Genomic DNA, 115,343 nt, shown 5'->3' with positions numbered 1-115,343 from the left:
AGTATCCGCCAGAACTAATGATTTAAATAATATTATGGTACATAAAACGATTAAGATCCTGTTATTGTATTTAGTTTGCTTCACTAATATATCTCTTGCACAGGATAAGTTTCCTGATGGAAGTATTATTCCTGATTGGTTTAGGCAAACTGCAGAAACCGATATAACCAAGTTGGGGAAAATATATAAGATTACCGATCATGGTGTTATTAACGATAGCAATATTTGCCAGACGAAAAGTATACAAGCTGTTATTGATAAAGCATATAATGCTGGCGGCGGTGTAATTGTTGTTCCAAAAGGTATTTATTTAAGTGGCTCTCTTTTTTTAAACCCGGCACTCATTTATATTTAGAAGAAGGCTCTGTGCTAAAAGGCAGCGACGATATTAGCAATTTTGAGATCGTAATGACGCGCATGGAAGGGCAGACTTTGAAGTATTTTGCTGCTTTAGTAAATGCTGATAAAGTAGACGGCTTCACTATTTCAGGTAAGGGCACATTAAACGGTAATGGCTTGCGTTATTGGAAATCGTTTTGGTTACGTCGACAGTTTAATCCCAGATGTACCAACATGGATGAGATGCGTCCGCGTGTCCTGTATGTTTCAAACAGTAAAAATGTACAAGTGTCAGGTATCCGGTTGATCAATTCTCCTTTCTGGACCTCCCATTATTACAAATGTGAAAATCTAAAGTTGTTAAACCTTTATATCTATGCTCCTTTTGCACCCGTAAAAGCGCCCAGCTCCGATGCTGTTGATCTTGATGCCTGCAAAAATGTGCTTATCAAAAATTGCTACATGTCTGTAAACGATGATGCAGTAGCGCTTAAAGGTGGTAAAGGGCCAAATGCTGATAAGGACAGCGTCAATGGTGGAAACTACAATATTATTATTGAAGATAATACCTACGGTTTTTGTCATAGTGCACTCACCTGTGGTAGTGAATCTATTCACAATAGAAATATTATTTTTCGGAGATCGAAAGTAGAAGATGCCAAACGATTGCTGCATTTAAAAATGCGCCCGGATACACCGCAACTGTATGAATATATTTTAATAGAAGACATTACAGGTTATGCAACTAACATGCTCGACATTAATCCCTGGACACAGTTTTTCGATTTGAAAGGAGAATCAGGAATAAAGATGTCTTATGCAAGTAATATTACCATGAGAAACCTGACGCTCAATTGTGATATCGTATTTAATGTTAAGAAATCCGATCAGTATAAGCTTTCTGCATTTACATTTGATAACTTGATAATAAAAGCGATAAAAGATTCTACAGTTCATAAAGACTATATTGAAAACTTTGTTCTAAACAATGTAGTTATAAACGATAAAAAACTGTAACATCAAATAGCGTTAGCCATGTATAGGAAACTCCTGAACTTAGCATTGTTCACTTTTATAAGTATATCTTCTTTTGCACAAGCAGATCCACCTGATAGTAATTTTCATCTTTATCTCTTAATAGGGCAATCTAATATGGCGGGCCGTGGCCCATTAGACGAGCTTGGTGCCACTAGTAATTCAAAAATAGTAATGCTGGATTCTTTAAATCAATGGGTAATTGCCAAAGATCCGGTACACTTTGATAAACCTAAGGTTGTAGGGGTTGGGCCGGGATTAAGTTTTGCTAACGCAATGTTAGAAAAGAATTCAAGGATTAAAATTGGTTTGGTTCCATGTGCCTGGGGCGGGTCTCCTATAAAAGTATGGCAGCCCGGCGAGTCTTACCTTTCTGCGCATCCTTATGATGATGCTATACGAAGAACTAAAATTGCGATGCAGAAAGGTGTGTTAAAAGGAATACTTTGGCACCAGGGGGAATCGGATAATAATCCTGATAAAGCGACTAAATATTTACCTCAATTAGTGGCTTTAGTAAAGCGCCTCCGTAGCGATCTGGATCAGCCTGAATTGCCGTTTATTGCTGGTGAAATTGGTTACTTCAGCAGGAAGAATCATATCAATGCTTTTATTGATCAGTTACCAGATGTTATACCCCATACAATGGTTGTTTCTGCAAAAGGCCTGCAACATAAGGGTGACAGCACGCATTTTGATTCACCATCAGCCAGAACCTTAGGAGTACGTTATGCGAAAGCGATGAAGCAATTACAATCAGGTGCTGTTATTTCTCAATAAAGCATGAAAAATATACTTCAAACGTTTTCGTTTTGCAAGTTTGAATTAATTGTATATTTTCAATTGTCCCAAAAACAATTAAAAAAGCAATTGCCATAGAATAAGCTATATATCTCGTTCTTCGATAATGACAGGTTACTATCGCATCAAGCCAAAATAAAAATATACTGATGAAGAAAGCATTTTTATTACTTATTTACGTTGTCTTTTTTCAGGCATCTATGCGCAGACACCTGTCACGGCAACGCTTAATACAGATGATGCCGACGCGGTAATCAGTAAACATATTTATGGTCATTTTGCTGAACATTTGGGACGTTGTATTTATGACGGTTTTTGGGTAGATGAGAAACTGGATGTAAAAAACAAGGACGTATAAGGCTTGATGTTGTAGAAGCATTAAGAAAAATCAACATTCCTAATCTGCGTTGGCCGGGCGGTTGCTTTGCTGATGAGTACCATTGGAGAGACGGAATAGGCAAACCTTCAGAGCGCCCTAAAATGGTGAATACTAATTGGGGCGGTGTTTCAGAAGATAACAGTTTTGGAACCCATGAGTTCCTGGAACTTTGTACGTTGTTGAATACAGAGCCATATGTGGCGGGCAATGTAGGTAGCGGAACCGTTGAAGAAATGGCAAAGTGGGTAGAATATCTTAACTCACCAGCACAAAGTACAATGACTGAATTAAGAAAGCAAAATGGACGCACTGAACCCTGGAAAGTTACTTATTGGGGTGTTGGAAATGAAAGCTGGGGTTGTGGTGGAAATATGACTCCTGAATATTACTCCGACTTATATAAAAGATACGCAACATACGCAAGAAATTATCCCGGTGCGCCATTGAAGAAAATTGCCAGTGGCGCTAATGCGGGCGATTACAGGTGGACGGAAGTATTGATGAAAAATATTCCGCGCCATCAAATGTGGGGTGTTACACTGCATTATTATACTTTACCAACTGGTGATTGGGGAAAGAAAGGCTCTGCAACTGAGTTTAATGAAACTCAGTATTTCAATACTATGAAAAATTGCCTGCACATGGAAGAACTTGTGCAGAAGCATTCGGCAATCATGGATAAGTATGATAAGGAAAAGCGTGTGGCGTTGGTGGTGGACGAATGGGGCATTTGGACTGATGTAGAACCGGGTACGAATCCGGGATTTTTATATCAACAGAATAGTTTGAGAGATGCGTTGATAGCAGGTACTACTTTAAACATCTTTAATAACCATGCTGATCGCGTTAAAATGGCTAACCTGGCACAGACAGTGAATGTGCTTCAGTCTATAGTACTTACAAAAGGGAAGGAAATGCTATTAACACCTACTTATTATGTGTTCGACCTGTACACAAAACATATGGATGCTAAATTGGTACCATTCAGTTTTACAGCACCAGATTATGTAAATGGTGAAAATAAAATTCCTGCAGTCAATGCGTCTGCATCGCTTGACTCTACAGGCAAAATTCACATTACGCTTGTAAATATTGATGCCAATAAGGATATTATGATCAAAGCTGCTTTAAAGGGAAAATCTTATAAATCTGTAGATGGTCGCATATTAACTTCCGAAAAATTTAATGATATCAATACTTTCGAAAACAAAAATAAAGTGGTGCCGGTTCCTTTTAAAGGTGCTTCAATAGAGAAGGGAGAGCTGGTTGTTAAGCTTCCTAAGCTAAGCGTTATAAGTCTTACATTAAACTAATAGCTTTTAGGTCTGTCGAATATGTTATATGATAATTTCTTAACAAACAAATCTGTGAAAGATTAATTATCGCTATTATTATTGCAACCATTTTGACTCTTAACCTCTAAATCATTTTTTATGAACCGAAAGATTTTCTTGCTGTTTTTTATTGTTAGCATTTTTAGCTGTAAGTCAACTTCGCTGCTTACTGAGTATGGAATTGAAAAAGGAGATGAGTATAGCTCTATCGCAGTTTTACCTGATACACAATATTACACTGCGCTGCGACACGGCGGATCCATGCAGATGTTTCAAAATCAAATTGACTGGATTCTCAAAAATTATAAAAAAGAAAAAATTGCTTACATTATTCATTTAGGAGATATCACCGATCATAACGCACCTTCTGAATGGGAACGCGCCAAAAGCACGATGTACAGGCTCGATGCAACAGGTGTGCCTTATGGCCTGGCTGTTGGCAATCACGATCAATCGCCAAATGGTACACCATCTTTGGGGAGTGATACTACACAATACACAAAACATTTTGGCAAAACTCATTTTGGAAACAGGCCATGGTATGGCGGCGCCTTAGAAATAACAATAATACCGAAACACACTTTGATGTTTTTTCAGCCAATGGCGAAAAATTTTTGGTGATGTATTTCCCTTTCAATCAATCGGGAAGTAAAGGATATAGCGCCGATTATGAAAAACGAATGCTAAACTGGGCCGACAGTGTATTAGCAGCTAACTCAGATAGAAAAGCTATCCTTGTGGCACACAGCACGCTGAGCCGACCAAAGGTTACAACAAGCGGTGATAAACCTGGTGACGGAGATAACAGCCAGCAAAGTAATTTCACTAAACAAGGAAAAGGAATTTATGAAATGGCTAAGAATCATCCTAACGTGTTTTTAATGTTAGGCGGCCATATAGCGGGTGAAGGTTTTCGGAAAGACACGCATAACGGAAATGTAATAAAAACTTATTTGTCCGATTATCAATCGAGGCAAAGCCCTCCATACAGTGGTGCAAAAGATAGAAACGGCGGAAGCGGTACTATGCGCCTGATGAGATTAAATAAAACAAAACAAAAAATAAGTATTCTTACTTTTACGCCCCAGCCAAATGGCACTGTTATAAAAGAGGAGGACGGAGACAGTAAGTTTACTGATGCATTATACAATTAAAAAAAAGATTATTAAATTATGAGCAACACAAAATTTTCTCTCGCAGGTAAGGTAATTATCGTTACAGGTGCAACCGGCGTATTGGGTCATTCTTTTGTTAAAGATTTAGCGGCACAAGGCGCAACTGTAGGGGTTTTGGGGCGCAATGAAAAAGTGGCAGAGGAAAGAGTTGCAGAAATTGAAAGCGCCGGTGGTAAGGCCATCGCACTAATTGCAGATGTAAGTAACCAGCAGCAATTGGAAGCAGCGCTTAAGAAAGTGCTCGATAAGTACGGAAAGGTTGATGGTCTTGTAAATGCTGCAGGCGGTAATCAGCCAGGCGCTGTAGTACAGCCGGATGACAAGGTTTTTGAACTTAATATAGATGCCTTAAAACAAGTGATGGACTTGAACTTATTTGGTACTTTATTACCTACTCAGGTGTTTGGAAAAGCAATGGCCGAAACTTCTGAGCGCGGTAGCATTGTTAATATATCTTCTGTGGCCGCACATGGAGCAGTAACAAGGGTTTTGGGTTATAGTCTTGCAAAGACAGCAATTGAAGCTTATACAAAATGGTTTGCTGTTGAAATGGCCAATCGTTATGGAGACAAATTAAGAATGAATGCTTTGGTTCCTGGCTTTTTCCTTGCAGAACAAAACAGAAGATTACTAACCAATGAAGACGGATCTTACACTGATAGAGGTGATAAAGTAATTCGCAGCACACCTTATAAAAGATTTGGTAACCCCAATGAACTTACAGGCGCGTTAATATGGTTACTTAGCGATGAGTCAACATTTGTCAACGGCACTTCGATAAAAGTTGATGGCGGCTTTACTATTTTTAGCGGTGTGTAATAGCTGCTGATTTTTTATTGTGATACCAACTGCAGTGCAAATGGCATCTTTGTTGCGTCGCACTCTTCATCGTTCGGATTATAACTCATCGAGCTAACGACGCGACCGTTGAGACCTTCGAGGTTTTCAAAACCTCGAAGGTTTATAAAATAAACTATGATTTATACCATTCAAAATAACAATCTACTAATCTCAGTCGCCTCAAAAGGTGCAGAACTACAGCGTATTGAAGACGTAGAAACAGGGCAACAATATATGTGGAATGCCGGTCCGGAGTGGCCTAAATATTCCCCTGTTCTTTTTCCCATTGTCGGCGCGTTAAAAAACGATACATATTTGTATAATGGCCAGCAATATAATTTGCCTCGCCATGGTTTTGCCCGTGATATGGAATTTGAATTATTTCAGCAAACGGATGACACTTTATTGTTTTTGCTGAAAAGCGACGCAAACACTCTTGATAAGTATCCTTTTCATTTTGAATTGTATGTTGAATACGCTTTGATTGAAAAGAGTTTGAAAGTGACCTACAAAGTGCATAACATAAACAAACAAGTCATGTACTTTTCCGTAGGCGGCCATCCGGCTTTTAAAGCACCTATTTTCGAAGGCGATCAATACGAAGATTATGTTTTGGAGTTTGATCAAAACGAAAATGCAGGTAGATGGCTATTGGATGGAGGACTGTTAAAAACCGGCACCGAACCCTTGTTGAACCACACCAATAAACTACCGTTACAGAAAGAATTGTTTTATACAGATGCTATTGTTTTAAAACATCTTAATAGTAATAAGGTTAGTCTGTTGTCGGTCAAAACCGGAAAGGGATTAGAATTTGATTTTACAGGTTTTCCTTATCTGGGTATTTGGGCAGCCAAAAATGCTGACTTTGTTTGCATAGAACCCTGGTGCGGTATTGCTGATAGTGTAGAAAGTAACCAACAGCTTGTTGATAAGGAAGGTATTAACGACCTGAAAGCTGGTGAGTATTTTGAAAGAAGCTGGCGTTTTTCGGTAATATCTTAGTTGATACCCAAAAACATGACTGGGTTCGTCGTTCTGACCGAGCGGCTGAAAGCAGGGGTGGAGAAATTGTTGAACTCTTGACATGTGCTTTCGCTATAAGATTAGATTGTTCGGCTTCGCTTCGCTCATAATGACGCTTAGGTGAGTTATAATCGGGACGATAAAACGAGCGTGGCAATATCGATGCCATATGCACTGTAGCTGGGTACAAAAAAATAACAAAACAACAGTAACGCTTCTCACGTTTATCAATTATCTTTCGGCCTGTTAAACAATGAAGCAGGTCGTTTTTTTATTTCTTCTGGTCCTATGGAATGCTGTTGGTTACGGCCAACAGAAATTTACACTTAGTGGAACTGTTCGCTCACAGCGAACCGGCGAAACTGTTATCAATGCAAGTATAAGAAATGTGAGGGGGGGCGAAGGTGCGAGTAGTAACGAATATGGCTTTTATTCTATCACATTGCCAGCAGGAGATTACGAAATTGAATATTCTGCAATTGGTTTCTCCACTTTTGTTGATACCATCAAACTAGATCAGGATATTTCAAAAAATATTTTATTACCCGACGAGGTTAAAGATCTGGAAAATGTTACCGTATCTGCTTCAGGAAAAGGAAGGACAATCACCGGAACGCAGATGGGCGTTGAGCGCCTGACGATGACAGAAGTTAAAAGCATTCCAATGTTACTGGGCGAAAGGGATATTTTAAAAGCTATTCAGTTGTTGCCAGGGATAAAGCAGGCGGGTGATGGAAACAGCGGGTTTTATGTAAGAGGTGGTAGCGCTGATCAGAATCTTATTCTTTTGGATGAAGCGCAGGTTTACAATGCTTCACATCTGTTGGGCTTCTTTTCTACCTTTAATTCTGATGCTGTTAAAGATATTACCGTTTACAAAGGTGGTATGCCGGCGCAATACGGCGGCAGATTATCTTCTGTGTTGGATGTGAAAATGAATGAGGGCAATAATCAGAACTATGAACTGAGCGGCGGCATAGGCATTATTTCTGCTAAATTAAATTTAGAAGGGCCGATACAAAAAAACAGATCTTCATTTTTGCTTTCGGGTAGAAGAACCTATGCAGATGTTTTTGTTCCGTTGGCAAAGGATAGTGCGATCCGGAACAACAAACTTTACTTTTACGATTACAATGCTAAGTTCAATTATAAAATTGGAGAAAGGGATAACATTTATGTATCGGGATATTTTGGCCGGGATTATTTAAAGTTCGATCAGCAGTTTGGCATTAACTGGGGTAATATAACCGGTACGGTAAGATGGAACCACATATTTAATAACCGCTTATTTTCGAATACATCTTTTATTTATAGCGATTTTGATTATAACATAAATATTAACAATCCCAATAACGATCTTGATATTTATTCGAAGATCAGGGACCTTAACCTGAAACAGGAATTTCAGTGGTATGCAGGTAGCCGGCATTCGCTTCGCTTTGGTTTCAATTCTACCTACCACAAAATAAAACCAGGTGATGTTACTTCTTCAGGAACAGCAAGCTTCAATAATTTTTATTTGCAGGACAGGTTTTCGTGGGAGAATGCTTTGTATGCAACGGATACATGGAAAGCGGCTCCCTGGCTTAATGTAACATATGGTGCAAGAGTATCGTCTTTTGCTATTTTAGGCGAAGGCGATTTTTATGAAATTGATGACAACGGAAACGTAACCGATACGCTTCATTATAGCAAAGGGGAGTTGGTAAAGAACTATATCAATATAGAACCTCGCTTAGCTGCAAGTTTTATTATTAATCAAACCACATCAGTTAAGGCTTCTTATGTAAGAAATGTACAGAATCTTCATTTGATGTCTAATTCTACTACCGGTGCTCCAACCGATAAATGGCTGGCCAGTACCAATATTATAAAGCCGGAAATTGCCGATCTGGTTTCTGTGGGATGGTATAAAAATTTTTCTGGAAACAGATATGAGTTTTCTACGGAAGCTTATTATAAAAAAATGCAAAACCAGATAGATTACAGGACTGGCGCTGATGTTTTTACAAACGATGCTATTGAATCGCAAATATTGTTTGGCATTGGGCGTGCTTATGGTTGGGAAGTTTTTCTTAAAAAGAAAGCAGGTAAAGCAACGGGTTGGATAAGTTATACTTTGTCAAAAACAGAAAGAAAGATCGATGGCATAAATGACGGAGCATGGTATAATGCAAGACAGGATCGCACACATGACTTTGCTATCGTATTTAATTATCAACTCAACAGAAAATGGAATCTTGCTGCCAACTGGATTTATTATACCGGTGATGCTGTTACATTTCCTAGTGGAAAGTATATTATAGATAACCAGGTGGTATTTTATTATACAAAAAGAAATGCCGATCGGATGCCTGCATATCACCGGCTTGACTTAGGTGCCACATGGCTGTTAAAGGATAAAAAGAAATTCAGGTCTGAGCTGGCATTTAGTATATTCAATGCTTATGGAAGAGAAAATCCTTATATAATTAGTTTCAGGCAAGCTGAAAACGATCAAAGCAAAACAGAGGCTGTTCAAACATCTCTTTTTAGGTTTGTACCATCCATATCATATAATTTTAAGTTTAAATAATTTGCAGTCTTTTTTTAAATATATCCTTATTATCACCATCTTTTTTGCAGGTAGTTGTGAAAAAGTGATAACGGTAGATATTGAAGATGTGGCTCCCCGGTATGTGATACAGGGTGAGATAACCGACGATAGCACTTGTCGGGTAAGGGTGTCGCAAACTAGCAATTTTAATGATACAATCAATCTAACAGGCATCAGCGGTGCCCGGGTAACTATTTCTGACGAAGGTCGCTCAGCTGTATTATTAAGTGAAACCTCCACACGTGGTATTTACAGGGCACCGTTTTCGGGAAAGCCAGGCCACACCTATAACCTCAGAGTTGAATATCCAGGTACTGGCGGAGACGAACGAAAAGTTTTTACAGCTACATCAACTATGCCGCAAAGGGTAACGTTAGATAGTCTATTTGTAACCGAGCGGGTTTTTTAGGGCAAACTCGTATGATAGCCACTATTCGATTTAAGGATCCACCAGCTTTTGGAAATGCTTATCGCTTTATACAATACGTAGATGGAGATCCGGAAACCACGATATTTGTAGCAAAGGATGATTTGATTAATGGGCGAACTGTAGTAGACGAGCTTTTAATATTCAACGATGAATACACTTTAAAACCTTGCGATCAGTTGCGGGTAGAATTGCAATGTATAGATATGCCGAATTATTTATTCTGGTATAGTTTAAACCAGGGCTCGTTGGGGTCTTCGCAATCTGCTTCTCCGGGAAACCCTGCCTCGAATATAATAGGAGGCGCGCTTGGATATTTTAGTGCTCATACTGTATCTGGTTTGAATATCGCTGTGTTTCCAGATTCGACATGTAGTTATCCGGCTGATTAAATTATGAACGTCCAGGATTTTTGAATCTTAGTTTTGAAGAAAAATAGTATTTTCATTGCCATAAACAAAAACGATTTTCCTAAGTGATGTTTTATCAACATTGTTCTACTTTAAAGTCCCATTGAACTGGGTGGATATGTTGATAAGGTTTTCACATTAAAAGAGTTATTGTGATTTCACCCTCTGGTCAGGATGCCAATATTTTGATTGAACCAAAGATTTATACTACTTGACATATGAAGCAGCTTTCTATTAAGGACATTGCACAAATCGCAGGCGTAGTACCCTCTACAGTTTCTTTTGTAATTAACGGTAAAGAAAAGGAAATGCGCATTAGCGAGGAGATGGCAAAAAAATTCGGAAGATCATTAAGGAAACCGGCTATGTTCCTAATAAATCTGCCGCTAGCCTTCGTACTGGTAAAACGCATGTTATTGGTTTGATAGTGGAAGATATATCCAACAGATTTTTTTCTATGCTTGCCAAAGCCATAGAAGATATTGCACACGGTGTAGGTTATCGGCTCGTTTACTGCAGTACAGAAAATGACGATAAGAAGGGATCTGAACTTATTAGAATGCTACATAAACAGGTGGATGGGTTTATTATAACGCCTTCTAAGGGAATGAAAGAAGAAGTATTGAAACTAAAAAATGCGAAGAAGCCAGTAGTGCTTTTAGATAGATATTTTGCTGACGTTGACATCCCTTATGTATTAGTTGATAATAAGCGCAGCGTAAAGTCGGGTGTACAGTTGCTGGTTGAACAGGGCTATCAAAAAATAGCTTTTATTATTACAGCACTCGATCAAACGCAAATGCAGGATCGACTTGCGGCCTTCAAATCAACAGCAAAAAAATATGATCTTTTTATCCCGAATTGATATTAGAGTTGCCATTTTCGATACAAGAAAATGCTTATGAAAATGACATTAAAGTTTTCCTAAAGAGTAATAGTGATATAGACGCTATTTTTTTGCGACCAACTATCTTGCTATACAAGGATTAAAAGTATTGCAGGAGCTGAAATGGAAAATTCCTTCGCGTGTAGGTGTCTTGTCTTTTGATGACCACGAAATATTTAAACTTTACTCACCAGCCATAACCTCTATAAATCAGCCCATAAACGAAATAGCTAAGGAAGGTGTCGAAATCCTCTGCCTGCAAATGAATGGGCATGGCGAGCCAGCAAAGCAGGGAACATTACTAAAAGCAGAAGTGATTCTTAGAAAATCTTTGTAAAAATAATTTTTGTAGTTAACAAAACTTTGTTACTTTAGTATTGCAAAAACGATTTTTCTTTAACGATTCGATAACAAAATTGCAGGAGCCATATGATTATTCTGCGTAGCATATTGTTGTTATTCTGTGTTGGTGTGGCAGTATTATATCCGTGCACAAACCTTTTCTCTCAGTCTGGCGATGTTGATTTCCTGTCTGAGTTGAACCGAATGAAGGATGTGTCCCGTATGCCGGAATATTTTGAAGGAAGCGAGGTTAAACAAGTTTCCTCCTACGACCGCACGGGCGGTAATGACGACGGTTTCAGTGGGAAATATTCCTTCTTGAGAAAGGATGAAAAAGGAAACCTTGTAATATTCGAGGAGAAAAACAGCGGAGTTATTGAAAGAATATGGACGCCAACACCAACAGATGATACATTGGAGTTTTATTTCGACGGTGCTTCGATACCCACTTTTTCAATTCGTTTTCGAGATCTGTTTACCGGTAATATTGCTCCCTTCATTTCACCATTGGCTGGAGCAAAAGTTGGCGGCTTTTATAGTTATATTCCTATTCCTTATAATAAAGGGTGTAAAATAGTACTGCGTGGTGATAAACTGATGTTCCTGCAAATTCAGTTTAGGCAGTTAAATACAAACTATCACGTTAAGTCATTTAGTAATAAAATATCTGCCAACGAAAAATCGATGCTAAAAAGTATTGCATCATTATGGCAAAGAGATGAACAATCGGTTTCCACAATTTTCTCTGATAAGACAAACTGTATTAAAAAAGAACTGACATTAAATCCAGGCGATATATTGCCATTTGCTTCCCTGACAGATGGTGGACGGGTTCTGGGTATAGAAATAATGCCATCTAAATTTTTTGAAGGCATACATAAGCAGATTGATATCAGAATTACATGGGACGCGGAAAAGAATGCAGCCATTAATATTCCTGTTGCTGATTTTTTTGGCTATGCTTTTGGTGAGCGTTCCATGAACAGTATGTTATTGGGCTCAACCCCATCAAAACTGTTTTGTTATTTACCGATGCCTTTTGACAGATCGGCCACATTAGAGCTGGTATACAGGAAAAATGAAACGATAAAAAATCAGCCGACTATTTCTTTGGAGACATCTGTTTATCATACTGATGAAAAAAGAGATCCGAAGAAAGAAGGAAAGTTATATTCTTTTTGGAATAGCAGTCCGCCTGCATTGGGTAAGCCACATATTTTTTGAAAGGATCTGGAAAGGGACATTATGTTGGCACATTACTTCAAAGCCAGGCTACAGAGTTTACAAATTTTACAGAATTTTTTGAAGGTGATGATTCTACCGTGATAGACGGGAATAACAGTATTCACGGCACAGGAAGTGAAGATTATTTTAATGGCGGATGGTATGCACAACCAGGAGGCTGGGTTGAGAAATTAGGCGGACCCTTACATGGCTGTCTTGATTATTCTTTACCATTCAGCAGAACCGGAGGATACAGGTTTTATATTACTGATAAACTCCCTTTTTCAAAAAACATATTTCATAGCATTGAACACGGCCCGGAAAAAAATAACCGAAAAGTATGGTACACCTCCGTTGCATTTTATTATGCTAACCAACCAGTAAGTATAAATGCAGCCCCCGATAATGAAGCTACTATTGTGTTTCAGCCAGATACCATTACGTTTTATACCCGCTTAATGCAACATCTTACTTACAATGGTAATATTGTTTTAAAAGATGGCAACGCCGTGTTGACCGGGAATGAAAATGCTGCAATGAATATTAATGTGAATGAATTAAAGACGGGGAAATATAAAATATATCTGCATCAAGAGAACATTAATAGCAACCAGATCAGTGTTAATATAGCTGCAGGCCGCGAAGCCAGCGGATGGAAAGCGATTTCTTTAAACAGGAATGATGTTTATGTGGGTGATGTAGAAATTTATGATCAGGGTATACCTGTGAGTATATTATTTAAAAAAGAAAACGAAGAGAGCCGTTTGATATTCAATCGGGTAATGCTTGTTCCCATAAAATAAAAACCAATTTTTAATTTTTAAAGTATCATTTATGAGAAGTCCAGTTTGGCTATCTAACAAGGGCCTACATGTACTGTTGCTACTGATTTTTTTTAGTACAACATACGTCTACAGTCAAAACGAAACACAAAATATTTCGGGCCTGGTAAGAGATAGGGCAGGAATATTTATTGCCAATGTATCAGTTCAGGTGCAGGGCTCAGAGAGGGGCACAATTACAGATGCACGAGGCGAGTTTAACATTCAGGCATCAAAATTTGACAGCCTTGTGTTTTCTGCAGTAGGTTATATATCTACGGCAGTAATAATAGGCGATAACAGGGTTTTAAATATTGTTTTGGAAGCAGAACAAAACTCGATGAATGAAGTAGTAGTAGTAGGCTTTGGAAGACAAAGAAAAATAAGTGTTGTTGGGGCACAGTCTACGGTAAATCCCGAAGAATTAGATATGCCGGTGTCCAATATTAATACCCTCCTTGCGGGCCGATTGTCGGGCGTTATTGGGGTGCAACGCGGCGGCCAGCCTGGCCGTAGTGGCGCTGATATATGGATTCGTGGGATATCAACTTTTGGCGGCGGTTCATCCGCTCCCTTGATTTTAGTGGATGGAGTACAGCGTAGTATAAACAATATAGACCCACAGGACATTGCATCCTTTACTGTTTTAAAGGATGCCGCTGGTACGGCTGTATATGGTGTGCGCGGTGCCAATGGCGTTATTTTGATTACGACTAAAACAGGAAAAGTTGGTAAACCTCAGGTGAGCTTGGATTTTAGTCAGGGTATCTCCACGTTTACCCAAGTACCTAAAATGGCTAATGCTTCGCAATACCTGGAAGCTGCCAATGAGTCGTTTACCACACGCGGCCAGGTGGCCAAATATTCCCAGGAATACATCGATAATACATTAAATGGCGCAGACTCTGAATTGTATCCGAACGTTGACTGGTTTGACGCTTTGTTTAAGCCCACCGGAAGTATAAGAACAGCTAATGTAAACGTTAACGGAGGAACCGACTTTTTAAAGTACTATGGATCTGTATCTTATTATGACGAAACTGGATTAATGAACACAGATAAGTTACAAGATTATAATGCGGATTTGAAGTTTAGGCGGTTTAATGTTACTACCAATGTCAACATGAATATTACCCGTACAACAAAATTAGATATAGGCATCAGAGGTTTCTTCAGCAATATCAACCAGCCCTATATTGGTGTTACTGATATATTTGGATCTGCTATGTCTACACCTCCTACAGAATATCCATTGGAATACACCGGTGGCTTTGTTCCAGGAAAAAACCCCAATGGTGGCTTCAGAAATCCTTGGGCTGATCTTACTAGGAGAGGTTATAACACGGAATTTACTAACGAGTTATTTTCAAATCTTAGACTAACACAGGATTTCGGCTTCCTTGTCAAAGGCCTTAGCGCTACATCAATGTTTGCATTTGATGCATCAAATAGACGTGTTTTAGGCAGAGGTAAGAGAGAAGATACCTTTTTCCCAGATCCTGAAAAGCCTAGAAATGATGACGGTTCTTTAAATCTTACAAGAACGTTTGTAGGGTCAGGTAATTACCTTTCCTATGAGCGGAGTAATTTTGGCGAAAGAAAATTTTATTGGGAATCTTCTTTGAACTATGATAATACTTTTGGCAAAAGCCGGGTAGGTGGTCTAGCGTTATTTTATACTCAAGACATGTCTGAAGAGTTTGCAGGTGATTTTGCTAGCGCGATCCCTCAAAGATCAGTAGGATTTGCGGGAAGATTAACATATTCTTACGATGACCGCTATTTTATCGAAGGTAATATTGGATACAATGGTTCAGAAACTTTTGCGCCGGAAAATCGCTTCGGTACATTTCCTGCATTCGGTGTAGGTTGGGTTCCATCAAACGAGAAGTTTTTCCAACCGGTTAAAAATGTGATTACCTACCTGAAATTCAGGTACTCTGATGGTTTAACAGGTATCGGTGACATTGTAGGCAGACGATTTGGTTATTTGACTATTGTTGCAGATAATGTGCAAGGATATCGGTTTGCCAAAGACTATGGATATACGTCGGGTATTAATGTTACAGAGTTTGGTTATGATGTGCGCTGGGCTGAAGCAAGAAAACAAGATTTAGGCGTTGAGATAAAAACATTAAATGACAGGCTTTCTTTAATTGTGGATTTTTTCAAAGAAAGAAGAGAAGGTATTTTCTTAAGAAGGGGTCTTTGCCCTTATTCATGGGGCTTAGTAGCCAACTCGTTTGGTAATTTAGGGATTACTACTAATAAGGGTATAGATGGGAGCATTGAGTATAACGGTAATATCGGTCAGTTCACTTTTAATCTGCGCGGCAACTTTACCTATAATAAAGATGAAATGGTTGAAAACGATCAGCCAATACCTAAATACCCATGGATGGACAGACGCGGCGATAACATTCTTGCTCGTTTTGGATATGTTGCAGAAGGGCTATTTAGAGATCAGGCGGAAATTGATGCCAGCGCTGTTCCTGGAGATAAATCATTAATCCTTCCGGGCGATATTAAATACAAAGATTTGAACGGGGATGGATTGATTAATAGCTATGATCAAACCAAAATAGGGTTTGGTGATGTACCGTCAATGGTATATGGTTTTGGTTTTGGATTGGGCTACAAGGCATTTAAATTAAATGTCCTTTTTACAGGCCAGAATGGTGCCGATGTGTTTTTAGCCGGAGACGCTATCCAGCCTTTCGCAAACGGAGCTGGTATTTCAAATGTTTTTTCGAATATAGAAGATCGTTGGACAGAGGCTAATCCCAGGCAGGATGTATTTTATCCAAGGCTGGCAAACGGCGAAGATAGAAATAGAAATAATACCCAAACCAGTACTTGGTGGCTACGTGATGCTGATTTTATCAGGCTGAAAACTGCAGAATTGGATTACATTGTTCCACAGCATTTGATAAAAGGCGTATTTAAAAAGGCGATCGTTTACATCCAGGCATTCAATCCACTTACATTTAGCCAGTTCAAATTTTGGGATTTAGAAAGTACCGTAAATGTCGGGAATGGAACAAGGTATCCAAATATTAAATCTTATTCTTTAGGTGTTAACCTCAATTTCTAAAACTACATTAATTATTTTATCATGAAATACATAATTATATTACTCATTTTAACTGTAAGTTTTACAGGTTGCAAGAGGTATTTGGATCAAATACCGAATGACCGGCTTACGCTTGAAGAAACCTTTAGGAACAGGTCAACAGCTGAAAGGTTCCTGGCCAGCGTTTATTCGTTTGTGCCAAGAGAGCATAGTCAACGCTTTGTTGGTAATTTTAACTCTGGTGCATGGACGGGAGGTTCTGATGAAGCAGAATATTTATGGGGATTTGTAGAATCTAACCAGATTAATATTGGAAGTTGGGACGTAAATAGTGGGTTTACAAAAAATTTTTGGCGTGATTACTATAAAGGAATTAGAAACGCAACGTTTTTTATAGCTAACATTGACAATGTTACTGTAGACATTACTGATGTACAAAAAAGACAATATAAAGCTGAAGCCAGAGCATTACGAGCCATTTACTATTTTTATTTATTTCGTATTTATGGACCGGTGGTATTGCTGGGTAACGATGTGATTGAAGTAGATGCTCCCTTTCAACAATTACAATTACCAAGAAATACTGTAGATGAATGTATAGACTATATTACATCGGAGCTCGATGCGGCAGCTGTAGATTTACCTGTAAGACCTTTGAATGAAGCAAATATTGCACGCATTACGAAACCGATTGCTTTAGGTATAAAAGCTACGGCGCTATTATACGCCGCAAGCCCTTTGTTTAATGGAAACACGGATTTTGCAAGTTTAAAAAATAATGACGGCAAACAATTAATACCTCAATCTAATGATGCTTCCAAATGGGGTAAAGCAGCGGCAGCATATAAAGATTTCATTACTCAGTTTGTGCCAACTGTTTTTGATCTTTACAGAACTAATAATTCAGAGGGAGATTTTGACCCCTTCCTGTCTTGTCGAGATGCAATATTGGTAGACTGGAATAAAGAAACAATTTTTGGCAGGCCTGACGATGATAATGCACGTAATTATGAGGTTACACCATATCACAATGGCTTTGCTTCTGAGGTAAGGGGTAGCGGCGGACTTAGTGCTACACAGAGGCAGGTAGATGCGTTTTTTATGAGTAACGGAAGACCAATTACTGACCCCGCTTCAGGATATTCAACTACAGGCACATCTAATTTTAGAGCTCCGGATGATAATACGGATAGACAGACTTTTAATCAATGGGTAAACAGAGAACCTCGTTTTTATGTAAATATTACTTACGATAACAGGCGTTGGCTAAATACAAATTCCGGCGATTTTGTGACCCGTTTATATTTTCAGGGAAATTCTGGTAAAGGTACCAGTAATGATTATTCTCCTACAGGCTACATTGTGAGAAAAGGCGCGACTACTAAAAATTGGAATCAGGGAAACAGCGTGATCATTCTTTTGCGCCTTGCAAACATTTATCTCGATTATGTGGAAGCATTGAATGAAGCCAGTCCAGGAGACGCGGATATTTTAAAATATTTGAATTTGATTAGGGAGAGAGCTGGCGTTCCACAATATGGCTCTGCTGATCTCCCAGCACCATCGGGACAAGCAGCTATGCGGCAAGCTATCAGGCAGGAAAAACAAATAGAACTATGTTTTGAAAATGTACGCTACTTTGATACCAGACGTTGGAAAATAGCTCCGCAAACAGATAATGGCCCGGCTATGGGGCTTGATATTGATTCCCCGATTCCCGGTTTTTATAACAAAAAACCTTTTGAGACAAGAGTGTTTGCAACAAGGCATTATTTCTTCCCGATTCCTATAGAAGATGTTAATAATGATTTTGAACTTATACAAAATCCAGGATGGTAATTATAAAGAGATATATCTTAATAGGCAGTTTAATAATATCAGGTGGTGTTAATGGTCAAACCATTAACACACCTGATCATAAAAATGAAAAAACAGCTTTTCAAATAGCTGCACCCTGGAATGAAGCTTACGATGTCAGGTCGGATGTTGCAATTGTATATGGAGTTAATGACGCAGGTGGCAAATTTGAAGAACGGGTAAAAGGATGGAGAGACAAAGGTTATAAAGTTCACTTTATGACCGGCATTGCCTGGGGGCAATATCAGGATTACTTTTTAGGGGAGTATGATGGCAAAACCCATTTAGATGAAGGGCAGGTAGAACGAGACGGTGATACAATCTGGCATGGTAAAAATGTACCGTATACTGTACCGTCAGATAATTTCCTCAAATACCTAAAAACGCATCTAAAGCGTGCTATTGACGCAGGCGTTTCTGCAATACATTTGGAGGAACCAGAGTTTTGGGCCCGCGCCGGATATAGCGGAGCTTTTAAAAAAGAGTGGAAGAGATATTATGGGTTCGATTGGAAGCCGCAACATGAATCACCGGAAGCAACTTATCAATCATCTAAGCTTAAATATGATCTTTATTATAATGCATTGAAAGAATGTTTTGCTTACGTCAAATCTTATAGCAAAAGTGTAGGGAAGGATGTGAAATGTTATGTGCCAACACATTCTCTGATCAATTATTCTTCCTGGCGTATTGTAAGCCCTGAAGCCAGTCTGGCGTCTATTAAAGATGTGGATGGTTACATCGCGCAGGTTTGGACAGGAACTTCAAGAGAGCCGGTTTACTTTAATGGCGTAGAAAAAGAAAGAGTTTTTGAAAATGCTTTTCTCGAATACGGTTCCATGATTTCAATGATACAACCTACCGGCAAAAAAATATTCTTACTTACAGATCCGATTGAAGACTGGCCGCGTACCTGGGATGATTATAAAAAGAATTACCAGGCTACATTTACCGCCAAGCTTTTATATCCCACTGTTGCGGATTATGAAGTGATGCCTTGGCCCAATCGAATTTATCTGGGTAAATTCAAAATGGAAGGTAGTGATGAAAAACAGCCCATCGCACCAGCGTATGCTATGCAGATGCAGGTTATGGTAAACTCGCTAAACGAAATTCCTGTATCGAATAATAAATTGAATGGAAGCCACGGAATGGGTGTGTTAGTGTCTAATTCTATGATGTTTCAGCGCTTCCCTACCCATGAAGGTTATGAAGATCCTCAATTATCAAACTTTTATGGAATGGCCATGCCGCTATTAAAGAGAGGTGTACCTATTGAAACTGTTCACATGGAGAATCTCTTACATGAAAATGCTTTAAAAAATATTAAAGTATTAATAATGAGCTACTCTAACATGAAGCCACTCAATGAAGCATATCATACTGAATTAGCAGATTGGGTAAAGAAAGGTGGCGTGCTGATTTATTACGGAAGAGATAATGACCCGTTTCAAGAAGTTAATGAATGGTGGAATACAAAAGGTAAGAATTATAAAGCTCCATCGGAAGATTTATTTGAGAAATTAAATATTGCGGATACATCAGAGTTTATAAAAAGCGGAAAGGGATGGGTATCTATTAACAGGCATGATCCCAAGGAGTTGGTATTAACAAAAAACGCTGATAACGTATTAATAAATAAAGTAAAGGAAGCTTATGAAGTAAAAGCAAATGCAACCAAGCTGGCATTTAAAAACAATTTTTTGTTACACCGTGGTCCATATATCATAGCTGCCGTGTTGAATGAAAATGATGATCAAACCCCGTTAGTGATCAAAGGCCCTGTCGTTGATTTGTTTGATCCAGAACTTCCTGTCCTTAGGGAAAAGACAGTTAAACCTGGAGAGCAAGCATACTTATACAATATAAATGCTGCTACCGGTGTTGCTCCAAAAGTGTTAGCCACAGCCGCACGGGTGTATAATGAAGAAGTAAAAAATCAGATATATACATTCACTGTTAAAAGCCCCGCTAATACTGTAAATGTCATGCGTATTAAGTTACCTCAAAAGCCTATAGAGATCAGCATGAGGAATGGTGACAATGAAATACCTATTGACAGTAATAAGTGGGATGCGGAATCGAAGACAGTATTGTTGAAATTTAAAAACTTAAGTAAAGGGATAGACGTGAAAATAAGATGGTAATGATTTTATCTGATGATAAAAAAAGCAACTAAATACATCATGTTTAAAATTAAATACACGGGAATGATTAAGGCCGCTTCATGTTTAACGTTAGGTGCGTTATTAATGAGCCATATTAACGAGCAGCATGGAGCGTTCAGGTTAACAGAAGATGTTATATTGGAGAATGTAATCACAGTAGCGAGAGTGACCGGAGCAAGCCTTGAGGGCGAGCAATGGGTGAATCCTAATAAAACACATTCAATGTTCGACGTATGTGGTACTGATTTAGGAATTATATGGGATATGGGCGATGGCCATTACGGAATGTTTTTTGGGGATACAAACGGTGAAGGATTTCAGGCAGGAAAGGGCGGAGGAAATGGTACCAACTGGCGGTCTAATGTTTTAGCATTTTCAAACGATACAGTTTTAAGCGATGGTATTAAGATAACCGGGATGGCATTGGATGATAGTGGAAGAGCGAGAGAGATTTGCGCTGGAGCCAGTGCTAATCCTAAAGTTTATCAGACTTCTATTCCAACTGCCGCTATTCATGCCGGTAAAAATGACTACGTACATTATATGAATATTTATGAGTGGAGCGCTCCCAAAGGCAGATGGCTCACTAATTTTTCATCTCTTTATGGTTCGTCTGACAGGGGCAAAACCTGGAAACGTGTAAAAGAAGTTACGTTTAAACCTGATAGCAAATTCTCTCAGGTATGTTATGCCAAAAAGGATGGTTGGGTTTATATGATTGGTACTTTATCTGGTCGTGGAAGTGCTGCCTACTTATGTCGTTTTAAGGAAGAAAATATTACTGATTTAAAATTGTACGAGTATTGGAATAGCAGCAGTAATAAGTGGGTTACAGGTGTTGAGGATGAGGCAACTCCTATTATAGAAGCTCCGGTTGGAGAAGCTTCCATCATTTTCAACGAAACAGTTAAAAGATGGATTATAATGTATAGTTACGATCCTAATTTAGACCCCACAAAGGCATTCAAAAATTCGGGTTTAGTATATCGCGATTCAAAGTCCCTACACGGAAATTGGAGTTCGCCGAAAATGGTTATGGGTAAAGACTCTTTACAAGGGTATGCTCCTTTTATACATCCCCTTAGTAAAAAAGGTAAGTATCTGTACTTTACCAAATCGCTATGGAAACCTTACAACGTATTCCTTGCCAGGGCGGATATTAAAGTATCTGACGCTGATTAATTACTATCACACCATTTAACTGAAAGTGACTTAACAAAAACTAAAATTATCAACTAAAAACTTTAAAATGAGAATCTATTTAAAAATTATTGCGGCCTGTATCAGCATTTCAGCTCTTATGACAGCTTGTGATAAAAAGGATGAAATCACAAGTGAAGAAGGAGTTATTTATATGACGCAAGCTATTGATGCACGGAGCAGCATTGATTTATTGATTGCTGATACAGCACAATCTTTTACATTTGGGGGTGCTTATGGGGGACAACTGTATCCTCAGCAGGATATTCAGCTTAGCTTTAAATTAGACACAGGATTAATAGCTGCGTATAATGCAAGTCACTCAACGTCTTATGAAAAACTTCCTGTAGATAAATACACAATATCGAATTTGGAAACAATAATAAGATCTGGGAGGACTACATCTGATGGTATTAAAGTGTCAGTCGACACAAAAACATTACCAAAAGATGCAGAATATTTGATGCCTATAACTTTGCAAACTGCTTCTACAGGTAAAATTAATGAAGAACTAAAAACTGCTTATTTTAAAATAAAAATCAGCCGAAAAGAAACAGACCTCACATCGATGGCAACTTTGACTGTTTCTAAAGATAATAACGATGGCCCTAATGGAGGAGAAGGGTCTGCTAAATTGGTTGATAACAATCTTACAACTAAATTTCTTACGGGCGGTTTCCCGATTGTTTTATGGATGCAATTGAAATTCCCTGAAGCAGTTTCTATTCAGTCGTACAAACTTACTTCTGGCAATGATGCTCCCGAGCGCGATCCTAAAGACTGGAAATTTTTTGGATCAAATGATGGAAACACATGGGTAGAGTTAGATAGCAAAACGAATCAATCTTTTAGTGGTCGTACCCAAACTGTTCAGTATGAATTTGAGAATGATACACCTTACTCTTACTATCGTTGGCAGGTTGAAAAAAATAATGGATCTGATGCCTTTCAGATTACAGAGTGGCGGGTAATAACTTTTAAATAGAATATAATAAATGAGGCTTAAACTTTTTGTGATTAGTGTGGTATGTGGAATGACTAATATTTCACATGCCCAAGATTTAGTTCACTATGTAAATACTTTGCAGGGTACTAATTCCAGTTTTGAACTTACAAGAGGCAACACATATCCAACAACAGCGTTACCTTTTGCAATGAACACCTGGACGCCGCAGACCGGTAAGAATGGCGATGGATGGAAATATCAATACAGCAAAAAGACGATCCGGGGTTTTCAGCAAGCGCATCAGTGCAGCTCCTGGTCTAACGATTATGCAGTATTTTCATTAATGCCGGTAATTGATAATTTAAAGGTAAACGAGAATGAAAGGGCAACCGAGTTCAGGCACGAAAATGAAATAGGTAAACCTCATTATTATAAAGTCACTTTCGAAAACAAAATTACCACAGAAATGTCGCCATCAGAAAGAGGTGTGCATATCAGGTTTAGCTTCCCAAAAGAACATAAGGCTTATCTTGTTTTAGATGGATACACCAGGCTAAGTGGAGTAGAAATTTTTCCTGAAAGTAGGATGATTACTGGCTTTGTAAACAACGGGCATGGCATGCAACGCGGCTGGAAAAATCATTTTGTATTGATCTTTGATAAACCTTTTAAGGCCCATGGTACCTGGGAAAATGAAAAAATACCATTCAACCAGGACAACAAAAAGCTGAAGGAAAAGGCAAAGGAGCTTATCTCGAATTTGAGAAAGGTTCTGTTGTTCAGGTGAAAATAGCATCATCGTATATTAGTTTAGAGCAGGCGAAATTGAATCTGGAAAGAGAGTTAGGCGGTGATAAAAGCTTAGAAATAACAAAGGCCAAAGCTTATGAAGTTTGGAATAAACATTTAAAAAGAATTTTGGTAGAAGGTGATTCAGAAGAAGATAAAGCCACTTTCTATTCCTGCTTTTTCAGGGCCAGCCTTTTTTCCAGAGCTTTTTTTGAGTATGATGAAAATGGAAATCCTCATTATTTCAGCCCTTATGATGGTACCGTTCATAAAGGATATATGTATACCGATACCGGTTTTTGGGATACTTTCCGCGCACAGTTTCCATTGAATATTCTGCTTCATCCTACTATGCATGGCCGATATGTGAATGCTTTACTTGATGCGCAGGAACAATGTGGATGGCTGCCTTCCTGGTCATTTCCAAATGAACAAGGAAGTATGATCGGTAATCATGCCATATCATTATTGAGCGATGCCTGGGCAAAAGGTTTGCGGACTTTTGATCCACAACGCGCATTAGAAGCTTATTATCATGAAGCCAATAACAAAGGACCGTGGGGCCCAGCCAATGGCAGGGATGGTTTTAAAGAATACAATGAATTAGGTTATGTTCCTTATCCGGAAGTGAGAGAAGCAACAGCTAAAACATTGGAATATGCTTATGATGATTTTTGTGGTTATACTTTAGCGAAAGCAGTTAATAATAAAAAGTATATAGATGCGTTTTCTGAAAAAATGTATAACTATAAAAATGTTTTTGATCCGGCTACCAATTTTATGCGCGCAAAAAATAAAAAGGGAGAATGGTCAAACAACTTTGATCCAACGGAATGGGGCGGGCCGTTTACAGAAGGCAATGCATGGCATTGGGTATGGTCGGTTTTTCATGATATAAATGGCCTCATCAAATTAACCGGTGGTGAAAAAGAATTCTGTTCAAAGCTCGATTCGGTGTTTACCGTTCCTAATACTGTTAACGTAGGCACGTATGGTTTTATGATCCACGAAATGACGGAAATGGTGATGGCGAATATGGGACAATATGCACACGGAAATCAACCTATTCAACACATGCCTTATTTGTATAATTATGCGAGGCAGCCGTGGAAATCACAGCAACGCACCAGGGAAGTGATGAGCAAATTATATAATGCAACAGAAAATGGTTATCCTGGAGATGAAGACCAGGGCCAAACCTCATCCTGGTATGTGTTGAGCGCTTTGGGCTTTTATAGCGTATGTCCGGGAACAGATCAATATGTGCTTGGTAGCCCGATGTTTAAAAAAATAACACTCACTTTGGAGGATGGGAAAAAGTTTGTTATCAATGCAAATGGCAATAACAAGCGAAATGTCTACATTCGCTCTGCCCGGTTAAACAATAAAGATTATAGTAAAAACTACATAACTTATTCGGATATAACAAAAGGAGGAATCTTGAATTTGCAAATGGATACGGCGCCGAATTTTAAAAGGGGCATTAAAGATGCTGATCTTCCTTTTTCTGTTTCTAAAAATTAATAGAATACATTAATATGAACCGTAAAACATTCATACAAAACACTGGACTGCTAGGCGCAGGCCTTGCTGTTGGTAAATTTTCCTTTGCACAAAGCTCTGGTAACTTCCCAACAGTACGCGTACCGGCTTCGCAACGGAATTTTAAAAGTGCTGCCATTGAAAACGCTATTAAAACATTTCAGGCGAAAGTAAAAAACAAAGAACTAAGCTGGTTGTTTGAAAATTGTTTTCCAAACACATTGGATACAACAGTTTTTTATACTGAACAAAACGGTAAGCCAGATACTTATGTAATTACCGGCGATATAGATGCCATGTGGTTACGAGATAGTTCGGCTCAGGTATTTCCATATTTGCAATTTAGTAAAGATGATGAAGCGCTTCATAAATTAATCATTGGCGTTATCAATAAGCAGGTTCATTTTATTTTAAAAGATCCCTATGCTAACGCTTTCTATAACGACGATGCTAAAGTGAGCAAATGGAAAGAATCAGACAAGACCGATATGAAGCCCGGTATTCACGAACGTAAATGGGAAATTGATTCACTTTGTTACCCTATTCGCCTTGCCTGGCATTTCTGGAAAAACACCGGAGATATAACACCGTTTGATGCAACCTGGAAAGAGTCGGTAGCTTTAACATTGAAAACATTTAAAGAACAGCAACGCAAGGAAAATCAAGGACCGTATAGCTTTCAACGTAAAACGGAGTATGCAACAGACGGTATACCGATGAACGGTTATGGCTATCCTGTAAAACCGAATGGTCTTATTTGTTCTATGTTCAGGCCAAGCGATGATGCTACTATTTTTGCCTATTTAATACCTTCTAATCTTTTTGCAGTAGTGAGTTTAAAGCAGGCCGCGGAAATGGTTTCAAAAATTTCTAAAGATGCCAAACTCGCAGCAGAGCTTACAGCACTGGCCACAGAAGTTGAAGCGGCCCTGGAAAAAAATGCTACAGTTATCCATCCTCAATTTGGTAAACTATACGCGTATGAAATAAATGGCTATGGAAGTTCGGTATTGATGGATGATGCAAATGTGCCAAGTCTTTTAGGTTTGCCTTACTTAGGCGCTGTAGCTAAAGGCGATGCGATATACACCAACACAAGAAATTTTGTATGGTCTAAAGAAAATCCGTTTTTCTTTAAAGGCACAGCCGCAGAAGGTATTGGCGGGCCACATGTTGGATTAGATATGATATGGCCAATGAGTTTGATTATGCGTGCACTTACTTCAGGCAATGATAATGAAATAAAGCAATGTATTACTACACTTCAAAAAACACATGGCGATACAGGTTTCATGCATGAGTCATTTCATAAAGATGACCCTAAAAATTTTACAAGGCCATGGTTTGCCTGGGCCAATACATTATATGGCGAATTGCTTTGGAAGACGTATAACGAAAAGCCGCATTTGTTAGCTTAGCATTTGGTATGACCGGAAACTGAAGGAGGTTATTTATTAGACCTTCGAGGTTTTTAAAACCTCGAAGGTCTAATAAAGCGAAGAATATGTAGGATGAGTTATAATCGGAACGATGATGTGAGTGACACAACATCGATGATATTTGTTTATAGCTTGCTTAATAAGAATAATTTAAAAAATATAGGAATGAGTTTTTGCAAAAGATTTTCTGTTTTCTGTTTACTACTAATTGGGTTAACTGTAACGGCGCAGGAGCCGGTCGATTATGTAAATCCATTGATGGGTACCTTATCCAAATTTGAGCTTTCCAATGGAAACACGTATCCGGCAATTGGTATGCCCTGGGGTATGAACTTGTGGACGCCGCAAACCGGCAGAATGGGCGATGGCTGGGCGTATAAATACAGCGATGATAAAATTGTTGGGTTTAAACAAACGCACCAACCTTCGCCTTGGATGAACGATTACGGATATTTTGCCATCATGCCCATTACTGGCAAAATGCGTTTTAAAGAACAGGACCGCTCCAGTTGGTTTTCTCATAAAACAGAAGTTGCACAGCCGCATTATTATAAAGTTTATTTAGCTGACGCTGATGTTACGACCGAGATTACGCCTACTGAAAGAGCGGCTTGCTTTCGATTTACTTTTCCAAAAACAGACAGCGCCTATATTATTGTAGACGCTATTGATAAGGGTTCTTATGTAAAGATCATACCTTCAGAAAATAAAATAATCGGATACAGCACGCGTAACAGCGGTAGCGTACCCGAAAATTTTAAAAGCTATTTTGTGATTCAGTTTGATAAAGCATTTGATTATAAAGCCACCTGGGATGAGGATAAATTTTCGGACAAAGATGAAATGAAAAGCAAGCATGCCGGCGCTGTTATTGGTTTTAAAGGATTGAAAAGAGGTGATGTGGTGAATGCAAAAGTAGTGTCTTCGTTTATCAGTTTTGATCAGGCCGAATTGAACTTGAAATCAGAAATTGGTAGCAAAGATTTTAATGCCATCAAAGCACAAGGGAAAAATGAGTGGGCTAAAGTATTAGGGCGTGTAAAAGTTTCGGGCGGAACAGATGAGCAGTTGCGTACTTTTTATTCTTGCTTGTATCGCATGGTATTCTTCCCGTTAAGAATGTATGAAAAAGATGCTTCCGGAAAGATTGTTCATTATAGTCCTTACACAGGCAAAACGGAGCCAGGGTATAAGTTTGCCGGAACGGGTTTCTGGGATACTTTCAGAGCTTTATATCCATTCTTGCATTTTGTTTATCCTTCCATTGCTAAAGAGATGCAGCAAGGTTTGATCAGCGATTTTAAAGAAGGCGGTTGGTTGCCCGAATGGTCTTCTCCCGGTTATCGTGGTATTATGGTTGGAAATAATTCGGCATCTGTTGTCTCTGAAGCTTATTTAAAAGGATTGCGTGGATACGACGTAGAAACCTTGTGGCAGGCACTTGTACATGGCGCCAATAATGAAGGTCCTGATGCAACGGGGCGCAGAGGTGTTGAATATTACAATAAGTTAGGCTATGTACCCAACAATGTAAAGATCAGTGAAAACGTTGCACGTTCTTTAGAATATGCTTATGATGATTACGCTATTTATGCGCTGGGCAAGGCTTTGGGCAAACCTTCGGTTGAAACCGACGTGTATAAGAAGCGTGCTATGAACTATAAAAAACTATTCGATCCTGAACATAAACTAATGCGCCCAAAAAATGAAGACGGAAGTTTTTATTCACCTTACAACCCTTATTCATGGGGTGGTGCTTTTACCGAAGGCAACAGCTGGCATTATTCATGGAGCGTTTTTCAGGATATTGAAGGCCTGAAGCAATTGATGGGTGGTAATAACGGTTTTGTTGATATGTTAGATTCCGTTTTTGTAATGCCGCCAGATTTTGGTGATTATTCCTATTACGGATCTGTTATCCATGAAATGCGCGAAATGCAGATTACTAATATGGGACAGTATGCGCATGGCAACCAACCCATTCAGCACATGACCTATTTATACAACTATGCCGGCCAGCCGTGGAAGTCGCAGTATTGGGTGCGGGAAGTAATGGATCGCTTATACAATTCATCTCCGGATGGATATTGTGGAGATGAAGATAACGGTCAAACCTCAGCCTGGTATGTGTTTTCAGCTTTGGGCTTTTATCCGGTAACTCCGGCAAGCACGCAATATGTTGTAGGTGTACCACTATTTAAAAAAGCGGAAATCAATTTTGAAAATGGAAAAAAATTAGTGATTAATGCTCCACAAAATAGTTCAGTAAATAAATATGTGAAGTCGCTTACCATAAATGGAAAAGCAAGTAGCAAAAATTATCTGGATCATTTTGAATTACTGAAAGGAGGTGTTCTGGATTTTACATTGAGTGCGCAACCCAATAAATCCAGAGGTACAACAAGCGCTGATTATCCTTTTTCAATGAGTACAGAAAAATAGTGTTTGAAGTATACCACGAATGCACGAATATATTTGCGAACAAATGAATCTGGAAGAAAGTCCGAAGGACTTTAACACGAATAGCCGCCAATCTAATTGGCGGAAACGAATGCATGAATATATTTGCAAACAAATGAATTAGGAAGAAAGTCCGAAGGACTTTAACACGAATAGCCGCCAATCTAATTGGCGGAAACGAATGCACGAATATATTTGCGAACAAATATTCGTGCATTCGTGGCATTAATCATTTGCAATTATTTAAATTCGTTGATCTACGATAGCTATTCTAAACTAAAAAGCCTGGTATGAAAAAATATGGAATCTTATTGATTGCACTTCTCGGATCTCTTTTTGTAAACGCACAATCTGGGAAGTTCAATGGACTTGACATGAATCTTGGAAATTTATCGAGATTGTCAGATGCCAAAACCCGATCCATTAGTCCTGAAAATTTTACGGGTGAAAAAGGCAAAGGCGCCATGGCTGATCCGGTAAAAGATAAAGGAAAAAGAAATATAGCTAATGCTGCTAATGAAGCGCGAGACTTAGGAAAAGGGTGGAAGGTGAATCCGTTTATTATAATTGAACCTGGTGAGACCTTTACCATGGCTGATATTGCTGGCCCCGGTGCGATACAACATATCTGGATGACGCCTACAGGGAATTTTAATTTCACCATTTTTCGAGTGTATTATGATGACGAAGAAGCACCATCTGTAGAAACTCCAGTAGGTCCGTTTTTTGCAACTGGATGGACACAGGTTTCCTGGCTCAATTCATTGGCGATGACTGTGAATCCTGGAAGTGCTTTTAATAGTTATTGGAAAATGCCTTTCCGAAAAAAATGTAAGCTTACTATGCAAAATTTGGATTCAGAGCCCATGCGTTTATATTATCAGGTCGATTACACACTTACAGATATTGGAGCTGACGAGGCTTACTTTCATGCACAATACCGTCGCAGCGCACGCGATCCCAAATCATCGCTTCACACCATTGTGGATAATATAAAAGGTAAAGGCCATTATGTGGGAACGTACATGGGCGTTGGGGTAAGTAACAATGGCTGGTGGGGTGAAGGCGAGATCAAATTCTTCATGGACGGTGACAAAGAAAATGCCACAATTGTTGGAACAGGCACTGAAGATTATTTCTGCGGCTCGTACAATTTTGAAAACAAGCGAACCAAACAATACGAAGAATATTCAACGGCTTATGCCGGGCTTCATCAGGTGTTACGGCCCGATGGCGTGTATGGATCTCAACAAAGATTTGGTATGTACCGCTGGCATATTATGGATCCAATTAGATTTGAAGACGATTTGAAAGTCACTATTCAGGATCTGGGTTGGCGCAGCGGCGGCCGTTATTTACCGCAGCATTCCGACATAATTACCGTAGCATACTGGTACCAAACCGAGCCTCACGCACGTTTTCCCAAATTACCTTCAAAAGATGAATTAGAAGTTAATTAATGATATCATCGTCTGTGCTACTATTAGCGAAATTGCGTCGCACACTTGTACAGAGAAATTCTATTCAGCTAATAAAGAAATTATTTTATGCGAAATACTGTTCTGATTGTCGTTTCGTTTTTTATTTTTAGCGGAGCTATATTATCCTGCAATAGTTCGGAAAATAAACAAACAAAATACAAAAAGACAATGCAAGATTTTGAGAAAGGCAGCTTTGGTTACGATCTTATGTTTCTGCGTGATAAGGATAGCACTCTGGTCGTATTGCAAAGTGATGACTCTGCATCGAGAGTTATCGTGTCTCCAAAATACCAGGCGAAAGTTTTTACTTCAACTTCGGGGGTAATGCCGGTAAGAGCTTTGGCTGGGTTAACTATAAAGCTTTTGATGGGCCAGCCGATGCGCACATGAATGCTTATGGTGGTGAAGACAGATTGTGGCTGGGCCCGGAAGGGGGCAAGTATTCCTTGTTTTTTAAACCGGGGGTAAACATGGTGTTTGACGAATGGCATACGCCGCCAGCTATTGATACAGAAGCGTGGACAAAGGAAACGCAGACAGATCAAAGTGTAAGCATGAGCAAAAAAGCGTCTTTATTAAATTATACTGGCGCCACACTGGAAATGCGATTGGAACGTCTTATTGAAATTTTACCAAAAGTAAATGTTGAAGAAGCCTTAGGAATAACAATTAAGAATGGCATTAACCAGGTTGGCTTTAAAACTGTCAATACTATTGTAAATATTGGTAAGGACGAATGGAATGAAAAAACAGGCATGCCATGTTTGTGGAGCTTGGATATGTTCAACCCATCAGAACAATGCATCATTGTTATTCCGTATGAAGAAAACGCATCAGGTAAAATTGCTACAACTGATTATTTTGGAGAAATAGCCAAAGACCGTATAAAAATGAAGGATGGCATTCTATATTTTAAGGCAGATGGAAAAAGCCGTGGCAAACTGGGCTTGCCCCTGGCCGGGCTAAAAATGTAGCTGGTAGTTATGATGCCGCGGCAAATGTGCTTACCATTATTAAATATGATGTTACACCAACGGGAAAATACTTAAACCAGGAATGGAATACAGAGAAGCTGGTTTTTAGTGGCGATGCTATGAACGCATACAACGACGGTCCTTTAGAAGATGGCAAGCAAATGGGCCCGTTTTATGAATTGGAAAGTGTTTCTCCTGCTGCTGCTTTAGAGCCCGGACAAAAACTAACTCACAATCATAGCGTCTTTCATTTTGAGGGAGACAAAACCTCACTTAACGAAATTTCGGTAAAAGTGCTGGGCGTTTCTTTACAGGAAATTGAGAACAGTTTGAAATTATAAAAAAAATTGTTGCCGCATGTGCCATAGTTTTTGATTTGGGTAGCTTTTATTTTTTATCTTTCCCGAATTAATTAAAATCTAACGGTTAAGGCATTCAATGGAAAATCAATCATTCGCCAAAGGAAATCTGAGCTCAGCAACTCAGAAATATGGCTTTGCTTTTATATTAGTTACCTCTCTTTTCTTTTTTTGGGGATTTGTACATAATCTTGATCCAATCCTTATTCCACATTTACGCCGTGGGTTCAGACTAAACAATTTTGAAGCGTTATTAGTGGACTCGGCTGTATTTGTAGCATATTTTGTAATGGCTATACCTGCCGGTATACTGATGAAAAAGTACGGCTACAAGACAGGAATCATTCTTGGATTAATACTGTTTGGTATTGGCTGTTTTCTTTTTGTGCCAGCAGCTAATACTATGCAGTATTCCTTTTTTTGGGCGCATTGTTTATTGTAGCTTGTGGCCTTGCAATTTTAGAAACAGCCGCAAATCCGTATGCAACAGTTTTGGGTTCGCCCGAAACGGCTACTCAGCGCTTAAATTTTGCTCAGTCTTTTAACGGACTAGCCGCCTCATTGGCACCGCTTATAGGCGGACATTTTATTTTGTCTAAAGAACCTTTATCTGACGAAAAAGTAGATGCCATGACTGAATCGGCCAGAAACGCTTATTTGTTGGCAGAAACAGCTACCGTTAAAATGCCCTATCTTATTTTGGGCATTGTAATATTAATAGTGGCTGTTATTTTCGTTTTTACAAAACTTCCAGATATTAAAGATGATCAGGAGTCGGCGCACCGTGGATTTTTTCATGCGCTAAAACATAAGCACTTAGTTTGGGCAACTGCTGCGCAGTTTTTTATGTAGGCGCTCAGGTTTGTATACTGAGCTCTATTGTCTTGTTTGCTATAGATGTTGTTACTATAGCCGAAAGCGATGCTAAATGGTATTCATTCATTGCAGGCCTTGCTTTTATGGCAGGCAGATTTGTGGGAACGTTTTTTATGAGGTTTGTAAAACCCCGGATTTTACTGGGACTTTATGCAATTATTTGTGTTGGGCTTTGTGCTGTGTCAATATTAGCATCTGGTATTATAACTTTATATGCGATGATTGGAATAGCCTTTTTTATGTCGATCATGTTTCCGACTATATTCGCTTTAGGTATTGCCGGTATCGGGCCAGACACTAAGTCCGGTTCAAGTCTTATTGTAATGTCGATTGTAGGAGGAGCAATACTACCGCCTATATTGGGTTGGATTGGAGACGCTACGCATAATTTACAATACGGCTATATTGTTCCATTAATTTGTTTTGTGTTTATTGCGTGGTATGCGAAAGTGGGTGTTAAGGCAGATATAAAAGATGACGAATTGCAGCTTGGTGGTGGACATTAAGATTTCCGGTTGCTGGTTTCAAGTTACTAGTTCCAGGGTTTAAATCAGGATTCAGATAGTGGCGAAGAATATATAGGATGCCATATATTCTACAGTACAAGGGAGTGACACAAGGAAGTTGCCATTTATTTACTGCTTGTTCTATAATAAGTTATTAAGAAAACAGTGATTGCTGCAGCAGATAAGTTGCAATACCAGCGGCAAAGCCAACCAAAGCGATCCAGGATATGTTCTTTAAATACCAGCCAAACCTGATATGCTCGATTCCCATAACAGCGACACCCGCAGCAGAGCCGATAATGATGGCGCTGCCACCCGTACCTGTAGTTAAAGCGAGGAACTTCCAGAACGAATGATCCGTTGGATATACAGACATGTCGTACATGCCCTGTGATGCAGCCACTAAAGGCACATTGTCGACAATTGCGGACAGTACGCCGAGGGCTGAACCAATAAGATAATCATTCTGAAATGTGTTAGTTAGAAAAGTTGCTAACGAACCCAATAAACCAAAGCTTTGCAGTGCAGAAACAGCTAATAAAATACCAAGGAAAAACAATATGCTTGGGCTGTCTATTTTTTCAAGAGCCTTGGCGAGATCGTAGTCGTCTTTTTTCTTTTATGAATTAATGTGGTTACGATCCACATAAAACCAACCATCATCATCATACCCATAAACGGGGGCAAATGTGTTACGGTTTTAAAGATCGGTACAAATATTAAACTACCAATTCCCGAGGCTAATACAATCTTTCCATGCCTTCTTTCTCTTTCAGTGGTGGTGGATACAAGGGGCTTTGCTGTTTGTTCCTTTTTAAAGCGGTAACCTATTATTAAAGTAGGTAAAAGACATACTGCAACACTTGGAATAATAAGCGTTTTCATAATGTTAAGCGCAGTTATTTGCCCGCCGATCCACAACATCGTTGTAGTTACATCACCAAGCGGAGACCAGGCACCGCCTGCATTGGCTGCAATAATAATCATGCTGGCAAACCAAAGCCGGTCTTCTTTTTGTTGTAAAAGTTTTGCGCATAAAGATACCATTACGATAGACGTAGTAAGGTTGTCTAATAACGCAGAAAGAAAAAATGATAGAAAGCTTATAATATAAAGCAGCTTTTTCTTACTTCTGGTTGTAATTCTTTCAGTAATTATGTCAAATCCATCATGCGCGTCGATCAGTTCCACAATTGTCATAGCACCTAATAAAAAGAAGAGAATAGATGATATGTCTCCCAGGTGATGCAACAGGCTCTCTACAGCGGCTTCATTGTCGCCGCTTTGATAAAGATAGATGGTCCAGCAAAGAACACCGGTAATCAATGCAGGAGCTGCTTTGTTAACTTTGGTCACGTGCTCCATCGCAATAGCCAAATAGCCAAGAACAAAAATTATAATAATTGCAGCTGTTATCATAAGTGAATTTTCGGTGAGTTGTACATCGGCTCTTTCTTGTTTTTCTATAAGCCTGCTTTGGAAAAAACTGATACTGAAAGAATGCTTATTGCATCCTACTTAACACAATTGTTGGTGCGTTTAATTTTTTTGAAGCCAGCTAAGAAGCTTATCTTTTTCTTCAGAAGATATGTCTTCTTCAGACATATATAATGCGACGGGGATGATTTGTGTTGTGGAATCATTTACCGCGAAATCATGATTACCTATTGATAGGTTGGATATTGTGGGAAAGAGAATTTCAGCTTCTCCCATAATACTTTTATTGTCATAGGTACTTAGGTCAAGTTTTTTCTGAAGTTGAGCCAACAATATATTTTTTTCATTTAATTCCTGATCAGATTTTGAAATAACATTATTGCCTTGTTCGTACATTTTCGCAAAGCCAATGGTGTCCTGCTTTATCAATAGCCTGGTACTCTGCAATCCATAATTGGGAAGTTTATTATTTAACGAATCGAGTTCCTGTTTTTTTAACTGCCTGGTTAAAAAAGCTACTTCTATTTTTTTAGGAGAGGAGCGATAATCATTTCTATTATAAATAATAACATCTCCCTTGTTTTCAAATTCGGAGCGTAAAAAGTTTTTTACATTTTGTGAAAATTTTTGTTCCTGATATAGGTCGTAAGCAAAGTAGGCACTGGGTGCCATAACCGTAATAATGATAGCTGTAATAATATATTTAACCTGTACTTCATGCTTTTTGTCTACCTGTTTGGCCAACGGATATTTTAAGTATTTTACAACGATATAAGTAGCAATACAGATAAAAACGCAGTTAATAGTATATAAAAAGATAGCTCCGGCAAAGTAAGCGTAATTGCCCGTGCCAAGTCCATAACCAGCTGTACAAAGCGGCGGCATTAATGCAGTAGCAATGGCAACACCAGCAAGCGGAAGGCCTTTCTCAACTCTTGTCATTGCAATTACGCCAGCCAAACCTCCAAAAAACGCGATCATCACATCGAATATATTTGGGGCAGTTCTTGCCAACAATTCAGATTGGGCTTCCTTAAACGGGCTTAAATAGAAATAGATGGAAGACACAATAAGACTGACAATAGTTGCTATAGCCAGGTTTTTGATTGATCTTTTGAAAAGTATAAAATCAAAAATGCCCAGGCCAAAGCCGGCACCAATGATAGGACCCATAAGTGGCGATATAAGCATAGCTCCAATAATTACTGCTGTTGAGTTTACATTAAGACCCACGCTGGCAACAAAAATGGCACAAGCCAATATCCAAAGTGTAGCGCCTCTAAAATAGACATTACTTCTAACGTTCTTTAAAACCTTGAGTTTGTCATCTTCTCCGCTATGCAGATTAAAAAGTCTTCCTAAAGTACTCATTTTTCAAATGATTAAGCAATTAATAGAGGTTGATAAATAAAGATAGCACTTGTGTAATATAAAAAAAACAGCCGACATAAAGACGGCTGTTTTAGATTTTTTTATTTATCAGTATTAAACTTTATACATTCTGTTAGCGGAGTTAATATATTCTAATGGATCAAATGTTTTATCGAACGATTCCTGAAGTTCTTTCATTTTTATTTCAAGGTCTTTAATACGCGCACCCAATTGTGGGTCAGCCTTATATTTCTCAAATAGTTCTTTATATTTTAAAAGATTTTGGCTGATGCGAAAAGTTACTTGTCCAAAACGTTGCTTCAACGATTGCACATCATTCATTTGGATATATGCTTTTTGACGCCAGTCTTTAGGATTTTTTTCTCTTTCTTCTCCAACAAATTTTGCCGCTTCGTCTCTTAATTTGGTAAGATATTGATAGCGTTTTTCTGCATCATTTTCTTTAGAAAAATTACTTTCGAAACTGGCGGGAGAGGTTTTTATGATGCCTAGATTTTCTTTAAGGGACTTATCATATTTTTTTGAAGGTCCTGTAGTTCTGTTGTAATAGATTCCCATTCGTCTTCTATCCTGTCATTGTCATAGTTAAACTGGCTTATCTTCATAGTCAGCGTAAGCATTTGCTCGCTTTGTTCTTTTAATGCTTTTTCTTTTTCCCAATATTATCAATATAGGTTGTCATGCTGGAAAAAAGTGCAGAGGTAATGGGACCTGTCACAGGTGCGCCTTTGCTAAAATTTCCAGCAAAGCTTAAAAGATTACTTGTTACGCTCAATACAGGGCTTTCTGTTTTTTTATCTTTTACATAAGCCGCGTATTGGTTATACCATTTTGTGTACCCATCATAATTCATCGGGTTGCCGGTTTCACTAAGGGCATTAAAAAAGATTTCGTTGAGTTAAAAAGCAGAAGTGGTTTTATTTCCCTATCCATCGAAACAAGGTTTACCATAGCCGATTGGTAATTCGCCTGAAAAAGATTCAATTCATTTTGTTCAATGGCTTTTTGCTTCGCTTCCACCGCCTGAACTCGCTGTTGCAATTTATCGGCCTTATCATTAGCATCTTTCGATTGCGCAATAGATTTATCCAGGCTTGACAATCTTTGGTCAAGTTTGGTTACAGTAGAGTCAATCGATTGCGTTCTGTTATTAAACGTGTTTTGAATATCATTCAAAACCTTGTCTCGCAAGGTTATTTCGCGTTTAATACTATCGAATTGTGCAAAACAGGCAATATTCAACAAGCAAAAAAGTGACAAAAACAAATACTTCATGGTAATAATTTTTTACGATACGCAATTATATGCAAATAATTCGCCAATCTTTAATTACTTCGAAAATAAAGATATTTTTTCTATATGTATCTTCATTGCTAAGCAATGAATTAAGATCGTAATTTAGGGCTATTCGTAGTGTATAACTTTCCAGAATATTGTTTAACCAGGAATGGCTTATCTTCCCCAGGTAACTTTTAGGTTCTTAATTTTGGATCATTCAGCTGTTGGTGTTTCCATTAACTTTGCCGGGTTATTTCACTGTTCTTTTAATCCTTTATCTGCTGCCATGGCCTTACATAAAGACATGTTTGAAAGTCCTGATTATTACAACCTTGATGAATTGCTTTCGGAAGAGCAACTAATGATTCGCGAGGCTGTACGGACTTATGTGAAAAAGAAATTACTCCTATTATTGAAGACTATTCGCAACGTGCTGCTTTTCCGGAACAAATTGTAAAGCAGTTAGGTGATTTGGGTTGTTTTGGGCCAACAATTCCTAATAATTATGGTGGTGGGGGCTTAGATTATATCAGTTATGGGTTGATGATGCAGGAGTTGGAACGGGGAGATAGTGGAGTAAGGTCGACTGCTTCGGTACAAGGCTCGCTGGTGATGTATCCCATTTATGCTTATGGCAGCGAAGAGCAAAAGCAAAAATATTTACCCAAACTGGCAAGCGGCGAATGGTTAGGTTGTTTTGGATTGACTGAGCCTGATCACGGCAGCGATCCTGCTGGCATGCTAACTAATTTTAAAGCTGATGGTGATGATGTTATTTTGAACGGCTCTAAAATGTGGATCAGCAATGCACCTTTTGCACAGATAGCTGTAGTTTGGGCTAAAGATGAAAGCGGCGAAGTGTATGGATTGATTGTGGAGCGAGGTATGGAAGGTTTTTCAACACCTCTTACACACAACAAATGGAGTTTGCGTGCATCTGCAACAGGCGAATTGGTTTTTGACAATGTAAGAATACCTAAAGAAAATATATTGCCTGGTGTGAAAGGTTTAAAAGGCCCGCTTGGTTGCTTAAGCAAAGCCCGTTATGGCATTGCGTGGGGCGTTATTGGTGCAGCGATGGATTGTTACAACACAGCACTTCGATATGCCAAAGAAAGGATACAGTTTGGCAAGCCTATCGCTTCGTTTCAGTTGCAACAAAAAAACTTGCAGAAATGATTACTGAAATAACTAAAGCGCAATTGCTTAATTGGCGCCTTGGCGTTTTAATGAACGAGGGAAAGGCCACACCTCAACAGGTGAGTATGGCGAAAAGAAATAGCTGCGAAATTGCAACGAATATTTGCCGTGACGCGAGGCAGGTATTGGGCGGTATGGGTATAACAGGTGAGTTTTCAGTAATGCGACATATGATGAATTTAGAAAGCGTAATTACGTATGAAGGTACACATGACATACATTTGCTGATTACAGGGATGGACATTACTGGTATTAATGCGTTTAAATAAAGCCCTCCCAACCCTCCCGAAGGGAGGGCTTTTGGTTAATCACAGTATTTTTAAATTTAAAATTCCCCTTTGGGGATTAAGGGGCTGATAATGCGAATTTATTTGATAGGATTTATGGGCGTTGGTAAAACGCATTGGGGCAAACAGCTTGGTAAAAAGTTGGGTGTTCCCTTTTTTGACCTGGATGAATTGATTGAAAATGATGAAGGCCGATCGGTCAATGATATTTTTGAACAGGAAGGGGAAGAACATTTTAGAATGAGAGAACGCGAAATATTGCACCTGGTAAGTGAAAGCCATGAATCGATGGTGCTTTCATGCGGCGGCGGAGCCCCATGTTTTTTTAATAATATTGATTATATGAATGAAAAAGGTGTGTCTGTTTGGATTGATACACCATTTGAAATTTTGCTGGGCCGGCTGCGGCAGCATAAAGATAAAAGACCTTTACTCAAAAGCCTCGACGACGAACAACTGAAAGCCTACATTATTAAGAAAAGCAGCGACAGGCGCATTTTTTATGAACGGGCGAAAGTTCGTGTGGATGATCAGAAAGTAAAGCTGGACGAATTTGTAAAATTGATCTTTAATGGCATGCCCGATGATGGCAATAATGCTTAAGCAAAAACTCGAAATATTTTAAATACATGCATAAATTATATTTGACGATTGGCAGCGCCCTGGCGGGTATTGGGGTTATTTTAGGAGCGTTTGGAGCACATAAGCTAAAAGAGATTGCGCCGGATTCAGTACCTACCTTTCAAACTGGTGTGCAATACCAAATGTACCACGCATTAGCTTTAATACTGGTTGGTATTTTGTTCGAAAAATTTCCGGTAAAATCTATGAACTGGGCGGGTATTTGCTTTTTTGTAGGTGTACTTTTATTTTCAGGTTCCCTATATGTATTGTCGGCTCTAAAAGCAACAGGTAAAGTTGGTTTAGGTGGAATTGGTATTATTACACCAATTGGCGGTCTCTTCTTTATTGTGGGATGGGGGCTTTTGTAGTGGCGCTTTTGAAGAAATAGTTTAGTTGTCAATAGTCAAATACTTTTTCCAGGTTTAAAACAAAACCCGGCAACACCGGGGTTATAATTTCATCGCCAATGGTTTTTAAAGCAGAAGGAATATATTTTCCGGCGGCGTTAAGCGTATAAGCCAGGAAAGTTTTTTCCTCGGGATGAATGATCCAGTATTCCTGTATTCCGTTTTCTTCATACACGTCATACTTGTTTTTAAGTTCTTTAGTATTGTTGCCGGGCGAAAGAATTTCAACAACAATATCGGGTGCGCCAACGCAACCCAGCTCGTCCAGTTTATCGGGATCACAAATTACACAAATATCGGGCTGAACAACAGTTTTAACCAATTCGTTTTTTACATTTTTCTTTGTAAGGCGCACGTCGAAAGGAGCGGTAAATACTTTACAGTCTTTGCCCGAAAGAAAATTGTACAACTGGTTGCCAACGTACATAGAAATAGCCTGATGCCTGACCCTGGGTGCCGGACTCATTTTAAATATCTTACCTTTTATAAGCTCTAACCGCTCCTGAAATCTCCAGGTTAAATAATCAGCATACGAGTAGCTTTTATTTAAATCTAACTTCGAAATATTATTCATAGTATAACTTTAGCCACACAAATTTACATAAAATTGTAACTGAAAGTGGCCCGACATTCTTGAGCGCATGACGCTGGTTTCAGATGCAAATCGTATTATCTTTGCCCGTATGACGAATAAGAGTAAATCGAAGAACAAAAAACCAATAGCTAAGGCAAAAGATTCGACCGTTCCATTCAAAGCTGAAAAGCAAGAGAAAATTCAGTTGAAACAGTTGGCAAAAGATGAACGTACCTGGAAGATACTGGGCCTTTCTTTTCTGCTTATTTCCATATTTTTAATAATCGCATTCGTATCTTATTTCTTTACCTGGCGGCAGGATTTTGTACAAGCATCAAGAGGATCTGAGATTTTAACGGATTTTGATACTACAGCCGAAAATCTTTTAGGAAAAACGGGCGCGCTGGTTTCTCATCTTTTTATATATAAATTATTTGGAATAGCTTCTCTGTTGATCTGCACTTTCTTTTTTGTGGTTGGAGTAAACTTAATGTGGAGAAGACGTGTATTTTCAATATGGCGCAATTTGAAATATGTTACGCTAGGCATGCTTGCCGTGTCTACTATTCTGGCTTTTGCTTTAAGGCAGAGTGAATTTAGCTGGGGTGGCGGCGTGGGTAAAGTTATAAGTGACTGGCTGACGGCTTCACTCGGTTTTATTGGTACCTCCGCAATACTACTTCTTATTGTAGTGGCCTATCTTGTATGGCAATTTAATCCTGCATTTAGTTTCCCGAAAAAATTATCAAAATCAACTTCACCGGTTAGGGAAGATCAAAATGAAGAAAAGGCTGATCTGCCATTGCCACAGCATGACTTCGTAAAAGAAGAGGAGCCTGCTGATAAAAAAATGGCCCCTTTAGACGCTGCGAAGTTAATTATAGATGAGGAGGTGGAGAAACCCAAGCATAAACTTGGGATCATTGAGAAGGAAACAGGTATTCATTCGAAAGAAGAGGAAAAGGGATTTGATCGTATTACAGTTTTAAAACCTGAAGCAAGAATAGATTTTGAAGATCCGGCTCCAAAAACATCAGCTAAAGCAATAAACAAATCCGCCTCAGAAGATGTGTTAAAGCTGGAAATAAATGATGTACCACTTCCCAAAACTGAAGAAGAAGAAAAAGTATCTGCACCTGCTGAAAAAACCAAAGCGTATGAACCGACTTTGGATTTGAGAGATTATCAATACCCAACATTGGATCTGCTGGCCTCTTATGGATCGGAAAAAGTAGAACATGACCAGAATGAATTAGAGAACAACAAGAATCAGATTATTACAACGCTGCGCAATTACGATATTGAAATCCAGCGCATCAGCGCCACTATCGGCCCAACAGTTACTTTGTACGAAATCGTACCGGCTGCAGGTGTTCGTATTTCAAAAATAAAAAACCTGGAAGATGATATTGCCTTAAGTCTTTCGGCATTAGGTATACGTATCATTGCGCCAATACCGGGCCGTGGTACAATTGGTATTGAAGTGCCGAATGCAAAGAAGAGTATTGTGAGTATGAAAACGCTGTTATCGTCAGATAAATATCAAAATAGTACGCATTCGTTGCCTATTGCTCTTGGTAAAAAGATCGATAATGAACTATTTATCGTTGATCTGGCAACTATGCCGCATTTATTGATGGCAGGTGCTACAGGTCAGGGAAAATCAGTTGGTATTAATGCCATTCTTGTTTCATTGTTATACAAAAAACATCCGTCTCAATTGAAATTCGTTTTGATTGATCCAAAGAAAGTGGAGCTGAGCATTTACAGCCTTATTGAAAGCCATTTTTTGGCAAAATTGCCCAACGAGGAAGAAGCAATTATTACCGACACAAAAAAGGTGATCAACACGCTCAATGCACTTTGCATAGAAATGGATAACCGTTACGATTTGTTAAAAGAAGCAGGTTCAAGAAACATTAAAGAATACAATGCTAAGTTCACATCAAGGAAACTTAATCCTGAAAAAGGGCACCAGTTCTTGCCTTTCATTGTATTGGTAGTGGATGAGTTTGCTGATTTGATCATGACTGCGGGCAAAGAGGTAGAAATGCCTATTGCAAGGCTTGCGCAGTTAGCGCGGGCTGTGGGTATACATCTTATTATTGCAACGCAAAGGCCATCAGTTAACATTATTACAGGAACTATTAAGGCTAACTTCCCCGCGCGGGTTGCTTTTAAAGTAAGTAGTAAAATTGATAGCCGTACCATTTTAGATGCGGGCGGTGCAGAACAATTGATTGGTAAAGGCGATATGTTGATCAGTCTTAACGGCGAAATTGCACGCTTGCAATGTGCTTTTGTTGATACGCCTGAAGTAGATAAAGTGGTGGAGTTTATCGGTTATCAGGATGGCTATCCGCAACCTTTTCTGTTGCCTGAATATGTGGATGAAAAAGAGTTAGAAAGCGGAGATTTCGATTTGGGTGACAGAGATTCTTTATTTGAAGATGCAGCTAAACTTATTGTGGCTAACCAAATAGGCTCTACTTCTCTTTTACAACGACGCATGAAATTGGGTTATAACCGTGCCGGACGCTTAATGGATCAACTAGAAAGCGCTGGGATTGTAGGCCCTAATCAGGGCAGTAAAGCGCGCGAGGTACTCATTAAAACAGACGCCGATTTACAGCAGCATTTGGAAATGTTGGGGTAGCGGAAAGATGATAGATGCCAGATGTTAGGATTTAGATATTAGAATTAAGTATTCGGGTGATATTTGTACATACAGTCAACTAACAACTGTCAACTTATTTTCCCAGCTATACCACCACGGCACGAAAATTGGCGTCTATCTAAAAATATTTCTAAAAAAGACTAAATTAAATTGAATATGAAGAAGTTGTATGTTACCGGGGCTATATTGCTAATGTCCGTTATTTCGTTTGCACAACAAAAAGATCCAAAAGCGAAAGCTATACTCGATCAGGTAAGTGCTAAGTTTAAAACTTACAAAACGGTTAGTGCCAATTTTGCTTATCAAATAGCTAATTCTGCAGGCAAGGCATTGTCATCAAAAAGCGGCACAGTACAAATGAAGGGTAATAAATATGCTATCAATTTGGGAAGCAATAAAATTATAAGTGATGGTGTTACTATTTGGAATTATGATCCAGCTTCTAAAGAAGTAACAGTTAGTAGCGCAAGCGCATCGGAAGGCACTATTACGCCTCAGAAATTATTTACGGATTTTTATAATAAGGATTTCATGTATGTAATGGATAAGGACGGCAAAGTAGGCGGTAAAGAAGTGAATAAAATTATTATGCAGCCCATTGATAAGAATAAACCTTTTGCCCGGGTGTATGTAGCGGTAGATAAGGCTACCAAGAACATTATCAGTACAACTGTGGTAGAAAAATCTGGTAACAGGTATGTATATAACGTTAGCAATTTTAAACCTAATGTTGCTATTTCTGACGCGAATTTTACTTTTGACAAGGCTAAATATCCCGGCGTTGAAGTAGTTGATTTAAGATAAGGTAAAATTTTATTTATAAATAAGATAATGCCCTATGCTGAAATAAGCATAGGGCATTCTTTATATAAGTTCTTGTAATTGCGATTTTGTATCGTTAGTTATAATGCATATAAAATATACTGATTATCTGATTTGCCCTCTCGCCACTCCCGCCGGGTAAGTTGTTGAGTGTGCGTTCACATACAGCGCATCAGTTTTTAATTTATTATACTGATCATCTGCTAATGTAATTGTTTTTGTTATACCAAAGTCTGTTTCAGTCGCTGCAAGGGCAATCAAAACCGCGCCATTTGCCCCTGAGGCGCCAGCATGAATGTGTGCCATACTCAACTTGTCAGTTGCTGCCAAGCCTGTAACGGAAACATTCGAATAAAGCATTTTATTACCAGTCATTCTTAAAATAGCAGTACCGCTGGCTGTAGGTACTATGGGTGTCGTGGGGTTAACTTCGTTTGTACTTGATAAAGGAACATCCATTGCAAATTCAACCGTTGTATTTAGCTGAGCTCTAACAATGCCAGCCGGTATCATTGTTGAATGTACATTGAAATAAATTTCATTCTCGTCAGATTTTAGGCTGTCAACTAAAGATTTTCGCAAGTTGGTAATTGTTCCTTTAGTGCCGCCCTCTGTAAAAGTCATTGTGATGGGTAAAACTACTGGCCCATTTGATCCTGCATTTCCAACATGAAGGTGAGAGTTGCTAAGCGCATCACCCGATGCAAGGCCTGTTACATTAAACTCGTATTTAAGGCTATTGTCACTTAATAAGCTCAACATTGCGGTTCCTGTTGCAGCATTAGATGCAGACGCCGGAATTTCATTTTTCCCACTTAAACTAAGATTCCATGTTTTTACGGTTGTGGTAGTTGAATAAAATTCGCTGTCGCCGCACGAGAAGAAAATCAAAAGAAGCCCAACAAAGGATAAGTTTTGTAAGTGTTTTTTCATTTTGGTTATTTTAAGTCGTTAGATGTACAAGTAGCATCTGAAGTTAATCATTTTTTGAATATAGAAGGCCGTTATTAATAAATTGGATATTTTACATCTCTTTAAATAAGTTCCAATCACTACTAATGATGAATAGTATGTTTTTAAAAAGTGCGATACAGCAGTTTAGAGATTACAAAGGTCTTGCCGATAAAACCTTTGCACAATTGGATGAGGCGGATTTTCACTATCGCCCAAATGAAGTAAGTAACAGCCTTGCCATCATTATAACGCACATGCATGGCAATATGCTTAGCCGCTGGACTAATTTTTTAACCGAAGACGGAGAAAAAGAATGGCGTAAAAGAGATAATGAATTCGAAGAACAACAGTTAACAAAGCAACAGCTATTAACACTTTGGGAGGAAGGATGGAACGTGCTTTTTGATGCATTACAGCAGTTAAAGGTTGAAGATCTTAACAGCACTATTCATATCAGAACGAAACCTCTTTCAGTAATTGATGGCATTCTCAGGCAACTTACACATCACGCATCGCATGTTGGGCAAATTATATTTGCTGGTAAAATTATTGCCGGAAATAATTGGCGATCTTTATCAATAGGGAAAAACGAATCTAAGTTATTTAACGAGCAGATGAAAAATAGCTAAATTAATTTGTAAATTATTTATTTATGGCAGAAGATTTGTCGGTATCGACAGGATCAAAAACGGAGCAATATGAAGCACTGCTTCCTCAAATAAAAGGTTTGCTCGAAGGTGAGGATGATATTGTTGCTAACCTGGCCAATGTTGGCGCTGCCCTGAAGGAGCAGTTTAATTGGTGGTGGGTTGGCTTCTACTTTGTAAAGGACACGCAATTGGTAGTAGGCCCATTTCAAGGCCCTGTTGCCTGTACCAGAATCAGTAAAGGAAGAGGTGTTTGTGGAACTGCCTGGCTGCAGGAAAAAACGCTGATCGTTCCGGATGTTGAAAAGTTCCCTGGCCATATTGCCTGCAGTAGCATTTCGAAATCAGAAATTGTAGTACCCATTATAAACAATGGTTCAGTAGTTGCTGTATTGGATGTAGACAGTGAGCACAACAATTTTTTTGACGAAATAGATCAGTTATATCTGAATAAAATTGTAGATCTAATTAAGTTTTAAAAACGATGATTACAAAAAAATAATTATCACAGGTAAGGTACAGGGCGTCTTGTTCAGGCAATCAGCTTTGCAGAAGGCAAATGAAACAGGCATTGTTGGTACTGTAAGAAATCTGGAAGACAATCATACAGTGGAGATCATCGCCACTGGAAATGATAATGAACTGGCTGCTTTTCTTAATTGGTGTAACGAAGGATCGCCTAAAGCAGACGTGACAGGAATGGAAATTGTGGAATTAGCTTTGCAGGAGTTTGAAAATTTCTCTATTTTGTAGCTTTAAATTTGAAATTGTCATATAATGAAGAAAATTTTTACATCCTCAATGCTCTTGTTAAGCATTGCTGCCTTTGCGCAAAATAAAGATCCTGAACTTACTGAAATCTGGCAGCCCGAACCAAGAGTGGTTAATCCTGGTAAAACCGCTGCCGATGCTCCTGAAGATGCGATCGTACTTTTTAATGGTAAAGATTTTTCAGAGTGGCAATCAGACGACGGGAAACCTGCAAAATGGAAGCAGGATGGAGACGCTATGACAGTTGTGAAAGGCGCAGGTGTTATCAAAACAAAAAGGAATTTGGCGATTGCCAATTGCATATTGAATGGCGCTCACCAGCTGAAGTAAAAGGAGACGGTCAGGGTAGGGGAAACAGCGGTATTTTTTTAATGGGTGCTTACGAACTGCAGGTGCTTGATAGTTATAAAAATCGCACATACAGCAATGGCCAGGCGGGAAGTATTTACAAACAGTTACCTCCGCTTGTCAACGCTTCACGTAAACCAGGCGAATGGCAGACCTATGATGTTATCTTTACGGCTCCTGTTTTTAACAAGGATAGCAGCCTGAAATCTCAGGCACGCATCACCGTAATACACAATGGCGTATTAGTACAGAATAACACAACTATTTGGGGCGCTACTCAGTATATAGGTATTGCCACTAACAAACAGCACAATGCTAAAGAGCCAATAGTTTTGCAGGATCATGGCAATCCTGTAAGTTTTAGAAATATCTGGATAAGAGAACTGTAATGTATTTCGAATGATCAATAAATGACAACATAAAGGCGTTGAGATTTTGAAATGGCAGTTCTGTTAGCGTCCGTCATTCTGAACGAAGTGAAACGAAGCCGAAGGAACTCCTTGTTATGGGGATTCCTTCAATCTTATTTGATAAAGTCCAAAAACAGATAGCCCTTAATATTTCAAAGTAGCGCTTTTCGGATACGAACAAGGTGGCTTAACAACTCTTCCAGTTTGCTAAGATGAAGCATATTAGCGCCATCACTTTTAGCTTTAGAAGGATCGGGGTGCGTTTCAATAAAAAGCCCATCCGCTCCGGATGCGATTGCCGCTTTGGCAATTGTGCCAATTAGTTGGGGGTTGCCTCCGGTTACACCACTACTTTGATTAGGTTGTTGCAGACTGTGTGTGCAGTCCATTACAACAGGTACATTATGCTCCTGCATCCAGGGAATGTTACGATAATCTACAACCAGATCAGTGTATCCGAAGCTATTGCCACGCTCCGTTAACAATACCTTTTCGTTACCGGCATTGTTTATTTTTTCAACAGCGAATTTCATTGATGGACCACTTAGGAATTGCCCTTTTTTACATTGATAATTTTACCCGTTTTAGCGGCTGCTTCCAATAAGTCTGTCTGGCGGCAAAGGAATGCTGGTATCTGTAATATATCAGCATATTTGGCAGCAACAGCCGCTTCTTCATGAGCATGTATATCTGTAACAGTTGGCACACCGTAAGCTTCACCCGTTTTTTTCAGAAGTTGTAAAGCGGTTTCGTCACCAATACCAGTAAAGGAATTGGCACTTGTTCTATTTGCTTTTCTGTAAGATGATTTGAAAACATAAGGTATGCCCAGGTTTTTACATATGGTTGCAACTTTGTCGGCAACTTCCATTACTATTTCTTCACTTTCAATAACGCAGGGCCCCGCAAGGAGGAAAAAATTATTGTTGTCGTAAGATTGATTTTCGAACAGTTTATTTAAAAATGCTTGCATGTGGCTAAGGTAAGTTGATATGTTGAAAAGTTGATAAGTTGAGAATGAGTGTTTTTGGTTGAAAACATGTTTTATATTTTATTGTCGTTTATATAGGATGCCCCATGTACAACAGTACAAGAGTGTGACGCAACGAAGACGCTATATGTTCGACGGTTGGGACAATAATAATTCTCAAATTTCAAACTTCAAATCGTTTTATCTTTGCAAAGTTACAAGCTGGGTTATCGCCCGCCGCGGCGGGAGGAAAGTCCGGACAGCATAGGGCAGCATACCGGTGAATAGCCGGGTTCGTCAAATGGCGAAATAGAAAGTGCCACAGAAAATAACTACCCCGCCATGCGGGAAAAGGTGAAAATGTGAGGTAAAAGCTCACGGAAATATTTAGTAATAAATATTTTGGGTAAACCTTGTGTGCTGAAATGCCATGTAAACCCCGATTTTTTGCCGGCCCGGCAAAATGCGTAAGCTATCGGGGAGGGTAGGCAGATTGACTCCAACAGTAATGTTGAGGGCAGATAAATGATGACCACTTTTTTAGGCTTTGCCTGATAAAGCACAGAATCCGGCTTACAGGCTTGTAACTTTTTTACTTTAATACATGATAGCAATATGAACCTGCGGAGTAGTTTGTATTTGATACATCTTGTTTTATTATTGGCTGGTTGTGCTACGGTTAAAAAAAGTGGCTCGAATGATGCGCAAGATTTGACGTTGTCGGCTCTTAAATTTTTGGATGAATATGAGATACCTTTTGACCTGCAATTCAAAAATACCTGGGTTGGCGGCTTGTCTGGCATCGATTATGACCCCGCGCAAAACCTGTATTTTATTATCAGTGATGAGTGACGCTCTCGGAAACGAGTGCTTCAAGATTTTATACAGCAGCAATAGATATTTCTAATAATAAAATTGATTCGGTACGATTTGTAGATGTAGCTACATTAAAAAATATTCAAAACGATACATTTACTGCGCTTAAGCTTTTGCCTGAACATGCTGCCGACCCGGAGTCGATCAGGTTCAATCGAAAAACCAAAATGCTTGTCTGGAGTAGTGAAGGCGACAAAGCATTGCGTAGTGGCCGGATGGTGTATCAAAATCCATGGATTTATGAAATGGATCTTCAGGGACATTTTAAAGATAGTTTTTTAATTCCCGCTAATCTTCTTATGTATAAAGGCGACAGTGGTGCGCGTGAGAATGATGCATTGGAAGGTATTAGCTATACACCAGATCATAAACATCTTTGGGCGAGTATGGAGGGCTCTACTTATGAAGATGGCCCCTTAGCGAGTGCAACCTACGCAAACGCACCCGTACGATTTACGAAGTTTGACAGTAAAGCAAAAACTGCAGTTGCCCAGTATGGTTATTTGCTTGATGCAATTGCTACAGCGCCTGTACCTGCTTCAGCCTTCAGTATTAATGGTGTTTCTGAAAACCTATATATAGGAAATAATAAATTTTTGGTTTTAGAACGTTCTTTTTCAACAGGTTTTCCGAGTTGCGTTATCAAGATATATCTTGCTGATTTTTCAAAAAGTACAGATGTAAGTAAGATTAAAAGTTTATATCAAAACAAACAATATATTCCTGCTACCAAAACACTATTATTTAATCTTACAACATTAGACAGGCACATTGATAATGTGGAAGGTATCACAATTGGGCCAATGTTACCAAATGGACGCCAATCCTTAGTTGTAATAGCGGATAATAATTTTAACAAGCTTGAAAAACAGCAGCTTTTTTTGTTTGAAATAATACCTTAAATTTTTCCTAAATTGAACAGCTTGTTCAGTTGCTTTTCACATTTTTTTGCATTGAAAATGTAATCCTTTTTGCCTTTTTTCGTCTTATATGTATGTAATATTAAAGATTACTTCAAAGCGAGGCAATTGTTTGGTTAATGGCGATTTAAAATATAGAATGATATCTAGATAATAAATATCTCGAAAGTAGTTTGGTTTGGTAGTTATAATGCAAATGCCCCCGGTTTTGGGGGCTTTGCTTATGTATTACTTTTCTTTGAGTGCTAAACCGTTAAAGGCTATACCCTGCCATCCATGTAATATAAACTGTCTTATGTTTTGATGATCATTGCCTGTTGGTGTTGACAACACAGCGTCATAATGTTCTGCAAAAAGTTTTAATGTTTCCTCTTTTGAAAGATCGTTCAGCTTGGCAAAGGTAAAAACCTTAGCGCTGCCCTGGTTTTCGTTTGTTCCATTTAACTGAGCTCCATTGGTAAAAGCTGTTGGTGTATGAACATAGTATGTTTCAATAAAACTTATGGTATCTAAAAACTGAGCTTCTTTTTTCTCTAATTTATTGATCAGCTTCTTAATCTTGTCTTGTGGAACAGCCATTGGTACGATTGCTTAAGTGATAAAAATAATTGTATTATGATCGGCAAGATAAATAAAATCAGTTTTTTGAAACACCTTTTCGAGCTTCTATTTCTTCCGTTGCTTTTCTAAGGTCATATCCTGCTGCTGCTAAAAAATTGTTAGCTCTGCCTCTGTATTTGATAAACCAATCAATCCTGTTTTTAGCAGTTTCTGCATTCATAGCATTTTCTCTTGCTTCTTTTAAATAAGCCAACACCTGCGATTTCTGAAGATCGGTAAGTTTTGGGAACATGTTGAGATAGTTGTTGTATTCACGCTGTAAGCCATGTTCTGTCATCAGGTCTTTTACTAACTCATTCTGTTCAGGGGTAAGTTCGACAGACAGTTTGCCAAGAAAAAAGCATGCAATTTGTTAAGCCTTCCATTGGCGGCATCCCACGCTGATCTGCTTCTCGCATCAATTAATTCTTTACCTTCATTCGAGTTCTCCGCAGCATCCATATCTCTTTTGCGATCACTAAATATCGCTTTTAAGCTGTCAAAATGCGGAACAAACAGAGCATCAAGTTTCGCTTTTTCTGTACATCCTTAATATCCAGTTTGTTGATAATGTTCAGTGCCCGTTCAGAGCTTGTGCTCTTGTCAGTCATTTCAGAATTTTGCTGACCACTTACATGCTGAGCCAGGCAAAGAGATACAATTAAAAGACAAGCGATCAATTTCATAATATATTTCTTTATTTTAATTGTCTAAAATACAAATAAAATAGTTCATTATTTAAAAAGACTTAATTAATAGCGCGAAGAACAAAAAAGCCAGCATTAAATGCTGGCTTCAAGATGATTTCTATTTAAAAATTATATTTTGGATATCAATAGTACCACACTAGTCCTCTGTGCATTAACTATTGGATTAAATCCTATACTCATTAAGAATTCACCAGAATAGGATTTGCTATTATCTATTGCAGATTTATTGCCCGGATATAGGCAAACTTCTTTAATAGTATATTTAGCATTTGCATCTAATCCCTTTAGTTTAATGGGATACGTGCTGCCTGCACCGTATCGATTATTAACAAGGTAATTGAACAAAACGCCGTTTGTTTTTTCTGTATTGATATATTGCATCGATGCAACATCGCTTTCGCGAGGGTTAGATAGTCTGTATTGATCGCCGTGCCAAACAATATCTTTAAATGAATCGTACTGTTTGATAGCTTCCTGGCAGTAAAGCAAATCTTTTTCATTCAGGTGTTTCACCACTATGTCGAAACCGAGTTTCCCCATCATGGCCACATCTGTTCGGAATTTTATTGGTTGTTTGCCCCAGTCTGTTACGTGATTGGAGCTGGTAATAGAAGGGTAGAAGTAAGAATATTCCCACTGCATAAATATGCGCTCCATTGGGTCGGTATTGTCGCTTGGCCAAAATTCTGTGAAGTATTCAAGTGCTGCGTAATCTACACGTCCTCCACCGCCAGAGCATAGCATCATCGGTACTGTTGGATATTTTTGGCGGATCTTTTTTAGCACATTGTAAAGTCCCCGCATATATTCGATGTAGAAATGATTTTGATTCTTTAAATAAGAAGAATGTGCGTTATAAATTACAGCATTGCAATCCCATTTAATATAAGCGAGGTTCGTATTTTTTGTAAACAGATCATCTACGACTTTAAATACAAAATCCTGAACATCCGGATTACTTAAATCTAATACTAACTGATTTCTAAAATAATGTTCGGAGCGTTGTGGTTGTTTGACCACCCAATCCGGATGCTTTTCATACAATTCACTTTTCGGATTCACCATTTCCGGTTCTATCCAAATACCAAATTTTACCTGATTGTTTTCGGCTTCTTTTACCAGTGTTGCAATACCATTTGGCAACTTCTTTTTATTGGGTTCCCAATCGCCCAATCCGGCAACATCCCCATTTCTAGGATATTTATTAGCGAACCATCCATCATCTAATAAGAATAAATCTACACCCAATTTTCGCGTGTCTTTTATTAATTCTTTGAGTTTGCCTTCATTAAAATCAAAATAAGTAGCTTCCCAGTTGTTGAGCAAGGTTAGCCTTGAGCCTTGTCCATCCAGTACTTTGTAGGTTCTTGCCCAGTCGTGCATTTTTCTGCTGGCGGTTCCTTTTCCGTTATGCGAAAGCAGATATAGAAAACCTGGCGTAACAAACTCTTCGTTTGGTTTTAATGAATAATCGGATGCATAATTATTGATTCCAGAAATGATGCGCAAATTGTTTTGATAATCCAATTCAAGATCTGTACGAAAATTTCCGCTGTATTCTAATGCACCATACAACACCGTTCCTTCATCTTCAGTAGCGAGTTTATCCATCGATACCATAAATACGGAAGGCTGAAATAAGTTGGCGCGCGTTCCTAATTTGCTGTCGAGTGTTTTTATACCATGTGTAATTTTAGATTCTTCGGGCTGCATTTCCTTGGCCCAGTCGCCATGATATTGTGTGAGCCAAAATCCTTTTGCTTTTAGATGAAGATTGGCCGATGCAAATTTATGAAGTGTAACATTAGATTTTTCTTTATGACTGATTACCGCCCATTGCTCGATCACATCCTGTTTAAAATAGGATTTATAAAATAATCTTACCTGAAAATCGTAAACAGGATCTTTTAATAATATAGAAAGTTGTGACACATTATTGCTAAGATCTTTTTGCTCATGACTTACATATCGAAGGGTGAGCGAATTATTACCATCCGCATGTGTAACAGTTATAGCGGGTTCTAAAAGATTTCTTGATCCAGATGGCGTATATGCGGCATCTGCAACCTGTGTATAATTATCCGCTTGCCTGTACATTTCAGTAACGGTACTGTACTCTTCTTTGTTAGCTAGTTTTTTACCATAATAGATTACCGATAAATTTTTGTCTTTATCTACTTTTAAAACCAATGCATTTTCATCAGTTGTAATTGGTATAATCTGCTGCGCTGTTGTTGGCTTAGAAAAGATGAGTGCGATCATCAACCATAAGCCATTCAAGATAAACCTCATGTCTTTTATAGATATATTATTTGTTTAACCACTTATTTAACTACAGTTACTTTGCTCAACATTTTACCATTCACTTTAACGTTGACGGTTTGCTGCTTTGGCGCGTATAATTTGTAACTAATTATTTTTCCATTCTTCCATTCCATATCTACTGTAATATTATTTCTAGCGTTTGCTCCTTTAAGCGATCCTTCTTTCATCCAGATTGTAGGTATGGCAGGCAATAGATCAATATAGCCATCGTGGCTTTGCAATAACATTTCTATAATTCCTGCAGCAGCGCCAAAGTTGCCATCTATCTGAAAGGGCGGTCCGGCAGAAAGCAGGTTTGGATAAACACCGCCACCTGCACCATAGTTAATATCAGTTTTCAATGTTGGTCTTAATGCTTCTTTCAACAATTTAAACGTGCGTTCACCATCATGCAACCTTGCCCAAAAAAGTTGTTTATGTGTAATAGCCCAGCTTGGCCCATCATCGCCGCGAACTTCCAACGTTTTTTTAGCAGCTTCCATTAGTTCGGGTGTTTTTGTAGAAGTCAATAACGATCCTGGATATAATCCCCACAAGTGTGATATATGTCTGTGCTGCGGATCGGTTTCTTTATAATCTTCTAACCATTCCATAAGGCGGCCACTAGCGCTGATGCGGCCGGGCGGGGAAGTTGCTTTAGTTTTTGTTTAAGATCTGACCTGAAATCTGTATCTACACCTAATGCTTCAGAAGCTTCAATAACATTGCTAAAAAGCTCTCGTGTGATTTGATTATCGATTGTTGGGCCCATGCAAACATTTACATGTTTGTCATTTAAAAAGAAAGAATTTTCAGGAGAAACAGAAGGCGCTGTAACCAGCCATTTGGTTTTAGGATCCTGTATCAAAGCATCGCGATAAAAAAGTGCCGACCCTTTTAGAATAGGATAGATGTCTTTAAGGTATTTTTTATCTTTTGTATAAGCATAATGATCCCAAAGATTAGCGCAAAGCCAGCCGGAGCCTGAATTTGCAATGCCCCATGATGCACTTTCGCCTGGCTCTGTAAAGCCCCAAATATTAGTGATCACATGCGCGATCCAGCCATTGGCATTATAATATGCCTTTGCCGTTTTTTCACCATTCTTTACAAGACCTTTTACAAGATCAGCAAGTGGTAAATTAAGCTCAGAAAGATTGGCTGCTTCCAAATGCCAATGATTCATTTCAACATTTATATCCAAGTGATAATCGCCATTCCATGGTGTTTGTGTTTGATTTGCCCATAACCCTTGTAAGTTGGGTGGTAACAATCCTACGCGTGTACTGCTGATACTTAAATAGCGTCCATATTGTAGATGTAACGCGGGTAGCGCATTGTCGTCTTGCGGATTTTTATAAAAAAGATCCAACCTTTTATCGGTAGTCAAGTGGCTGTTTTTCCCTGTGCCTAAATTAACCTGAAAGCGATTGAAAAGTTTTTGAAAGTTGGCAATATGAGTTACTTTTTCAGTAGTATAAGATTTACTCATTCCAGTTTTGAGTAGCTGTAATACTTTGTCATCAAAATGGTGGGCAGACTGTTTGTAATCGGTACCCATCGAAATATAAACATAAGCTGTGGTAGCATCGTTAACTAAAAGTTCTTTTTCTGTAGTTGAAATTTTACCTCCATCAGTTAATTTTACTGCCGCTACTGCCATGTATTGCATACCCTTGCCATCTGTTCCATTGTCAAGCTGCCCACGCATTTCAATATTGTTATTGCTAACTACTGTGTTAAATCGCTCAGGTCTCGAAAGTGCCAATGAAAAATTTAAAGCACCGGACTTACTGCTGGTAAGTTTGATAATCCCAACATCTGTTCCAAAACTTGTAATATATTCTCTTGTGTAAGTAACACCGTTAAGCGTAAAGGAAGTTGTTGCCAACGCATTGCTAAGCTGCAAGTTCCTTTTATAAGTAGAAGGCTTTAAAGATTTGGAAGGATACTTATATTTTATTTCCAGGTTTCCTAAAATCTGAAAACAACCCCATTGCTTTCCTCCTGAACCAGGACCCTTGCAAACAAAATGTTTGTTTATCAAATCCTGGGCTTCATCATTTTTTCCTGCAATCAATAGTTGTCTAATGTTAGGAAGGTATTGATTGGCTTCATAATTATTAGCGTCTTGCTCTGACCCTGACCAAAGTGTAATATCGTTTAATACAATAGTTTCCTTTTCAATACCACCGTCGGGCATCATTCCTAATCTTCCATTCCCCAACGGAAGTGTTTCTTCCCAAACGGAGGCGGGCTTATCATACCATAGTTGTAATACGTTGTTTGATTGACTATGACTAAGCTTACCCGCAAGTAACCCAACAACAATAACACAGAGCCTTTTTCCTATTATCATTTAAACCTGGTTTTGAGATGCTAAAATACCTTTCCTGTTGTTTAATAACTATTAGTATATCATATTTATTTAAGGCGCTCTGCTATTCTCTATTCCAGAAAGTTACCTGTGTTAGATTACTGTATTTAGATTCACCGCTTGCTACTTTCTTGATTAAAATTCTGATATAACGTACCGCAGGTGGATTCTCGATCAATACTGATTTAAGTGGTGCCTTGCCATCATCTGCTCTGTTTACAGATTGTAACATAGTCCATCCACTTGCCATCATTTGAGTTCTCCAGTTAGGATCATTGCCTTCAAGATTGGGTACAGCTTGTGTATTAGAACCCCATATTTCGTACTCCGTCGGGTTGTGACAGCAATCGCGGCCTATCATTTCTACATGCGAAAGATGATTGTAAGTAACACCCATATCAAAGCTTAATGGATAAGGTAACGTTTTTGCATCATTGCTATGGAAACAATCCTGCCAGCCTTGTGGAGAAGTTGCTCCATCCCATATCTGACTTAGTGATGTTTGGTAAGAGCCATCCCACGCTTGGCCATCACCATACAATGACAATGTGCTGAACTTACTCTTATCGGCTATTACATATCGATAAATAGTTGGGAAGTTATCAGGTGATATAGTTTTAAATGTATCAATAGCGTTGCCTTCAGGTTTGTAGGATGATCGGTAGTTTATGGGAGTACCTGCTTTGTAGTTTGAAATTGTTACCATCTCTTCATCACGCAATAGTATCTTTTCTTCAGGAGCATCAGATGTATTGGTATAGGTTATAATAGTCGAAATATTACTCGAATCAGCCTTAGCAAAATTTAATGTAAGTGTACCATCGTCTCCATAAACATAGGGGTTAGTGGTGTTAATATTTCTGTTCAATAAAGTATTTCTATAAACATTACCGTATACCCGCACATTATTTATTTCCTGTCCTATCGACCTGTTGCCTTTATCATCGTATGAGCGAACAACGAATGAATAAACATATTCGCTCAGGTTAGGAACTATTACGCTTACTGTATCTTCATAGTTATGAGAATTGGCTTGCGTCACTATCGAGTCCTGGCCGTTGTTCCAGGTAACTACGTACTTTATAACACTGGGATCAGGGCTTGGATTCCATGTCAAAACAGTTCTGAGATTCCCTGCTCTATAAGATAAATTTTTAACCAGTCCCGGATATACAGATTCCTTACCATCAAAGTACTTTAGGTAATCATTGTCGTATCTTTTGCAGCTAAAGACAACGATGATAAGAAGTACGGATATTTTGATATAGTTCTTATATTTCATTTCAACAAGTTTTATAAATAAATTATTCAGGACTTCCATACAAGGACATCTCCATTATATTCGTATATCTCACACCACCCCAGGTTTGATTCACAACTAAGCGAATGAAGCGAGTTGATATTGCATCTATCGGAACATTAAAGTCTACTCCATCTGCCATGAATTGCAGATCCTGACTATTAGCCTGGTTGGGAGGCAAGCCAGAGGGTGGGTTAGGGTAAGTAAATGTTCCCATACTTGTCCAGTCCCCATGAACTTCTCCAAATACTGCTGCATTGGGCAAACTAATATTTTCTGGATTTGTTTTATCAGACCCCCAGATAGTAAAAACTTTTGGATTTTGATAGCCAAATCCAGCGCTAAGCCTGGAGTACAAGCGAAACCTGCTAAGCCTTGCGCTTACGCCCAGTCCCCATGTAGCCTGTATTGGCGTGGTGACATCCACATTTGTATGCCAACCAGGTTCTGTTGTTTTACCATCATAAAGATTTCGAACATACCAGTCAAAATAAACTGGTGCATCGCTCGGTAATTTGTATTCGTAGAATTTAGATTTATCTAACATGGTTTCAAAAAGAGGCGTGAGTGTTTTAAATACCGTATCAGATTTATTTCCGAACTGATCTGTTGTATATATCCCGAATTCAGTTGAAGTTGCTTCAAAACCTCTTACTGAAAAGCTTATATTTTGCGTTGAAACATTTACAGGGTCCGTTTCTTCATATTTGTTTGTTGTAGTATTAAAGAATACTACATGCATCGATAAAGGGGCTTTGTAAGTATTGGTGCCACTTACATTTATGCCACCAAAATCCGGATTCAATTCAAGCAGGCTGTTGACCAATTGAAATTTAGGTGTCAACGGATTTACCTTCACTTTTATAGGATCTGATTTTACCTCAGCCCGGCTAACTGTATATAAGGTTACTTCATATTCTTTACTTTCTGCAAATCCATCAACCTTTAACGTGTCAGTATAATAGCTGGCCTTTGTTTGCCGGGGTTTACTATCTGCAATATTGTATTCTCCTAAAACATAGAGCAGGTTTGACGAGTTTGGCAAAGTATATATAATGTTTGCCCCTCCATTAAAATTCTCAACCCTTATGTTAGTAATTGGGTCTGGCTTCGTTTGGTCGGTCGAAACTGGTTCATTGCTTGACGCCGATTTTTGACAAGAATATATTGTGAAAATTAATACAGCTGTTATGCAGACCAGCAAATATTTTTTATGTTTTGTGTACATAAGTATTTTTTTAGCAATTATTACCAATATGGATTTTGGGTTAAATTATTATTTACAATGAGCGCTTCAGTCTCAATAGGCCAGAGGTAATTTTTTTGACCAAATACTGGAATGAGAACCGTTTTGGGTTGATAGTAGTTTACCGATGCTTCTTCATTTACATTCCATCCCTGCAATGGCTGGCTAAGCACATCCTGAAGCTCTTTCCATCTTCTTAAATCCCAACCACTCTGTGCTTCAAAACATAATTCAATGCGCCTTTCCTGGTGGATGATCTGCCTTAAGCCCTCTTTAGTTTGTGGCTTTCCTGGATTTCTGGAATGCTCTTGCCAGGATTCTACAACGCCAGCTAATCCAGCTCTTTCCCTTACTTTATCAATATACTCATATACTGTTGCAGATGGTCCATTTGATTCATTTAAAACCTCGGCATATAGCAGGTAAAGCGAGGCCAATCTGATTGCTGCCATGCGGTAGTTTTCCGTCTGAAAAGTTTCATCGTAAACCGTAAGATAGTTCGCCAGCTTTTTAGGCCAGTAACCAGTAATGTTGGTGGAACCAATACTTTTCGGGCCTGCCAACGCTGTAGGGCCTCTTCCCTGAACATGCCTTGCTGTAGTTGCATCGTTAATTCCGTTGCCGAGCCAAATACCACCATCGAAACCTAAACTTGCATAAAAACGCGGCTCCCTGTTAAGGTTTAAGGTAGCTGTTTCGTACCCAAGTTTAATATAGCTTTTATTAGCGTCGTCGCCAGCCTGCGGTCTGTAACGGTTTACATAATCAAAGTCAACATCTTCATTTATCGGCACACCATTCTTCGAATAAAACAGATTGGTTGTAGCTATTGGCACCGAGAAGCTTGCCGGGTTTGAGTTTGCGCTTGCTACCGATTTGTCCGTCATACGAGGAATAACATAGTTTTGATAATTAAAACCATAATTATATCCCCATATTATTTCTAAATTATTTTCCCATTTTTCGGTAACCACAGTTTGTAGCATCAGTGTTTGTTTTTGCTCATCTGATAAGTTATTAATGCCACCGGTGGGAATAAATGTATCATGAAGTTTAATACCGACAAGTTCTGCTTCTTCTATTGCAGCTAAACATGCGTCGGCTGCTTTTTGCCATTTAGCTGCATCATAAGATTGTGGAAATAAATTTCTTCCGTCTTTATCTTTTGTATTGATATAATCCGGATTGCCGTTAAATAGCGGACTGGCTTGTGTTGCGAGAATTTCAGCTTTTAGGGACATCGCGATCACTTTAGTAATACGCCCCAGTTCCTGCGCCCGGTTCTGTATTGTAGGAGGAAGATCAGGAATGGCTTCATCCAATAGCCCCAATACGTATTCGAATGATTCGTCTAACGTGGCTCTTTTGATCTTTGCTTCTTCAGCAGACGCACTTATGGGAAGGTTTTCTTTAATCAAAGGAATAGGCCCATACATTTTTAATAAAGTATAATGATAATAAGCTTTTAAAAATTTAGTTTCTCCAAGCCACCTGCTTTTGGTTTGGGCATCTAAATCAATAGGATTGTCAATATTTTCCAGCATGATGTTACATCTTCTTATGGCCTGGTACATGGGTTCAGCGCCACCTTCTCCATCCCAATAGTTGATGAGTGGGTTGGATGGCGTTTGAAGGCCCTTTATCAAACTAAAGCAAGCTTCGTTCAAAGCACCAAAACCGTTTGGGTCAGTTGGATATAATACTTCTGCCGCCAATGTGAAGCCAGGATTTACAATAACATTGTACTGCCGTTGCATTGTTGAGTAGCATGCAAATAAGTAATTCTCTGCTTCATTTTTATTTCTAAAGGCATAGTCGAGCGTGCCTACATTATCGGGAACAATATCCAGGTATTTTTTACAGGAAGAAATTGGGCCGACAAGGATTGCAGCAAGTAGCCATGTAGTTAGTTGTTTCATGTGTTTCTTCAGCCTCATGATTATAGATTTATATTTATTCCTATGTTAAAAACTTTTTGTATGGGGTAAGCAAATCCATTGCCTCCCTGTTCCGGATCCCATGTTTTAAAGGCACTCCAGGTAAATAGATTAAGGCCATTTAAATAAATACGCGCGTTTGAGATCCAGGCTCTTTTTGTGAAATTTGCAGGGATTGTGTAACCTAATTCAAGTGATTTAATTCTTAAGAATGCGCCATTCCTTAACCACCATGTACTGTTTTGAAGATTGTTTTCAATAACGTTCCTGCTTACACCTAATCTTGGGTAGGTGGCGTAGGTATTCTGGTTGGCTTCTGTCCAATGATCATCTGCAAATTCTTTTATTACCTGTGTGTTGCCATATATATAGGGGTCAGGGCTTTGGATAAAGGGGCTCACTCTTTGAGGGTCTACGAAAAAGGAAACCCTTGCCTGTCCCTGGAAAAAAGCGGAAAGGTCGAAGCCTTTATAGCCACTCGATAGTCCAAAACCGTATACGATTTCTGGAACTGTTGGATACCCGATGAAAGTTTGATCAAGATAATCTATACGTCCGTCTTCATTAAGATCTTTATATTTTATATCACCTCCCTGAGGAAGCCTGCCATTATTACTAAAACTTTGTATCGGCGAGTTCGCAGCTTCGATATCATCAACAAAAAGCCTTTCAGCTAAATAGCCCCAGTAGCGATTAACGGGTTGGCCCACCTGGTATCTCCATGGTTCGTTATAATTGGGTTCTTCTTTTTTGTGTACTTGTTGGTTGAATAGGTGAAGTTGGCACGAGACTGCAGCCAGAGCCCGCTATTGAACGATTGCTTGTAATCTAATGAAAGGTCAATACCCTGCGACTCAACCTCTCCCAAATTAGCACTTATTTGTGATTCCAACCCCATTGTTGTAGGAACGCTTGCGCGCGCCTGCAGAATGTTATAACGGTGATTTTTGTAATATTCAGCAATGAAATTAAAGTTTTTGAATAACGTAAACTCCGCTGCAAAATTTGTTTGTCTGGATGTTTCCCAGGTTACGTCCAGGTTTTCATAGTTGCGTATAACAACGCCTTTGCGTTCATATTGATTATTAGTACCGAATTGTGAATAATTATTTCCATCGTTCAGCACAACGTCGGACAAATAATAAAATCTTTGACTTCCAATTGCATCATTTCCTACCAACCCGTGGCTGGCTCTTAATTTAAGTCTGGTTAACACATCAGAGATTCCTCCATCCCAAAATTTTTCGTTAGATACAACCCAGGAGGCGCCTATGGTTGGAAAGAAACCATATCTATGATTAGCAGAAAAACGTTCTGTACCGTTGTAGCCAAAATTACCTTCTATAAAATATTTTCTTGAAAAGGAATAAGTTAATCTGCCAGCTAAACCAAAGTTCCTGTAAGGAAGAGATTTTTGCAGATCACTATTATTTGAAGCGCCGAGAAAATGATCTGCATCAGAGTAAACAGTTTGTTGTCGTGTTGCTATTACTGTGCTGCTGAGCGTGTGGTTTCCAAGTTCTCTGTTATATTCCAAAGCCCCTTGCAGATATACGAATGTGTTGGTTTTGGGTTCTTCTCTGCTGTATTGAAGATATTCTGTAGCTACATTATTGCCAACGGGTTGCGGATTTAACCAAACCAAAGAATAATCATTTGTAGTCTTATCGTACGTGGCAATGTTATAATAAAATGGAGAATAGGCATTTTGTGATGCGAAATAGGAGTATCTGTTTGTGTTGAAAATCCCTCTGAATTTTAATCCCTTTGTTATAAAATCGAAGTTCTGGTTCACCTCAAATTGGGCTGAGATCCTCGACTCGGATGAGTTTTTGTGTCCACGTAAAAGCGCAGCATATGGATTATTATATTGAATACTGTTATTCGAAATTCCTGCGTCTCCAATTCCGACATTACCAAAAAGAATATGTTGTGTATTAGCATTAGCAGCATCGGGTTCGTAGTATGCAGGAAAAAGTACAGGGCTGGTATGAACTGCTACATTATAAAGATCAGAAGCAAAAGAACCGTCTGTGGTTATAGGCCCATTGTATTCACTGAAATTTCCAGATAAACGAACGATCATCTCGGTAGTATTGGTGAGATTGATGTTTACATTTGAGCGAAGCTGATAATTCTGGAACTTTACATTGTTATCGTTATTGTTTCGGATATCAGTTTTTAATACGCCATTATCAATATTATAGGAGCCAGCAACATAATATTTAGCTACCTTGCCCCCTCCGTTAATACTTAAATTATTACGCTGAGTGGTTGCTCTTTTCTTGAACAGAAGATCCAGCCAATCAACTGCGGGATATACATAAGAATTGCTGCCTGGAACATTATTCATCGCATCTATCGTATTCTGAATCTTTGTTGGCGTAAATGGAATGGCTGAACTGGGGTCTCTTGTCAACGTAGCTTCATTAAACAGATCCATGTACCTGATCGGATCAACCAATTGCAATGTTTGAGTAGATTGAGAAGAAGAATACTCAGATCTAAAATTAATTTTTGCTTTTCCTTCTTTCCCCTCTTTTGTGCTTACCAATATAACGCCGTTTGCACCTCTTGCGCCATATAAAGCTGTTGCGCTGGCATCTTTTAATATAGAGAAACTGGCTATGTCGTCAACTTGTAGCCGTGCAAGGTCGTTCGCGGTCAATTCGACATTGTCGATCAGGATAAGAGGATCTTGTTTGTAACCAAAAGTTGTAACGCCGCGTATAAAAAAGCAGCATTGTCCTGGCCAGGTTGGCCTGTTCGCTGATAAGCAATCATTCCTGCTATTTGACCAGCCATAGCAGTTGTAAGGTTACTTGCTGGAATTTTCAGGTCTTCAGGTTGTATACTGGTTACAGAACCAACAAGCGCCTCCTTTCTTTCCTTTCTTCCAAAAGCAGTTACGATTACTTCTTCTCCGGCCTGAAAAACACTTGGAGTCATGATAATATTTAACTCTCTGGTGCTTTCGGTGACCGCTACATTTTGATCAGAATATCCTACGTAAGAAAAGCGAAGTGAATCTCCGGAAGCAACCTCAAGAATGAAACGTCCGTTTTTATCTGTTGCTGTTCCTACCCGTTGTTTATTAACAACAGTGATACTTACGCCATCCATTAGCCTTCCGCTGGTGTCTGTTACAGTGCCAATAATAGCTACAGACTGCGATGTGGCCGTACCATAGATTGATAAGAAACACGCCAGTAAAAACATGTAGCGCAGGAAGAAATCATTTTTCATCATTGAAAAACACAACAATCGTTTAATCATTTTTAAGCAATTATTAAGTAAGGTAATTCAGTTATACATTGGTTAAATGCGGCAAGCACCAATCTATACTATTCTATACTATACCAAAAATAAGTAGATATAAATTATTTAACAAAATTTTTTTGAGAAACATTTTTCCTGCAGCTAAATTATAGTAAGTGCATATGTATTAAATAGACATTATTATGAAATCTATGTACAATATTATGGAAGGGGGTATTTGTCTTTTAGCTTTAGGCCAATTGCGCTAAGGTTTAGCCAATCCGATTGGAGAAAACAGAATAAACATACCAATCATCATCATAATAAGTATTGAGTAATATATATACCTTCTTTTCCAGGGGCGGATGTTCATTTTTGACTGTACTGTTAGTTGAAAATCGGTTTTCATTGGCCACAGTCTTCCTGCCAACAACATTAAAGCGGTAGTGATTACAAAAAGGATGCACAACACATGCAGATAATGCATTTTAACAGGGAATATAAATTGTGTAGAAATATACGATGTTACGAAGAATGCCAAACCCGCCTTTGCTGCTACTGCAGGAACTCTTTTTGTAAGCAAGCCCACTATCATTATAGTAAAGACGGGAACGCTGAAATAGCTGGATACTTTTTGCAGATAGCTATAAAAGCCACCGCTAAAAAACATGATATACGGAGATACAACAACTGCTACAATTGTCACTGTTATTTGGATCAATCTTCCTTTTCTTACCAGGCTTCTATCGTCAATAAGCTTTTTCTTTTTTCAAGATATGGCTTATAAAGGTTCATTGTAAATAAAGTGCCTATGCTGTTCAATCCTGCATTGAATGTGCTTAGTGCACCGCCAAAAACAATTGCTGCAACAAAGCCTGCTATAATGGGAGGTAAGGTACCGTTAATCATTTTAGGAAAAACGGCTGTCGTGTTTTCAATGGTAGGATATAATTGCAGCGCGATAAGGCCAGGTATGTTTAAAAGGAATGGCGCAAAGAGCTTTCCTACACAAGCTAATGAAATTCCTTTTTGACTTTCGGCAAGGTTTTTCGCTCCGAGTGCTTCTTGGACAATATATTGTTCCATACCCCAATAGTAAATATTGATAAGCAACATGCCCGTAAACAAGGTTCCAAAAGGGATGGGATCGTTACTTGCACCAATCGCATTCAAATGCACTTTATTGTTATTCAATAATTTTTCTGCTCCGTTTAAAACGCTTCCTTGCCCCAGGTATTGTAATCCGATCCAAATGATCAGAATGCCGCCAGTTACCATACCAATGCCTTGTACTATATCGTTGATGGTTATAGCTTTTAAGCCGCCTAATACAGAATAAGTGCAACCGATAACTCCTATAAAAATTACCAATATGCTGATAGAAGTCAGGTAACTGATCTGCAATTTTTCATCTAGCTGGAAAATTCCATTAATTGCTACAGCGCAGCCATACAGCACTGATGGAATTAAATTGACGATATAGCTAAGCAGGAAAATGATCGAAACCATTCTTTGTGTTTGCCTGTCGAAGCGGATACCCAAAAAGTCCGGTGTTGTCATTGCGCCAATTTTGAGATATACCGGCATCAGGAATTCAGATACAATGATCATGGCTAATATGGAACTCATTCCCCAGCACATCACCGACATATTAGTAGTGTACACAAACTCGTTCTCTCCGATGAATTGGTTTGCGCTCATGTTGGTGAGAAATAATGAACAACCGATCATCCAGAAATTCAGGTTCCGGTTGCCCAAATAGTGTCCTACAGATGTTTTGCTTTGTTTTCTGGTAGTGTAAACCGAAATGCCAGCCGCAATTGCCAGTAAAAGAAAAAAGCTGATAAACATAGCAGTTGTTTATAGTTAAAGAGAGCCTCTTCTTATTAAAACGGTCGGAATCGTTTCCTGTATCTTTTGCGGCCTAATACAAACACGGCAGCTTTTTGCGCCATAGCTTCGAAACTTGTGGAGTACGTGGTTATGCCGTCAAAAATAATTTCTTTTACTATCTCATCATTATGAGACAATAGGCCCACATCACTCCCAAGTTTAAGTTTTTTAAATTTAGAATCTTTAAGCATCATCCAAAGCTCTGCGTTGTTGATCGTAAAATATACATTCCCTGCTTCAATAGAGCCTATTGTGTATTCAGGTAATATAGAATGCCTGATCTTAAAATCTTTTACGAACTTTTGAAAAGCCTGTAATATTTCGTCCGGCGTGTCCGAATTTGGCCGATGATAGTAGATCATCTTTTTATATTTCTTTATAGCCGGAGCCAGTTGTGCAAAGGCAGCATAGGAAGACTGAAAAAATTCCTGTGTAATGTAGGAAAAATCTGCCTTAACAGGCACATGCCGATCTATCATCAGAAACTTATCAACCGGCAAAGTCTTTAATATGTTACCTGACTTTTTATGAGGAATTGGCGCTACTACATACATTCCATATTTTCCTCTTACACGTTCAATAATGCTTTCAAAGACATCAATATTGTTATGATGGAAAAAATATCTATATGTGTTTGTTTGCCTAACTGATCCCTGAACGTTTTATAAAACACTTCCTGGAAGCTATCAAACGCGAAAATGATCAATGCAACCCTTAACTGGTTTTTGGTATTTTCTTTGGCCAAAAAAAAACCGATCCTGTTTTTTGATTCTACAATGCCGCGACTGATAAGTTCTTTGTATGCTTTTGCAACAGTTTCCCTTGCAAAGCCAAGTTCAGCAATAAGATTGTTAACCGATGGTAGCATATCTCCTTTAGAAATTGATTTATCATCAACGGCATTAATAAACCCCTGAACAAATTGTTCGTGCTTGGAAAGTGCATGAACATTTTCCATATTCCTTATGTGATCGTATACCTTTTGCATAGCAATAGTTGTTGGCAAATAAACAACAATTATTTTTCTTTGAAGTAAAAATTATACTATACTATTCTAATAGTATAGACTAATGTTTTTATTATATTGCATAAGATAGTCCAGTTAACACCGGATATTCTCTATTTTAGTATCCTGCTTATTGCTCATTTTTGACGAACAAATTATAACGATTGTATTTATTGATATTCAACTGAATTTGACATCATGAAATTTTTTCTCTATTCCGCAGCCTTTCTAATTCTTCCGGTTATTTCAGCAGGCCAGATAATTAGTACTACAAAAGAAAGCACGATAATTACTTCAGATTTTTACAAAATACTCCTGAGCAAAAAATCCGGCACGATTGATTATAACTTTTCAGATGGAAGTTTTATCAACAATACAGTTGCTGTCGTAAAAACGATAGGGGCAATACTTATAACAGCAATGACTTTGAAATGCATGACATTGTAAGCAGGCGTTTTATTGATTCGATTGGCGAAGGTCAAAAGATCAGTTTTGTCCACTCAAATAAGAACGCTTCGATACAAATGCGACAAACTGTTTCTGTTTATAAAGGACAGCATTACTTTTTAGTCAGTTTAGATGCCTGGTCAAAAACCGGTGGTGATATGGAAGTGAATTATATCAGTCCTATCACCGTTTATTCAGCAAATGGCGCGTCTTGTTTTGTAAAAGGTGAAAACCCAAGAATATTAGATGTGCCCTTTGATAATGATAACTGGACGAAAGTGTTGACTGCGGAATGGATACCTGGCAAATTGCAACAGGGAACGGGATACAACTTTACTTCTTTATATGACTTGAATAATCTTTCCGGGTTAGTAATTGGCGCTGTTACGCACGATTTCTGGAAAACTGGTATACATTATACACTATCAGGAAAGAAGGGTGTTGTTGATTCGTTGGCTGTATTTGGTGGCGCAGCAACATCTGATGATAAATCTTTACCCGCTGAATATGGCGGTAATGATGGAACGCATGATATGGTATCTCATGGAGCAATGAAAGGTAAAAGCGTTTATTCTCCTAAAATTTTTGTGTGCGGTTCAGAAAATAGAAACGATGCTTTTAAAGCATACGGTATTGTGAACAGAAAGTTGAACGGATATTTAGACTGGAAAGATTCGGCGCCATTTTATTGGAACAGTTTTGGGGTTGAAGGAGTGTTGGGTTATGAAGGGCGCATGATGCCTGAAGGCGTTTTAAAGATATCAGATGAGTTGGCTTCTCTTCGCAATTTCTCTCATAACAAAAAAGTTTACCTGAGTATAGATTCTTATGACCAGGGAATTTATAATAAAGAAGTTTTAAAATCCATTCAGGAACATTGTGTGAAAAATAATCAGGAGTTAGGTTTTTATTTCATTCCCTTTGCTGTGTGGACCTGGAAATCATCTGTCGAAAAAGATAAACTTCAATATACGGACAGTTTTATCAGGGACGTTACTTTAAAAGACAATAACGGTAAGACGATCGTTTATAAGGATGGCGAGTTTGGAGCATTTCCGTTAGACCCTACTCACCCTGCAACACGCGAAAGAATAATTGGAGAGTTGCAAAAAGCAAAAGCAATTGGGGCGAAATTTTTAAAGATCGATTTTTTAACTGCAGGAGCTTTGGAGTCTTCCATTCGGTTCGATAAAAAAATACAGTCAGGTTTGCAAGGATACAACTTTGGAATGAAAATGTTAAAGGGCCTTATTGATTCGGTTCTTGGCCCGGATGTTTTTATTACTCAGGCCATTTCGCCAACCTTCCCTAATCAGTATGCGCACACAAGATTTCTTTCTACCGATGTTTATTCTCATTTAAGAAATGATCAGAAAGGCTTTCCTCATTACGGCAGTACCGCATCTTCTATGATAAGTTCGTCACATCTGGGATGGATGCAGGGTACTTTATGGCCTTTCACAAATATGGATATTTCTGTTATGAAAAATTTTCAGAAAAACAATGATATCAGTGAACAGGATGTAAAAGTCAGATTAATAACGATGATAATTATGGGAAGCGTATTAGGCGATGGCTCTGATTTTAGAAACCGTGTAGCAAAAGAACGTGCCTTGCATTTTTTAAACAATAAATACCTTTCTGAATATTTTAATAATCCTAAAGCATTCATTCCTCTAAAGGTGGCGGATGGATTGGATGAAGATCAGCAGTTAGCGTTTTATTTGCCTGGAGATACCGTTTACGCATCCTTAGTAAATTTTAGTAATGATGGCTCATTCCATTATCGTTTTCAAAAAGACAAGCTGCAACTGTATGACGAAGCGTATAATATTTATGATTTTTTTAGTAATAAAAAATAGGCGTAGTTAAAAAAGGAGAAGATTCTTTTCAATTGACAGTGCCAGCTAAAGATGCCATTATGGTAAAATTAAGTAGGGCGAGATAATGAATTAAAAAACGCAGAGATATGCGCTAAATAAGTATTTTAGTGACTATACCGATTGCGTTATATTTAATTACAATGCCTGACAAAATTTACAAGGAGAGTATAAAAAAGAAAGATGGTTTTAAAGGACAAAAAGCAATTGTACTACCGAAGCAGGTAATTAATGTTTGCCAAGCGCAAAAACTTCTTTCTAATCTTTACATTACAGATATTGGCTTTTATCCACGCGCAGAATATCACTATCGTGAAAGAGAGCAAGGATGTAATCAGAATATTCTTATTTACTGCACAAGTGGCATGGGTTGGTTTACGCTTGATGGCAAGACGGTACCTATTAAGGAAGGCGAGTATCTTGTCATTCCTAAAAATTTAAAACACCGATATGGCGCGGATGAGAAGCTTCCCTGGTCTATTTACTGGGCGCATTTTAATGGTGCTGCTGCGCAAAGTTTTGTTGAATTGCTTCTAAAAAACTGTACTGATCATGTTGGTTATGCTGCATACAATGAAAAAGAACAGTACTGTTTGATGATATTTACCAAACATTAGAGTCTGGTTATAGTATAGATCATCTCTACTATTGCAATATGATATTTTCAAGTTTTCTTGGAACGTTTTGTTTCCCGCAGTTTTTAAACCCTCCTTATAAAGAAGAAAAAGGTAAGATCGATATTGTGATTGAACATATGCAGCAAAATATTATGGCATCGGTTTCTTTAAAAGATCTTGCTTCTTTGATATTTATGTCGCCTTCACATTTTTCGGCCATGTTTAAAAATAAGACAGGCCACCCACCTTTGGAATATTTTAATCACCTTAAAATACAACGAGCCTGTCAGTATCTTGAGTTTACGGCTATGCCGGTAAAAGAGCTTTGTTACGAGTTAGGGCTGGATGATCCGTTTTATTTTTCGCGCTTGTTTCGTAAGTACATGGGTGAATCTCCTTTGAGTTATAGAAAGAGAAAGCGCTTTCTATAACTGCGGAATTTTACTATACGAAACATGTATCGCTGCGCCACCATGAGAAGGATCCAACGCTAACACTTTGTCAAAATATTCCTGAGCCTTTTCCATATTATTTAACCCTGTATATCCAAGTGCCATCAAATAGTAGCAATGAATTTTGTTTTTAACATCCAGATCGTCGTCAAAGATCATAAGATCAGGCAGGGACACAGCGAAAAAGTCGATGGTGATATGATCATTTTCATGAACCTTTCCATAGTTGATCAGCTTTTCAAATTTTTGATGGGCTTCTGTTTGTTTACCCAATTTAGTTAGCGCTAATCCCTGATAGAATATTTTGTCAGGTTGTTGATCATTATAATAGATGGCTTGCGTTGGTTCATCCAGGCCAACAGATGCAAGCTCCCAATATTTTCTGGCAAGCTTAGTATCCTTATTTTCATAAGCGCAGCCCAACCAATAAAGAATGTCATTTTCCTGCGCACCAAATATTTTCCCCTCACCTAAATTATCAGGATAGAATTGCGCATCTGTTAATAGTTTTACTGCATGAACTGGGTCGTTGTTACTTAACGCATTTTTGGCCTGTAATAAAAGTGTCGTTACATATTGAGCTGACACTTTTCCTTCTCCACCTTCCCATGGATGAAAATTGTGCGACATGATCATGCGGTAAGCCTCTTCAGTCTGTCCCGTTATTGTGTGAAGACTGATGAATTCGATTAGTAAATCATCTCTTTCATAAACTAATTGTGTATGATTGGAAAGAAAATATAAGCGTTCTTCAGGCGATACTCGAAAACGTTTTTTTAGCTGATCCAATTCAAACAATATGCGTGCGTCAGAGGTATTGGCGGCAAAAGCTTTTTCATAAAGTTCAAGAGCTTCCTGCTTTTTGTCGAATTTATTAAAGTACGCAATGCCGAGATTTCTAAGCGTTGTAGGAAATTGATCATCTATTTCTATCGCTTTTTCCCAGGCCAACCGAGCTTCGTCATACAGGCGTTTAGCATAATAGAAATTTCCCAAATAGTATAATGCTTTATAATCTTTTGGATTAAATGATGCTGCTGTTTTAAGAACATGAATATCTTCTATCCGATTAGGAAACGCTTTTGTATCACATGTGAACGCGTGTGTAAAATGTTGTTGTGCTTCTGATTTATTACCGATTTGCAACGAGTAATAACCCTTATAATAAAGATAGAGAGCGTCGGAATAGTCACCATTGAGATTAAGAAAAGTCAAAGCTTCTGCATGCAGACCTGCATCTCCATATTGGTTAGCAATTTCAATATATGTGCTGCTTCGCTGCTGAATTGTTTTTTGTATCGCTGCGATAACAGAACCCGATTCTCCATTTTTTTCAATTGAGGAATAGCATAATGATAATTCGTACATAGACGCAAAGTCGAAATTATCGATCGCCAAAGTTTGTATGCATAGATCAATGGCTTCGCTGAATTTTCCTAGCTTACGTAAACTGATTGCTTTCAGATGCCTTGCTTTTAAACTGTTATAGTTTCTGAGTATTGATTTATCAGACAACTCCAATGCGTCATTCCAGTTATTCCAGATGCCAGCAATATAAGCAGCGTGCAAGTAAGCTACATCCTGCTGTGCCGCACTCCATGCGCTTTTTAAAAAAAGATCGTATGCTTCTTCATGTTGATGTTGGTATTTTAAACACAGTGCAAGATTGTACAGCGCTTCGCTGTCGTATGGATTCGGATTATGTTTGAGTAATTTTTCTACTGCAGTCCGTAGATAATTGTTTGCAGATTTAAAAGCACCGCGCCTTAAAAGCCATAACCCTTTGGCATTATTGCATCTTATATCATCATGGGCTCTTTTCAATGCTTCGTTGTAATAATCGATTGGCGCGTAAGTGGCGTGCCTATATTGTTCTAAATGTTGTCCAGCCAAAAAAGATCTTCAACAGTTTTGATGTCGATTGGTAGAGGAACAGGCTTGGCCGGATCGGGTAGTGGTTCTCCCTGTTTAGTTACAGGAGTATAGGACACCAAAATTTTTCCCGTCTCATCTTCAACACTCAGTTTTAGCTTTTTGCTGTCGCCAGTGAAATCAATTTTGTGATGATAAGTTTTAGTTGGTGATAGTGTGGCTTTATCTTCTAAAATAAGTTCAGCGTCATCATACAGCAAAATACGCACATCTTTCAGGGATGTCGTATAAACCTGGATATCTGCCTTATTGTCTACAATATCCAAATTAACCAGAGCATCAATGGAGGCGTTTTTAATATAACCGATATTTTTGTATGGCATGAAATACTGTTTGAATGCTCTTGATTCATTAGGCATGATCCATCCAAAATCGGGTTGATTGTCAGTATAAACGCCGCACATTAATTCGAAATAAGGACCGTCTTCATCAGTAAGTTGCTTGTCCCAGGCTTTGCCAAAATCGCCACATCCCCATGTCCACTGCTTTTTACCCGGACTAACATGATGATTGGAGATATGCATTAAACCTGCTTTCTTTTTGTGATGATAACCTCCAACAAAATCAAACTTACTGTTCACCGCCATATAGGATGTTGGCACAGGTATATTTGTGTAAACAGAAATGTCCGTACCTGGCGAATAATCTACTTTGTAATAAGTACCGGTGGCAATAGGAAAGGAGCTGACATCTCTTTTGCCATGATCGAAAACGGCATGTACATCAGGTGGGAACACGCTTTGATAATGTTCGTCAACCGATACGGCAGGGTTCGCCCACCACAAAAAGGTTTGTGGGAAAGATGATCTGTTGTAAAGTTTGGCATGTAGTTCTATATAAGCTTTATCTGGATATAGAGTGAACCCCAATGCACACTTTGTGCCGAACATAATTTCATATTCGTTCACCCACACTGTTTTGCTGCCATCTTTATTTTCAGAAATCTGATAATCTGTTGTGTCAAATGTTGTAGGTCTGTGGTGTTGCGGCCAGTTAAACTCAATGCCTCCGCTGATCCACGGGCCTGTAAGGCCAACAAGTGCAGGTTTTATTACCTGGTTATAATATACAAAATGATAATCATTGGTTTTATCATAAGCCATTTGAATGCGCCCACCCAATTCCGGAAGTATCATTATTTTTAAATAGTCGTTCTCAAGATATAAGGCTGTCCACTCTTTGTTTTCTTTTTCGTCGTACACTTTATCTATTACCTTATAGGGATATACAACACCGCTGCTTCCCTGGTATACCCGCTTTTCGAGAAACATAGGATTAGCATCAGGTTCACCAATTTTATATGTTGGGATGGTTACTTTTTCTTCCCAGGCTTTTACTTGCATATTAGAGTGATTTGGATTTTTCTATAAGAATTGTGAGTTTGATGTATTGTTAGGATCGTTTATATAGGTTGATATATATTCGTCAGTACAAGTGAGTGACACAACGAAGATGCCATATATCATTTGCTGGTTTAATAAAGGTGCTTTTTAATGACCTAAGAAAATGTTGTCCATTTCTTCCAGTGATTTTCCTTTCGTCTCCCTGACTTTGACTTTTATAAACACAAAACCTATTACACATATTACAGCGTATATATAAAATGGAGTGTAAGTGCCCATCCGCTTAGCTAAAATGGGGAAGGTGAAAGTTAGTAGTGCGTAAGAAATCCACAAAGCAATGATGGCGACAGAGGTTGCTTTTCCGCGTACTTTATTAGGGAAAATTTCTGAGATAAGAACCCAGGTTACCGGTGCCAGTGTCATGGCGTAAATGCCAATAGCGGCGAGTAAAGGCCACGAAGCTGTTGCCGATTGTTGCTTTAAAAGTGTAGCGCTAAAAACGTATAATATTGCTAACCCGGCTGCTCCGAAAAGCATAAGAGGTTTCCTCCCTGATTTATCTACCTGCCACATAGCAATGGCTGTGCATACCATGTTGATCAAACCAATAAATACCATTTGCCTCAATTGATCATCCTGATTAAAGCCTACGCTTTCAAAAATGGTGGCAGTATAATTGAATACTACATTTATACCACACAGCTGTTGAAAAACAGCAAGCCCGATGCCTACAATAACAGCAGGTAAAATGGCTTTGTTCTTTAGTGCCGAAAATGTTGCTTTAGCGCTGCTGGTTAAGGAACTCTTTATAGCTTCTTGTGTTTTGGCAGCATATTCCACGCCTCCGATTTTTAAAAGGATGGCTTTGGCTTTTTCTATCTTGTTATTATTAATAAGCCAGTGAGGACTTTCGGGTAAAAATAAAACACCTATAAGAAATAAGAAAGAAGGTATGGCCCCAAGACCCACCATCCAACGCCATGCATCTACGCCCTGATCACGAAGGCTATAGTTTACGAGATTGGTAATAAAAATGCCTATTACAACTGTCATTTGGTTGATGGCTACCAAACGTCCGCGCATATTAGCAGGAGCTATCTCGGCAATATACATGGGGGAAAGTACAGATGCCATGCCAACACCAATGCCTGCAAAAAAACGTGCAATTATAAATGCCGCGCTGCTATTTCCTATTGCCATTGCCAGCGATGATATTAGGAAAATTACAGCGGATAGCATAAGGCCCTTTCTGCGGCCATGTTTATCAGAGATGGATGCAGCTAATGCGCAACCAACGATACAACCTAACGCCAGGGTAGCGGTTGCAAGGCCTTCCTGTATGTCATTAAAGTGAAACTGCTCTTTTAGAAAAGGTAGGGCTCCGGCAATTACAGCAAAGTCAAATCCGAACAGGTATCCTCCTAATGCCGATATAAACGAAATCCCAACTATATATTTGTTATTAAACTTGTACTGATGGTCCATAGCAAACAAATTCGTATTTGATTGCAAAAATGGTTATAAATGAACAGGTGTACATGGATTGTACGAGGAAAAACATAGACATTTTTATTGATCTGGGTGGTTGAGTTTTTTTAGACAAGAAGAAGTGTGTTTCTAAATCATAAAAAACCCAGCTAAAAAGCTGGGAGTGTAGCGCGTACGGGAATCGAACCCGTGATTCCTCCGTGAAAGGGAGGCGTCTTAACCCCTTGACCAACGCGCCTCGTTGTTTTTGGGAGTGCAAATATAGGAAGGCGGTTTATTATGGCAAAACTTTTTACAAAAAACTTTTTCGTACAAATATGTGCGAAAAAAATAAAATGTATTAAGTACACTTTCCTATAAAATCTGTAACTTCACGCCTCCAAAAAAGTTCTTACTAATTAAATTACTAAAAAATCATGAGCACAGTAAAAGTAGCCATCAATGGTTTCGGTAGAATTGGACGTTTAGTTTTTCGTCAAATCTACAATCAGCAAGGCATTGATGTGGTAGCAATTAATGATCTTACAAGCCCTAAAGCCTTAGCACACTTATTAAAATACGATTCAGCGCAAGGTCCGTTTAATAAAAATGTTACTCATTCCGATAATTCAATTACAGTAGAAGGCGAAGAAATCAAAATTTACGCGCAAAAAGATCCTGCTCAAATTCCATGGGGAGATCATGATGTAGATGTGGTGTTAGAATGTACAGGTTTCTTCACCGATAAAGATAAAGCAGCAGCTCACATTACTGCCGGTGCAAAACGTGTAGTAATTTCAGCGCCTGCAACTGGTGATTTGAAAACTATCGTATTCAATGTAAACCATGATATATTAGATGGTAGCGAAACAATTGTTAGTTGTGCATCTTGTACAACCAACTGTTTAGCGCCGATGGCTAAAGTATTGGATGATACTTATGGTATCGAACTTGGAATCATGACTACCATTCACGCTTATACGAACGATCAAAACACTTTAGATGCGCCGCATCCTAAAGGTGACCTTCGCCGTGCACGCGCAGCTTCCGCTAATATCGTTCCTAACAGCACTGGTGCTGCAAAAGCAATCGGTTTGGTATTGCCTAATCTTAAAGGTAAATTAGATGGTAGCGCACAGCGTGTTCCAACTATCACTGGTTCTATCACCGAGTTAAATGTAATTTTAAATAAGCCAGCAACGGTAGAAGAAATCAATGCAGCGATGAAAGCAGCGGCCAACGAAAGCTTCGGTTATAACGAAGATGAAATTGTAAGCAGCGACGTGATCGGCACAAGCTACGGTTCTTTGTTCGACGCTACTTTAACTAAAGTAATGAACGTAGGCGACAAGCACATCGTACGTACTGTTTCATGGTACGATAACGAAATGAGCTATGTTTCCCAGCTTGTTCGCACGGTTAAATATTTTGCCGGATTAATCAGCAAGTAATTACAATAATAAAATGAAGAGCGGAGCATCATGTTCCGCTTTTTGTTTTTATTGTCCCGGCAGAAGAATATATGGGATCGGTATTGCGTCGCACACTTTACTTGTAATACATATCTCAGCCCATATTAACGATAAAAATGTTCATCGAATAGTCTATTCACCATTCACTACTTGTCAACATATAAACTTTTCAACCTTTCAACTTATCACATCATGTCTAAGTTTTCAAATTATAATTTCAAAGGCCAGAAAGCATTGGTACGCGTAGATTTTAATGTTCCGCTTAATGAGAACATGGAAATCACTTCTGATGCACGTATGAAAGCTGCCATTCCTACTATTAAGAAAATATTAGCCGACGGAGGCAAAGTAATTTTAATGTCGCATTTAGGTCGTCCTAAAACCGGACCTGAAGATAAATTCTCATTAAAGTATTTAGTAAAGCATCTTAGTGAATTATTAGATGGCGCTCCTGTTTTGTTTGCCAACGATTGTGTAGGTGAGCAAGCTTATTTAACTGCTGATATGATGCGTGAAGGAGAGGTTCTATTATTAGAAAACCTTCGTTTCTATAAAGAAGAAGAAAAAGGCGATGAAGCCTTTGCTGAAAAGCTAAGCAAGTTGGGCGACGTATATGTGAACGATGCATTCGGAACAGCACACCGTGCTCATGCGTCAACTGCAGTAATTGCAAAATTCTTTTCGGGCGACAAAAAAATGTTTGGCTTGTTAATGGAGGCCGAAGTGAACAATGCACAAAAAGTATTGGGCGATTCACAAAAGCCATTCACTGCAATATTAGGCGGGGCAAAGGTTTCAGACAAGATATTGATTATAGAAAACCTGTTGGAACGTGCAACCGATATTATAATTGGTGGAGGAATGGCTTATACTTTCTTTAAAGCAATGGGTGGAAATATAGGTTCTTCTCTTTGCGAAGAAGACAGATTAGATACTGCAAAAGATATTTTGGAAAAAGCTAAAGCGAAGAATGTAAATATTCATTTGCCAGGCGAAAGCCTTATCGCAAATAAGTTTGCAGCTGATGCTGATACTTCAGAAGCACCAAGCAACAATATTCCTGAAGGCTGGATGGGGCTTGATATTGCTGGCGAATCGAGAGGGCAGTTTGCCAATGTTATTAAAAAATCGAAAACTATTTTATGGAACGGCCCAATGGGTGTTTTTGAAATGGAAAAATTCCAAGGCGGTACCAAAGCCATTGCCGATGCAGTTGCTGAAGCTACAGAAAATGGCGCTTTCTCTTTAGTTGGCGGCGGCGACAGTGTTGCAGCAGTTAATAAATTTGGATATGCTGATAAAGTAAGCTATGTTTCTACAGGTGGTGGCGCCATGCTTGAGTTTTTTGAAGGAAAAACCTTGCCCGGTATTGCTGCAATAAGCGAGGCGTAATAAAAAATAAATAAGTATTTAAAATGCGAAGCTTGAAAGGCTTCGCATTTTTATTATTCACAACTAAATAAAAGTTGAAAGCTTGAAGTAGTTTACCATTGAATTATTCCTGTTAATATTTGGTTAGATTTGCTGCTGCATGAACGCTCCATTTTCTATAAAGAAATTAATAAAAAGTTTTGGCTATGCTTTTAGCGGACTAAAAGCTGCCATTCGATCGGAGCAGAACTTTAGAGTGCATCTTTTTTCGGCTTGTGTTGCGATTGCTTTGGGAGTTTTTCTACACATATCATCAATGGAGTTTGTTATTATCATTATTTGTATTGGCATTGTAATGGCAGCCGAACTAATGAATACAACTATTGAAAAGCTTTGCGATTTTATATCACCGCAATATCATGAGCGCATAAAAATTATAAAAGACCTCGCCGCTGCAGCTGTTCTGCTTGTAGCAATTGCTGCTTTGATTGTTGGTCTAATCATTTTCCTGCCCAGAATTTTCTCCATTTAACAATTAACGGTCGTTAGTAAATTGAAAGTTACTGTCAGCAAACTGTAACTTTGTTCACCAAATGTGCATAACTGTTAAAAATCAACAGTACAGGATTGTAATTACGTTAGATAAGTTTAAATTCGCGCCTCAATATTTTAAACAATAATTAATTGGCAATGCAAAGAGTTTACAATTTTTCGGCCGGCCCTTCTGCACTTCCGGAAGAGGTTTTAAAGAAAGCACAAAGCGAAATATTGTGCTATGGAACAAGTGGTATGAGCGTTATGGAAATGAGCCACCGCTCAAAAGATTTTATGTCCATTCTTGATTCGGCAGAAAGTACATTGCGTGAGTTGATGCATGTGCCCGAAAACTATAAGATTTTATTTCTGCAAGGCGGAGCATCTTCTCAATTTGCTATGGTGCCACTTAATCTGATGAACAAAAATAAAAAAGCAGATTATGTGAATACGGGTGCTTGGTCTAAAAAGGCCATTAAAGAAGCAAAGCGTTATGGCGCGGTGAACGTTATAGCTTCTTCAGAAGATAAAACGTTTAGCTATATACCTGAATTGGACATAGCTAAATTTGATAAGGATGCTGATTATTTTCACATCACTACCAATAACACCATTTATGGTACAAGGTATGCTGAACTGCCGGATACAGGCAATGTTCCTTTAGTTGGAGATATGTCTTCTGATATTCTTTCTAAAAATTACGATGTTTCAAAGTTTGGATTGATATACGCAGGAGCGCAGAAAAACCTGGGCCCTGCTGGTGTAACGGTTGTTATTATTCGTGAAGATCTTGTCGGTAATGCAATGGACTTTACGCCAACTATGTTCAATTACAAAGAGCATATTGAAAATGGCAGCATGTACAATACGCCGCCTACTTACGGTATATACCTGATGGGACTGGTTTTGAACTGGGTAAAAGAACAAGGCGGTGTAGATGCAATGGAAAAGATCAATATCGAAAAAGCAAATGCTTTATACAACTTCCTTGACGCATCTTCTTTATTTAAAAGCACTGTGTCAGGAAAAGATCGTTCTGTAATGAATATCCCTTTTGTTACAGGCAATGAAGAAGTAGATGCCAAATTCATCAAAGAAGCTACAGCAGCGGGTTTTGTTCAATTAAAAGGACATCGTTCTGTTGGTGGTATGCGTGCCAGCATTTACAATGCTATTTCTTTAGAAGGCGTGCAAAAGCTGGTGGAATTTATGAAGCAATTTGAAGCAGCGAATAAGTAAGAATTGTTCATGGTTCATAGTTAATGGATCATGGTTGGTTGGTGACTGACAAATCTCAAACCATAAATTTAAATCTTAAATAATAAAACGGTTTATAGCTATGAACTATCAACTATAAACCATGAACAGAATGAAAATGAACTATACAATTAAAACATTAAATAAAATAGCTAAGATCGGGTTAGATAAATTCGGTGAAGGTTATGCTCTTGTTGATGATGCGGCAAACCCAGATGGGATATTGTTGAGAAGTGCATCCATGCATGACATGGAATTTCCTGAGTCGTTATTAAGCATTGCCCGTGCAGGGGCTGGTGTTAATAATATTCCGGTTGATAAGTGCGCTGAAAAAGGCATCGTTGTGTTTAACACGCCTGGAGCTAATGCTAATGCTGTAAAAGAACTGGCGATAACGTCGATGTTGATTTCTTCAAGAAAAATTGTTGAAGGTATCAATTGGGCCAACAGCTTAACACAGGATGTTGCTAAAGAAGTAGAGAAAGGAAAGGCGCAGTTTGTAGGTCCAGAAATTGAAGGCAAAGTATTAGGCGTTATTGGCCTTGGTGCTATTGGTGTGTTAATTGCAAATGCAGCAACTAATTTAGGTATGGAAGTGCTGGGTTATGATCCGTATATTTCTGTGGATGCAGCCTGGGGTTTATCGCGCGCGGTAAGAAAAGCAAACGATCTGAAAACGATATTTGAAAATGCAGATTTTATTACGTTGCACATGCCTTACAACGCGCAAACAAAAGGAACGTTAAATGCAGCCACTTTTGCACAGATGAAGAAAGGCGTAAGAATTATTAATCTTTCACGCGGAGAATTGGTGAATGATGATGATATTTTAGCAGCTATAGAAGATGGAACTGTTGGTGCTTATGTAACAGATTTCCCGAATGAAAAAATGATCAACAGGCCCGGTGTGATTGCTATACCTCACCTTGGTGCTTCTACGCCGGAGTCAGAAGATAATTGTGCTGAGATGGCCGCAAAGCAGACCAAAGCTTATTTAGAAACAGGCAACATAAGAAATTCAGTTAATTTTCCTAATTGCGAAATGCCAATGTCAGGAGAACAGCGCATCACTGTAGCTCATAAAAATATTCCTAACATGGTTGGACAAATATCTACAGCGCTGGCTGATGCAAAGATCAATATTAAAGATATGATCAACAAAAGCCGTGGTGATTATGCATATACTATTCTTGATCTTGAAACGGTAAGCAGTGAAGAAAGTATTGAAAAAATAAAAGCGATTGAAGGAGTATTGAGAGTTCGAGTTATCTAAATTCTGTTATTTTAAAGTTGTATGCCGGCGTACTTGCACTGCGCCGGCATTTTTATTTTTAGGATCTTCGCTTTGCACGTTTATTGTTCCTGCCAGGATTATCCTTATTTCTTTTATTTTCCATCAGCCCAAGGCGCGATAAGAAGTCCTGCGCAGCCCATTTAACATAGCCTTCTTCATCTATTGTATTAGTGCGAGCATCTATTACGGCATCAACAAATGGTTCAGGATGTTTTGTATATAATAAATAATTGATGGCCATAAGGGCAATGTGCTCTTCATTAGACCGGATAGCTTTTCGTAATACATTTGCCGAAGCTGAATCTGCAAACAAATTGTAACTCGTTGCGGCTGCAGTAATGGCTACAGGAGCGTACGTATCATTTAAGGCCTTGAAAAGCTCTTTTTTATAATTGTTTAAAGTCACACCTTCTTGAGAGCGTAAACCCAAAGCAGCCCAATAGCGAACGATTTTATTAGTATGTGTCAACAAGCTGATCTGTTTTGCAGCAATATCTTTACTACGAAATCCACTTAAGCTTGCGGCATTATAAATTTCATCGAACCGATAAGCATCACTTAAATGATAGCTGTACGCGTCTTGCTTTTGTGCAGCCAACGACGCTAATTCATATTCAGGTAATAGCATAACATCGCGTGATGCCTTCATAGAAGAATCCAGTCTTTTGCGCATCAAATTGAGCGTGCCTTTGTAGGAAAGATCGTCGACAAGATTTTTTGTTTCCCAAATATCTGTTTTAGTGTCGAACAAAAATTCAGCCGGTCGAGGTAAAAAATATTGTTGCTGCATGTCGTTCAGCTTGCCGTCCCTCAAATCTTGTCGCATGATTTTTTTGATCTCAGCAATTTCCATGTAATTGATATACCTTAATTCTGGTATAAAAGATAAATAGTTGCGTGAATAAATGTATCGTCCATCAGTGATACTTCTCACCATATCAATACCGTTATCGCTGCGATCAGTTGATAATTCTATATAATCCGGTGAGGCCTTTTTGCTTGCGCCCATAATAATACGGCCTTTCATATGTTCAGGAACAGTTCCGCCAGCCAGATTAATAAGGGTAGGAGCGAGATCCTCAAAATCTAAAAGCTCATTATTTGTACCTGAAATATGAGCTGGAGTAAGATTTCGAAACATAGGTGGCACCCAAATAATAAATGGAACCCGGTAACCCAGATCTATGCCATTTGTTTTTCCGCGTGGAATACCTTCGCCATGATCGCTAAAGAAAAAAATAATTGTGCTATCAGTAAGTTTATCTTTTTTCAGACGAGCCAATACTTCTGCAACTCTTTTATCTGTTAGGGTAATTGAATTGTACACTCTTGCGAATTGCTTCCGCATGGCAGGCGTGTTGTTGTAAAATGGAGGTATTGAAAATGCGTCGTCTGCTGTGCGTTCATCGGGAGCTAGCTTATCCCACACATTTTTTTATAAACTTCATATGGGTCCGTCATAGTTTTCGACTGATGACTTTCAGTGAAATTAAAAACGGCAAAAAAGGTTGGCCCGGTTTTCTGCTTTCCCAACCTGCCTTTGCGCTACTCTCGTTCCATGCTGTTGCTACGAAGTTTTTGGGATCGGCAATATTATAATCAGTTTTTACATTATTGGATGTGTAATATCCTGCCTGTTGCATATAATACGGAAAGCCGCGCATAAAATCAGGAGTCGGGTATTTGCTTCTATGATGGCCGGTACCGGCTTCATAGGTGCGTACGCCTGTGATAAGGGTAGTGCGGCTTGGCGAACAAACCGTATTCGTTGAGAAGGCATTTGTGAAGCGTATGCCAACAGAAGCCAGGCTATCAATAGTTGGTGTTTTTGCATGTTTATTTCCATAGCATCCAATAAATTCGGGCGAAGTATCCTCAATGGTTATCCACAGAATATTAGGCTTCAATTGTGAAAAGGCTTTATTGCTAAAGATCACTGAAGTGAAAAATAAGGCTATTAGTCCCGGCAGGATTTTTTTCTTGTAAAGAATTTGCATCGTTAACTATAAAGTTGTTTGAGGGGTTTGACGTTCACATTCTTGAAAGGTTTATTTGAAGTAATTCTAATACTCAAATTTCCGTAAAGTGGGAGCTTTAAACCACGTAGTAATAACCACCGCCAATGTCATACAACCTCCAAAAACTACCGACGGAATAACGCCCATTGCGCGCGACATGACGCCGCTTTCAAACTGGCCTAGCTCATTACTACTTAAAACGAACATTCCGCTAACGCTGCTTACACGTCCACGCATATGGTCGGGCGTAAGCAATTGCATTACAGTTCCTCTCACCACAACACTAACACCATCAAGTATGCCCGCAATTACTAAAACGAAAAACGAAAGCCAGAAGATTTTTGAAATTCCGAAAAGAATGATGCAAGTACCAAACCCAGCTACTGCTATAAGCATTTTTCTACCTTGTGCTTTTTTATTGGCCATAGCGTAAGTATTACCACAATAAAGATGGCACCAATGTCGGTTGCTGCATTTAGCCAGCCAAACCCTTTGGGCCCGATTTTTAAAATGTCGCTTGCAAACACTGGAATCATTGCGACCGCGCCGCCAAACAAAACAGCAAACATATCCAAAGCCATCGCTGCCAAAAGGGCTTTGGTTTGAAATACAAAAGCTAGTCCTTCTTTAATGCTTTCCCATGTTTTCTTTTCAGGCTGTTTAGTAAACGCTACATCACTTCCTTCTACCGGGATTTGTATCGGAGGTTTAGGTTTTAGTTGGAACAGGAATATTATACTCAATAAGATAAGGCTGGAAATAACAAGAATCGTAGAACTGATTCCAATAAAGGCAATTAAAAAACCTCCAACCGCATGTCCTGTAACCGAAGCAGAAAGCCAGGTGCCCTGGTTCCAGGTCGTTGCATTCTGCAATAAATTTTTAGGAACGATGGTTGCTATCATGGCGCTGAAGCATGGTCCTACAAAGGACCTCAGCATTCCGGTGAAAAAAATACGCCATAAATAAACCAGGCAATATGATTGGTATGAAGAAATTCCTGCGTACGTTCGGTTGATAATGTAAACAATGCAAGCGCAGCTACGAAATAACCAATAATGCCTTGCAGGATCAGTTTTCTCTTGTCATTTGTATCTACTCTATGTCCGGAATATAACGCCAGAGAAAGTGCAGGTATAACTTCTGAAAGGCCTATAAGGCCAATGGCTAAGGGGTCTTTTGTTATTTGATAGATCCACCAACCTACTACCGTTGTGATCATTCGCATAGCCGCTACAAATGTAAAACGGCCAATCATAAGGTTTCTGTATTCAGGTATTCGAACTGCCGCGAATGGGTCGTTGGTGATCTGTACTTCGGGGGCGTTTGTGCTTGTCATTGAGGGTGCAAAAATACGGTAGAATTATCACAAATGAATATGATGAATTCCTGGTTCATATTCCCGTTCCAATGCTTCATAAATAATTTTAAGATGATCGTCGTTAGTAATAAAGTCGGCGCTTGCAGCATCTACCAATAAAACAGGAATGTTAAGCTGGCGGATATATTGAAGGTAGGTTTCTTGCAGGCTTAGCAAATAATCATCCGGAATTTTTTGTTCGTACTCTCTTTGTCTTTTTTAATATTCTCCTGTAGCTTTCTAACCGGCGCATGAAGATAAATTAATAACTGAGGCTGTATGAGCTGTTGTTGTACAATGTCAAATAAACGCTGGTATAACCTGAACTCTTCTTCGCTTAGTGTAACCTTTGCAAATAACAGTGATTTCTTAAACAAATAATCCGTAACCGTTAACTGCTGAAACATATTTTGCTGTGATAAAATCTCCTGTAATTGCTTATATCGTTCAGCCATGAAAAATAGCTCTAAAGGAAAAGCAAACTGTTTTGGATTTTCATAAAACTTTGGCAGAAAAGGGTTGTCGGCAAACGCTTCTAAAACCAATCTTGCGTTATAGTGCTTGCTCAGTTCTGTTGCCAAGGTAGTTTTACCGGCGCCAATATTTCCTTCTATGGTTATGAATTCGTAACGCAATGTTTGCTTGGTTGAGGTATCGTTTTATTATAATAAAGATTCCTTCTGTCAATATTACAAATAAAAATTTTTACAAAAGAAATATATAAAACTGTCAATGATCTGTATCTAATTTTTTACGCCCAATTTGTCATCACTATCACTCCAAAGTTGAGTTATCGTTTTTTGTAATATAGGATGAACAACATTACCGGCGATTTCCACCAGCGGTGCTAATACAAAATTTCTTTCTTTAATTCTTGGATGCGGTACGATCAATGCGTCGGAATCATAAATATCATTATTGAAAAATAAAATATCTATATCAATAACTCTTGACCCATATTTCTCCGCTCTTATACGTCCCATATCCATTTCGATTTTTGAAATGGCGTTGAGCACGGAGGGTGCATCTAATCTTGTTTGAACCAGTAATACCTGATTGTAAAAAGTGGGTTGATCTTCAATACCCCAAGGCTCCGTTTCGTAAACAGAAGATTTTTTTGTGATCGGCCCGATCTCCTTCTCTATCATTTTCCTCGCTTCTTCCAAATTGGTATGTTTGCTGCCCAAATTGGTGCCTACGATCAGATATGTTTCGTTTATTCTATTTTCCATAAAACCAGGTCAAATATCTTTAATTTTGGCGGTTGTAAAGCCGTTGGTCAAAAATAGCTGAAATATATTCTGCTGTACAAGCGAGCGTGGCAATTTTGTTGATAGTAGTACTGACGATGATTCAATAATTAAAAATAAATATGAAATCTTTTTTTAAAATTTTTCTGGCGGCTTTTTTGGCCTTAGTTGTTTTTTGCATTGTGGGTTTTTTCTTTTTTGCAGGAATAATGGGCAGCGCTTTATCTAAATCGGTTCCTGTTGTTGCCGAAAAATCGGTGCTTGAAATTGATTTAAGTAAAACCTTTGAGGAGCGTCCGGTAACTGATTTTCAAACAGTGGTAGCATCAGAGTCGCTTGATGAAAAGCCATCTTTTTACGATGTAATACGCTTAATTGAAAAAGCAAAGCATGATGAAAACATAAGCGGTATTCTTTTAAAAGCAAATGGAAATGCCAATGGTTTCGCAAATAGCGATGAAATAAGAAACGCGTTGTTAGATTTTAAAAGATCAAAGAAGTTTATTATTTCTTATGCAGATATGATGTCGCAAAAAGCGTATAGCTTGGCAAATATTTCTGACAAAATTTATGTAAGCCCAAAGGGATATTTTGAGTGGATCGGTTTTGGTGTAAATTATATGTTCTTAAAAGGAACATTGGATAAACTTGAAATTAAGCCGCAGATTTTTTATGCCGGCAAGTTTAAAAGCGCTACAGAACCGTTGCGTGTGGAAGAAATGACAGACGCAAATCGTTTACAGACGAGCGTTTGGTTGAATGACATATATAATGATTTTTTGATCAAAACATCTGAAGTCAGAAAGATAGATACCGCAACATTGCATCAGTTAGCAAATGACGGAACTATTAAAACGCCGCAGGATGCGGTGGCGCATAAACTAATTGATGGTGTAAAATATAACGATGAATTGCAGGATGAAATAAAAAGCCGGTTAAAAGTAGGCGCCGATAAAAAAATCAATTTTATCAGTATTGAAAAATATGGATCGGCTAATAAAGATTTAAGTGGTGACGGAGATAATATTGCTTTGATATATGCTACCGGCAGTATTGTTGATGGAAAAGGAGATGCAGATAATATTGGCAGCGAAAACTATGTGGATCTTTTAAGGAAGGCAAGGCTTGATAAATCGATAAAGGCTATAGTGGTTCGTGTAAACTCAGGCGGAGGCAGCGCTTTGGCCAGTGAGAATATCTGGCGGGAAATGTTGCTGGCAAAAAAGCAAAACCTGATGGTTAGCTTTGGTGATGTTGCAGCTTCGGGCGGCTATTATATATCAGCGGCAGCAGATAGTATTTTTGCATCTAAAAATACCATCACAGGCTCTATCGGCGTATTTGGCGTTGTGCCGGATATGAGCACTTTTTTAAGAATAAGCTGGGTGTTACGTTCGATGGTGTAAAAACCGGTCCGCTGGCAAATGCTGGTAATGTTGATCATCCAATGACGGAGCAGGAAAAGAAATTGGTACAGGCCAGCATCGAAAAAATTTATGCTGAATTTAAACAGCGTGTTGCAGAAGGGCGTAAAAAGACACCGCTTATGTGGAAACTATCGCGCAGGGAAGAGTGTGGACGGGACTTAAAGCAAAAGAAGTGGGTTTGATTGACGCTTACGGAGGTTTGAACGCTGCTATTGCTGCTGCTGCAAAAAAGCGAAACTGGACGAATACGAAGTGAAGGAATATCCAAAGCAAAGTGGCCTGCTCGAACGTATTTTAGGAATGGATAAAGTAGAGGTAACAGGCACAAAATTAAAAAAGAATTAGGTGATGATTATTATAATGTTTACAGGCAAATGATAAAAGTAAAAGAAATGACCAACGGAGCTCAGGCGCGTTTGCCTTTTGATTTTACGATCAATTAAATCTTAAATCAGCAATCTCAAATCAGAAATTTCTTAATGTCTTACAGTCAGTCAAGAGCTTTGTGGGCAGTAACAAAAGCAAGCTTTAAAGCTATTTTTAGCCAGCCTTCCTCATTGTTCTTTAGTTTTTTATTTCCAATTATTTTTATTTTGATCTTTGGCGCTTTCAGTGATCGGCCGCCGATCCCTTTAAAATTGCTATAAGCGCAAACAGTGATACGACCAATGTTTTATATGACAGTCTCACAAGCAGTTCAAGAATAAAAATAGTTTCTTACAACGGCGATACAGCAAAGCAGAATGCGGATCTTATAAAAGGTAACATTGATGCCTTAGTACATATTCAACCTGTACCACTTGATTCGGGACATTATTATAAAGTAAACTTACTTTCAAGCGAAGCCAGTGGCGGAAGCGTTTACAACCTGATGCGCACGCTGGATTATCAGGCTTTGCAAATTGAGTTAGATGATGCACATAAATTGCAAAGAGAATATTCGTTTGTTCCTCAAATTGTTCCCGGAAAAAAATATCGTCAAATAGATTTTGTATTGCCCGGCCAGCTTGGGTTTTCCATACTTTTTGCCACTATGTTTGGTATATCTTTCGTGTTTTTTAATCTGCGCGAGCAATTAGTGTTAAAGCGTTTTTATGCATCGCCTATCCGAAAAATAAATATACTCATAGGCATTGGCGCCAGCCGCTTGGTATTTCAGCTGATCAACGTAATTGTACTTATTTTATTCGGTCATTTCTTTTTAAACTTTACGTTGGTAAATGGAGCAATAACATTTATAGAAATGATCGTAATGACGATCTACATGTTGTTTCTGCTAATGGGCGTTGGATTGATCTTTGCCAGCCTCGCCAAAAGCGACACCAGCATTCCATTATTAATTAACCTTTTTGGCTTCCCGCAGATACTACTATCAGGAACTTTTTTCCGATCAATGTATTCCCAACATGGCTGCAAAACCTTTGCCAGGCGCTTCCGCTTACACAGTTTAATAATGCCATGCGCAAAATTTCTTTTGAAGGATTGCATTTATTTGACACTTGGAAAGAGATCGGTATTCTAGGTATTTGGATCATTGTTGTGTACCTAATTGTAATGAAAGTAATGAAGTGGGAGTGAGAAATTTTAAATTTTAAATTATGAATTTAGAATGTAGAATTTTTGTCCCGGCAATGAACATGTGGCATCGATCTTGTGTCACTCAATTCTTTTGTGGTACATATCCCAGCCTACATAAACGACGATAATTATCTGAATCATGATTTATAGGATTAACAGAACTTCTATTATTTTACATTCAACATTTCTTATTTAAAATTTTACATTCAATATTTTACACTTCCCATGAAATACATTCGTCTTATTATTCTAAGCATTGTCGTTTTTTTTGCACTGGCGTGTATTGTTTCATTTTTTATTCCTTCGCGTATAAGAGTGTTTAGAATGACGAGCATTGCTAAAGGAAGAGACAGCATATTAAACCAGGTGCGCGATATATCGCAGTGGAAAAATTGGTATCCCGGGTTTGATAAAATTGAGTTGACCGAACAACAGGTTGTTGATGGTAGGGTAGTGAAAGCCCGTGCGAAAGATATTATAGTTGACATTAAGGAGTCATCCGACAGTACTGTAATTGTGCACATGCAACGCGGATCACGGCCTGTAAAATGTGGTTGGCAGATTAATAATAATAATAGAAATGATTCTTTAGCGCTTCAAACTTATATGGACTTTGATTTGAAATGGTATCCTTGGGAAAAATTTTCAAGCCTGATGCTGGATAAAGGTTACGGCGAACGGATGCAGGAAGGGTTGGCGAATTTGAAGAATAGATGATAGTTGAGAGATGGCAGTTGACAGCGATGAAATGGTCTGACCGTCTCGGTCTAACCAAAAACTAAAGAAGAATGGGAGTTTTTTTCTGTCAAAGGTCAACTATCCTCTGTCAACTTTGTTGCTGCTGTAAAAAACTAAGATTCCTCTGAATACCTTTAAACTTGCTTCTTTTCATAGGCGAATGGCGAAATATCTTTTTAAAAGTTTCTTCTGTCATCGATTCCCATTCTTTAGTAGAAAGATTAAGCACTTCAGGAATGGGGTTGAAAGCTGCTTCTGTTGTGGGTTTGCTGAAACGATTCCACGGACAAACATCCTGACAGGTGTCGCAGCCAAACATCCAATTATCAAACTTGTTATGCATTTCTGAAGGAAGTAACATTTCTTTTAGTTCAATAGTGAAATAAGAAATGCACCGGCTACCGTCAACTACTTTGTTTGGAAGTATGGCGTCCGTCGGACAAGCATCAATACATTTACTACACGAGCCGCAAAAGTCTTTAGCAAAAGGATCATCGTATTCCAACTCCAAATCGGTGATCAGTGTTGCAATAAAAAATAAGAACCGTTTTGTTTAGTAATTAGATTACCGTTTTTACCCACCCATCCCAAACCGCTTTTCTTTGCCCAGCTTCGCTCCAACACAGGCGCCGAATCTACAAAACCACGTCCCTGAATATCTCCAATCTTTTCGCGGATCATGAATAAGAACTCGTTGAGTTTAGCTCTTATTATTTCGTGGTAATCGTTGCCGTAAGCATATTTGGCGATCTTTGGTGCATCGGAGTTTTGTTGTTGAGAAGGAAAGTAATTAAGCAATAAAGTAATTACCGATTTCGCGCCTGGCACCAGCTTAGTTGGATCAACACGTAAATCAAAATGATTTTCCATGTATTTCATTTGTCCATGCATGCCTTTGTTCAGCCAGGCTTCCAGCTTGCGCGCATCTTCATCTAGCGGAACGGCTTTGGCTATTCCGCAATAATCGAAACCAAGCTGTTTGCTGAGTTGCTTCACTAAAAGTGTATGTGTGGCTGGTATTGACAACAGGGCGCAAAGGTATTAAATATGTTACAGGTTGCTGGTTGCTGGTTTCAGGTTTCGGGCAAACCTCCGAGATTTTCAAAACCTCGGAGGTTTGTGTCTCAATCGCTGATATAGGATGCTATATAATCGGGACGATAAAACGAGCGTGGCAAAATCGATGATACATATTCATCAGCTGGGCCAATAAAAATTATCTGTAGTTGGTAACAAACCAGTAACCAGCAACTTGAAACCACGACCTACTCCCCAATCCATTGCAAACAAACAGGCGAACCCACTTTAATGCTTTCACCCGTATTGGTAAGCAAGCCTGTTTTCCTATTTATTTTAAAGATGGTTATATTGTTTGATTTTTGATTAGCTGCTAACAAATATTTTCCTGATGGATGAATGGTAAAATTGCGCGGGAAGTTGCCAAGAGGTGATTGTTCTCCAACATATTTTATTGTACCGTCTTTAGGGTTTACCTTAAAAATTTGCAAAGTGCTATTGCTGCGTTGAGAAACATAAAGAAATTTTTCATCTGGCGATAAATGAATGTCAGCACCTGCTGCGGCTTCATTCTTTGGTAAGTGGTTTTCTGTTTGAATAATGTCGTGTTTAAAACCATCTTTTTTTATAACGAGAACATTACCGGTTAGCTCTTCAATCAGATAAGCGAAGTTTCCTTTTTTGTGAAAATAATATGCCTTGGTCCGCCGCCAGCAGGAACATTGATTGAGGATTTATTTTTCTCATCTAATTTCCCCGTATTTGCGTCGAACGGATAAATCATTACTTTGTCAATGCCCAAATCGGGAACGTATAGATATTTATTATCAGGACTTACATACGTACAGTGTACATGCGGTGCTTCCTGTCTTTCTTTATTGCTGCTGCTTCCGGCATGTTGTATTAACTGTTGCATTTCGCCAATGGATCCACCTTCTTTAATGGGATGAACAGTTAAGTTTCCGCTTCCATAATTACCAGCAAACAGCCATTTTCCCGTTTTGTCAATACTTACATAGCATGGCGCACTGCCATTATTGGGTTGCGTATTCAGCAAAGTGAGGCTGGCCTTTTGTTGATCATAAGAAAAAGATGATATTTTTCCTTCATCACTTTCGTTGACGCTATAAAGAAAGCGATTGTTTTTGCTGGCGGTAAGATAAGAAGGGTTGCCTGCTTCAACCACACTTAACTCTTTTACACTACTTGTATTTGCGTCAAAATCATAAATATAAATTCCTTTACTGCCATTGTTGGTGTAGGTTCCAATAACAAGTTTTTGTGCCATAACCGGATTGTGTAAATACAATATCGAAAATAGAAAACCAGATATAATGATTGTTTTCATTTTGGACTCATTTGGCATAAAAGTAGCTTATTCTTTATTGGTAGCCACGAATACACAAAGGATATCTGTTCAAAATATTCGTGCTTTTGTGGCAAGCAGTAATTTATTATATGTTTTTTAACAATGCGCTACAAACCCTTTAAGCTCTTGAATAATCTTAATATTAGACGAACAACAATTTTAACGAACTACTAAACTTATAAAAAATGAAAAGATTTATATCCATATCGCTGGTAATATTAGCCGGCGTTGTTTTACTGGCAAGTTGTAGAAAAAGAGATTACCATGATGATATTGATAGAAGAGAGGACGCCTATGTGTATGAATATGCTGACGAATTTTTTACGGTGGAATTTATTGAAGATGGTCGCTTCGCAGTTCTTGAAAGCTTGGACAATGAATCTTTCTGGCCAGATGTTGATGAAAGGTTAAGAGGTGATTTTGGGTCAGGTAGAAAAAGAATTCAGAATATTACGGCTGGTTTTGAAATGAATGTGAACGTAATTGAGACTAATATCCGTACTGAAGCAGATGCTCAAGAAGCAATAGATTATTATTATTATGAGCGATATGGTGTTTACCCAGAATTTGCCATGAAAAATCAAAGTTTAAAATTGCAAAGTGGAAGGCAGAAAATTGGCATTTCAAGATAGTAGTTTATCCGTTCTCTATAAAACAGGGCCGCAACATTTGCGGCCCTTATCTTTTTTAGTATTTTTCTAATGCTACTGATAACTTTTAGTTTCAAATTGTAGAACTGGCTCTATAAAAAGACGTACGAAATGTCGTACGAGTTTATTATTTTGATGAAACGAATAATAATTTCCACAGTAAAAAATAAGAAAAAAGCATCCATTATTTCAGTAACCCAATTTAGGGATAATCTAAAGAGTTTTTTAGACAGAGCGAAGTCCGAAAGAATTATTGTACACAATTCAAAAGGCTCTTTTGCAATAGTGCCGCTCGATGATGCTGAAATTGACATTACTTACAACAAAGAATGGGTAACAACAATGCGAAAAAGTGTTAATGAAGCTAAAGCCGGTAAACTCACTAATATTTCGGTAAATGACCTATGGAAATAGCGTTTACAGATACAGCTCTTTCGCATTTACGGTTTTGGAAAAAAGCCGGCAATGAATCTGTTCAGGCTAAAATTCAAAAACTCTTAAAAGCGATTGCAGAAGATCCTTATTCAGGAATTGGCCAGCCAGAACAGTTGAACCACGAATGGCGGGGCTTTTGGTCGGGGCGGATTACAAAAAAGACCGGCTGATTTATATAATAATTCGCAACAAAATTATAGTTTATGCATTGCTTGGGCATTATGACGATCATTAGTTAATACCTCTCCAAAGCCTGTGATATTTTATCCCGCTGTTCTTCATCACTAACATTTTTAGGTTCAAATGTTGAGCCGATCACTTTTTCATAAAGCTCAATATATCTGTTAGAAATAGTGCTGATCCACTCTTCCGTCATTTCGGGAACTTGTTGCCCTTCTTTTCCCATAAAGCCATTTTCGATCAGCCACTCCCGAACGAACTCTTTGCTTAGCTGCTTTTGCTTTTCGCCCTTTTGCTGACGTTCGTCAAAGCCGTCAGCATAAAAATAACGGGAGCTGTCGGGTGTATGAATTTCATCCATTAATATGATTTCATCACCCAATTTTCCAAATTCATATTTTGTATCAACCAGTATTAATCCTTGTTTTAACGCCAGTTCTTGTCCGCGCTTAAATAAGGCAAGTGCTAATGTTTCTAATTGCTGCCATTCATCAGCGGTAGCTAATCCTTGCGCAATAATTTCTTCTTTGCTGATGTCTTCATCATGTCCTTCGCTGGCCTTTGTGCTGGGTGTAATGATAGGTGTTGAAAAAGCATCATTCTCTTTCATTCCTTCGGGTAGGGCAACGCCGCATAATGTTCGCTTTTCACTATTGTATGTTCTCCAAGCATGGCCAGTTAAGTGGCCGCGTACCACCATTTCTATTTTAAAAGGTTCGCATTTATAGCCGATGGAACTATTTGCAGTTGGCGTTTCCAGCAGCCAGTTTTTGCAAATGTCTTTTGTCGCATTCAGCATATATGCTGCGATCTGGTTTAAAACCTGTCCTTTGTATGGTATGGGTTTGGGTAAGATAACATCAAAGGCCGAAATGCGATTGGATGCAATCATCACTAATAATCTGTTATCAATGGTATAAACATCTCTTACCTTACCGCGGTAGAAATTAGTTTGTTTGAGAAAGTTTAATTCAGACATGGCGCGAAAATAGTAAGGATAGTTGAAATGTTGATAAGGGAAATGTGTTTCTCACAGATTACACAGAAGTACACAAACAATATAAATTCTGTGTTATTTCATGCTTTCTGTGAGAGTTATCATTGAAGTTAATAAGTTGATACGGTTTCCGTCTGACCGATTATTGGTTGCGATTTGATAGCTATCGAATATGTAGGTTGAGTTATGTACAACAGTATAAGCGAGTCCAGTGAGCGGGATAAACTGTGGCAAGATCGTTGAGCTGTGTTCATCAGCCGGGACAATAAAACTCTTTGTAAACATTTCAACTTGCCTAAACTTTATTTTGCCAATAAACTAACAAATGTTATTTTAATAGTATAATTGTCAACACAAAATCCATTTTATGAAATGGAGCATAAGAAAATGTTCATTTTCATACCCGAAAACAATAAATATTTTCTTATGCGGAATTCCATGTGACCAAAAACCAATAAAAAATTACACATGAAAACCTATGCACGATTGCTTGCTACCATGACATTCCTGTGCGCTGTTTCTGCTGCTATGGCTCAAACGCTGAAGGGCGTTGTTAAAAGCGGCGAAAGCGGGGAAGGTGTTCCATCTGCTTCTATTACGTTACAAGGCAGCACAATAGGTGCTGTTGCTAACGAAAAGGGTGAATTTGAAATCAGGGTATCTTCTTTACCTGCTAGTTTAACCGTTAGTTCGGTTAACTACGAAGCACAAGGCGTAACTGTGGTCAATACTTCATTTATCACGGTTTCGTTAAAGCCTATGCTGGGGCAGGAAATAGTCGTATCTGCTTCTCGCTTTAATGAGCGTTTAATTGAGTCTCCGGTTACGGTAGAAAGGGTAAGCGCCGCTACAATAAAGAACACGCCCAATGCCAGTTATTACGATATTATTGGTAAACTAAAAGGCGTTGATGTGGTCAACGCATCTCTTACGTTTACATCCCCAACCACCAGAGGTTTTGCAGGAAGCGGTAATACCCGTTTTAATCAGCAGGTTGATGGTATTGATAATCAAGCTCCGGCTCTTAATTTTTCTGTCGGAAGTATTGTTGGGTTAACGGAGCTCGATGTAGAAAGTATGGAACTGCTGCCTGGCGCATCTTCTGCGTTGTATGGATCCGGCGGTATGAATGGTACTTTACTGATCAATAGTAAAAATCCATTTAATTATACAGGACTTTCCTTCCAGGTAAAAGGAGGTGCTATGAATTTGGGTAATAAATGGAGAGACGCTTCTCCTTATCAAAATTATGCTTTGCGATGGGGGCAAAAAGTTTCCGAAAAATTTGCTTATAAAATAACGGGTGAATTTATTAAAGCTAATGACTGGCTGGCCCGCGATTACAGAAATTACGGTCGTGTAGGCACCAATGGTATGATTAAGGATGGTACTCGTGATACGGATCCAAACTATGATGGTATCAACGTATATGGAGATGAAACAACTGTAAATTTAAAAGCTTTATTAAGTGGTATTGGAGGGCAGGTCCCTTTCTGGCAGTCTTATATCAGCCAATTGCCTGAAAATATTCCGGTTTCCCGAACCGGATACACGGAAAATGAATTGGTAGATCCCAATACACTCAATTATAAAGTGGGTGGTGCCTTGCACTATAAAATAACACCTAAAATAGAAGCTATTTTGATGGGGCAATTAGGTGCCGGAACTTCAGTTTATACAGGAAGTGATAGATACTCGTTGCGGGATTTTCAAATAGCGCAGTATAAATTAGAGTTGAAATCTGATAATTGGTTCGTTCGCGGCTATACTACTCAGGAAAATGCTGGAGAGTCTCATAATCTGACGGCCACGGCCCGACAGTTTAATGAGGCTTGGAAAACAAGTGTAACCACCGATGCAAATGGAAACCCAACGCCACAGCCTACTGATTGGTATATGCAATACGCATTTGCATATATGAACGCAAAAATGGGGGGCATGGGAGATGCGGAGTCTCATAATCTTGCGAGATCTGTTGCCGATGACGGCAGACCGGCTGCCGGATCTGCTGAGTTTACAAAGCTTTGGGATGAAACACGCCTGCGACCCATATATCAAAATGGTGGTTTATTTCTTGATAAATCTGACCTGTATGTTGCGGAGGGCCAGTATAATTTTTCTTCTTTGGTAAATAATGCAGTAGAATTATTAGCTGGCGGTAATTGGAGGCAGTTTGTTTTAAATAGTGAGAACACATTGTTTCATGAAGATGATGGGCCAATTAAGATTAACGAAGTAGGTGCCTATGTGCAAGTGGGGAAAGAAATTATAAAAGACCGCCTGAAATTAACTGCAGCAGGCCGGTATGATAAAAATGAATATTTTAAAGGGCGATTTACACCAAGATTTACGGCAGTCATTCAACCAGCAAAAGATCATAACATACGTTTATCTTATCAAACAGCTTATCGTTTTCCAAGTACACAACAACAATGGATTGACCTTGCGGTGGGAAGCGGAACATTGATTGGTGGTAACAGAGTTATTTGGGAGTCATACGATTTAATTGATAACCCCGGCTATTCAGCGCAGGAGTTTGTTGCAGATCCAACAAATCGTATTCCTGTACCTTATAAAGAAATCAAGCCCGAAAGTGTAGTGAGTTATGAATTAGGTTACAAAGCATTGCTTGCAAAAAAGATATTCGTTGATGCTTATGTTTATACCGGAACATACGAAAACTTTATTGGTAGAAGGGATGTAGTTCAGTTTTACGATGAGGCAGATCCTACTAAATATCGTGGTATTTCTGTTGTTGTAAATTCTGATGCCAAAGTAAAAACTTTTGGCTGGGGTATGAGTTTCGACTGGCGTCTGCCTTCTAATTTTTCAGTAAACGGAAATCTTTCTTCTGATGAAATTAAGGATGTGCCAAGTGGTTTTCGTTCCTCATTTAATTCCCCAAAATACAGATCCCTATTAGGTTTGAGCAACTCGGGCTTTGGGCCGAACGATTTATTTGGGTTTAATTTGAATTGGCGCTGGCAGGATAAAGTGGTTTTTGAAGGAGACTTTGCATCCGGCACATTAAATCCAATTCATATTATTGATGCTGCCCTTTTGTATAAGCTGCCTGCTATAAAATCTCAGTTAAAATTGGGTGCTAACAATTTGTTTAATGAATACTATACAAACGCCATCGGTAACCCAAGTATTGGCGGTCTTTACTATCTCGCTTTTACGTATAACTTATAACAAACACTTTGCTTATACTAAACTTATCAAATATGCTTATCAATTATAGATTTATCAATAAAATAACTGTGATGCTGCTGGTAATTTCGGTTGCATTGCTGGCATGTAACAAAGAATTGCCCGAGGCTGTTCCACTTACACCGGATGAGTTCATCAGAAACGGAAACCATTATGCAAAAGCTGGATGCTGCTGAATTTTCTATTCTAAGATCAGCGATAGAAAAAGCCAGCACATTCGCAAGTCCAACCGGAAAAGTTTCTGATATTTTAGCCAACCCCAATGGCACGGTTACTTTTTTGCGCCGGATAATGCGGCGCTTCTAAGATCCTTTGCGCTACTTGGATTACCAGCCGATCCGGCATCGCTGAATTTTTTCAGCGTGGGAAAATTAGATACGCTGTTGAAATATCATTTAATAGGCGGGGAGCAACTCACTACCAACCGCATCAATCCTGTGTCGCCTGGCCTTAATTTGTATTTACAAAGCATGTTACTATTGGCGCCTCCTTCAGCAACATTGCCGCCTGGTTATAGAATGCCTGTTTTCTTAGGCAAACAAGGCACCACGGTTTTTGCTAATAATGTACCTATTACGGCACCAGATATTGCAGCATCGAACGGAGTGATGCACAAAACTTATGTAGCCCTGCTACCGCCCGATAAAGTGCTTTGGCAAACCATTGCAGCAAATGCCGGAGACGAGTACACTTACTTTAAAGCAGCTGTGATACGCGCTGATGGAGGAGATCAACCTGAGGGAACCTTTCAATCTGCATTACGGACACCTAACGCCAACTTTACTGCCTTAATACCTACCAATGCCGCTTTTGAACAACTACTAATTGGGCAAATCACTTTAGCTTTGATAGGACAAGGTATACAGCCCGCTATAGCTGACGCCGCTGCAAGGGGCTTAGTAGCTACTTATGGCGTAACTATTATTTCAGATCCAGCTTCTATTCCTGGATACGGCCCTGCCTTAGCTGCTGTTATGACGCAACAACTGGCACAAGGTATTGTGGCGTATCATTTATTGGCTAAGCCTGGAGCGACTACTGTTGGGTACAGAAATTTTACAGTAAATTTTCCTACAACAGACGCTTTTGTTCCAACTTTATTAAATGCATCTGTTGCCAACCACCCGGGTGTGGCATTGAAAGCTACTTTTGGGGCAAGTGGTGTAACAGCCGCAACTGCAAAGGGCTTTGCTAATACCACTGCTTCCAATGTTATATTGAGTGCGCCACCAAGCACCACAAATGACCTAAATCATATAAATGGCGTCATTCATCGTATAGATCAGGTATTGTTACCGCAATAAGATCACATAACAAAAAAGCGGCAAGGAAAATTTATCTTGCCGCTTTTCTTTTTTATATCTTTTGTTGTTACGGAAATATTCCCAACTCTGCATAACTGGTAGCCACTTTATTAATAGCTACAACATAGGCTGCTGTGCGCATATTCGGAATCTTTTCATTGGCTTTCCATTCAGCCATAATTTCGCGCGTGGCGGTTATCATAGTTTCTTCTAATCCGCTGTACACAAGCTCTACTTCGTCTGCGCCATGTCTTATAAATGTCCGGTTTTTTTCATCCACAGTTTTCCCGGTCAATTCTTCTATTTCGTCTAAAATTCGTGAGTTCATCGTTTCGTTGAAGCGTTTTTCCATGCGGCCATAACGAACGTGGCTTAGGTTCTTCAACCATTCAAAGTAAGAAACGGTAACACCGCCAGCATTCAGGTACATATCCGGAACTACCAAAACTCCTTTTTGTAAAAGTATTTCATCTGCTTCAGGTGTTAAAGGCCCGTTGGCCGCCTCGCCAATAATTTTTGCTTTGATGCGTGGCGCATTTTCGCCATCAATAACACTTTCCAAAGCCGCAGGAATCAATATGTCGCAATCAAGCTCAAGCGCAGACTTATTGTTTTCGAGATTTACAGCACCAGGAAAATTAAGAATAGAACCGGTTCTTTTTCTAAACTCTACTAATTCATTTATGTCAATTCCATCTGGTTTTGAAATAGATCCTTCAAATTCGGCAATGCCAACAATAATAGCTCCGGCTTCCTGGAAGAATTTAGCAGTATGAAAACCCACATTTCCCAGTCCCTGAACAACAATTCGTTTATCTTCAACTCCTGGTGTAAGTCCACGTTTAGTCATTTCGTCTTCTATCGAGCAAACCTCTTTTAGGCCGAAAAATACGCCTAACCCGGTTGCTTCTTTTCTACCACGAACACCACCCTGAGAAATCGGCTTTCCTGTTACACAGCCAGCCGCATCAATATCATGTGTATGCATTGCTGCGTAGGTATCAACAATCCACGCCATTTCTCTTTCACCAGTTCCGTAATCGGGTGCTGGAACGTCAACTGCCGGTCCGATAAAATTCTTTTTAATCAATTCCGAAGTATAACGGCGCGTGATTTTTTCAAGCTCGTACGGCGTATATTTTTTGGGATCAATTTTAATACCACCTTTGGCCCCGCCAAATGGCACATTTACGATGGCGCATTTATACGTCATCAGCGCCGCCAGCGCCATTACTTCATCCTGGTTTACAGCCAGCGAAAAACGAATACCACCTTTACAGGGCGTTTTGTGGTGTGAATGTTGCACCCGATAGGCTTCAATAACTTCGATAGAGCCATCTTCCTTTTTTATTGGGAACCGCATGCGATAAACTGCATTGCTTGCGCTGATTTGTTCGAGTAAACCTTTGTCCCATTTGGTAAACACTGCGGCCTTTTGAAAGCTCTTTACAACAGCGCCGTAAAAACTATAATTGTTATCAGTCATAGATAGGATTTTTTCAAATGTTTTGGCAAAATAAAAATTAATCGTCATTCAAATGGTTAATAAATATTTATTTTATTAACCGGCAGTAGATATATGGCATCGATATTGCCACGCTCGTTTCATCGTTAGAACATAATTCAACCTACATATTCTTCGCAATTGTCTGAACCATGATTTCGGAAATTATAAGATTTTCAGGACATTCCCTGTCAACTTATAAACATTTCAACTTGTCAACTATTTATCAGCGTCTTCCAGCTTTTTTATTTTTCTTTCAACTCTTATCAAATAAAGGATCAGGCCAAACAGTATAATCAATAGTACGGCAATAACAACATATATATCTACCACTGCTATACATCAGACTTTCTTTAGCCTGCGCATTAGCAAATAGGGGTAGTAAAAAAGCAATGACAACAAACACTTCATGACAATTTCTTTATTTAATAAAATGCTTTTCTTTAATATAATTTATTCTGATCTTTAGCGTAGTAATCCAAACGGCTAATAAGGCCCAGCCAATAAATGCCGGATACTCAATCATACGCATTTCAGGACTCACATCTTTAAAATTTAAAGCCGGATTTCCTTCTTGTCCGGGATGTAAACTTGGTAATAAACGCGGTACTATCATAATAGTTGGGAACAGCATGGCAAAAGCAAATATGTTATAAACCGCGGTAATCCTTGCTTTTTGATCCATATCTTGTATAGAACTTCTTAAAATAAAATAAGCAAAATAAATGAGCAGGGCAATAGCAGTACCTATAAGCTTTGGCTCTCTTGCAATGGTGCTAAAGGAAAATCCGGGATTGTTGGGATCGGCCCAGGTATAACTGGCCCAAACAGCACCAGTAATATAACCTAACAGGCCAAATACAATTCCCATTGATGCGTATTGGCTGGCGGCTATATCGTTTTTTAAATTGCTTTTGCTTAAATACCGAATAGAATGAACTAAAGAGCAGGTGAAAAGAACGAACATGGCGGCCCACATGCCCACATGATAAAATAAGTTTCGGCTAGTCTCTTCCAACAAAGGAGCATTGGGTATTTTAACCAATAAGCCTCCTGCTATGGCATAAACCAACAAAATGACACAGAGAATCTTCCACCACGATTTTCGCATACAAAAATCACTTTAAATTGATAAACACAAAAATAAGTGGAAAGTTTATATTATGATTTGATTTCAAATTCTAAATCGGAAACCTCAAATCAATCTTTCCATAAAAAAGGAAAAAGGATGATCGATAATAATGCAACAAGTAAATCTAAGGTAACTAGTAGCAATATATCGCTCCATTGAAAACTTTGGTTAACAGTAAAAGCAGTATTTGATAACTTCATCAGCAACATCAATTGCGGTACAATTAATGGAAAACCAAGCACCGCCATTATTGCTGCGTTTTGCCTGGCTTTTGCAGCGATAGCTGCTAAAAAAGTAAACACCATGCTTAAACTAAAACCTCCCAACAGCGCCAAACCCGTAAAGGGTAATAGTTTTTCAATCGGATTGCCTATAAATGCTAAAAATAATCCGAGGCTAATAGCTGTCATGACCAACATTAGCAGGCAATTAAATAACAGTTTTGCTACAATAAAATGGGTGGGTGAAGAAATCGTATAGAAATAAAGCATGCGCGCCCGGCTTTCCTGCATAAAGCTTTTAGCTACAGCGTTGATGCAAATAAAAAGTTGTATTACCCAAAATAAGCCATTCCATATTTCTTTTTCAGGCTCTTCGATGGCCAGAAACAAGACAAATATGGTTGCACCCATATAAAGAAGGATACCATAAAAGCTATATTGCTGGCGAATTTCCAGCAACAGTTCTTTTTTAAATAAAGTGATGATGGGTTTCAAAAGAGTTAAAATGTAAGCAATGATAAATTTTTTATTTTGTCAAAACCTTTATCATTTGTAACTAAAGTTGCTTTACTATAAATAGCCATTCCTGCAATAATGGCATCTGGCAATTTAGTTTTATGAGTAATTCGAATATTGCTGATAAGTTCAATTAAGTTAATATCGTCTTTTTTTAAGTCCACCACCTGCACTTCCGAAGCAAAATCGTAAAGGAGCTTTCTGTCTCTATCCTCTATTTTGTTGAAAGCCAAAAATTCTATAATAGAAATTACAGGAATTAAAATTTCGGAAGAGGTTACCATTTTCTCAAGAGCAATATCTCCTTGTAGATAACCAATTAGGGCATTGGTATCTAATAAAAGCTTATTCCCATTCATCCCGTAGCTTTTTTTGTTCAGCTAAGGCATCGCCTTTCCATTCTAACTTACCAAAAAAGCACTTAAATCATTTTTTGGCTTCTCTTCCTCCAAAGCCATTACAATCACTTCCACTTTTTTATCCTTATACTCGTCGGGAAGAACGATGGTGAGTGGATTGGAATGCTTTTCGATTATTTTTCTTATCGCGTCCATAATACTTTCAAAGTTAAGCAAAGTTCCTATACTTCTTTCTCGTTATAACACTTCCGGCATCTGGGCTCATACGCATCCATTGCGCCCAACATCAACTGGTCATCATCCGGTATTTTGCGATAGGAGTAATTAGCAATATTGCCGCATTTTACACAAATAGCATGGAGCTTGGTCACATAATCTGCTTTGGCAAGTAGAAAAGGCATCTGCCCAAAGGGTTTGCCCGTAAAGTCCATATCAAGACCAGCCACAATAACTCTAATACCCTGATAGGCAAGTTTATCGCAAACTTCAGGCAGGCCGTCATCAAAGAATTGTGCTTCGTCTATACCGATCACATCGGCGCCTTGTGCCATTAAAAGTATCTTTTGAGAATTATCAATAGGTGTAGAATGAATGAGATTTTATATCGTGCGATACAATACTCAATTCATCGTATCGTGTATCAATTGCTGGTTTAAAAATTTCCACTTTAAGGTTGGCAAATTTTACACGTTTTAATCGACGGATAAGCTCCTCAGTTTTACCGCTGGACATAGAACCGCAGATCACTTCTATCCAGCCCCGTCTTTCCCCGCTTAAATTTGGTTCAATAAACATTGTTAATATTTGTGCATTTCGATAGCATACGCAATATTTTCCTATATATTGGCGTATATAATACTAATCCAAAATTTCTCAAAAGTAATATCTCTAAATCATGATTTGTGGGATTTTTGAAATTATTGGACGAGAAAGTTGATTTAAACTATAATCTGTTTAGAAAAGATAGCATGAAAAATTATAGGTATCGTTTTTGTTGATGAGGGATGTACCACAGTTGAAGAGTGCGACGCAACGAAGATGCCACATATTCTGGTGCTGGTTCAATAATTAAAAATAAGCGATGGAAAGAATTGGAAGTTTGATTGAAAAGCTGAGTCTGCAATTTTCTAAAAAAGCCCCTTTAGAACAATTACTCAGCACCGCGCAGTTGCTTCAAAACGAAATAGCTGGTAGCCTGAAGGAAGTGAATGTATTGGGTACAAGTGGCATATCTGTTATTGTGCCAAATGCAAAGCCGTTGTCTGGTGTTTCTGCTTTTAAAGAATCTGAAAAAGAAGAAAGTGCGGAAAAAGAATATTTTGAGTTGATCGTGGAAGGAGGTGTGGAGGATGAAACAACTACCGATGTTAAAAATGAAATTCCAAGTTATGAGGAGTTGATGAAATTGCAAAACGAATTGAAGAAGAGCAACAAGCCTCAGGCGGTACTTAGCTTTAAAGATGAGTCGGAAGATGGGTCTGAAGAAATGCCAACATTGTCGAGGCAGGGAAAGTCTGGCACTAAAGCTGCTAAGCAATCATCTGCTCCAAAGGTTAGCAGGAATGCTATTAAGGATCTTCATAAAGCCATCAGTGCGCAAGATCGGATCGTTTTCGTGAGCGAACTTTTCAGAGGCGATGAAATTATGTTTGAACGCAGTATCAAAACCATCAACAATTTTACTTCACTTACTCAGGCTGAATATTGGATAAGAAGAGAACTAAGAACGAAAAACGGATGGTTAGCCAGTAATTTGGCAGTACAACAATTTGAACAACTTATTCAAAGGAGATTTGCCTGAGCCAGTTGGTGATTTTATTAGTAGCTCCTGTATTTTCAGTTACAAATTTTTGAGCATTATTACTATATTCCTTTAAGATAGTGTGATTTGAAATCAGAGATTCGAATATATTAAAAAGCTCTTTTTCACCGCTATAAGAAAATCCACCTTTACTTTTAATTAAATTGATTGCTTCGGCAAATTTGGAATAATTGGGTCCGAAAATAACAGGTTTTCCATATACGGCTGCTTCAAGTGTATTGTGTATCCCTGATTTGTTGAACCCACCTCCAATATAACTAATGTTACTGTATTTGTACAGTTTGGAAAGCATGCCAATATTATCAATAATGAGTACACCGGATGTTGCTATAACGTTATCGTTTTTAGCCCATTCTTTCCAATTTGAAAACAATATAGCGTTAGTAAAAGTACTCTTTAAAAATTCGATATGACCTGAATTAATTTCATGAGGAGCAATTATTAGTGATAAGTCATTATTCTTTAATAGTAACTTGTTTAACATTATTTCATCATCAGGCCAGGTGCTTCCTGCCACAATTACTTTCTTATTATTTGCGATAAATTTTTCTATAGCAGGAATTGCGTCAAATTGAGATGCAATTGATGCGACCCTGTCGAACCGCGTGTCACCTGCCAGAGTAATTTTATGGGTTGGTACTATTTTTTGGACACGATTATAACTTTCTTTTGTTTGAACGAAAATGTGGCTAAAAAACGTGAGCATTTTTCTGTGAACGCTGCCGTACCATTTGAAAAATACCGCATGCTCCCGAAAAATAGCCGAAATTAAAATCGTTGGAATTTGTCTCTGATAAAGTTCATGGAGATAATGATACCAATATTCATATTTTACAAAAATGACCAATTTAGGATTTGCAATATTGATGAACTTTTGGGCATTAGTTTTTGTATCAAGCGGCAAATAAAAAACCCAATCGGCTCCCTCATAATTTTTTCTAACTTCATAACCCGACGGCGAGAAAAATGTAAGCAATATTTTGTATGAAGGATACTCGTCTTTCAACTTTTCCAAAACCGGACGACCCTGTTCAAATTCACCTAACGAAGCACAATGCATCCATATAACTGATTCTCCTGCCGGGATAGCCGCACGAAGCCTTTCAAAAATATCTTTCCTGCCTCTTATCCATAACTTAGCTTTTTTATTGAATAAAGAAGTTATGAGAATCACTATCCCATATAACCTTAAAAAATACTATAAAGTAAAGTGTCCACGTAATTCCTTTGGGCAAAAGTAAGGTTCTTACAGATTGCACAGAAAACCGGAGAAAGGAAGTGGTAACTGTACGTTGTACATCGCAAATCCTAAATCAATCATTTCTGCTTAATCCTTATAATCTTGAAAATCATGGTTCAGACCATCTTCAAGTTTCATTACCTTTGCCTTCCTAAAAAATAAGAAACTCCTATGCGTCCTATCCAAATGGTTGATACCCGCAGCCAGTATCAGAAAATTAAAAATGAGGTTGATAAAGCTGTTTTGGATGTAATGGATAGTAGCGCATTTATCAATGGTCCCAGCGTTAAAGAGTTTGCAAAGAACCTAGAGGCATATCTTGGTGTAAAGCATGTTATACCTTGTGCTAACGGTACCGATGCCTTACAAATTGCTTTGATGGCTTTAGATCTACAGCCCGGCGATGAAGTGATTACACCTTCCTTTACTTATATCGCCACTACTGAAGTAGTGGCTTTGTTAAGGTTAAAACCAGTTTTTGTAGAAGTTGATAGAAATACCTTTTGCCTTGATGTGGTAGATTTGGAAAAGAAAATTACTTCTAAAACCAAAGCCATTGTGCCGGTGCATTTGTATGGACAAGCCGCTAATATGGAAGCGATTATGGCCATTGCAGAAAAATACAATCTTTTTGTGGTTGAAGATAATGCACAAGCCATAGGAGCTGAATTTACATTTTCTGATGGAGCAATAAGGAAAACAGGGACAATCGGACATATTGGTTGTACATCATTTTACCCAAGCAAAAATTTAGGAGCTTTTGGTGATGGCGGTGCCATTTGTACCAATGACAGCGAACTGGCTACTAAAATGCAGATGATAGCCAATCACGGCCAAAGCAAAAGATATTATCATGATGTTGTAGGATGTAACAGCAGGCTGGACAGCATACAGGCTGCTATTCTTAACATTAAACTTGCACATTTAGATGAATATAACAATGCCAGACAGGAAGTGGCTGCTTATTACGATAAGGCGTTTGGTAGTTCAGAAAAATTAGCCGTTCCTGCAAAAGCAGATTTTGCTTCGCATGTATATCATCAGTACACTTTAATATTGAACGATGTTGACAGAGATGGCCTTGTTTCTTTTTTAGCAGAAAAGAAAATTCCGGCAATGATTTACTACCCGGTTGCCGGTCATCAACAAAAAATGTTTGCACAGTTTAATATTGGTGAACAGCATTTGCCCGTTACCGACTGGTTAACAGAGCGTGTTGTTTCGTTACCTGTACATTCTGAAATGGATAATGAACAACTGGAGTATATCACCAGCGCTGTTTTGGAATTTGTAAAGAGATAATTCCCAACGCATGTATAAAGAACTGGTAGAGAAAAAGGCGAAGCTGGCAGTTATTGGCCTTGGATATGTTGGCTTGCCTGTTGCTTTAGCTTTTGCAAAGAAAATTTCTGTAATTGGGTTTGATATTAATGAAGAACGCCTTAACCTTATGCGTAAGGGTATCGATCCTAGCAACGAACTAAGCTCTGAAGATTTTGAAAACAGTGATATAACTTTTACGAGTTCAATAGAAGATTTGACGCTGGCAGATTTCTATATTGTAGCCGTACCGACCCCGGTTGATGAGAAAAATACTCCGGATTTATCTCTTGTTATTAAGGCCTCGCAAATGGTTGGGAAAGTTATTAAACAAGGAAACTATGTAGTTTTTGAGTCTACGGTTTACCCTGGATGTACTGAAGAGGAGTGCCTACCTATTATAGAAAAAATTTCTGGCTTAAAGAACAAGGTCGATTTTAAATCTGGCTACTCGCCAGAGCGAATTAATCCGGGAGATAAAATTCATACGCTTTCCAACATTACCAAAATCGTTTCAGGTTGCGACGATGAAGCACTTGAAGAAATTTCAAAAGTATATGAACTGGTAGTCCAAGCAGGTGTTTACAAAGCATCTTCGATTAAAGTTGCCGAAGCCGCAAAAATAGTGGAGAATACGCAACGCGATCTGAATATTGCTTTTATGAACGAGTTGTCCATTGTGTTTGACAAACTCAATATCAATACATTCGAAGTGCTGGAAGCAGCTGGGACAAAATGGAATTTTTTGAAATTTCAACCAGGCTTGGTTGGTGGTCATTGCACGGGAGTAGATCCATACTATTTGGCTTACAAAGCCGGCGTTCGGGTTATAAAACTCAACTAATTTTGGCTGCCAGGTATATTAATGATAATATGCCTAAATATGTTGCTGAAAAGATTGTCAAACATATTATAAAGTCAGGAATCAATGTTTCGTTTGCTAAAGTATTAATAAAGGGTGCTACTTTTAAAGAAAATGTAAGCGACGTAAGGAATAGTAAGGTTGCGCAAATTATAAAGGCCCTTCAAGAATTTTCAGTGAAGGTAGATATCGAAGATCCTTATGCAGTTTCTGCTGAACTACAGAAAGAATATGATATTGAACTAAGTAAGGAGATTGCAAATAATTATGACGCAGTAGTTGTTGCAGTTCCGCATACAGATTATTTATTGTACGATGACGCCTATTTTTGCAGCATTACAAAACCAACAGCCCTTGTTGCAGACTTAAAGGGCATTTACCGAAATAAAATTTTTAACAGACCATACTATAGTTTATAAAATGTCATTTACAAAAACGCCCCTCGACGGATTGCTAGTTTTCGAGCCAAGAATATTTGAAGATAATCGGGGACATTTCTTCGAAGCGTATAACAAATCTCTTTTTGAAGCCGAAGGCCTGCAGTATAATTTTGTTCAGGATAATCAATCATTCTCAAAATATGGAACAATACGTGGTTTGCATTATCAGCAAAACCCCTATGCACAATGCAAACTTGTGCGGGTATTACACGGAAGTATTTTAGATGTTGCAGTTGATATAAGAAAAAAATCTGCTACTTATGGCAAAGTTTTTTCAATAGAGCTAACAGAAGAAAATAAAAAGCAATTATTAATCCCCGCAGGTTTTGCACATGGCTTTTCTGTTTTAAGCGAAACCGCTGTGGTTATGTATAAATGCGATAAACTTTATAACAAAGAAAGCGAAGGCGGTATTATTTATAATGATCCACATCTGGCATTAGATTGGCAACTTTCCGAAGGGGCTGGTATTGTTTCTGAAAAAGATTTGCTGCTTCCCCAATTAAAGGAATGCAAAAATAATTTTGAATAACATTTGTCTAAGTACTAAAATCTAAGTACTAATGTCTAAAAAGAAAATATTAGTAACAGGCGCTAACGGACAGTTAGGTTCAGAAATAAACGAATTGGCAAATACGTTTTCTGATTTTGAATTTCTATTCACCGACCGGAGCCAATTATCAATAAGTGATGAAAACGCTGTGAACGATTTTTTTGATAAACATCAACCTGATTTTTGTATTAATTGTGCCGCTTATACAGCAGTTGATAAAGCTGAAGATCCTGCTGAATTACCATTAGTTGAGACCATTAATGCTGACGCAGCGGGGTTTGTGGCCAAGGCATGCGCTAAATATCATACAAGATTTATCCATATTTCAACCGATTATGTTTTTGACGGAATAGGAACAGAACCGTACAAGGAGTATGATAAAACAGAACCGGTTAGCGTGTATGGTATTACGAAATTAAAAGGAGAGCAAAATGCGTTGAAGTACACGGATGTTGTTATTATCCGCACTGCATGGGTATATTCTGCTTTTGGAAAGAATTTTGTTAAAACAATGATGCGATTGATGCAGGATAAAACACAGATAAATGTGGTAAGCGATCAATACGGAACACCTACCTATGCTGCAGATCTTGCTTCTGCTATTATGCAGATCATCGTTTCAGAAAACTGGCAGCCCGGTATCTATCATTATACAAATGAAGGGAAAATCAATTGGCATGAATTTGCCCTTGCTATAAAGGAATTAATTAAATCTGATTGTGATATAAAAGCTATTCCCTCAATTCAATACCCAACTCCCGCTAAGCGGCCTGCCTGGAGTGTGCTTGATAAAACTAAAATCAAAGAGGTTTACAATATAAAAATCCCTGACTGGAAAGAAAGCCTTGCTGTATGCATTGGTACGATGAAAGAATATTAACTATAGCTTTTTGACATTTAAAAAAGTGGTTGTTGAGTTGATAGGATTTGAAGTTGCTTTCATTTTTGGTGGCTAAAGGAGTTTTCCTGTGGTGCAATTTCTGCATAAATCTGCGATGTTTTAATCTGCTTAAAATCAGCGGGGAGAAGTATTGTCAGGGAAATAAGTAAAACAAAAAGGTAATTTTGGTGTTATTTTGTCTTTGACCTTTGCAATAAATGGTGTTTTCTGATATACCTTCGTTTTTTTACGGCGAAACGTTTTTTGTTAGCCTTTCAACATCTAACAGCGAATAATGAAATTTCTTAACAAGTATCTTGCTATCTTATTTATATTCACCTTAACAACAATTGTTTCCTTAGCACAGGATTCTACAGATGTCCGGTTTTCCTTTTCTCATGATAGAATTGATAAGAACAAAGTAGCATTAACCATAACCGCTCATGTATTAAAATCGGGTATTGATCTTTATGCAATACAGAAAAAGCCAGAAGATGCCGTTTTTACACAAATTAATTTTGACACTACCTCTTCAAAATATTTGAATGGAGCAATTGATGAAAAAGGGAACGTGCAAACAAAAACAGACGCTACACTTGCCTTACCCGTAAATTTTGTTACTGACTCTATTCAATGGGTGCAGCAGCTTAACATTGCAGAAAATGATTCGGCGGTTATAAAAGGGAAGATTGCATATATCTATAAATCGGGCGAAGAATTTCCTGCCGCTGAAAAAGAATTTAGCATTGATATTAAAACACCTGATGCAGTCAGCGTTACATCGCCAGTCATACAAGAAGATGACAATCTTAATAAAAGTTCTTTGTGGGAGCTGTTTTTGGCAGGCTTGGTAGCAGGCTTCATCGCTTTTATAATGCCTTGTATTTATGCGTTATTGCCCATTACTGTTGGTTTTTTTACCAAACGCAGTAAAAATCGTGCTACTGGTATTAAAAACGCGGTTTTGTATTCTTTGTCTATAATTTTCATTTTTACTGCAATAGGAGCTTTAGTAAGTTTATTATTTACAGAAAAGACAATGTATGAGTTAAGTACGAGCATGGGTTTTAACCTTTTTGTATTTGTACTTTTTGTAGTGTTTGGTATTTCGCTATTGGGTGCTTTCGAAATTACATTGCCGGCATCCTGGTCAACAAAACTTGATTCCAAGGCAAATTCTAACAGCTTTGGCGGAATCTTTTTCATGGCTTTAGTCTTGGTAGTTGTTTCTTTTAGCTGTACTTCTGCTTTTATAAGTTCTCTAATTGTATATATTGTAAAATCAGGGAATAGTCTTGGTGGCGTTGTCGGATTTTTAGGTTTTGGCCTTGCAATTGCATTGCCCTTTGCTCTCGGAGCATTCTTTCCCAGCGTTCTTAATAACATTGCAAAATCCGGAGGTTGGCTCAACTCTGTAAAAGTTACTATGGGATTTTTAGAGTTGGCAATGGCAATGAAATTTTTATCTAATGTAGATCTTCAATATCATTGGCGCTTGCTTGATTTTGAAGTATACCTAAGTATCTGGATAGTAATTTTTGGTCTTTTAGGGCTGTACTTGTTGGGTAAACTTCGGCTTTCACACGATGATCAGCTTCCTAAGAATAGTTATGGACTTCCTTATTTATCTGTCACTCGTCTTTTTTCGCCATTGCAACTTTATCATTCACAATATATCTTGTACCAGGCCTGTGGGGCGCGCCCTTATCGGGAGTAAGTGGGTTTTTGCCGGAACGTAAGACTTTAGACTTCAATCTTCATGATAATATTTTGAGCATTCAGTCAAACGCAAATGTAAATGGTAATGCAACTTCTGGAAATAGTGAAGAAGCAAGGCCAGTGAAATATACAAATAATCTTAAATCTGAGCTACCAGGTATTGCTGCCTTTTTTGATTATGAAGAAGCTTTGGCCGCATCAAAAAAACGGGGAAACCTGTTCTTTTGGATTTTACGGGACACAGTTGTGTGAATTGCCGAAAAATGGAACGGGCTGTATTATCTAAACCCGAAGTTTTAAGAGAGTTTAATCAGCACTTTATTGTTGCAAGCCTTTATTGTGATGATAAGACTTTGCTACCAGAAAGCGAACAATACATATCAAAGGATGGTTCGGAAATTACGACGCTTGGAGCTAAAAATCTCGATCTTGAACTTACCCGGTTTGGCGCTGTGGCTCAACCCTTGTATATATTTGTTGATGAAAATGGCGAAGTGCTTAAGAGTGCAGGCGGCTATGAACCGGACGTGCAGCGCTTTCTAAATATTATCAAAGAGGTTAAGGAAATACATAAACAGAAAATGGCTTTAAAGTAATCATCGTAAAAAGCCATTATTCCATTCTGTGAGTTTCGTTAAATCAGAAAGGAGATGTTATATGCCAATAACTGCGCTACATCTCATTTACAAACCCTTCCAATTTTTTCTTAACTGATGTAATGCCTGCAAATCCCGCAAAGTGAGCGAGTATCTTCAAGTTTGCTATTTGGCGTTGCTTTTTATTCTTTGAGCCTGATATTTTCCAAAGTGATAATAATGCATCAGTAAGTTCGTTAAAGTTGGCTTCGGTAGGTTTTAGAAAGTAGCGGCAAATATTCACATCAATAATTTCGGAAAGCTTCCAGTAAGTTAAATCTGCATTTTCTTCTTTAGTAATTTTCTCGAATGCTGTCAGGCGTTTTTCGATTTCAGCATTTGAATAAAGTTGATATCTGTGTCCGTTCCGGTTTACTTGCTGACCCCATTTTTGCTTTTTCTTTTTTATAAGAAAAAGTTCCATGATGATCCAGTTGGAAAAAGAATAGCTATTCTCCAGCTTTTCATAAGCATTGCGATAATGATACGCTGCTGTCTCCATCGTCTTTATTTTGCTATCTTCATTTGCTTTCGTATCACTTTTTATTACAAATGCTTTTCGTTTGTAAGCACCGCCAATTAGTGCAAAACGTTCACCGGTTTTCCATATTTCCAGCAAATAATTAAGGTTAGTAATACTACCATCTATAGCTTCTGCAATCTCAGTAATTTTATTATCCTGAGGTTCGGTCATAGATAAGTATTCGCCAATAGCTTTATTTACAATAATATTTTGATAGTTTTCCAGCGCTTTAACATCAAAGCTGGCATTCTCAGTTTTGAAAAGATTATTGTAAAGCAAACCTGAAGTATCAAAATCATTCAATTCCATATAAGCCTGTGCTTCTTTTTGCTTAAGTTCGGGACTTTTAAAATTAGCTTTGTCAATAGCTTTGGAAATGCTTCGAAGTTCTTTTAGCAAATCATCGGATTCGTAAAAAGCCACTTCAGTTTTACTCAGTAGGTTATCCAGATCGTTTTCTGCTTCCTGAGAAATATCATAGGTTTTTATAAAAGAAGAAGCGCCGCGATGGAGATTGAAAGAATAATGTTGTTGGCCATAACATTGAAACGCACCCCAGGTATTGGTGTAATTGAATTTGTTGTAAATATATTTTCTGGCCTCCAACACAGCGTCACCAAAATTATATCCATTTAACATACGATCGTAGAATGTTTCGGCAAAGGCTAATGCCGCACTATCATCTACTTCCCAACCAGCAACGATTACAGCTTTCACGCCATTTTCAATAAGTTGCGTACCTATGTTTGCTGCCAGCTTAAAACGGTTGGCTGAAAACGCTTCAGCATAAGGATTGATACGCCCTAGAAAGCAACAATTGATAAAAACAAATTCAGGTGTAGATGGTAATTGATTAATATGATGTGGTGTTAAAAACATCCCGTCGTCGCTGTCCTTCATTTTACCGATCAGCATTCCTGAAGCTGATGGATTGTTTTCATCAAAGAAGCCGTGCCCTGCAAGGTGCAAAATTTTATAATCTTGTTTGAATAGGGCTGTAAGTATTTCATCGCTACTTCCGTTTATAACTGGCCCTTCTATGTTCAACTGTTTGGATTCTTTGAGTTTTTCATGAACAAATCTTGCTTCATTGGCTGCTCCCTGCAATTGATTGGCTTTTGTAAAACCATTGAGGGTAGGATCTCCAACGATCAATACATTATTACTTTTTACAGGATTGTTGATTTTGTAATCTGATGTTGCCAATTGCCTGATCATGCCAGCGGTAACGCACAGAGGTTTTTCTGTAGCGCTACCTGTTTGTAATAATTCCCAGGAAAAGAAGCGGTAAACTTATCAAGCACCCAAAGAATTGGAGAGTTTCTTCTGATATTCTCTTTAAAGTCTCCGGGTATCAACAATTCGAAAATAGCCTTTGCCTTTTCGAAAGACCAGCTTTTCTTTATCGAAATGTCATCAAGCAGTGTTTGTATCAAAGGAAGATTGTGATGCAATTCTTTTTTCTCTTCTCTTGCATTGTTCGTGCTCGAATAATAGGATAATACTTTGTCTTTTTCCTTCGACTGATTATTTGCAATTACGCTTAGCCTTTGCCACCAGGTAATATTATTATCAACTAATAACCTTTTTCTGGAACCTGGCAGGCTTTTTATTTTCTTATCCTTCCAGGCAATGTTCATTCCATCGCTGTTTCCATTTATAAAGTTAGTAAGGCTATAAAAACAAGTGATGGCCTTATCTTCAAATAGTTCGATGAATTCAAGTTCATCAACGTACAAATTTTCAATACCTGTAAGCCGCTGTATTTTTTCGTTTGCGTTTACTACTCCAAGCATAATAGCGCGTACAGAACTTTCAATGGCCATGCCACCATATCCTGCACCGATGATAAGTGTTGATAAGCCAAGCCTTGGTTTTATTTTTTTATTTTCTACTTTAGATCTGCAGAAAGTAAGTAAAAAATCGGCTACCGCGCTTTCTATAGTCTTAGACAATTGATAACCGTTTAAGTTTTCGGCGTTACCCAAGCCGCTTATGATACAGCCTTTAAAAGATGAGTCTTGATTTTGAAAAAAATTATGTGTACCGATATTGCCTGGATATATGCCTAAGGCATGTTTCAGGCTTAGATTATTTTTTAAATATTTATTGACGATTGCTTCTGCTCCGTAAATGCCATCGTTAGCAAAATGACCAACTAACAAGGGATGGGTGGCATATATCATATCTCCATTACTTACTGAAACTTTAAGTATGGGCAGGTTGCTATCTTCTTGAATCGTTTCAATCCCTAAACCTAATAAGTTAGACTCTATACTTCTTTCATTGATCTCAAAATTATATGTCTCTTTCAGTATGCTGCGTGACAAGCTACTTGTGGGAATTGGAGTTTTGCTAAATTCGGGAGCGGCAGTTGTGCCTTTATCAAGTAATTCTTTAATGCCTTGAAAGAGATGTTTCTTAGTTGTTAGTCCCCATGCGTGGCGTTGGTATAATATAAAGAACTTTGTCGGTTTATGCCTTTTGGAATGCCTGTTTCCCATGTTACACTTTGATCACCTTCTGCTGTGGTTTGGAATTTTAGTTGACCGTTTTCATACATATAACCACTTACGGTCTGATCATCTTTGCCAGCCACATAAATAATATTATCATGGTTAAGAGATTCCAGGCCGCTGTTTACTTTTCTTTTAAAAGAGGAAAATTCCTGGAGCAAGCTGTTGCCGGGTATTTCCCACTTTAAACCTGTTGCAGCGGCAAAAACTTCCCATTCTTTTTTATTGCTGAAATCAATATCACCACTAGCTATCGGTAACAATCCCAGAAGCCCTGGAAATTGTGCAAACATATTGATAAGCCTGCTCCGGGAACTTGTGAAATCAATAGTATCTAATTGTTTGATGATGGAATCCATTCCGCTTAAAACATGGGGTATTCTATACGAGCCCATCCACGGTGTACCTAATAAGATCGTTTTAAAATGGCTTTGTGCATTTAACCAACTCCATGTAGCTGGATAATTGATCGCCATGTCTCTTATCACCAGCCCTCCCATAGAATGGCCAACAAGGGAGATGGGCTGTTTGAATTTTTGTAATTCGGTAATTCGCTGATTTAATGTGCTTCCCGATTCTGATATAGGCCGGCGCCAATCAAATGGAAATGCTTCTACATCGTAACTGGCAGAAAGATATTCAACCAAATCTTTATAGGCCGTTTTTATGATGCCAGTTGCTTTAATATCTGTATTTTCTATTTTAAGTTTTGTAAGTCCACCAAAGGCAAAAGAAAGGTAGTTGATCCATAAAGGCTTGTTTCCTTTTTCCAGAAAAGAACCCATTATACCAGGTAACAAAAGCACGATTGGCTTTTTTCCCGAAGCTTTTATACTACTTAGTTTTCCTCCATCCAATCCGAAAACACCTCTGCTTAAAGCACCATAATTTTCAATCTCCATTTCTTTGAAGGTGGTAATCCGTCCGGTAGTTGAGGTTAGAGCTAGTAAAATGGCATCCTGTGTTTTT

At 38.5% G+C, this 115,343-nt stretch carries 115 protein-coding genes, 1 tRNA gene, 1 other RNA gene and 7 pseudogenes (2 of these 124 cut by a window edge); 73 read left to right on the top strand and 51 right to left on the bottom strand.

Features of this window, described 5'->3' with window-relative positions; genetic code table 11:
• The 30 genes and pseudogenes from MKP09_RS15350 to MKP09_RS15205 all read left to right on the top strand — a co-directional run.
• Positions 1-355 carry the 3' portion of a hypothetical protein gene (locus tag MKP09_RS15350; protein ID WP_240830863.1) on the top strand. It extends 35 nt beyond the left edge of the window, so the window shows 355 of its 390 coding nt (coding positions 36-390); its start codon lies beyond the left edge, outside the window; the stop codon is at positions 353-355.
• An 11-nt stretch (positions 356-366) separates the two neighbouring features.
• Positions 367-1,356, top strand: a complete 990-nt coding sequence (locus MKP09_RS15345) for a glycoside hydrolase family 28 protein (protein WP_240830862.1) — start codon at positions 367-369, stop codon at positions 1,354-1,356.
• A gap of 18 nt (positions 1,357-1,374) precedes the next feature.
• Complete coding sequence (locus MKP09_RS15340; RefSeq protein WP_240830861.1) at positions 1,375-2,154, top strand: sialate O-acetylesterase; 780 nt, start codon at positions 1,375-1,377, stop codon at positions 2,152-2,154.
• A gap of 375 nt (positions 2,155-2,529) precedes the next feature.
• Positions 2,530-3,867, top strand: a complete 1,338-nt coding sequence (locus MKP09_RS15335) for an alpha-N-arabinofuranosidase (RefSeq protein ID WP_490355051.1) — start codon at positions 2,530-2,532, stop codon at positions 3,865-3,867.
• Positions 3,868-3,987: 120 nt separating this feature from the next.
• The gene (locus MKP09_RS15330; RefSeq protein WP_240830859.1) at positions 3,988-4,509 is read left to right on the top strand and encodes a metallophosphoesterase; all 522 of its coding nucleotides are present in this window, start codon (positions 3,988-3,990) and stop codon (positions 4,507-4,509) included.
• Entirely contained in the window at positions 4,509-5,042 is a 534-nt protein-coding gene (locus MKP09_RS15325) for a metallophosphoesterase family protein (protein ID WP_240830858.1), read from the top strand. Before MKP09_RS15330 ends, MKP09_RS15325 begins: the two co-directional genes overlap by 1 nt.
• 18 nt (positions 5,043-5,060) lie before the next feature.
• Positions 5,061-5,882: an SDR family oxidoreductase gene (locus MKP09_RS15320; RefSeq protein ID WP_240830857.1), complete on the top strand. Its 822-nt coding sequence runs from the start codon at positions 5,061-5,063 to the stop codon at positions 5,880-5,882.
• A gap of 156 nt (positions 5,883-6,038) precedes the next feature.
• A complete protein-coding gene (locus tag MKP09_RS15315) occupies positions 6,039-6,908 on the top strand; it encodes an aldose 1-epimerase family protein (RefSeq protein WP_240830856.1) in 870 nt (289 codons plus the stop codon).
• Positions 6,909-7,182: 274 nt separating this feature from the next.
• On the top strand, positions 7,183-9,504 hold the full coding sequence (locus MKP09_RS15310) for a TonB-dependent receptor (RefSeq protein WP_240830855.1): 2,322 nt from the start codon (positions 7,183-7,185) through the stop codon (positions 9,502-9,504).
• 1 nt (position 9,505) lies between these two features.
• On the top strand, positions 9,506-9,934 hold the full coding sequence (locus MKP09_RS26325; RefSeq protein ID WP_262915425.1) for a DUF4249 family protein: 429 nt from the start codon (positions 9,506-9,508) through the stop codon (positions 9,932-9,934).
• Between the two features lie 11 nt (positions 9,935-9,945).
• A complete protein-coding gene (locus tag MKP09_RS26320; RefSeq protein WP_262915424.1) occupies positions 9,946-10,344 on the top strand; it encodes a DUF4249 domain-containing protein in 399 nt (132 codons plus the stop codon).
• A gap of 236 nt (positions 10,345-10,580) precedes the next feature.
• The gene (locus MKP09_RS15300; protein ID WP_240830854.1) at positions 10,581-10,787 is read left to right on the top strand and encodes a LacI family DNA-binding transcriptional regulator; all 207 of its coding nucleotides are present in this window, start codon (positions 10,581-10,583) and stop codon (positions 10,785-10,787) included.
• Positions 10,788-10,819: 32 nt separating this feature from the next.
• Positions 10,820-11,227 (top strand): type 1 periplasmic-binding domain-containing protein, encoded by a 408-nt coding sequence (locus MKP09_RS15295; protein ID WP_240830853.1) that lies wholly within the window; start codon positions 10,820-10,822, stop codon positions 11,225-11,227.
• 103 nt (positions 11,228-11,330) lie between these two features.
• Positions 11,331-11,585, top strand: a pseudogene (locus tag MKP09_RS15290) (substrate-binding domain-containing protein); the annotation flags it as partial.
• A 92-nt stretch (positions 11,586-11,677) separates the two neighbouring features.
• Positions 11,678-12,814: a DUF2961 domain-containing protein gene (locus MKP09_RS26315; protein WP_262915423.1), complete on the top strand. Its 1,137-nt coding sequence runs from the start codon at positions 11,678-11,680 to the stop codon at positions 12,812-12,814.
• Positions 12,811-13,617, top strand: a complete 807-nt coding sequence (locus MKP09_RS15285; RefSeq protein WP_262915422.1) for a DUF2961 domain-containing protein — start codon at positions 12,811-12,813, stop codon at positions 13,615-13,617. The genes MKP09_RS26315 and MKP09_RS15285 overlap by 4 nt, the downstream gene beginning before the upstream one ends.
• A gap of 76 nt (positions 13,618-13,693) precedes the next feature.
• Positions 13,694-16,729 carry a SusC/RagA family TonB-linked outer membrane protein gene (locus tag MKP09_RS15280; RefSeq protein ID WP_240830851.1) on the top strand — a complete coding sequence of 1,012 codons (3,036 nt, stop codon included), beginning with the start codon at positions 13,694-13,696 and terminating at the stop codon, positions 16,727-16,729.
• A 21-nt stretch (positions 16,730-16,750) separates the two neighbouring features.
• Positions 16,751-18,547 carry a RagB/SusD family nutrient uptake outer membrane protein gene (locus MKP09_RS15275; RefSeq protein ID WP_240830850.1) on the top strand — a complete coding sequence of 599 codons (1,797 nt, stop codon included), beginning with the start codon at positions 16,751-16,753 and terminating at the stop codon, positions 18,545-18,547.
• Positions 18,541-20,712, top strand: a complete 2,172-nt coding sequence (locus tag MKP09_RS15270; RefSeq protein WP_240830849.1) for a hypothetical protein — start codon at positions 18,541-18,543, stop codon at positions 20,710-20,712. Before MKP09_RS15275 ends, MKP09_RS15270 begins: the two co-directional genes overlap by 7 nt.
• 39 nt (positions 20,713-20,751) lie before the next feature.
• Positions 20,752-21,915 (top strand): glycoside hydrolase family 183 protein, encoded by a 1,164-nt coding sequence (locus MKP09_RS15265; RefSeq protein ID WP_240830848.1) that lies wholly within the window; start codon positions 20,752-20,754, stop codon positions 21,913-21,915.
• Between the two features lie 67 nt (positions 21,916-21,982).
• Entirely contained in the window at positions 21,983-22,918 is a 936-nt protein-coding gene (locus MKP09_RS15260) for a BT_3987 domain-containing protein (protein ID WP_240830847.1), read from the top strand.
• A gap of 10 nt (positions 22,919-22,928) precedes the next feature.
• The gene (locus MKP09_RS15255; RefSeq protein ID WP_240830846.1) at positions 22,929-23,666 is read left to right on the top strand and encodes a hypothetical protein; all 738 of its coding nucleotides are present in this window, start codon (positions 22,929-22,931) and stop codon (positions 23,664-23,666) included.
• A complete protein-coding gene (locus tag MKP09_RS15250) occupies positions 23,663-25,192 on the top strand; it encodes a GH92 family glycosyl hydrolase (protein WP_240830845.1) in 1,530 nt (509 codons plus the stop codon). Before MKP09_RS15255 ends, MKP09_RS15250 begins: the two co-directional genes overlap by 4 nt.
• Before the next feature lie 14 nt (positions 25,193-25,206).
• Entirely contained in the window at positions 25,207-26,628 is a 1,422-nt protein-coding gene (locus MKP09_RS15245) for a glycoside hydrolase family 125 protein (RefSeq protein ID WP_240830844.1), read from the top strand.
• A 93-nt stretch (positions 26,629-26,721) separates the two neighbouring features.
• Positions 26,722-29,091, top strand: coding sequence for a GH92 family glycosyl hydrolase (locus tag MKP09_RS15240; RefSeq protein ID WP_240830843.1), 2,370 nt, complete (start codon positions 26,722-26,724; stop codon positions 29,089-29,091).
• A gap of 308 nt (positions 29,092-29,399) precedes the next feature.
• Positions 29,400-30,569, top strand: coding sequence for a glycoside hydrolase family 172 protein (locus MKP09_RS15235; protein ID WP_240830842.1), 1,170 nt, complete (start codon positions 29,400-29,402; stop codon positions 30,567-30,569).
• 87 nt (positions 30,570-30,656) lie between these two features.
• Positions 30,657-31,905, top strand: a pseudogene (locus MKP09_RS28220) (DUF6786 family protein).
• 97 nt (positions 31,906-32,002) lie between these two features.
• Positions 32,003-32,365 carry an MFS transporter gene (locus MKP09_RS15215; RefSeq protein WP_240830838.1) on the top strand — a complete coding sequence of 121 codons (363 nt, stop codon included), beginning with the start codon at positions 32,003-32,005 and terminating at the stop codon, positions 32,363-32,365.
• Entirely contained in the window at positions 32,344-32,775 is a 432-nt protein-coding gene (locus MKP09_RS15210) for an MFS transporter (protein ID WP_240830837.1), read from the top strand. Before MKP09_RS15215 ends, MKP09_RS15210 begins: the two co-directional genes overlap by 22 nt.
• Entirely contained in the window at positions 32,745-33,305 is a 561-nt protein-coding gene (locus MKP09_RS15205; RefSeq protein WP_240830836.1) for an MFS transporter, read from the top strand. Before MKP09_RS15210 ends, MKP09_RS15205 begins: the two co-directional genes overlap by 31 nt.
• A gap of 154 nt (positions 33,306-33,459) precedes the next feature.
• Here MKP09_RS15205 and MKP09_RS15200 read toward each other — a convergent pair whose 3' ends face one another.
• From MKP09_RS15200 to MKP09_RS15175, 6 genes are all read right to left on the bottom strand, one after another.
• Complete coding sequence (locus tag MKP09_RS15200; protein ID WP_240830835.1) at positions 33,460-33,864, bottom strand: hypothetical protein; 405 nt, start codon at positions 33,862-33,864, stop codon at positions 33,460-33,462.
• A 14-nt stretch (positions 33,865-33,878) separates the two neighbouring features.
• A complete protein-coding gene (nhaD, locus tag MKP09_RS15195; protein WP_240830834.1) occupies positions 33,879-34,724 on the bottom strand; it encodes a sodium:proton antiporter NhaD in 846 nt (281 codons plus the stop codon).
• A gap of 120 nt (positions 34,725-34,844) precedes the next feature.
• Positions 34,845-36,113 carry a DUF389 domain-containing protein gene (locus tag MKP09_RS15190; RefSeq protein WP_240830833.1) on the bottom strand — a complete coding sequence of 423 codons (1,269 nt, stop codon included), beginning with the start codon at positions 36,111-36,113 and terminating at the stop codon, positions 34,845-34,847.
• A gap of 114 nt (positions 36,114-36,227) precedes the next feature.
• A complete protein-coding gene (locus MKP09_RS15185) occupies positions 36,228-36,692 on the bottom strand; it encodes a hypothetical protein (protein WP_240830832.1) in 465 nt (154 codons plus the stop codon).
• Between the two features lie 79 nt (positions 36,693-36,771).
• Positions 36,772-36,987 carry a hypothetical protein gene (locus MKP09_RS15180; protein ID WP_240830831.1) on the bottom strand — a complete coding sequence of 72 codons (216 nt, stop codon included), beginning with the start codon at positions 36,985-36,987 and terminating at the stop codon, positions 36,772-36,774.
• Complete coding sequence (locus MKP09_RS15175; protein WP_240830830.1) at positions 36,984-37,409, bottom strand: hypothetical protein; 426 nt, start codon at positions 37,407-37,409, stop codon at positions 36,984-36,986. The genes MKP09_RS15180 and MKP09_RS15175 overlap by 4 nt, the downstream gene beginning before the upstream one ends.
• Positions 37,410-37,620: 211 nt before the next feature.
• Between MKP09_RS15175 and MKP09_RS28665 the strand changes: the two genes are divergently transcribed.
• From MKP09_RS28665 to MKP09_RS15150, 4 genes and pseudogenes are all read left to right on the top strand, one after another.
• The gene (locus tag MKP09_RS28665; RefSeq protein ID WP_240830829.1) at positions 37,621-37,869 is read left to right on the top strand and encodes a hypothetical protein; all 249 of its coding nucleotides are present in this window, start codon (positions 37,621-37,623) and stop codon (positions 37,867-37,869) included.
• Positions 37,752-38,881: pseudogene (locus MKP09_RS27450) on the top strand (acyl-CoA dehydrogenase family protein). The gene MKP09_RS28665 and the pseudogene MKP09_RS27450 overlap by 118 nt, the downstream one beginning before the upstream one ends.
• A gap of 90 nt (positions 38,882-38,971) precedes the next feature.
• A complete protein-coding gene (locus MKP09_RS15155) occupies positions 38,972-39,502 on the top strand; it encodes a shikimate kinase (RefSeq protein WP_240830827.1) in 531 nt (176 codons plus the stop codon).
• Between the two features lie 26 nt (positions 39,503-39,528).
• On the top strand, positions 39,529-39,891 hold the full coding sequence (locus MKP09_RS15150) for a DUF423 domain-containing protein (RefSeq protein ID WP_240830826.1): 363 nt from the start codon (positions 39,529-39,531) through the stop codon (positions 39,889-39,891).
• Between the two features lie 28 nt (positions 39,892-39,919).
• Here the strand turns inward: MKP09_RS15150 and MKP09_RS15145 are convergent, their stop codons facing one another.
• Entirely contained in the window at positions 39,920-40,504 is a 585-nt protein-coding gene (locus MKP09_RS15145; RefSeq protein WP_240830825.1) for a Uma2 family endonuclease, read from the bottom strand.
• Between the two features lie 67 nt (positions 40,505-40,571).
• On the opposite strand from MKP09_RS15145, the gene MKP09_RS15140 reads away from it, so the two are divergent.
• Together MKP09_RS15140 and lolA1 are read left to right on the top strand one after the other, a co-directional pair.
• Entirely contained in the window at positions 40,572-43,160 is a 2,589-nt protein-coding gene (locus tag MKP09_RS15140) for a DNA translocase FtsK (protein WP_240830824.1), read from the top strand.
• Between the two features lie 177 nt (positions 43,161-43,337).
• Positions 43,338-43,985 carry an outer membrane lipoprotein periplasmic chaperone LolA1 gene (lolA1, locus tag MKP09_RS15135; RefSeq protein WP_240830823.1) on the top strand — a complete coding sequence of 216 codons (648 nt, stop codon included), beginning with the start codon at positions 43,338-43,340 and terminating at the stop codon, positions 43,983-43,985.
• Positions 43,986-44,108: 123 nt separating this feature from the next.
• Here lolA1 and MKP09_RS15130 read toward each other — a convergent pair whose 3' ends face one another.
• Positions 44,109-44,936, bottom strand: coding sequence for a CHRD domain-containing protein (locus MKP09_RS15130; protein WP_240830822.1), 828 nt, complete (start codon positions 44,934-44,936; stop codon positions 44,109-44,111).
• A 137-nt stretch (positions 44,937-45,073) separates the two neighbouring features.
• Here MKP09_RS15130 and MKP09_RS15125 point away from each other — a divergent pair, with 137 nt between their 5' ends.
• Genes MKP09_RS15125 through MKP09_RS15105 form a run of 5 tightly spaced genes read left to right on the top strand, consistent with a single transcriptional unit; the run spans position 45,074 to position 47,112 of the window.
• A complete protein-coding gene (locus MKP09_RS15125) occupies positions 45,074-45,586 on the top strand; it encodes a DUF1572 family protein (RefSeq protein WP_240830821.1) in 513 nt (170 codons plus the stop codon).
• 23 nt (positions 45,587-45,609) lie between these two features.
• Positions 45,610-46,083, top strand: a complete 474-nt coding sequence (locus MKP09_RS15120) for a GAF domain-containing protein (RefSeq protein WP_240830820.1) — start codon at positions 45,610-45,612, stop codon at positions 46,081-46,083.
• Positions 46,084-46,102: 19 nt separating this feature from the next.
• Positions 46,103-46,357, top strand: a complete 255-nt coding sequence (locus tag MKP09_RS15115; protein ID WP_317235381.1) for an acylphosphatase — start codon at positions 46,103-46,105, stop codon at positions 46,355-46,357.
• A 24-nt stretch (positions 46,358-46,381) separates the two neighbouring features.
• Positions 46,382-46,705 carry a LamG domain-containing protein gene (locus MKP09_RS15110; protein WP_240830818.1) on the top strand — a complete coding sequence of 108 codons (324 nt, stop codon included), beginning with the start codon at positions 46,382-46,384 and terminating at the stop codon, positions 46,703-46,705.
• Positions 46,672-47,112: a 3-keto-disaccharide hydrolase gene (locus MKP09_RS15105; protein ID WP_240830817.1), complete on the top strand. Its 441-nt coding sequence runs from the start codon at positions 46,672-46,674 to the stop codon at positions 47,110-47,112. Before MKP09_RS15110 ends, MKP09_RS15105 begins: the two co-directional genes overlap by 34 nt.
• A gap of 173 nt (positions 47,113-47,285) precedes the next feature.
• Here the strand turns inward: MKP09_RS15105 and kdsA are convergent.
• A pseudogene (kdsA, locus tag MKP09_RS15100) lies at positions 47,286-48,004 on the bottom strand (3-deoxy-8-phosphooctulonate synthase).
• 313 nt (positions 48,005-48,317) lie between these two features.
• On the opposite strand from kdsA, the gene rnpB reads away from it, so the two are divergent.
• The 3 genes from rnpB (at position 48,318) to MKP09_RS15085 (ending at position 49,881) form a co-directional block, all read left to right on the top strand.
• Positions 48,318-48,695: RNase P RNA component class A (gene rnpB / locus MKP09_RS15095), an RNA gene on the top strand.
• Positions 48,696-48,718: 23 nt separating this feature from the next.
• Positions 48,719-48,955: a hypothetical protein gene (locus MKP09_RS15090; RefSeq protein WP_240830816.1), complete on the top strand. Its 237-nt coding sequence runs from the start codon at positions 48,719-48,721 to the stop codon at positions 48,953-48,955.
• A complete protein-coding gene (locus tag MKP09_RS15085; protein ID WP_240830815.1) occupies positions 48,952-49,881 on the top strand; it encodes an esterase-like activity of phytase family protein in 930 nt (309 codons plus the stop codon). The genes MKP09_RS15090 and MKP09_RS15085 overlap by 4 nt, the downstream gene beginning before the upstream one ends.
• Positions 49,882-50,127: 246 nt before the next feature.
• Here MKP09_RS15085 and MKP09_RS15080 read toward each other — a convergent pair whose 3' ends face one another.
• From MKP09_RS15080 to MKP09_RS15010, 15 genes are all read right to left on the bottom strand, one after another.
• On the bottom strand, positions 50,128-50,478 hold the full coding sequence (locus MKP09_RS15080) for a HopJ type III effector protein (RefSeq protein WP_240830814.1): 351 nt from the start codon (positions 50,476-50,478) through the stop codon (positions 50,128-50,130).
• A 58-nt stretch (positions 50,479-50,536) separates the two neighbouring features.
• Positions 50,537-50,845 carry a DUF3826 domain-containing protein gene (locus MKP09_RS15075; RefSeq protein WP_262915462.1) on the bottom strand — a complete coding sequence of 103 codons (309 nt, stop codon included), beginning with the start codon at positions 50,843-50,845 and terminating at the stop codon, positions 50,537-50,539.
• A 472-nt stretch (positions 50,846-51,317) separates the two neighbouring features.
• Positions 51,318-53,501, bottom strand: coding sequence for an alpha-galactosidase (locus tag MKP09_RS15070; protein WP_240830812.1), 2,184 nt, complete (start codon positions 53,499-53,501; stop codon positions 51,318-51,320).
• Between the two features lie 32 nt (positions 53,502-53,533).
• Complete coding sequence (locus MKP09_RS15065; protein ID WP_240830811.1) at positions 53,534-54,127, bottom strand: glycosyl hydrolase family 95 catalytic domain-containing protein; 594 nt, start codon at positions 54,125-54,127, stop codon at positions 53,534-53,536.
• Positions 54,115-55,872 carry a glycoside hydrolase family 95 protein gene (locus tag MKP09_RS15060; RefSeq protein WP_240830810.1) on the bottom strand — a complete coding sequence of 586 codons (1,758 nt, stop codon included), beginning with the start codon at positions 55,870-55,872 and terminating at the stop codon, positions 54,115-54,117. Before MKP09_RS15060 ends, MKP09_RS15065 begins: the two co-directional genes overlap by 13 nt.
• A gap of 82 nt (positions 55,873-55,954) precedes the next feature.
• Entirely contained in the window at positions 55,955-57,172 is a 1,218-nt protein-coding gene (locus MKP09_RS15055; protein WP_240830809.1) for a DUF4998 domain-containing protein, read from the bottom strand.
• A gap of 22 nt (positions 57,173-57,194) precedes the next feature.
• The gene (locus MKP09_RS15050; RefSeq protein ID WP_240830808.1) at positions 57,195-58,418 is read right to left on the bottom strand and encodes a DUF4959 domain-containing protein; all 1,224 of its coding nucleotides are present in this window, start codon (positions 58,416-58,418) and stop codon (positions 57,195-57,197) included.
• Positions 58,419-58,438: 20 nt separating this feature from the next.
• A complete protein-coding gene (locus MKP09_RS15045) occupies positions 58,439-60,373 on the bottom strand; it encodes a RagB/SusD family nutrient uptake outer membrane protein (RefSeq protein ID WP_240830807.1) in 1,935 nt (644 codons plus the stop codon).
• A 2-nt stretch (positions 60,374-60,375) separates the two neighbouring features.
• On the bottom strand, positions 60,376-61,083 hold the full coding sequence (locus MKP09_RS15040) for a SusC/RagA family TonB-linked outer membrane protein (RefSeq protein WP_240830806.1): 708 nt from the start codon (positions 61,081-61,083) through the stop codon (positions 60,376-60,378).
• Positions 61,047-63,056: a SusC/RagA family TonB-linked outer membrane protein gene (locus tag MKP09_RS15035; protein WP_240831499.1), complete on the bottom strand. Its 2,010-nt coding sequence runs from the start codon at positions 63,054-63,056 to the stop codon at positions 61,047-61,049. The genes MKP09_RS15040 and MKP09_RS15035 overlap by 37 nt, the downstream gene beginning before the upstream one ends.
• On the bottom strand, positions 63,056-63,649 hold the full coding sequence (locus MKP09_RS15030; protein WP_240830805.1) for a carboxypeptidase-like regulatory domain-containing protein: 594 nt from the start codon (positions 63,647-63,649) through the stop codon (positions 63,056-63,058). The genes MKP09_RS15035 and MKP09_RS15030 overlap by 1 nt, the downstream gene beginning before the upstream one ends.
• Before the next feature lie 247 nt (positions 63,650-63,896).
• A complete protein-coding gene (locus MKP09_RS15025; RefSeq protein ID WP_240830804.1) occupies positions 63,897-64,352 on the bottom strand; it encodes an SLC5/6 family protein in 456 nt (151 codons plus the stop codon).
• An 11-nt stretch (positions 64,353-64,363) separates the two neighbouring features.
• Positions 64,364-65,482 (bottom strand): solute:sodium symporter family transporter, encoded by a 1,119-nt coding sequence (locus MKP09_RS15020; RefSeq protein WP_240830803.1) that lies wholly within the window; start codon positions 65,480-65,482, stop codon positions 64,364-64,366.
• A gap of 35 nt (positions 65,483-65,517) precedes the next feature.
• Positions 65,518-66,078, bottom strand: coding sequence for a hypothetical protein (locus tag MKP09_RS15015; protein WP_240830802.1), 561 nt, complete (start codon positions 66,076-66,078; stop codon positions 65,518-65,520).
• Between the two features lie 14 nt (positions 66,079-66,092).
• Entirely contained in the window at positions 66,093-66,512 is a 420-nt protein-coding gene (locus MKP09_RS15010) for a winged helix-turn-helix domain-containing protein (RefSeq protein ID WP_240830801.1), read from the bottom strand.
• A 216-nt stretch (positions 66,513-66,728) separates the two neighbouring features.
• On the opposite strand from MKP09_RS15010, the gene MKP09_RS15005 reads away from it, so the two are divergent.
• The 4 genes from MKP09_RS15005 to MKP09_RS14990 all read left to right on the top strand — a co-directional run bounded on the left by MKP09_RS15005 (position 66,729) and on the right by MKP09_RS14990 (position 69,905).
• Complete coding sequence (locus tag MKP09_RS15005; RefSeq protein WP_240830800.1) at positions 66,729-66,977, top strand: hypothetical protein; 249 nt, start codon at positions 66,729-66,731, stop codon at positions 66,975-66,977.
• The gene (locus tag MKP09_RS15000) at positions 66,962-68,839 is read left to right on the top strand and encodes an alpha-amylase family protein (RefSeq protein ID WP_240830799.1); all 1,878 of its coding nucleotides are present in this window, start codon (positions 66,962-66,964) and stop codon (positions 68,837-68,839) included. Before MKP09_RS15005 ends, MKP09_RS15000 begins: the two co-directional genes overlap by 16 nt.
• 161 nt (positions 68,840-69,000) lie before the next feature.
• Positions 69,001-69,474, top strand: a complete 474-nt coding sequence (locus MKP09_RS14995) for an AraC family ligand binding domain-containing protein (RefSeq protein ID WP_240830798.1) — start codon at positions 69,001-69,003, stop codon at positions 69,472-69,474.
• A gap of 38 nt (positions 69,475-69,512) precedes the next feature.
• A complete protein-coding gene (locus tag MKP09_RS14990; RefSeq protein WP_240830797.1) occupies positions 69,513-69,905 on the top strand; it encodes a helix-turn-helix transcriptional regulator in 393 nt (130 codons plus the stop codon).
• On the opposite strand, the gene MKP09_RS14985 is transcribed toward MKP09_RS14990, so the two are convergent.
• The 4 genes from MKP09_RS14985 to MKP09_RS14970 form a co-directional block, all read right to left on the bottom strand.
• Entirely contained in the window at positions 69,900-71,819 is a 1,920-nt protein-coding gene (locus MKP09_RS14985) for a tetratricopeptide repeat protein (protein WP_240830796.1), read from the bottom strand. The genes MKP09_RS14990 and MKP09_RS14985 overlap by 6 nt on opposite strands.
• Positions 71,801-73,201: a DUF5107 domain-containing protein gene (locus MKP09_RS14980; RefSeq protein WP_240830795.1), complete on the bottom strand. Its 1,401-nt coding sequence runs from the start codon at positions 73,199-73,201 to the stop codon at positions 71,801-71,803. The genes MKP09_RS14985 and MKP09_RS14980 overlap by 19 nt, the downstream gene beginning before the upstream one ends.
• Positions 73,202-73,348: 147 nt before the next feature.
• Complete coding sequence (locus MKP09_RS14975) at positions 73,349-74,686, bottom strand: sugar porter family MFS transporter (RefSeq protein ID WP_240830794.1); 1,338 nt, start codon at positions 74,684-74,686, stop codon at positions 73,349-73,351.
• A gap of 169 nt (positions 74,687-74,855) precedes the next feature.
• Positions 74,856-74,927: transfer RNA gene (locus MKP09_RS14970), tRNA-Glu, on the bottom strand.
• 178 nt (positions 74,928-75,105) lie between these two features.
• Between MKP09_RS14970 and gap the strand changes: the two genes are divergently transcribed.
• From gap to MKP09_RS14945, 5 genes are all read left to right on the top strand, one after another.
• Entirely contained in the window at positions 75,106-76,119 is a 1,014-nt protein-coding gene (gap, locus tag MKP09_RS14965; RefSeq protein ID WP_240830793.1) for a type I glyceraldehyde-3-phosphate dehydrogenase, read from the top strand.
• Between the two features lie 213 nt (positions 76,120-76,332).
• Complete coding sequence (locus MKP09_RS14960) at positions 76,333-77,532, top strand: phosphoglycerate kinase (RefSeq protein ID WP_240830792.1); 1,200 nt, start codon at positions 76,333-76,335, stop codon at positions 77,530-77,532.
• Positions 77,533-77,671: 139 nt separating this feature from the next.
• On the top strand, positions 77,672-78,043 hold the full coding sequence (locus tag MKP09_RS14955) for a diacylglycerol kinase (RefSeq protein ID WP_240830791.1): 372 nt from the start codon (positions 77,672-77,674) through the stop codon (positions 78,041-78,043).
• Between the two features lie 158 nt (positions 78,044-78,201).
• Entirely contained in the window at positions 78,202-79,284 is a 1,083-nt protein-coding gene (serC, locus tag MKP09_RS14950) for a 3-phosphoserine/phosphohydroxythreonine transaminase (protein WP_240830790.1), read from the top strand.
• A 136-nt stretch (positions 79,285-79,420) separates the two neighbouring features.
• Positions 79,421-80,575, top strand: coding sequence for a phosphoglycerate dehydrogenase (locus MKP09_RS14945; RefSeq protein WP_240830789.1), 1,155 nt, complete (start codon positions 79,421-79,423; stop codon positions 80,573-80,575).
• Positions 80,576-80,633: 58 nt separating this feature from the next.
• On the opposite strand, the gene MKP09_RS14940 is transcribed toward MKP09_RS14945, so the two are convergent.
• From MKP09_RS14940 to folK, 7 genes and pseudogenes are all read right to left on the bottom strand, one after another.
• Positions 80,634-82,025, bottom strand: a complete 1,392-nt coding sequence (locus MKP09_RS14940) for a sulfatase-like hydrolase/transferase (RefSeq protein ID WP_240830788.1) — start codon at positions 82,023-82,025, stop codon at positions 80,634-80,636.
• Positions 82,026-82,053: 28 nt separating this feature from the next.
• Complete coding sequence (locus tag MKP09_RS14935; protein WP_240830787.1) at positions 82,054-82,593, bottom strand: sulfatase-like hydrolase/transferase; 540 nt, start codon at positions 82,591-82,593, stop codon at positions 82,054-82,056.
• A 66-nt stretch (positions 82,594-82,659) separates the two neighbouring features.
• Complete coding sequence (locus MKP09_RS14930; RefSeq protein WP_240830786.1) at positions 82,660-83,010, bottom strand: MFS transporter; 351 nt, start codon at positions 83,008-83,010, stop codon at positions 82,660-82,662.
• Positions 83,001-83,555 (bottom strand): MFS transporter, encoded by a 555-nt coding sequence (locus tag MKP09_RS14925; RefSeq protein WP_240830785.1) that lies wholly within the window; start codon positions 83,553-83,555, stop codon positions 83,001-83,003. Before MKP09_RS14925 ends, MKP09_RS14930 begins: the two co-directional genes overlap by 10 nt.
• Entirely contained in the window at positions 83,549-83,953 is a 405-nt protein-coding gene (locus MKP09_RS14920; RefSeq protein ID WP_240830784.1) for an MFS transporter, read from the bottom strand. The genes MKP09_RS14925 and MKP09_RS14920 overlap by 7 nt, the downstream gene beginning before the upstream one ends.
• 27 nt (positions 83,954-83,980) lie before the next feature.
• Positions 83,981-84,555 (bottom strand): annotated as a pseudogene (locus MKP09_RS14915) (deoxynucleoside kinase).
• Positions 84,556-84,717: 162 nt separating this feature from the next.
• Complete coding sequence (gene folK / locus MKP09_RS14910; protein ID WP_240830783.1) at positions 84,718-85,206, bottom strand: 2-amino-4-hydroxy-6-hydroxymethyldihydropteridine diphosphokinase; 489 nt, start codon at positions 85,204-85,206, stop codon at positions 84,718-84,720.
• A gap of 140 nt (positions 85,207-85,346) precedes the next feature.
• Between folK and MKP09_RS14905 the strand changes: the two genes are divergently transcribed.
• From MKP09_RS14905 to MKP09_RS14890, 5 genes are all read left to right on the top strand, one after another.
• Complete coding sequence (locus MKP09_RS14905) at positions 85,347-86,630, top strand: S49 family peptidase (RefSeq protein ID WP_240830782.1); 1,284 nt, start codon at positions 85,347-85,349, stop codon at positions 86,628-86,630.
• Positions 86,564-86,833, top strand: coding sequence for a S49 family peptidase (locus MKP09_RS14900; protein ID WP_317235380.1), 270 nt, complete (start codon positions 86,564-86,566; stop codon positions 86,831-86,833). Before MKP09_RS14905 ends, MKP09_RS14900 begins: the two co-directional genes overlap by 67 nt.
• Positions 86,773-86,907: a S49 family peptidase gene (locus tag MKP09_RS26300; protein ID WP_262915421.1), complete on the top strand. Its 135-nt coding sequence runs from the start codon at positions 86,773-86,775 to the stop codon at positions 86,905-86,907. Before MKP09_RS14900 ends, MKP09_RS26300 begins: the two co-directional genes overlap by 61 nt.
• A gap of 381 nt (positions 86,908-87,288) precedes the next feature.
• The gene (locus MKP09_RS14895; protein WP_394801090.1) at positions 87,289-88,173 is read left to right on the top strand and encodes an ABC transporter permease; all 885 of its coding nucleotides are present in this window, start codon (positions 87,289-87,291) and stop codon (positions 88,171-88,173) included.
• A gap of 281 nt (positions 88,174-88,454) precedes the next feature.
• The gene (locus MKP09_RS14890) at positions 88,455-88,946 is read left to right on the top strand and encodes a hypothetical protein (protein WP_240830780.1); all 492 of its coding nucleotides are present in this window, start codon (positions 88,455-88,457) and stop codon (positions 88,944-88,946) included.
• Positions 88,947-89,055: 109 nt separating this feature from the next.
• Here MKP09_RS14890 and MKP09_RS14885 read toward each other — a convergent pair whose 3' ends face one another.
• The 3 genes and pseudogenes from MKP09_RS14885 to MKP09_RS14875 form a co-directional block, all read right to left on the bottom strand.
• Positions 89,056-89,478 (bottom strand): epoxyqueuosine reductase, encoded by a 423-nt coding sequence (locus MKP09_RS14885; RefSeq protein WP_240830779.1) that lies wholly within the window; start codon positions 89,476-89,478, stop codon positions 89,056-89,058.
• A gap of 8 nt (positions 89,479-89,486) precedes the next feature.
• Positions 89,487-89,963, bottom strand: coding sequence for an epoxyqueuosine reductase (locus MKP09_RS14880; RefSeq protein WP_240830778.1), 477 nt, complete (start codon positions 89,961-89,963; stop codon positions 89,487-89,489).
• A gap of 269 nt (positions 89,964-90,232) precedes the next feature.
• A pseudogene (locus MKP09_RS14875) lies at positions 90,233-91,272 on the bottom strand (lactonase family protein).
• A 266-nt stretch (positions 91,273-91,538) separates the two neighbouring features.
• Between MKP09_RS14875 and MKP09_RS14870 the strand changes: the two are divergent.
• The 3 genes from MKP09_RS14870 to MKP09_RS14860 all read left to right on the top strand — a co-directional run bounded on the left by MKP09_RS14870 (position 91,539) and on the right by MKP09_RS14860 (position 92,608).
• Entirely contained in the window at positions 91,539-91,985 is a 447-nt protein-coding gene (locus MKP09_RS14870; RefSeq protein ID WP_240830777.1) for a hypothetical protein, read from the top strand.
• 129 nt (positions 91,986-92,114) lie between these two features.
• Entirely contained in the window at positions 92,115-92,417 is a 303-nt protein-coding gene (locus tag MKP09_RS14865) for a type II toxin-antitoxin system Phd/YefM family antitoxin (protein ID WP_240830776.1), read from the top strand.
• Positions 92,408-92,608: a type II toxin-antitoxin system YoeB family toxin gene (locus tag MKP09_RS14860; protein ID WP_240830775.1), complete on the top strand. Its 201-nt coding sequence runs from the start codon at positions 92,408-92,410 to the stop codon at positions 92,606-92,608. Before MKP09_RS14865 ends, MKP09_RS14860 begins: the two co-directional genes overlap by 10 nt.
• A 65-nt stretch (positions 92,609-92,673) precedes the next feature.
• Here MKP09_RS14860 and MKP09_RS14855 read toward each other — a convergent pair whose 3' ends face one another.
• Positions 92,674-93,597, bottom strand: coding sequence for a phosphoribosylaminoimidazolesuccinocarboxamide synthase (locus MKP09_RS14855; protein WP_240830774.1), 924 nt, complete (start codon positions 93,595-93,597; stop codon positions 92,674-92,676).
• 486 nt (positions 93,598-94,083) lie between these two features.
• Here MKP09_RS14855 and MKP09_RS14850 point away from each other — a divergent pair, with 486 nt between their 5' ends.
• The 3 genes and pseudogenes from MKP09_RS14850 to MKP09_RS14840 form a co-directional block, all read left to right on the top strand.
• Positions 94,084-96,810, top strand: a complete 2,727-nt coding sequence (locus MKP09_RS14850; protein WP_240830773.1) for a TonB-dependent receptor — start codon at positions 94,084-94,086, stop codon at positions 96,808-96,810.
• A 144-nt stretch (positions 96,811-96,954) separates the two neighbouring features.
• A complete protein-coding gene (locus MKP09_RS14845) occupies positions 96,955-97,134 on the top strand; it encodes a hypothetical protein (RefSeq protein ID WP_240830772.1) in 180 nt (59 codons plus the stop codon).
• Positions 97,135-97,163: 29 nt separating this feature from the next.
• Positions 97,164-98,132: pseudogene (locus tag MKP09_RS14840) on the top strand (fasciclin domain-containing protein); the annotation flags it as partial.
• Between the two features lie 67 nt (positions 98,133-98,199).
• Here the strand turns inward: MKP09_RS14840 and MKP09_RS14835 are convergent.
• From MKP09_RS14835 to MKP09_RS27440, 8 genes are all read right to left on the bottom strand, one after another.
• Positions 98,200-99,618 carry a Glu/Leu/Phe/Val family dehydrogenase gene (locus tag MKP09_RS14835; RefSeq protein ID WP_240830771.1) on the bottom strand — a complete coding sequence of 473 codons (1,419 nt, stop codon included), beginning with the start codon at positions 99,616-99,618 and terminating at the stop codon, positions 98,200-98,202.
• A gap of 237 nt (positions 99,619-99,855) precedes the next feature.
• Positions 99,856-99,969 carry a CcmD family protein gene (locus MKP09_RS14830; protein ID WP_240830770.1) on the bottom strand — a complete coding sequence of 38 codons (114 nt, stop codon included), beginning with the start codon at positions 99,967-99,969 and terminating at the stop codon, positions 99,856-99,858.
• 88 nt (positions 99,970-100,057) lie between these two features.
• Positions 100,058-100,747 carry a cytochrome c biogenesis protein CcsA gene (locus MKP09_RS14825; protein ID WP_240830769.1) on the bottom strand — a complete coding sequence of 230 codons (690 nt, stop codon included), beginning with the start codon at positions 100,745-100,747 and terminating at the stop codon, positions 100,058-100,060.
• Positions 100,748-100,836: 89 nt separating this feature from the next.
• Complete coding sequence (locus MKP09_RS14820) at positions 100,837-101,484, bottom strand: heme exporter protein CcmB (protein ID WP_240830768.1); 648 nt, start codon at positions 101,482-101,484, stop codon at positions 100,837-100,839.
• 5 nt (positions 101,485-101,489) lie between these two features.
• Positions 101,490-101,864, bottom strand: a complete 375-nt coding sequence (locus MKP09_RS14815) for a PIN domain-containing protein (protein ID WP_240830767.1) — start codon at positions 101,862-101,864, stop codon at positions 101,490-101,492.
• A gap of 42 nt (positions 101,865-101,906) precedes the next feature.
• Complete coding sequence (locus tag MKP09_RS14810; protein WP_240830766.1) at positions 101,907-102,059, bottom strand: hypothetical protein; 153 nt, start codon at positions 102,057-102,059, stop codon at positions 101,907-101,909.
• 26 nt (positions 102,060-102,085) lie between these two features.
• Entirely contained in the window at positions 102,086-102,415 is a 330-nt protein-coding gene (locus MKP09_RS27445; RefSeq protein WP_317235357.1) for a thymidine kinase, read from the bottom strand.
• Positions 102,416-102,437: 22 nt separating this feature from the next.
• Positions 102,438-102,659, bottom strand: a complete 222-nt coding sequence (locus tag MKP09_RS27440; RefSeq protein ID WP_317235356.1) for a hypothetical protein — start codon at positions 102,657-102,659, stop codon at positions 102,438-102,440.
• Between the two features lie 286 nt (positions 102,660-102,945).
• Between MKP09_RS27440 and MKP09_RS14800 the strand changes: the two genes are divergently transcribed.
• Positions 102,946-103,665: a DUF8457 domain-containing protein gene (locus MKP09_RS14800; RefSeq protein ID WP_240830765.1), complete on the top strand. Its 720-nt coding sequence runs from the start codon at positions 102,946-102,948 to the stop codon at positions 103,663-103,665.
• Here the strand turns inward: MKP09_RS14800 and MKP09_RS14795 are convergent.
• Positions 103,643-104,860 carry a 3-deoxy-D-manno-octulosonic acid transferase gene (locus MKP09_RS14795; RefSeq protein ID WP_240830764.1) on the bottom strand — a complete coding sequence of 406 codons (1,218 nt, stop codon included), beginning with the start codon at positions 104,858-104,860 and terminating at the stop codon, positions 103,643-103,645. The two genes, MKP09_RS14800 and MKP09_RS14795, sit on opposite strands and share 23 nt — an antisense overlap.
• 237 nt (positions 104,861-105,097) lie before the next feature.
• Between MKP09_RS14795 and MKP09_RS14790 the strand changes: the two genes are divergently transcribed.
• The 8 genes from MKP09_RS14790 to MKP09_RS14755 all read left to right on the top strand — a co-directional run bounded on the left by MKP09_RS14790 (position 105,098) and on the right by MKP09_RS14755 (position 111,296).
• Positions 105,098-106,228: a DegT/DnrJ/EryC1/StrS family aminotransferase gene (locus MKP09_RS14790; RefSeq protein WP_240830763.1), complete on the top strand. Its 1,131-nt coding sequence runs from the start codon at positions 105,098-105,100 to the stop codon at positions 106,226-106,228.
• A 10-nt stretch (positions 106,229-106,238) separates the two neighbouring features.
• A complete protein-coding gene (locus tag MKP09_RS14785) occupies positions 106,239-107,090 on the top strand; it encodes a nucleotide sugar dehydrogenase (protein ID WP_240830762.1) in 852 nt (283 codons plus the stop codon).
• A 2-nt stretch (positions 107,091-107,092) separates the two neighbouring features.
• Positions 107,093-107,527, top strand: coding sequence for a UDP binding domain-containing protein (locus tag MKP09_RS14780; RefSeq protein WP_240830761.1), 435 nt, complete (start codon positions 107,093-107,095; stop codon positions 107,525-107,527).
• Between the two features lies 1 nt (position 107,528).
• Positions 107,529-108,080, top strand: coding sequence for a dTDP-4-dehydrorhamnose 3,5-epimerase (gene rfbC / locus MKP09_RS14775; protein ID WP_240830760.1), 552 nt, complete (start codon positions 107,529-107,531; stop codon positions 108,078-108,080).
• A 31-nt stretch (positions 108,081-108,111) separates the two neighbouring features.
• A complete protein-coding gene (gene rfbD / locus MKP09_RS14770; RefSeq protein WP_240830759.1) occupies positions 108,112-108,981 on the top strand; it encodes a dTDP-4-dehydrorhamnose reductase in 870 nt (289 codons plus the stop codon).
• Positions 108,982-109,276: 295 nt separating this feature from the next.
• Positions 109,277-110,698, top strand: coding sequence for a cytochrome c biogenesis protein CcdA (locus tag MKP09_RS14765; RefSeq protein ID WP_240830758.1), 1,422 nt, complete (start codon positions 109,277-109,279; stop codon positions 110,696-110,698).
• A gap of 8 nt (positions 110,699-110,706) precedes the next feature.
• Positions 110,707-110,952: a hypothetical protein gene (locus MKP09_RS14760; protein ID WP_240830757.1), complete on the top strand. Its 246-nt coding sequence runs from the start codon at positions 110,707-110,709 to the stop codon at positions 110,950-110,952.
• Positions 110,949-111,296, top strand: a complete 348-nt coding sequence (locus MKP09_RS14755; RefSeq protein WP_240830756.1) for a thioredoxin fold domain-containing protein — start codon at positions 110,949-110,951, stop codon at positions 111,294-111,296. Before MKP09_RS14760 ends, MKP09_RS14755 begins: the two co-directional genes overlap by 4 nt.
• A 76-nt stretch (positions 111,297-111,372) precedes the next feature.
• Here MKP09_RS14755 and MKP09_RS14750 read toward each other — a convergent pair whose 3' ends face one another.
• The 3 genes in view from MKP09_RS14750 to MKP09_RS14740 are tightly spaced (each overlapping or abutting the next) and all read right to left on the bottom strand, a layout consistent with a single transcriptional unit that may run on beyond the window.
• Positions 111,373-113,076: a CHAT domain-containing protein gene (locus tag MKP09_RS14750; protein ID WP_240830755.1), complete on the bottom strand. Its 1,704-nt coding sequence runs from the start codon at positions 113,074-113,076 to the stop codon at positions 111,373-111,375.
• On the bottom strand, positions 113,073-114,362 hold the full coding sequence (locus MKP09_RS14745; RefSeq protein ID WP_240830754.1) for a hypothetical protein: 1,290 nt from the start codon (positions 114,360-114,362) through the stop codon (positions 113,073-113,075). Before MKP09_RS14745 ends, MKP09_RS14750 begins: the two co-directional genes overlap by 4 nt.
• Positions 114,287-115,343: the 3' portion of an esterase/lipase family protein gene (locus tag MKP09_RS14740; RefSeq protein ID WP_449587066.1), read on the bottom strand. Its footprint extends 482 nt past the window's final position; only the last 1,057 of its 1,539 coding nucleotides appear in the window; its start codon lies off the right edge, out of view; its stop codon occupies positions 114,287-114,289. The genes MKP09_RS14745 and MKP09_RS14740 overlap by 76 nt, the downstream gene beginning before the upstream one ends.

Origin of the sequence: Paraniabella ginsengisoli (assembly GCF_022513635.1) — a bacterium.
In the GTDB taxonomy this organism is placed as follows: domain Bacteria; phylum Bacteroidota; class Bacteroidia; order Chitinophagales; family Chitinophagaceae; genus Niabella; species Niabella ginsengisoli.
The sequence above is the reverse complement of the archived record's forward strand: the minus strand, read 5'-3'. Positions and strand labels throughout refer to the sequence as shown.

What these genes read in the sequence shown, in the direction of transcription:
- MKP09_RS15180 (WP_240830831.1), bottom strand. Translation starts at nt 36,987, where the DNA reads ATGAATTATGATGGGTACACAAAATGGTATAACCAATACGCGGCTTAT.
- MKP09_RS27445 (WP_317235357.1), bottom strand. Translation starts at nt 102,415, where the DNA reads ATGGCACAAGGCGCCGATGTGATCGGTATAGACGAAGCACAATTCTTT.
- gap (WP_240830793.1), top strand. Translation starts at nt 75,106, where the DNA reads ATGAGCACAGTAAAAGTAGCCATCAATGGTTTCGGTAGAATTGGACGT.
- MKP09_RS15030 (WP_240830805.1), bottom strand. Translation starts at nt 63,649, where the DNA reads ATGATTAAACGATTGTTGTGTTTTTCAATGATGAAAAATGATTTCTTC.
- MKP09_RS15255 (WP_240830846.1), top strand. Translation starts at nt 22,929, where the DNA reads ATGAGGCTTAAACTTTTTGTGATTAGTGTGGTATGTGGAATGACTAAT.
- MKP09_RS14925 (WP_240830785.1), bottom strand. Translation starts at nt 83,555, where the DNA reads ATGCTGAGGTCCTTTGTAGGACCATGCTTCAGCGCCATGATAGCAACC.
- MKP09_RS14750 (WP_240830755.1), bottom strand. Translation starts at nt 113,076, where the DNA reads ATGATCAGGCAATTGGCAACATCAGATTACAAAATCAACAATCCTGTA.
- MKP09_RS15320 (WP_240830857.1), top strand. Translation starts at nt 5,061, where the DNA reads ATGAGCAACACAAAATTTTCTCTCGCAGGTAAGGTAATTATCGTTACA.
- MKP09_RS15150 (WP_240830826.1), top strand. Translation starts at nt 39,529, where the DNA reads ATGCATAAATTATATTTGACGATTGGCAGCGCCCTGGCGGGTATTGGG.
- MKP09_RS15120 (WP_240830820.1), top strand. Translation starts at nt 45,610, where the DNA reads ATGGCAGAAGATTTGTCGGTATCGACAGGATCAAAAACGGAGCAATAT.
- MKP09_RS15265 (WP_240830848.1), top strand. Translation starts at nt 20,752, where the DNA reads ATGTTTAAAATTAAATACACGGGAATGATTAAGGCCGCTTCATGTTTA.
- MKP09_RS14960 (WP_240830792.1), top strand. Translation starts at nt 76,333, where the DNA reads ATGTCTAAGTTTTCAAATTATAATTTCAAAGGCCAGAAAGCATTGGTA.
- MKP09_RS15190 (WP_240830833.1), bottom strand. Translation starts at nt 36,113, where the DNA reads ATGAGTACTTTAGGAAGACTTTTTAATCTGCATAGCGGAGAAGATGAC.
- MKP09_RS15125 (WP_240830821.1), top strand. Translation starts at nt 45,074, where the DNA reads ATGTTTTTAAAAAGTGCGATACAGCAGTTTAGAGATTACAAAGGTCTT.
- MKP09_RS14800 (WP_240830765.1), top strand. Translation starts at nt 102,946, where the DNA reads ATGGAAAGAATTGGAAGTTTGATTGAAAAGCTGAGTCTGCAATTTTCT.
- MKP09_RS15300 (WP_240830854.1), top strand. Translation starts at nt 10,581, where the DNA reads ATGAAGCAGCTTTCTATTAAGGACATTGCACAAATCGCAGGCGTAGTA.
- MKP09_RS14955 (WP_240830791.1), top strand. Translation starts at nt 77,672, where the DNA reads ATGAACGCTCCATTTTCTATAAAGAAATTAATAAAAAGTTTTGGCTAT.
- serC (WP_240830790.1), top strand. Translation starts at nt 78,202, where the DNA reads ATGCAAAGAGTTTACAATTTTTCGGCCGGCCCTTCTGCACTTCCGGAA.
- rfbC (WP_240830760.1), top strand. Translation starts at nt 107,529, where the DNA reads ATGTCATTTACAAAAACGCCCCTCGACGGATTGCTAGTTTTCGAGCCA.
- MKP09_RS14835 (WP_240830771.1), bottom strand. Translation starts at nt 99,618, where the DNA reads ATGACTGATAACAATTATAGTTTTTACGGCGCTGTTGTAAAGAGCTTT.
- MKP09_RS26315 (WP_262915423.1), top strand. Translation starts at nt 11,678, where the DNA reads ATGATTATTCTGCGTAGCATATTGTTGTTATTCTGTGTTGGTGTGGCA.
- MKP09_RS14995 (WP_240830798.1), top strand. Translation starts at nt 69,001, where the DNA reads ATGCCTGACAAAATTTACAAGGAGAGTATAAAAAAGAAAGATGGTTTT.
- MKP09_RS14810 (WP_240830766.1), bottom strand. Translation starts at nt 102,059, where the DNA reads ATGGACGCGATAAGAAAAATAATCGAAAAGCATTCCAATCCACTCACC.
- MKP09_RS27440 (WP_317235356.1), bottom strand. Translation starts at nt 102,659, where the DNA reads ATGTTTATTGAACCAAATTTAAGCGGGGAAAGACGGGGCTGGATAGAA.
- MKP09_RS15020 (WP_240830803.1), bottom strand. Translation starts at nt 65,482, where the DNA reads ATGTTTATCAGCTTTTTTCTTTTACTGGCAATTGCGGCTGGCATTTCG.
- MKP09_RS14815 (WP_240830767.1), bottom strand. Translation starts at nt 101,864, where the DNA reads ATGAATGGGAATAAGCTTTTATTAGATACCAATGCCCTAATTGGTTAT.
- MKP09_RS14980 (WP_240830795.1), bottom strand. Translation starts at nt 73,201, where the DNA reads ATGCAAGTAAAAGCCTGGGAAGAAAAAGTAACCATCCCAACATATAAA.
- MKP09_RS14930 (WP_240830786.1), bottom strand. Translation starts at nt 83,010, where the DNA reads ATGCTTATAGCAGTAGCTGGGTTTGGTACTTGCATCATTCTTTTCGGA.
- MKP09_RS14870 (WP_240830777.1), top strand. Translation starts at nt 91,539, where the DNA reads ATGAAAAGATTTATATCCATATCGCTGGTAATATTAGCCGGCGTTGTT.
- MKP09_RS15315 (WP_240830856.1), top strand. Translation starts at nt 6,039, where the DNA reads ATGATTTATACCATTCAAAATAACAATCTACTAATCTCAGTCGCCTCA.
- MKP09_RS14975 (WP_240830794.1), bottom strand. Translation starts at nt 74,686, where the DNA reads ATGGACCATCAGTACAAGTTTAATAACAAATATATAGTTGGGATTTCG.
- MKP09_RS15060 (WP_240830810.1), bottom strand. Translation starts at nt 55,872, where the DNA reads ATGATAATAGGAAAAAGGCTCTGTGTTATTGTTGTTGGGTTACTTGCG.
- MKP09_RS14990 (WP_240830797.1), top strand. Translation starts at nt 69,513, where the DNA reads ATGATATTTTCAAGTTTTCTTGGAACGTTTTGTTTCCCGCAGTTTTTA.
- MKP09_RS15235 (WP_240830842.1), top strand. Translation starts at nt 29,400, where the DNA reads ATGAAAAAATATGGAATCTTATTGATTGCACTTCTCGGATCTCTTTTT.
- MKP09_RS14785 (WP_240830762.1), top strand. Translation starts at nt 106,239, where the DNA reads ATGTATAAAGAACTGGTAGAGAAAAAGGCGAAGCTGGCAGTTATTGGC.
- MKP09_RS14845 (WP_240830772.1), top strand. Translation starts at nt 96,955, where the DNA reads ATGAGTTCATCAGAAACGGAAACCATTATGCAAAAGCTGGATGCTGCT.
- MKP09_RS15010 (WP_240830801.1), bottom strand. Translation starts at nt 66,512, where the DNA reads ATGCAAAAGGTATACGATCACATAAGGAATATGGAAAATGTTCATGCA.
- MKP09_RS15275 (WP_240830850.1), top strand. Translation starts at nt 16,751, where the DNA reads ATGAAATACATAATTATATTACTCATTTTAACTGTAAGTTTTACAGGT.
- MKP09_RS14860 (WP_240830775.1), top strand. Translation starts at nt 92,408, where the DNA reads ATGGAAATAGCGTTTACAGATACAGCTCTTTCGCATTTACGGTTTTGG.
- MKP09_RS15295 (WP_240830853.1), top strand. Translation starts at nt 10,820, where the DNA reads ATGCTTGCCAAAGCCATAGAAGATATTGCACACGGTGTAGGTTATCGG.
- MKP09_RS15175 (WP_240830830.1), bottom strand. Translation starts at nt 37,409, where the DNA reads ATGAAGTATTTGTTTTTGTCACTTTTTTGCTTGTTGAATATTGCCTGT.
- MKP09_RS14945 (WP_240830789.1), top strand. Translation starts at nt 79,421, where the DNA reads ATGAACTATACAATTAAAACATTAAATAAAATAGCTAAGATCGGGTTA.
- MKP09_RS14905 (WP_240830782.1), top strand. Translation starts at nt 85,347, where the DNA reads ATGAAATCTTTTTTTAAAATTTTTCTGGCGGCTTTTTTGGCCTTAGTT.
- MKP09_RS14865 (WP_240830776.1), top strand. Translation starts at nt 92,115, where the DNA reads ATGTCGTACGAGTTTATTATTTTGATGAAACGAATAATAATTTCCACA.
- MKP09_RS14890 (WP_240830780.1), top strand. Translation starts at nt 88,455, where the DNA reads ATGAAATACATTCGTCTTATTATTCTAAGCATTGTCGTTTTTTTTGCA.
- MKP09_RS15070 (WP_240830812.1), bottom strand. Translation starts at nt 53,501, where the DNA reads ATGAGGTTTATCTTGAATGGCTTATGGTTGATGATCGCACTCATCTTT.
- rfbD (WP_240830759.1), top strand. Translation starts at nt 108,112, where the DNA reads ATGTCTAAAAAGAAAATATTAGTAACAGGCGCTAACGGACAGTTAGGT.
- MKP09_RS14745 (WP_240830754.1), bottom strand. Translation starts at nt 114,362, where the DNA reads ATGGGAAACAGGCATTCCAAAAGGCATAAACCGACAAAGTTCTTTATA.
- MKP09_RS15080 (WP_240830814.1), bottom strand. Translation starts at nt 50,478, where the DNA reads ATGGCTGTTCCACAAGACAAGATTAAGAAGCTGATCAATAAATTAGAG.
- MKP09_RS15270 (WP_240830849.1), top strand. Translation starts at nt 18,541, where the DNA reads ATGGTAATTATAAAGAGATATATCTTAATAGGCAGTTTAATAATATCA.
- lolA1 (WP_240830823.1), top strand. Translation starts at nt 43,338, where the DNA reads ATGAAGAAGTTGTATGTTACCGGGGCTATATTGCTAATGTCCGTTATT.
- MKP09_RS15325 (WP_240830858.1), top strand. Translation starts at nt 4,509, where the DNA reads ATGTATTTCCCTTTCAATCAATCGGGAAGTAAAGGATATAGCGCCGAT.
- MKP09_RS15065 (WP_240830811.1), bottom strand. Translation starts at nt 54,127, where the DNA reads ATGGAATGGTTAGAAGATTATAAAGAAACCGATCCGCAGCACAGACAT.
- nhaD (WP_240830834.1), bottom strand. Translation starts at nt 34,724, where the DNA reads ATGATAACAGCTGCAATTATTATAATTTTTGTTCTTGGCTATTTGGCT.
- folK (WP_240830783.1), bottom strand. Translation starts at nt 85,206, where the DNA reads ATGGAAAATAGAATAAACGAAACATATCTGATCGTAGGCACCAATTTG.
- MKP09_RS15185 (WP_240830832.1), bottom strand. Translation starts at nt 36,692, where the DNA reads ATGGGAATCTATTACAACAGAACTACAGGACCTTCAAAAAAATATGAT.
- MKP09_RS15005 (WP_240830800.1), top strand. Translation starts at nt 66,729, where the DNA reads ATGAAATTTTTTCTCTATTCCGCAGCCTTTCTAATTCTTCCGGTTATT.
- MKP09_RS15140 (WP_240830824.1), top strand. Translation starts at nt 40,572, where the DNA reads ATGACGCTGGTTTCAGATGCAAATCGTATTATCTTTGCCCGTATGACG.
- MKP09_RS15245 (WP_240830844.1), top strand. Translation starts at nt 25,207, where the DNA reads ATGAACCGTAAAACATTCATACAAAACACTGGACTGCTAGGCGCAGGC.
- MKP09_RS15330 (WP_240830859.1), top strand. Translation starts at nt 3,988, where the DNA reads ATGAACCGAAAGATTTTCTTGCTGTTTTTTATTGTTAGCATTTTTAGC.
- MKP09_RS15145 (WP_240830825.1), bottom strand. Translation starts at nt 40,504, where the DNA reads ATGAATAATATTTCGAAGTTAGATTTAAATAAAAGCTACTCGTATGCT.
- MKP09_RS15310 (WP_240830855.1), top strand. Translation starts at nt 7,183, where the DNA reads ATGAAGCAGGTCGTTTTTTTATTTCTTCTGGTCCTATGGAATGCTGTT.
- MKP09_RS14850 (WP_240830773.1), top strand. Translation starts at nt 94,084, where the DNA reads ATGAAAACCTATGCACGATTGCTTGCTACCATGACATTCCTGTGCGCT.
- MKP09_RS15055 (WP_240830809.1), bottom strand. Translation starts at nt 57,172, where the DNA reads ATGAAATATAAGAACTATATCAAAATATCCGTACTTCTTATCATCGTT.
- MKP09_RS26320 (WP_262915424.1), top strand. Translation starts at nt 9,946, where the DNA reads ATGATAGCCACTATTCGATTTAAGGATCCACCAGCTTTTGGAAATGCT.
- MKP09_RS15130 (WP_240830822.1), bottom strand. Translation starts at nt 44,936, where the DNA reads ATGAAAAAACACTTACAAAACTTATCCTTTGTTGGGCTTCTTTTGATT.
- MKP09_RS15090 (WP_240830816.1), top strand. Translation starts at nt 48,719, where the DNA reads ATGAACCTGCGGAGTAGTTTGTATTTGATACATCTTGTTTTATTATTG.
- MKP09_RS15110 (WP_240830818.1), top strand. Translation starts at nt 46,382, where the DNA reads ATGAAGAAAATTTTTACATCCTCAATGCTCTTGTTAAGCATTGCTGCC.
- MKP09_RS15045 (WP_240830807.1), bottom strand. Translation starts at nt 60,373, where the DNA reads ATGAGGCTGAAGAAACACATGAAACAACTAACTACATGGCTACTTGCT.
- MKP09_RS15240 (WP_240830843.1), top strand. Translation starts at nt 26,722, where the DNA reads ATGAGTTATAATCGGAACGATGATGTGAGTGACACAACATCGATGATA.
- MKP09_RS15260 (WP_240830847.1), top strand. Translation starts at nt 21,983, where the DNA reads ATGAGAATCTATTTAAAAATTATTGCGGCCTGTATCAGCATTTCAGCT.
- MKP09_RS15015 (WP_240830802.1), bottom strand. Translation starts at nt 66,078, where the DNA reads ATGTATGTAGTAGCGCCAATTCCTCATAAAAAGTCAGGTAACATATTA.
- MKP09_RS15340 (WP_240830861.1), top strand. Translation starts at nt 1,375, where the DNA reads ATGTATAGGAAACTCCTGAACTTAGCATTGTTCACTTTTATAAGTATA.
- MKP09_RS14920 (WP_240830784.1), bottom strand. Translation starts at nt 83,953, where the DNA reads ATGACAAGCACAAACGCCCCCGAAGTACAGATCACCAACGACCCATTC.
- MKP09_RS15050 (WP_240830808.1), bottom strand. Translation starts at nt 58,418, where the DNA reads ATGTACACAAAACATAAAAAATATTTGCTGGTCTGCATAACAGCTGTA.
- MKP09_RS14765 (WP_240830758.1), top strand. Translation starts at nt 109,277, where the DNA reads ATGAAATTTCTTAACAAGTATCTTGCTATCTTATTTATATTCACCTTA.
- MKP09_RS14935 (WP_240830787.1), bottom strand. Translation starts at nt 82,593, where the DNA reads ATGCAAATTCTTTACAAGAAAAAAATCCTGCCGGGACTAATAGCCTTA.
- MKP09_RS14825 (WP_240830769.1), bottom strand. Translation starts at nt 100,747, where the DNA reads ATGCGAAAATCGTGGTGGAAGATTCTCTGTGTCATTTTGTTGGTTTAT.
- MKP09_RS15000 (WP_240830799.1), top strand. Translation starts at nt 66,962, where the DNA reads ATGCATGACATTGTAAGCAGGCGTTTTATTGATTCGATTGGCGAAGGT.
- MKP09_RS15215 (WP_240830838.1), top strand. Translation starts at nt 32,003, where the DNA reads ATGGAAAATCAATCATTCGCCAAAGGAAATCTGAGCTCAGCAACTCAG.
- MKP09_RS14790 (WP_240830763.1), top strand. Translation starts at nt 105,098, where the DNA reads ATGCGTCCTATCCAAATGGTTGATACCCGCAGCCAGTATCAGAAAATT.
- MKP09_RS14855 (WP_240830774.1), bottom strand. Translation starts at nt 93,597, where the DNA reads ATGTCTGAATTAAACTTTCTCAAACAAACTAATTTCTACCGCGGTAAG.
- MKP09_RS15155 (WP_240830827.1), top strand. Translation starts at nt 38,972, where the DNA reads ATGCGAATTTATTTGATAGGATTTATGGGCGTTGGTAAAACGCATTGG.